Source organism: Mesorhizobium sp. P2_F7 (assembly GCF_056403695.1).
Genome location: NZ_JBFUFA010000001.1, coordinates 224788 through 340130, shown reverse-complemented (window position 1 = coordinate 340130; position 115343 = coordinate 224788). Strand labels below are relative to the sequence as shown.

Annotated in this window: 98 protein-coding genes, 1 tRNA gene and 1 riboswitch (2 of these 100 only partly in view); of the genes, 53 read left to right on the top strand and 46 right to left on the bottom strand. The window is 63.4% G+C overall.

The features are described 5' to 3' along the window. The 7 genes from recF to AC1DZ8_RS01530 form a co-directional block, all read right to left on the bottom strand. A protein-coding gene (recF, locus tag AC1DZ8_RS01560; RefSeq protein WP_477300585.1) for a DNA replication/repair protein RecF crosses the window boundary here: on the bottom strand, positions 1-490 show its beginning. It extends 656 nt beyond the left edge of the window; 490 of the gene's 1146 nt are visible here — the first part of the coding sequence; it begins with the start codon at positions 488-490; its stop codon lies beyond the left edge, outside the window. Between the two features lie 110 nt (positions 491-600). Then, a complete protein-coding gene (gene dnaN, locus AC1DZ8_RS01555; protein ID WP_023669575.1) occupies positions 601-1719 on the bottom strand; it encodes a DNA polymerase III subunit beta in 1119 nt (372 codons plus the stop codon). A gap of 357 nt (positions 1720-2076) precedes the next feature. Then, a complete protein-coding gene (gene dnaA / locus AC1DZ8_RS01550; protein ID WP_142868389.1) occupies positions 2077-3621 on the bottom strand; it encodes a chromosomal replication initiator protein DnaA in 1545 nt (514 codons plus the stop codon). An 848-nt stretch (positions 3622-4469) separates the two neighbouring features. Next, positions 4470-4736 (bottom strand): 30S ribosomal protein S20, encoded by a 267-nt coding sequence (gene rpsT, locus AC1DZ8_RS01545; protein ID WP_142868388.1) that lies wholly within the window; start codon positions 4734-4736, stop codon positions 4470-4472. Between the two features lie 159 nt (positions 4737-4895). Further along, positions 4896-5669, bottom strand: a complete 774-nt coding sequence (locus tag AC1DZ8_RS01540) for an enoyl-CoA hydratase (protein WP_477300588.1) — start codon at positions 5667-5669, stop codon at positions 4896-4898. A 42-nt stretch (positions 5670-5711) separates the two neighbouring features. Further along, the gene (gene mutM, locus AC1DZ8_RS01535; protein ID WP_477300590.1) at positions 5712-6602 is read right to left on the bottom strand and encodes a bifunctional DNA-formamidopyrimidine glycosylase/DNA-(apurinic or apyrimidinic site) lyase; all 891 of its coding nucleotides are present in this window, start codon (positions 6600-6602) and stop codon (positions 5712-5714) included. Beyond that, positions 6595-7836 (bottom strand): phosphopentomutase, encoded by a 1242-nt coding sequence (locus AC1DZ8_RS01530; RefSeq protein WP_477300592.1) that lies wholly within the window; start codon positions 7834-7836, stop codon positions 6595-6597. Before AC1DZ8_RS01530 ends, mutM begins: the two co-directional genes overlap by 8 nt. A gap of 175 nt (positions 7837-8011) precedes the next feature. Between AC1DZ8_RS01530 and AC1DZ8_RS01525 the strand changes: the two genes are divergently transcribed. Further along, positions 8012-8968 carry a phosphate/phosphite/phosphonate ABC transporter substrate-binding protein gene (locus AC1DZ8_RS01525; protein ID WP_477300594.1) on the top strand — a complete coding sequence of 319 codons (957 nt, stop codon included), beginning with the start codon at positions 8012-8014 and terminating at the stop codon, positions 8966-8968. 11 nt (positions 8969-8979) lie between these two features. On the opposite strand, the gene AC1DZ8_RS01520 is transcribed toward AC1DZ8_RS01525, so the two are convergent. From AC1DZ8_RS01520 to AC1DZ8_RS01510, 3 genes are all read right to left on the bottom strand, one after another. Then, positions 8980-9600: a TadE/TadG family type IV pilus assembly protein gene (locus tag AC1DZ8_RS01520; protein ID WP_477300596.1), complete on the bottom strand. Its 621-nt coding sequence runs from the start codon at positions 9598-9600 to the stop codon at positions 8980-8982. Between the two features lie 37 nt (positions 9601-9637). Next, positions 9638-10252, bottom strand: a complete 615-nt coding sequence (locus tag AC1DZ8_RS01515) for a TadE/TadG family type IV pilus assembly protein (protein WP_477300598.1) — start codon at positions 10250-10252, stop codon at positions 9638-9640. A 160-nt stretch (positions 10253-10412) separates the two neighbouring features. Further along, positions 10413-10835 (bottom strand): pilus assembly protein N-terminal domain-containing protein, encoded by a 423-nt coding sequence (locus AC1DZ8_RS01510; protein ID WP_477279450.1) that lies wholly within the window; start codon positions 10833-10835, stop codon positions 10413-10415. A 357-nt stretch (positions 10836-11192) separates the two neighbouring features. Between AC1DZ8_RS01510 and AC1DZ8_RS01505 the strand changes: the two genes are divergently transcribed. The 9 genes from AC1DZ8_RS01505 (at position 11193) to AC1DZ8_RS01465 (ending at position 20368) form a co-directional block, all read left to right on the top strand. Then, positions 11193-11372, top strand: a complete 180-nt coding sequence (locus AC1DZ8_RS01505; protein WP_477279454.1) for a Flp family type IVb pilin — start codon at positions 11193-11195, stop codon at positions 11370-11372. Positions 11373-11564: 192 nt separating this feature from the next. Next, positions 11565-12083 carry an A24 family peptidase gene (locus tag AC1DZ8_RS01500; RefSeq protein ID WP_477279456.1) on the top strand — a complete coding sequence of 173 codons (519 nt, stop codon included), beginning with the start codon at positions 11565-11567 and terminating at the stop codon, positions 12081-12083. Positions 12084-12290: 207 nt separating this feature from the next. Further along, positions 12291-13106: a Flp pilus assembly protein CpaB gene (gene cpaB, locus AC1DZ8_RS01495; protein ID WP_477300601.1), complete on the top strand. Its 816-nt coding sequence runs from the start codon at positions 12291-12293 to the stop codon at positions 13104-13106. Then, positions 13103-14647 (top strand): type II and III secretion system protein family protein, encoded by a 1545-nt coding sequence (locus AC1DZ8_RS01490; protein ID WP_477300603.1) that lies wholly within the window; start codon positions 13103-13105, stop codon positions 14645-14647. Before cpaB ends, AC1DZ8_RS01490 begins: the two co-directional genes overlap by 4 nt. Positions 14648-14660: 13 nt before the next feature. Beyond that, on the top strand, positions 14661-15398 hold the full coding sequence (locus AC1DZ8_RS01485) for a CpaD family pilus assembly protein (protein WP_477300605.1): 738 nt from the start codon (positions 14661-14663) through the stop codon (positions 15396-15398). A gap of 53 nt (positions 15399-15451) precedes the next feature. Further along, positions 15452-16735 (top strand): CpaE/TadZ family protein, encoded by a 1284-nt coding sequence (locus AC1DZ8_RS01480; protein WP_477300607.1) that lies wholly within the window; start codon positions 15452-15454, stop codon positions 16733-16735. Positions 16736-16764: 29 nt separating this feature from the next. Then, positions 16765-18270, top strand: a complete 1506-nt coding sequence (locus AC1DZ8_RS01475) for a CpaF family protein (RefSeq protein WP_477300609.1) — start codon at positions 16765-16767, stop codon at positions 18268-18270. Positions 18271-18299: 29 nt separating this feature from the next. Then, entirely contained in the window at positions 18300-19313 is a 1014-nt protein-coding gene (locus AC1DZ8_RS01470; protein WP_477300611.1) for a type II secretion system F family protein, read from the top strand. A gap of 38 nt (positions 19314-19351) precedes the next feature. Continuing rightward, positions 19352-20368 (top strand): type II secretion system F family protein, encoded by a 1017-nt coding sequence (locus AC1DZ8_RS01465; RefSeq protein ID WP_477400274.1) that lies wholly within the window; start codon positions 19352-19354, stop codon positions 20366-20368. A 215-nt stretch (positions 20369-20583) separates the two neighbouring features. Here AC1DZ8_RS01465 and AC1DZ8_RS01460 read toward each other — a convergent pair whose 3' ends face one another. After that, positions 20584-21405, bottom strand: coding sequence for a tetratricopeptide repeat protein (locus tag AC1DZ8_RS01460; protein ID WP_477300695.1), 822 nt, complete (start codon positions 21403-21405; stop codon positions 20584-20586). A 242-nt stretch (positions 21406-21647) separates the two neighbouring features. On the opposite strand from AC1DZ8_RS01460, the gene AC1DZ8_RS01455 reads away from it, so the two are divergent. From AC1DZ8_RS01455 to pdeM, 5 genes are all read left to right on the top strand, one after another. Further along, positions 21648-23009: a leucyl aminopeptidase family protein gene (locus tag AC1DZ8_RS01455; RefSeq protein WP_477400273.1), complete on the top strand. Its 1362-nt coding sequence runs from the start codon at positions 21648-21650 to the stop codon at positions 23007-23009. 70 nt (positions 23010-23079) lie between these two features. After that, complete coding sequence (locus AC1DZ8_RS01450; protein ID WP_112393125.1) at positions 23080-23430, top strand: MarR family winged helix-turn-helix transcriptional regulator; 351 nt, start codon at positions 23080-23082, stop codon at positions 23428-23430. A 29-nt stretch (positions 23431-23459) separates the two neighbouring features. After that, positions 23460-24320, top strand: a complete 861-nt coding sequence (locus AC1DZ8_RS01445) for a C40 family peptidase (protein WP_477400272.1) — start codon at positions 23460-23462, stop codon at positions 24318-24320. A 228-nt stretch (positions 24321-24548) separates the two neighbouring features. Continuing rightward, positions 24549-27095: a ligase-associated DNA damage response DEXH box helicase gene (locus AC1DZ8_RS01440; protein WP_477300619.1), complete on the top strand. Its 2547-nt coding sequence runs from the start codon at positions 24549-24551 to the stop codon at positions 27093-27095. Then, positions 27092-27808, top strand: a complete 717-nt coding sequence (gene pdeM / locus AC1DZ8_RS01435) for a ligase-associated DNA damage response endonuclease PdeM (RefSeq protein WP_477300621.1) — start codon at positions 27092-27094, stop codon at positions 27806-27808. Before AC1DZ8_RS01440 ends, pdeM begins: the two co-directional genes overlap by 4 nt. Positions 27809-27810: 2 nt before the next feature. Here pdeM and AC1DZ8_RS01430 read toward each other — a convergent pair whose 3' ends face one another. Then, a complete protein-coding gene (locus tag AC1DZ8_RS01430) occupies positions 27811-28782 on the bottom strand; it encodes a quinone oxidoreductase family protein (protein WP_477300622.1) in 972 nt (323 codons plus the stop codon). Positions 28783-28876: 94 nt separating this feature from the next. On the opposite strand from AC1DZ8_RS01430, the gene AC1DZ8_RS01425 reads away from it, so the two are divergent. Beyond that, positions 28877-29749: a LysR substrate-binding domain-containing protein gene (locus AC1DZ8_RS01425; protein WP_477300624.1), complete on the top strand. Its 873-nt coding sequence runs from the start codon at positions 28877-28879 to the stop codon at positions 29747-29749. 7 nt (positions 29750-29756) lie between these two features. On the opposite strand, the gene AC1DZ8_RS01420 is transcribed toward AC1DZ8_RS01425, so the two are convergent. The 3 genes from AC1DZ8_RS01420 to AC1DZ8_RS01410 are packed head-to-tail and all read right to left on the bottom strand — an operon-like array spanning position 29757 to position 34360. Beyond that, positions 29757-30695 carry a dimethyl sulfoxide reductase anchor subunit family protein gene (locus tag AC1DZ8_RS01420; protein ID WP_477300626.1) on the bottom strand — a complete coding sequence of 313 codons (939 nt, stop codon included), beginning with the start codon at positions 30693-30695 and terminating at the stop codon, positions 29757-29759. Positions 30696-30698: 3 nt separating this feature from the next. Then, positions 30699-31433, bottom strand: coding sequence for a 4Fe-4S dicluster domain-containing protein (locus AC1DZ8_RS01415; protein ID WP_477300628.1), 735 nt, complete (start codon positions 31431-31433; stop codon positions 30699-30701). Then, a complete protein-coding gene (locus AC1DZ8_RS01410; protein ID WP_477300630.1) occupies positions 31430-34360 on the bottom strand; it encodes a molybdopterin oxidoreductase family protein in 2931 nt (976 codons plus the stop codon). Before AC1DZ8_RS01410 ends, AC1DZ8_RS01415 begins: the two co-directional genes overlap by 4 nt. 278 nt (positions 34361-34638) lie before the next feature. Between AC1DZ8_RS01410 and AC1DZ8_RS01405 the strand changes: the two genes are divergently transcribed. Beyond that, positions 34639-35532, top strand: a complete 894-nt coding sequence (locus tag AC1DZ8_RS01405) for a LysR substrate-binding domain-containing protein (RefSeq protein WP_477300632.1) — start codon at positions 34639-34641, stop codon at positions 35530-35532. 5 nt (positions 35533-35537) lie between these two features. Here the strand turns inward: AC1DZ8_RS01405 and AC1DZ8_RS01400 are convergent, their stop codons facing one another. The 4 genes from AC1DZ8_RS01400 to AC1DZ8_RS01385 all read right to left on the bottom strand — a co-directional run bounded on the left by AC1DZ8_RS01400 (position 35538) and on the right by AC1DZ8_RS01385 (position 42874). Next, a complete protein-coding gene (locus AC1DZ8_RS01400; protein WP_477400271.1) occupies positions 35538-36794 on the bottom strand; it encodes an Hsp70 family protein in 1257 nt (418 codons plus the stop codon). Between the two features lie 185 nt (positions 36795-36979). Continuing rightward, positions 36980-37771, bottom strand: coding sequence for a TIGR02186 family protein (locus AC1DZ8_RS01395; RefSeq protein WP_477300636.1), 792 nt, complete (start codon positions 37769-37771; stop codon positions 36980-36982). Beyond that, positions 37771-38694 (bottom strand): sulfite exporter TauE/SafE family protein, encoded by a 924-nt coding sequence (locus AC1DZ8_RS01390; RefSeq protein ID WP_477300638.1) that lies wholly within the window; start codon positions 38692-38694, stop codon positions 37771-37773. Before AC1DZ8_RS01390 ends, AC1DZ8_RS01395 begins: the two co-directional genes overlap by 1 nt. Before the next feature lie 193 nt (positions 38695-38887). Next, on the bottom strand, positions 38888-42874 hold the full coding sequence (locus AC1DZ8_RS01385) for a peptidoglycan-binding protein (protein ID WP_477300640.1): 3987 nt from the start codon (positions 42872-42874) through the stop codon (positions 38888-38890). 478 nt (positions 42875-43352) lie between these two features. On the opposite strand from AC1DZ8_RS01385, the gene AC1DZ8_RS01380 reads away from it, so the two are divergent. The 9 genes from AC1DZ8_RS01380 (at position 43353) to AC1DZ8_RS01340 (ending at position 53880) form a co-directional block, all read left to right on the top strand. Beyond that, positions 43353-43811, top strand: a complete 459-nt coding sequence (locus AC1DZ8_RS01380; RefSeq protein ID WP_477300697.1) for a MerR family transcriptional regulator — start codon at positions 43353-43355, stop codon at positions 43809-43811. A 289-nt stretch (positions 43812-44100) separates the two neighbouring features. Then, the gene (locus AC1DZ8_RS01375; protein ID WP_477300642.1) at positions 44101-45891 is read left to right on the top strand and encodes an acyl-CoA dehydrogenase; all 1791 of its coding nucleotides are present in this window, start codon (positions 44101-44103) and stop codon (positions 45889-45891) included. A 51-nt stretch (positions 45892-45942) separates the two neighbouring features. After that, on the top strand, positions 45943-47115 hold the full coding sequence (locus tag AC1DZ8_RS01370; RefSeq protein WP_477300644.1) for an acyl-CoA dehydrogenase family protein: 1173 nt from the start codon (positions 45943-45945) through the stop codon (positions 47113-47115). A gap of 32 nt (positions 47116-47147) precedes the next feature. Further along, positions 47148-48356 carry an acetyl-CoA C-acetyltransferase gene (locus AC1DZ8_RS01365; RefSeq protein WP_477279501.1) on the top strand — a complete coding sequence of 403 codons (1209 nt, stop codon included), beginning with the start codon at positions 47148-47150 and terminating at the stop codon, positions 48354-48356. Positions 48357-48379: 23 nt separating this feature from the next. Next, a complete protein-coding gene (locus tag AC1DZ8_RS01360) occupies positions 48380-50599 on the top strand; it encodes a 3-hydroxyacyl-CoA dehydrogenase NAD-binding domain-containing protein (RefSeq protein ID WP_477300649.1) in 2220 nt (739 codons plus the stop codon). Positions 50600-50610: 11 nt separating this feature from the next. Further along, the gene (locus AC1DZ8_RS01355) at positions 50611-51153 is read left to right on the top strand and encodes a thioesterase family protein (protein WP_477300651.1); all 543 of its coding nucleotides are present in this window, start codon (positions 50611-50613) and stop codon (positions 51151-51153) included. A 130-nt stretch (positions 51154-51283) separates the two neighbouring features. Then, on the top strand, positions 51284-52207 hold the full coding sequence (locus AC1DZ8_RS01350; RefSeq protein ID WP_477300653.1) for a sterol desaturase family protein: 924 nt from the start codon (positions 51284-51286) through the stop codon (positions 52205-52207). 156 nt (positions 52208-52363) lie between these two features. Then, complete coding sequence (locus tag AC1DZ8_RS01345; RefSeq protein ID WP_477300655.1) at positions 52364-53008, top strand: S24 family peptidase; 645 nt, start codon at positions 52364-52366, stop codon at positions 53006-53008. Beyond that, positions 53008-53880 (top strand): thermonuclease family protein, encoded by an 873-nt coding sequence (locus AC1DZ8_RS01340; RefSeq protein WP_477300657.1) that lies wholly within the window; start codon positions 53008-53010, stop codon positions 53878-53880. The genes AC1DZ8_RS01345 and AC1DZ8_RS01340 overlap by 1 nt, the downstream gene beginning before the upstream one ends. On the opposite strand, the gene AC1DZ8_RS01335 is transcribed toward AC1DZ8_RS01340, so the two are convergent. Further along, complete coding sequence (locus AC1DZ8_RS01335) at positions 53843-55492, bottom strand: lysine--tRNA ligase (RefSeq protein ID WP_477300659.1); 1650 nt, start codon at positions 55490-55492, stop codon at positions 53843-53845. The two genes, AC1DZ8_RS01340 and AC1DZ8_RS01335, sit on opposite strands and share 38 nt — an antisense overlap. 213 nt (positions 55493-55705) lie before the next feature. Here AC1DZ8_RS01335 and AC1DZ8_RS01330 point away from each other — a divergent pair, with 213 nt between their 5' ends. Beyond that, positions 55706-56119 (top strand): tellurite resistance TerB family protein, encoded by a 414-nt coding sequence (locus AC1DZ8_RS01330; protein ID WP_477300661.1) that lies wholly within the window; start codon positions 55706-55708, stop codon positions 56117-56119. A gap of 43 nt (positions 56120-56162) precedes the next feature. Here AC1DZ8_RS01330 and AC1DZ8_RS01325 read toward each other — a convergent pair whose 3' ends face one another. Next, positions 56163-57014: a transporter substrate-binding domain-containing protein gene (locus AC1DZ8_RS01325; protein WP_477300663.1), complete on the bottom strand. Its 852-nt coding sequence runs from the start codon at positions 57012-57014 to the stop codon at positions 56163-56165. A gap of 260 nt (positions 57015-57274) precedes the next feature. On the opposite strand from AC1DZ8_RS01325, the gene AC1DZ8_RS01320 reads away from it, so the two are divergent. Both AC1DZ8_RS01320 and AC1DZ8_RS01315 read left to right on the top strand, forming a co-directional pair. Next, positions 57275-58003 carry a helix-turn-helix transcriptional regulator gene (locus AC1DZ8_RS01320; protein ID WP_112560498.1) on the top strand — a complete coding sequence of 243 codons (729 nt, stop codon included), beginning with the start codon at positions 57275-57277 and terminating at the stop codon, positions 58001-58003. A gap of 336 nt (positions 58004-58339) precedes the next feature. Next, positions 58340-58978: an acyl-homoserine-lactone synthase gene (locus AC1DZ8_RS01315; protein ID WP_112560497.1), complete on the top strand. Its 639-nt coding sequence runs from the start codon at positions 58340-58342 to the stop codon at positions 58976-58978. 84 nt (positions 58979-59062) lie between these two features. On the opposite strand, the gene ppk2 is transcribed toward AC1DZ8_RS01315, so the two are convergent. Further along, a complete protein-coding gene (gene ppk2, locus AC1DZ8_RS01310) occupies positions 59063-59968 on the bottom strand; it encodes a polyphosphate kinase 2 (protein ID WP_477300665.1) in 906 nt (301 codons plus the stop codon). Between the two features lie 206 nt (positions 59969-60174). Between ppk2 and AC1DZ8_RS01305 the strand changes: the two genes are divergently transcribed. From AC1DZ8_RS01305 to AC1DZ8_RS01295, 3 genes are all read left to right on the top strand, one after another. After that, entirely contained in the window at positions 60175-61440 is a 1266-nt protein-coding gene (locus AC1DZ8_RS01305) for an ATP-binding protein (RefSeq protein WP_477300667.1), read from the top strand. A 115-nt stretch (positions 61441-61555) separates the two neighbouring features. Continuing rightward, positions 61556-62281 (top strand): phosphate signaling complex protein PhoU, encoded by a 726-nt coding sequence (gene phoU, locus AC1DZ8_RS01300; protein WP_477300669.1) that lies wholly within the window; start codon positions 61556-61558, stop codon positions 62279-62281. 83 nt (positions 62282-62364) lie between these two features. Then, positions 62365-63372: a magnesium and cobalt transport protein CorA gene (locus AC1DZ8_RS01295; protein WP_477300671.1), complete on the top strand. Its 1008-nt coding sequence runs from the start codon at positions 62365-62367 to the stop codon at positions 63370-63372. Between the two features lie 111 nt (positions 63373-63483). On the opposite strand, the gene AC1DZ8_RS01290 is transcribed toward AC1DZ8_RS01295, so the two are convergent. Next, positions 63484-64002, bottom strand: a complete 519-nt coding sequence (locus tag AC1DZ8_RS01290; protein ID WP_477300673.1) for a GcrA family cell cycle regulator — start codon at positions 64000-64002, stop codon at positions 63484-63486. 358 nt (positions 64003-64360) lie between these two features. On the opposite strand from AC1DZ8_RS01290, the gene AC1DZ8_RS01285 reads away from it, so the two are divergent. The 3 genes from AC1DZ8_RS01285 to AC1DZ8_RS01275 all read left to right on the top strand — a co-directional run bounded on the left by AC1DZ8_RS01285 (position 64361) and on the right by AC1DZ8_RS01275 (position 67633). Further along, positions 64361-65560, top strand: a complete 1200-nt coding sequence (locus tag AC1DZ8_RS01285) for an acetylornithine transaminase (protein ID WP_477300675.1) — start codon at positions 64361-64363, stop codon at positions 65558-65560. 17 nt (positions 65561-65577) lie between these two features. Next, positions 65578-66489, top strand: coding sequence for an ornithine carbamoyltransferase (gene argF, locus AC1DZ8_RS01280; RefSeq protein ID WP_192258864.1), 912 nt, complete (start codon positions 65578-65580; stop codon positions 66487-66489). Between the two features lie 112 nt (positions 66490-66601). Next, positions 66602-67633 (top strand): Hsp33 family molecular chaperone, encoded by a 1032-nt coding sequence (locus AC1DZ8_RS01275; RefSeq protein WP_477400270.1) that lies wholly within the window; start codon positions 66602-66604, stop codon positions 67631-67633. Positions 67634-67852: 219 nt separating this feature from the next. On the opposite strand, the gene apaG is transcribed toward AC1DZ8_RS01275, so the two are convergent. Then, positions 67853-68245 carry a Co2+/Mg2+ efflux protein ApaG gene (gene apaG / locus AC1DZ8_RS01270; protein ID WP_112565540.1) on the bottom strand — a complete coding sequence of 131 codons (393 nt, stop codon included), beginning with the start codon at positions 68243-68245 and terminating at the stop codon, positions 67853-67855. Positions 68246-68453: 208 nt separating this feature from the next. Here apaG and AC1DZ8_RS01265 point away from each other — a divergent pair, with 208 nt between their 5' ends. After that, positions 68454-69608 (top strand): ceramide glucosyltransferase, encoded by a 1155-nt coding sequence (locus AC1DZ8_RS01265; protein ID WP_477306864.1) that lies wholly within the window; start codon positions 68454-68456, stop codon positions 69606-69608. A 39-nt stretch (positions 69609-69647) separates the two neighbouring features. Here AC1DZ8_RS01265 and AC1DZ8_RS01260 read toward each other — a convergent pair whose 3' ends face one another. Beyond that, a complete protein-coding gene (locus AC1DZ8_RS01260; RefSeq protein WP_477306862.1) occupies positions 69648-70838 on the bottom strand; it encodes an O-succinylhomoserine sulfhydrylase in 1191 nt (396 codons plus the stop codon). Between the two features lie 57 nt (positions 70839-70895). Continuing rightward, positions 70896-70973, bottom strand: a riboswitch (SAM riboswitch). 109 nt (positions 70974-71082) lie between these two features. Between AC1DZ8_RS01260 and AC1DZ8_RS01255 the strand changes: the two genes are divergently transcribed. Together AC1DZ8_RS01255 and AC1DZ8_RS01250 are read left to right on the top strand one after the other, a co-directional pair. Next, positions 71083-72207, top strand: a complete 1125-nt coding sequence (locus AC1DZ8_RS01255) for a 2'-deoxycytidine 5'-triphosphate deaminase (protein WP_477306860.1) — start codon at positions 71083-71085, stop codon at positions 72205-72207. Positions 72208-72307: 100 nt separating this feature from the next. After that, complete coding sequence (locus tag AC1DZ8_RS01250; RefSeq protein ID WP_477306858.1) at positions 72308-73078, top strand: ABC transporter substrate-binding protein; 771 nt, start codon at positions 72308-72310, stop codon at positions 73076-73078. A gap of 176 nt (positions 73079-73254) precedes the next feature. Here AC1DZ8_RS01250 and araD1 read toward each other — a convergent pair whose 3' ends face one another. From araD1 to chvE, 4 genes are all read right to left on the bottom strand, one after another. Beyond that, positions 73255-74250, bottom strand: a complete 996-nt coding sequence (gene araD1 / locus AC1DZ8_RS01245) for an AraD1 family protein (RefSeq protein ID WP_477306856.1) — start codon at positions 74248-74250, stop codon at positions 73255-73257. Between the two features lie 211 nt (positions 74251-74461). Beyond that, positions 74462-75748, bottom strand: coding sequence for a multiple monosaccharide ABC transporter permease (gene mmsB / locus AC1DZ8_RS01240; protein ID WP_477306854.1), 1287 nt, complete (start codon positions 75746-75748; stop codon positions 74462-74464). Beyond that, the gene (mmsA, locus tag AC1DZ8_RS01235) at positions 75745-77277 is read right to left on the bottom strand and encodes a multiple monosaccharide ABC transporter ATP-binding protein (RefSeq protein WP_477306852.1); all 1533 of its coding nucleotides are present in this window, start codon (positions 77275-77277) and stop codon (positions 75745-75747) included. Before mmsA ends, mmsB begins: the two co-directional genes overlap by 4 nt. Positions 77278-77399: 122 nt before the next feature. Beyond that, entirely contained in the window at positions 77400-78470 is a 1071-nt protein-coding gene (gene chvE, locus AC1DZ8_RS01230) for a multiple monosaccharide ABC transporter substrate-binding protein (RefSeq protein ID WP_477306850.1), read from the bottom strand. Between the two features lie 296 nt (positions 78471-78766). Here chvE and AC1DZ8_RS01225 point away from each other — a divergent pair, with 296 nt between their 5' ends. Both AC1DZ8_RS01225 and AC1DZ8_RS01220 read left to right on the top strand, forming a co-directional pair. Beyond that, on the top strand, positions 78767-79756 hold the full coding sequence (locus AC1DZ8_RS01225; protein ID WP_477306848.1) for a LysR family transcriptional regulator: 990 nt from the start codon (positions 78767-78769) through the stop codon (positions 79754-79756). A gap of 280 nt (positions 79757-80036) precedes the next feature. Beyond that, entirely contained in the window at positions 80037-80498 is a 462-nt protein-coding gene (locus AC1DZ8_RS01220) for a hypothetical protein (RefSeq protein WP_477306846.1), read from the top strand. Between the two features lie 65 nt (positions 80499-80563). On the opposite strand, the gene AC1DZ8_RS01215 is transcribed toward AC1DZ8_RS01220, so the two are convergent. Beyond that, positions 80564-80637: transfer RNA gene (locus tag AC1DZ8_RS01215), tRNA-Gly, on the bottom strand. Between the two features lie 337 nt (positions 80638-80974). Between AC1DZ8_RS01215 and AC1DZ8_RS01210 the strand changes: the two genes are divergently transcribed. Next, positions 80975-81238 carry a DUF6460 domain-containing protein gene (locus tag AC1DZ8_RS01210; RefSeq protein ID WP_477306844.1) on the top strand — a complete coding sequence of 88 codons (264 nt, stop codon included), beginning with the start codon at positions 80975-80977 and terminating at the stop codon, positions 81236-81238. 67 nt (positions 81239-81305) lie between these two features. Here AC1DZ8_RS01210 and AC1DZ8_RS01205 read toward each other — a convergent pair whose 3' ends face one another. Further along, positions 81306-82208 (bottom strand): histone deacetylase family protein, encoded by a 903-nt coding sequence (locus AC1DZ8_RS01205; protein WP_477306842.1) that lies wholly within the window; start codon positions 82206-82208, stop codon positions 81306-81308. Between the two features lie 128 nt (positions 82209-82336). Between AC1DZ8_RS01205 and AC1DZ8_RS01200 the strand changes: the two genes are divergently transcribed. After that, positions 82337-83674 carry an MATE family efflux transporter gene (locus tag AC1DZ8_RS01200; RefSeq protein ID WP_477306880.1) on the top strand — a complete coding sequence of 446 codons (1338 nt, stop codon included), beginning with the start codon at positions 82337-82339 and terminating at the stop codon, positions 83672-83674. Here the strand turns inward: AC1DZ8_RS01200 and AC1DZ8_RS01195 are convergent. Together AC1DZ8_RS01195 and AC1DZ8_RS01190 are read right to left on the bottom strand one after the other, a co-directional pair. Next, a complete protein-coding gene (locus tag AC1DZ8_RS01195; protein WP_477306840.1) occupies positions 83671-84747 on the bottom strand; it encodes a quinone-dependent dihydroorotate dehydrogenase in 1077 nt (358 codons plus the stop codon). The genes AC1DZ8_RS01200 and AC1DZ8_RS01195 overlap by 4 nt on opposite strands. After that, positions 84744-85094, bottom strand: a complete 351-nt coding sequence (locus tag AC1DZ8_RS01190) for a DUF952 domain-containing protein (protein ID WP_477306838.1) — start codon at positions 85092-85094, stop codon at positions 84744-84746. Before AC1DZ8_RS01190 ends, AC1DZ8_RS01195 begins: the two co-directional genes overlap by 4 nt. Before the next feature lie 106 nt (positions 85095-85200). Between AC1DZ8_RS01190 and AC1DZ8_RS01185 the strand changes: the two genes are divergently transcribed. Together AC1DZ8_RS01185 and AC1DZ8_RS01180 are read left to right on the top strand one after the other, a co-directional pair. Further along, positions 85201-85635, top strand: a complete 435-nt coding sequence (locus tag AC1DZ8_RS01185) for a hypothetical protein (protein WP_477306836.1) — start codon at positions 85201-85203, stop codon at positions 85633-85635. 119 nt (positions 85636-85754) lie between these two features. Beyond that, a complete protein-coding gene (locus AC1DZ8_RS01180) occupies positions 85755-86414 on the top strand; it encodes a response regulator transcription factor (RefSeq protein WP_477306834.1) in 660 nt (219 codons plus the stop codon). A gap of 266 nt (positions 86415-86680) precedes the next feature. On the opposite strand, the gene AC1DZ8_RS01175 is transcribed toward AC1DZ8_RS01180, so the two are convergent. Beyond that, positions 86681-87331 carry an O-methyltransferase gene (locus tag AC1DZ8_RS01175; protein ID WP_477306831.1) on the bottom strand — a complete coding sequence of 217 codons (651 nt, stop codon included), beginning with the start codon at positions 87329-87331 and terminating at the stop codon, positions 86681-86683. A gap of 94 nt (positions 87332-87425) precedes the next feature. Between AC1DZ8_RS01175 and AC1DZ8_RS01170 the strand changes: the two genes are divergently transcribed. Further along, on the top strand, positions 87426-88058 hold the full coding sequence (locus AC1DZ8_RS01170; RefSeq protein WP_477306878.1) for a TetR/AcrR family transcriptional regulator: 633 nt from the start codon (positions 87426-87428) through the stop codon (positions 88056-88058). 15 nt (positions 88059-88073) lie between these two features. On the opposite strand, the gene AC1DZ8_RS01165 is transcribed toward AC1DZ8_RS01170, so the two are convergent. Next, positions 88074-91562: a PAS domain-containing hybrid sensor histidine kinase/response regulator gene (locus AC1DZ8_RS01165; protein WP_477306829.1), complete on the bottom strand. Its 3489-nt coding sequence runs from the start codon at positions 91560-91562 to the stop codon at positions 88074-88076. A 235-nt stretch (positions 91563-91797) separates the two neighbouring features. Here AC1DZ8_RS01165 and mscL point away from each other — a divergent pair, with 235 nt between their 5' ends. Both mscL and AC1DZ8_RS01155 read left to right on the top strand, forming a co-directional pair. Further along, positions 91798-92220, top strand: a complete 423-nt coding sequence (gene mscL / locus AC1DZ8_RS01160; RefSeq protein ID WP_477306827.1) for a large conductance mechanosensitive channel protein MscL — start codon at positions 91798-91800, stop codon at positions 92218-92220. A 102-nt stretch (positions 92221-92322) separates the two neighbouring features. Then, on the top strand, positions 92323-93489 hold the full coding sequence (locus tag AC1DZ8_RS01155) for a pyridoxal phosphate-dependent aminotransferase (protein ID WP_477306825.1): 1167 nt from the start codon (positions 92323-92325) through the stop codon (positions 93487-93489). A 28-nt stretch (positions 93490-93517) separates the two neighbouring features. Here the strand turns inward: AC1DZ8_RS01155 and hemA are convergent, their stop codons facing one another. Then, positions 93518-94795: a 5-aminolevulinate synthase gene (hemA, locus tag AC1DZ8_RS01150; protein ID WP_477306823.1), complete on the bottom strand. Its 1278-nt coding sequence runs from the start codon at positions 94793-94795 to the stop codon at positions 93518-93520. Between the two features lie 277 nt (positions 94796-95072). On the opposite strand from hemA, the gene galE reads away from it, so the two are divergent. From galE to AC1DZ8_RS01135, 3 genes are all read left to right on the top strand, one after another. Next, positions 95073-96068: a UDP-glucose 4-epimerase GalE gene (gene galE, locus AC1DZ8_RS01145; RefSeq protein ID WP_477306821.1), complete on the top strand. Its 996-nt coding sequence runs from the start codon at positions 95073-95075 to the stop codon at positions 96066-96068. 102 nt (positions 96069-96170) lie between these two features. Continuing rightward, positions 96171-97421 carry a D-amino acid dehydrogenase gene (locus AC1DZ8_RS01140; RefSeq protein ID WP_477306819.1) on the top strand — a complete coding sequence of 417 codons (1251 nt, stop codon included), beginning with the start codon at positions 96171-96173 and terminating at the stop codon, positions 97419-97421. A 3-nt stretch (positions 97422-97424) separates the two neighbouring features. Next, entirely contained in the window at positions 97425-99251 is a 1827-nt protein-coding gene (locus tag AC1DZ8_RS01135) for an alanine racemase (protein WP_477306817.1), read from the top strand. Here AC1DZ8_RS01135 and AC1DZ8_RS01130 read toward each other — a convergent pair whose 3' ends face one another. The 7 genes from AC1DZ8_RS01130 to AC1DZ8_RS01100 all read right to left on the bottom strand — a co-directional run bounded on the left by AC1DZ8_RS01130 (position 99252) and on the right by AC1DZ8_RS01100 (position 106389). Beyond that, positions 99252-100628 (bottom strand): FGGY-family carbohydrate kinase, encoded by a 1377-nt coding sequence (locus AC1DZ8_RS01130; protein ID WP_477306815.1) that lies wholly within the window; start codon positions 100626-100628, stop codon positions 99252-99254. Continuing rightward, positions 100625-100942: an L-rhamnose mutarotase gene (gene rhaM, locus AC1DZ8_RS01125; protein WP_477306813.1), complete on the bottom strand. Its 318-nt coding sequence runs from the start codon at positions 100940-100942 to the stop codon at positions 100625-100627. The genes AC1DZ8_RS01130 and rhaM overlap by 4 nt, the downstream gene beginning before the upstream one ends. After that, on the bottom strand, positions 100942-101937 hold the full coding sequence (locus tag AC1DZ8_RS01120; protein WP_477306811.1) for an ABC transporter permease: 996 nt from the start codon (positions 101935-101937) through the stop codon (positions 100942-100944). Before AC1DZ8_RS01120 ends, rhaM begins: the two co-directional genes overlap by 1 nt. After that, positions 101934-102911, bottom strand: a complete 978-nt coding sequence (locus AC1DZ8_RS01115) for an ABC transporter permease (protein WP_477400269.1) — start codon at positions 102909-102911, stop codon at positions 101934-101936. Before AC1DZ8_RS01115 ends, AC1DZ8_RS01120 begins: the two co-directional genes overlap by 4 nt. Beyond that, positions 102908-104449 carry a sugar ABC transporter ATP-binding protein gene (locus AC1DZ8_RS01110; RefSeq protein WP_477306807.1) on the bottom strand — a complete coding sequence of 514 codons (1542 nt, stop codon included), beginning with the start codon at positions 104447-104449 and terminating at the stop codon, positions 102908-102910. Before AC1DZ8_RS01110 ends, AC1DZ8_RS01115 begins: the two co-directional genes overlap by 4 nt. 83 nt (positions 104450-104532) lie before the next feature. Further along, on the bottom strand, positions 104533-105528 hold the full coding sequence (gene rhaS / locus AC1DZ8_RS01105; protein WP_454578380.1) for a rhamnose ABC transporter substrate-binding protein: 996 nt from the start codon (positions 105526-105528) through the stop codon (positions 104533-104535). A gap of 57 nt (positions 105529-105585) precedes the next feature. Then, on the bottom strand, positions 105586-106389 hold the full coding sequence (locus AC1DZ8_RS01100; RefSeq protein WP_112397709.1) for a DeoR/GlpR family DNA-binding transcription regulator: 804 nt from the start codon (positions 106387-106389) through the stop codon (positions 105586-105588). Positions 106390-106573: 184 nt separating this feature from the next. Here AC1DZ8_RS01100 and AC1DZ8_RS01095 point away from each other — a divergent pair, with 184 nt between their 5' ends. The 3 genes from AC1DZ8_RS01095 to ggt all read left to right on the top strand — a co-directional run bounded on the left by AC1DZ8_RS01095 (position 106574) and on the right by ggt (position 111952). Next, positions 106574-108676 carry a bifunctional rhamnulose-1-phosphate aldolase/short-chain dehydrogenase gene (locus AC1DZ8_RS01095; protein ID WP_477400268.1) on the top strand — a complete coding sequence of 701 codons (2103 nt, stop codon included), beginning with the start codon at positions 106574-106576 and terminating at the stop codon, positions 108674-108676. A 144-nt stretch (positions 108677-108820) separates the two neighbouring features. After that, positions 108821-110113, top strand: coding sequence for an L-rhamnose catabolism isomerase (rhaI, locus tag AC1DZ8_RS01090; RefSeq protein ID WP_477400267.1), 1293 nt, complete (start codon positions 108821-108823; stop codon positions 110111-110113). A gap of 99 nt (positions 110114-110212) precedes the next feature. Further along, positions 110213-111952 carry a gamma-glutamyltransferase gene (gene ggt, locus AC1DZ8_RS01085; RefSeq protein WP_477400266.1) on the top strand — a complete coding sequence of 580 codons (1740 nt, stop codon included), beginning with the start codon at positions 110213-110215 and terminating at the stop codon, positions 111950-111952. A 22-nt stretch (positions 111953-111974) separates the two neighbouring features. Here ggt and AC1DZ8_RS01080 read toward each other — a convergent pair whose 3' ends face one another. The 3 genes from AC1DZ8_RS01080 to AC1DZ8_RS01070 form a co-directional block, all read right to left on the bottom strand. Beyond that, complete coding sequence (locus tag AC1DZ8_RS01080; protein WP_477400265.1) at positions 111975-112319, bottom strand: hypothetical protein; 345 nt, start codon at positions 112317-112319, stop codon at positions 111975-111977. A 171-nt stretch (positions 112320-112490) separates the two neighbouring features. Beyond that, positions 112491-113831 (bottom strand): sigma-54-dependent transcriptional regulator, encoded by a 1341-nt coding sequence (locus AC1DZ8_RS01075; RefSeq protein WP_477306797.1) that lies wholly within the window; start codon positions 113829-113831, stop codon positions 112491-112493. Continuing rightward, positions 113831-115343: the 3' portion of a sensor histidine kinase gene (locus AC1DZ8_RS01070; RefSeq protein WP_477306795.1), read on the bottom strand. The gene runs 347 nt beyond the window's last position; the window shows 1513 of its 1860 coding nt (coding positions 348-1860); its start codon lies beyond the right edge, outside the window; its stop codon occupies positions 113831-113833. The genes AC1DZ8_RS01075 and AC1DZ8_RS01070 overlap by 1 nt, the downstream gene beginning before the upstream one ends.

The following is a 115343-nucleotide window of genomic DNA, read 5'->3' as shown; positions in this document are numbered from 1 at the left end:
AATCGATCGCGCGCTGGCCATGGCCGGGATCGATCGCCAGCACAAGCCGGTCGAGAAAACGCCGGCGGTCGGCGGCCGGACCGGGGAACAGGCCGTCCATGGCCGGCGTCAGCCAGACGACGCGCAGCCACTCCAGCATGGCGTCGGCCGAGCGCGCCGGCGCACCGTTGATGCGCACCTTGCGGCCGCCCTCGCCGGCGGCCTCGCCACCGGTGATGCCGGTGCCGATCTCGACCTGACCCTCTGGCCCGTCTAGCCTTGCATGCAGCGCAAAGCCGCCATCGCCACCTTCGCGGGCCACGTCGGCGTAGGGCGCGCGGCGCAGGCCGCGGCCTGGCGTCAGCAGGGAGATGGCTTCCAGGAGATTGGTCTTGCCGGCGCCGTTGTCGCCGGAAAACACCACGGCGCCCGGAGAAAGGTCGATCGACAGCGCCGCATAGTTGCGGAAATTCGTAAGTGTAAGCTTACTTATATGGCTTTGCTGGGGCAACCGCTATCCGCCTAATGCATGTCGCTCAAAAGTGGTCCCGGTTTTGAGACAACGACATGCACCAAAGAAGTCGCCGCAATCGTCACGCCGAAAGGTTTGCCGCAGTGCGGCTACACTCGCATCGGCATCAGAACGTAGAGCGCGGTCTCGTCGGCCATGTCGTGGATCAGCGTCGGCGAACCGGCATCGGCGAGCATGAATTTCGCTTCCGTGCCGGTCAGTTGAGCAGCGACGTCGAGCAGATATTTGGCGTTGAAGCCGATCTCGATCGGGTCGGACGAATAGTCGGCCGCCAATTCCTCGGTGGCGCTGCCCGAATCCGGATTGTTGACCGCCAGCGTCACCTGGCCTTCGGTGATCGAAAGCTTCACCGCGCGGCCGCGCTCGGAAGAGATGGTCGAGACGCGATCGACGGCTGCGGCGAAGCTCTGGCGATCGATGATCAGCTTCTTGTCGTTGCCGGTCGGGATGACGCGCTGATAGTCCGGGAAGGTGCCGTCGATCAGCTTCGAGGTCAAAACCACGCTGCCGATGGTGAAGCGGATCTTGGTATCGGACAATTCGGTGGTGACCGCGACATCCGGATCGTCGACCAGCTTCTGCAATTCGCTGACGGTCTTGCGCGGAATGATGATGCCCGGCATGCCTTCCGAGCCCGCCGGCGCGTCGATCTCGGCGCGCGCCAGGCGGTGGCCGTCGGTCGCCACTGAGCGCAGCTTCAGCTTGCCGCCGGTCTCATGCGTGTGCAGGTAGATGCCGTTCAGATAATAGCGCGTCTCCTCGGTCGAGATGGCGAACTGCGTCTTCTCGATCAGGCCTCTCAGGGCGACGGAATCGAGCCGGAAGATATGCGAGAAGGATCCGGCCGAAAGCTCGGGGAAATCGGACTGCGGCAGACACTGCAGGCGAAAGCTCGAGCGGCCCGACGTCACCGTCATGGCATTGCCGTCCTCGTCGGTCTTCAGCATCACTTCGGCGCCGTCGGCCAGTTTGCGCACGATATCGTAGAGCAGGTGCGCCGGAACCGTAGTCGCCCCGCCACGCTCGACCTTGGCCGGTGTCGCTTCGGTCACTTCGAGGTCGAGGTCGGTGGCTTTCATTTCAAGGCTGGCGCCCTCGGCGCTGAGCAGCACGTTCGACAGGATCGGTATGGTGTTGCGCCGTTCGACCACGCGATGAACGTGGTTGAGCGACTTCAGGAGATTTGACCGTTCCAGGATAACACGCATGACGAAACAGGCTCGCTTGAATGAATGAACGGGTCACCAGTGGGCGGCGCCCCGCGAAAGGTCTGAACAGGCTCAGAATCTATGCAAACTGACAGGAAAAAGCCAATAAACGCAAGCCCGCGCCACCGGTTCGCGCCGGTTACGCGGGCTTTCTGGGGATAAAGCGGGCGAAGCCCGCAAACCGATGCATGTCGCCCAAAAGTGCGCAGCGGTTTTGGGGCCACGACTTGCATCAAAAAGGACTATGTCGCCCAAAAGTGCGCAGCGGTTTTGGGGCCACGACTTGCATCAAAACAACAATTTTGAGCGCGCCGACCGAATGCTCTAAAATCCGGCGCGCTCCGTTTCCCGAGCCGCTCAGGCCTGGTCGTTGATCAGCCGCCTGAGCAGTTCCAGCTCCTGCGCCAGCGTGTTGTCTACGCCGGAAAGGTCCTCGATCTTGCGCACTGCATGCAGAACCGTGGTGTGATCGCGGCCGCCGAAACGCCTGCCGATCTCCGGCAGCGAGCGTGGCGTCATCACCTTCGACAGGTACATGGCGACCTGCCGTGGCTTGACGATGGTGCGCGTGCGCCGGTTCGACAGAAGCTCTGTCTTCGACACGTTGTAGTGGCGCGCCACGATGCGCTGGATGTCCTCGATGCGCACCCGCTTCGGCTCGCCCGAGCGATAGATATGGCCGAGGATTTCGTCGATGCGGTCGATGGTGATCGCCGGCTCGAATGATTGACGGAACAGAAGCTGGTTGAACGCGCCCTCCAGTTCACGCCCACTGCCGGTCACCGTGCGGGCGACATGGTTGAGGATCTCCTCCGAAATATTGAGCGACGCATCGTCGACCTTGGCTGTGGCAAGCCGCAGCTTGAGCATGCCGATGCGCATGGCGAAGTCCGGCGCCGACATTTCTAGCGCGACGCCGCCATTGAGGCGCGAGCGCACGCGCGGCTCCAGCGATTCCAGTTCCGAGGGCGGCCGGTCGGCGGCAACCACCACCTGCTTGGCGCTGTCGAGCAACATGTTGATGAGATGGCAGAATTCATGCTGGATCGACTTGCCCTGCAGGAACTGCATGTCGTCGATGATCAACAGGTCGATGTCGCGCAGCTGTTCCTTCAGCGTCAGCGCATTGTTGTCGCGGATCGCAGTGGCGAAGCGCCACATGAAATATTCGGCCGTCAGGTAGACGACGCGCGATTTCGGGTTCTGTTTGAGTGACTCGGCCGCGATCGCCTGCAAAAGGTGCGTCTTGCCGAGGCCGACGGTGGCATGGAGGAACAGCGGATTGAAGCGCACCGCGCTCGATTGCGATTCGGCCACCGCTTTTGCGGCGGCGAAAGCCACCCGGTTCGACGGGCCTTCGATGAAGGAGCCGAACGTGTAGCGCGGGTCGAGCGGCGACCCCAGCACATTGTGCCGGAACTCGGCCTCGATCGGCGTGCCGGGGCGAGGGGCGGGCGCCCGCTCCACCCGACCTGGGCCCGCCGTGCCGGCCGCCAGTGCGGTCTGCGTCTGCTTGGTCATCTTGCGTGCAGGCACGGCTTCGGGCTCGACGCCATTGCGGGCCGGACGGGTCGCGGTGCGCACGACGATCTCGATCTTCAGGACCTCCGGATCCTCGTGCTTCCACAGATCGGCGATAAGATCGAGATAGTGACCATTGATCCACGAGCGCAGGAAGGCCGTGGGCACAGAGATGCGTACAATGCCTCGGGAAGCCTCCGCCACCTTCATCCGTCCGAACCAGCTCGAATAGACCTCGGTTCCCAGACGCGCCTTCAACTGGGCCTTGACCCGGTCGAACTTCTGTTCCGCGTCGCTGGAAGCCGCCATGTCGTGCGCTCCGACCAATGTTCCAGGAAATGGCAGGTCGCCCGTAAGTTCCCGCTCGATGCCGCTCTGCATGATTGTGCGTCCCTTGTTCTTCTGTACCTTTTCCGCCGGGAGTGCGCCTCCTGCACCCATGTTTCCGACGACCGTATCTTCGCTACAACACCACCGCCGCCGCCGGCGGATGACGTTGCCTCGTCAGCAAGGGATCGGTCCCGGCTGCTTGAAGCCAGTCCGTCTGACATGTTTGGGCAAAGCAACGCCACCCGGCGAAAACGCCGGTGCGCCATCGACCTGCCATGTACAAATTACGCCAGTCCCCTACCGCATCGAAAAGACAAACCATACCCGTTCGCGGAATTGATCCACGTCATGAATTCTGCCACTGTGAGCTGGCCGATTCAGGCTGGGTTGTGGGCTAATGGCCCGTCCCTTTCGATAGATCGACATTACCGAAATCGTTGTGGATAGGGCAAGGCCACGTCTAACGGATTTTTAAGGAATCTGGTTACTGATGAAGGGTTCGGGTCCCGTCCTGGAACCGCAGATTTTGGCAAAGCCATTGTGATTCAAACCCTTTTGCCGCGAATGTGAAAATGGCTGTGCGGTTTGAAATTTTCTGAAATAATTCACTTGACACCAACTTGTTGCCTGTCGCCCACAGGTGATGTGAACAAGCTGTGGATCACCGCCCACAAGTCATTGAAAAATATCAGTAATTTGTGACAGCCGAATTTATTGGCATGGGTCATTTCGGCGGATTGGAATATCACTGGGAGTGTATGTGCCGGCAAAGCATTCCGGACTCTGGAATGCGGGCCAAGGCGTGCTTTGCGACCGTTCTTTTTAAGTACTTGCCGGCAAACGAAAAAACCCGGCGCGATCGGCCGGGTTTCAAAGAACGACAGTTTAGGAACAGTCGATCAGGCCGACAGTACCTTGAGGCGGTGAGCCAGACGCGAGACCTTGCGCGATGCCGTATTCTTGTGGATCACGCCCTTGGTCGCGGCGCGCATCAATTCCGGCTCCGCGGCCTTGAAGGCTTCCAGCGCGGCTGCCTTGTCGCCGGCAGCCAGTGCCTCTTCGACCTGGCGGACATAGGTGCGCACGCGCGAGCGGCGGTTCTTGTTGATCGCTGCGCGGCGGGCGATCTTGCGCGTTGCCTTTTTGGCCGAGGAGGTATTGGCCATGGTGCCTCTCTTCTGATCTGGTGGGCGCATGCGGGATGCCGCAGGGCGCAAAAAACAAACGGGCAGCCAACGGCCGCCTCGGTTGGAGCGGCTTATAGTTCAGCTTTCCCGGCACGTCAACGCCGCTTTGGCTTCTTTTTGGCCCTCGCGACGGGAGTCCTAGCGATTGGCGAAATTCGGCTTCCGCTTCTCGACAAAGGCCGCCATGCCTTCCTTCTGGTCGTCGAGCGCAAACAGCGAGTGAAACAGCCGGCGTTCGAAGCGCAGACCCTCGGCCAGCGTCGTCTCATAGGCGCGGTTGACGGCCTCCTTGGCCATCATCACCGAGGGCAGCGAAAACTCCGATATTTTGGCCGCGGCCTTCAGCGCTTCCTCGATGAGGTCGGCGGCGGGCACGACACGCGACGCCAGGCCGGAACGCTCAGCCTCCGCGGCATCCATCATCCGCCCGGTCAGGCACATGTCCATGGCCTTCGCCTTGCCGACAAAGCGGGTGAGCCGTTGCGAACCGCCCATGCCGGGAATGACGCCGAGCGTGATTTCGGGCTGGCCGAACTTGGCCGTATCGGCGGCAATGATGAAATCGCACATCATCGCCAGCTCGCAGCCGCCGCCCAGCGCATAGCCGGCGACCGCCGCGATCATCGGCTTGCGGGTGCGTGCAAATTCCTCCCAGCCGACGAAAAGATCCTGCACATAGGCGTCGGCATAGGCGATGGCCTGCATTTCCTTGATGTCGGCGCCCGCCGCAAAGGCCTTCTCGGAACCGGTGATGACCATGGCGCCGATACCCGGATCGGCATCGAACCCCTTGGCCGCCGCCAATATGTCCGCCAGCACCTGGGCATTCAGCGCGTTGAGCGCCTTGGGCCGGTTCAGCGTGATCAGGCCGACCTTGGCGCGCGTCTCCACGATGATGGTTTCATAGCTCATGGGCTGGCCTCCTCGTTCCGGCATTGAAGAGACCGGTCTAGCTCACCGCTGACAGGTCCGGCAATAGAAGGTCGAACGGCCGCCTTGCACGATGCGCTCGATGTGGCCACGGCAGCCAGGCGTAGGGCAGGGCTCGCCCTCGCGATCATAGACCGCGAAGGAGTGCTGGAAATAGCCCAGCGACCCGTCAGTGTGCACATAGTCGCGCAGCGACGAGCCGCCGGCGGCGATCGCATCGGCAATGACCGAACGGATCGCTTCCGCCAGACGCTCGCTCTGCTCCTTGGCCTTCTTGCCGGTCCCGGCAATGGTGCCTGCTTCGCGCAGTGGCGACAGGTGGGCGCGCCACAGCGCTTCCGACACATAGATATTGCCAAGCCCGGCAATCAGCTTCTGGTCGAGCAGTGCCGCCTTCAGGGGTGTTTTGCGATCCTTCAGCAGCGACGCCAGCAGGGCGCCGTCCAGCGCGTTGCCGGTCGGCTCGATGCCCAGGCCCGCCAGCATTGGATGTGCGTCGGCCAGCCCTTCGGCAAACAGCATGAAGCCGAAGCGGCGCGGGTCGTTGAAGATCACACGAGATCGGGCGCGGGCTGGCGAGGAGACGTGGAACACGACATGGTCGTGCTTGGCATCCTTCGAGTGCTCGTGATGGAACGCACCCGGCGTCTCGCTGTCGTCAGCGGTTTCGATGCGGAACGAGCCGGACATGCCGAGATGGCAGATCAGCACCGGACCGCCATCCATATGCATGGTGAGATATTTGGCGCGGCGGCCAAGCGCGGTGATGGTCTTGCCGGTCAGCCGCTGCACAAACTTCGCCGGAAACGGAAATCTGAGATCGGGCCGGCGTGCCTCGACACGCACGATGCGCGCGCCTTCCAGAACCGGCTGCAGGCCACGCCGGACCGTTTCGACCTCAGGCAGCTCAGGCATGGCCGCCTATCGTCGCATGGAAGGAGGTGCCGTGACGGCCGGGCGCCAGTGCGAGATGCTCGGCCACGGTCTCGCCTATATCGGCAAAGGTGGTCCTGAGCCCGATGTCGCCGCCGGCGAGGCCCGGTGCGATGCCGATCACCGGGATGCGTTCGCGCGTGTGGTCGGTTCCGCGCCATGTAGGGTCGTTGCCATGGTCGGCGGTGAGGATCAGCAGATCGCCCGGCTTCAGTTTCGCCAGCGCCTCCGGCAGCCGCCGGTCGAAGGCCTCGAGCGCCGCCGCATAGCCGGCAACGTCGCGGCGGTGGCCGAACTCGGTGTCGAAGTCGACGAAATTGGCGAACACCAGGTCGCCGTCGCCGGCGTCGTCCATGGCGCCCAGCGCCTTGTCGAACATCGCCATGTTGCCGGGCGCCTTGCGCACCTCCGAAATGCCGCGATGGGCGAAGATGTCGCCGATCTTGCCGATCGCGATGACCCGGTTGCCGCGCCCGGTCAGCCGGTCGAGCAGCGTCGGCCCGGGCGGTGGCACGGCGTAGTCATGACGGTTGTAGGTGCGCTCGAAAGTGGCCGGTGTTTCGCCAAGGAAAGGCCGTGCGATCACCCGTCCGATTTTCAGCGGGTCGACCAGCCGGCGCACCGTCTTGCAGAACTCGTAGAGCCGTTCGAGGCCGAAATGAACCTCGTGCGCCGCGATCTGCAGGACGGAATCGACCGAGGTGTAGCAGATCGGTTTGCCGGTGCGGATATGCTCCTCGCCGAAGCGCTCGATGATCTCCGTGCCCGGCGCATGGCAATTGCCGAGAATGCCCGGCACCTTGCCCTCGCGGATCATCGCTTCGGTCAGTTCGGCAGGGAAGGCGGGCACGGTATCGGGGAAATAGCCCCAGTCGAAGCGCACCGGCAGGCCGGCTATTTCCCAGTGACCCGACGGCGTATCCTTGCCACTCGAAATCTCCTGCGCGGCGCCGTGGAAAGCGGAGGCTGAAACAGCGCCGGCCTTGCTGGCGAACCGGAAGCCGGTTGCGGTTTCAGCAGCGCGACCGAGACCCAGTGAAACCATGTTGGGCACCAGAAGCGGCCCCTTGCGCAGGCCATCGCGATCGGCGCGGCCTTCCGCGCAGGCCTTTGCGATATGTCCGAATGTATTCGAGCCGGCGTCGCCATAGCGTTCGGCATCGGCGGCGCCGCCAATGCCGAAAGAATCGAGAACGAAGAGGAAAGCGCGCGCCATCGGTGCCGTCATTGCCAGTCTGGGTGACCAGACATAAGGTCCCGTCGCGGCATTGGCAAATCGGAAACCAGGCGGCAATGGCCAGGCGCCATGGTCGCGACTGCGGGCAGGCGCGCTGTACGCATCCTTGCGGATGCGACGCGCTTCGAGGAACGGTGGCACGGGGCATGGAACGATGAGACGGGCGGATATCGCCATAGGGCCGGGGTGGAGGGCATTGGCGACCACCGTGGCGTTGCTGGCCTTGCCGCACGCCGCGCACGCCGACTGGCGCGACCAGATCGGGACGTTTCGGATCGGTATCGTTGCCGAGCCGGGCGCCGGAAACACGGTTCCGGGTCTCGCCCTGCTGACAGACGCCTACGGCAAGGCGCTCGGCATGAAGGTGGAATTCGTCGTCGCGCATGACTATGCAGCGCTGATCGAGGCACAGGCCACTGCCCGCATTCAGTACGCGGTCTATTCGGCGACCGCCTACGCCACCGTCTCGGAGCGCTGCGGCTGTGTCGAACCTCTGGTGGCGCCGGTCGATGCCGACGGCGCCACCGGCATTCGCTCCGTGCTGTTGACGCGCGACGGCAAGCTTCCCGACCTCGCAGCGATGCAAACGCACCGCATCGCGATGGCGCCTTCCGATAATGTCGGCGGCTCTCTTCTGCCGCTCGCCGGGCTGGCCGCCGATGGCCTCAAGATCAGCCAGGATGCGCCATTCCTCACTCATGCCGGCTCGGCCGCCGCTGCTGAAGCGATGCTGGTCGATGGCCAGGCCGATGCGTTGTTCGGCTGGGAGCGGGCCGCTGCGGAAAACCGGACTGCGATTGCCGGCGATCAGCCGACTGATCCGGACGGCACGGCGGCGCGGCTGGAGGCGGCGGGAATTCCAAAGGCCGCGCTCCAGACCATCTGGACTTCCGGTTTGCTGCGCTACGGTCCCCACGCCGTCCGCAGCGATCTCGACCCCGAAGCCAAACGCCGGCTGACCGTCTTCCTCACCAATCTCAAATCGCAGTCGCCGGAAGTCTACGATTTCGTGGAATCGAAACATTCCGGCGGCTTTATATCAGCCGCCGCTGGCGACTATGCGATGGCAACCGCCATCGTGCGCCTGCTGTCGGACAGCAGCGGTCAATAAACCTTGGCGCTTCAGCAGTCGCTGCAGGGGATCGTCGTGCTCCGGCGCGGCCTGAGGTAATAGGTCTCGCCCATCGTTATCGAGTCGAAGGCCGAGGTCAGACCAAGCCGCTTTTCGCTGTCGGCAGACCAGGTGATGATGGGCTTGTAGCCGAGCTTGCTTTCGACGCGGACAAGGAATGTGTCAGCGATCTTGAGCGTGGCGGGAACTGTCGTGATGGTGTCCTTGGCCGCGTCGACGGTATAGGTGCCCGCGACCAGCTTGCGCGACCACACGACCTTTACTTTCGGCGGCGTCTCGTTTGTGATCTGTATCGCCGTGATGATGATCGTCGGCGTTGAGCGGTTGTAGGGCTGCAGGGTCGAGGTGCCGATCTTCATGATCGCATCGATGTCGGCGGACATGATTGTCTGCTGCTGTGTGACCAGATCCGCAACCATGGAGCCGATGCGGCTGACCTTCTTGCTGGTCTCGATGGCTTGCGAGGCCTCCATGGTCACGAAATACATGATCAGCAGCACAGGCACGATGAAGGCGAACTCGATGGCCGCGACACCGCGGCGATCCGAGCAGAATCGCATCGCTCTTGCCCAGATACTCGAAAATCCCTGATGCGCCCCCGCACGATACATGCTTGCTTCCCTTTTAAGCCAAAGTAACGCTGAGTTCTCAGTCGTCGAACGGTTCGTTCTGCCAGGTCACCGATGCGAAATGCAGTGTGTTGCCGTCTTTCAGATTGGCCATCGATTTGGCCATGAAATCGGTCATGACGGGCCATTTGTAGAAGACCCGCAGCATGTTCTTCGATTCAGCCAGGCCCGGCGTCACGGCGAAGCTCATCGAATTCGTGCCTTGCGTCAGTACGATCTCGCCATTGACGATCTTGAAGCCAGCCGTGGCGGCATCGGCAAAGGTCGGATATTCGCGCAGATCCACCAGAAGTCCGGGGCAGGTCTTGGCGACCATGATTTCCAGCCTGTTGCAAATCATGTCCCTGAGCTTGGTCCCGGTCAGGTCGGCCGGCTTCAACTGGCCGGTGCGCACTTGGCGGGCGACATCGTCGGTGATGTTGGCCATCACCTCCTGTCCGGCAAATGAAATGCAGCTCTCGAGGATGGCGAAGACCAGAAGCGCAAACGGGATCGCCAGCATGGCGAATTCCATCGCGGTGCTGCCGCGACGATCGCCAAGGAAGCGGCGGGCAAACGTCACGCGTCCAGCCTTGGCCTGCGTGATCTCGCGTCCTGAATCCTCGTCCAAACGCCCGTCCAAAACGTCGCCCATGTCCCGTCCCTGCCGATCCTGATGCGGTACCGTCGGCAACACTAGCGAAAACCCATTGAGGTCCGGTTTGGATGACCGCTAAATTCGGCGGGAAGGCATTAACCCGTTGCTAACCGAAGCGACGTTTCGGGGAAACGGAAACTGAGAGCCGCCCAGGCGCTTACTGGCCGGCGCTCATTTCGGCTTCGGAGGCCTTCTCCGACTCGCTCTTGAACGAGCTTTCGCAATAGGGCGTGCAGGACATGGTCTGTACCGAAGCGCGCCTGTAGATACGCACCGACGATGCGTCCTGGCGCACCACCGTCACCTGTTCGTCGACGATCGGGCTGCCCTCCTGGTCGAGAACAACCAGATTGGTGACGCCGAACCCTTTGCCCGTCAGAACGATCGTCGATGCATCCTGGACGGAGGCATCGGCAATCGCCGGATTGCCGATGACAATGGTGTCGGCTGGGCGTGTCAATTTGACGATCTTGGCCTGGTTCATCGTCACTTCGATGCCGGCTCCGGCCTTGGCCGGCAGCACAAAAGCCGGGACGGCGAGAAGCGCGGCAAGCAGGAATGACGATTTCATGGCGGTCATCGAGGCGCTCCACGGCGGCAGACTTGTTCAACGGAACATGAACGAGATTGGTGAACCAACGGTTAAGCCGGTGGCCAGGCCCGGGATATTCGCGCGCATTTCGCCGCCGCCTAATATAAAGAGTGTCCCTGTCGACAGCCGTGAAGTCTCAGCTTTCACGGCCTTTTCATGGGGCCGGCGAGCCGCTGTCCGGCGTTTAGTTTGCGGTTAACCACGCAAGCTGTTCGACGCGCGAAAGGAATCGGTAAGGCTGTTTATTAAGCCGATTGAAAGAGCTTCTCCCTAGATTGGCAGCATCCGATCAACCACCACAGAAGTTGACGGAAGTGCTGTAACACGTGGAGTAGGAGCTCTCGAATGTCTAATCTCATCGCACGCTTCGTGAAGGACGAGTCCGGCGCGACCGCTATCGAATACGGTCTGATCGCCGCTCTCATCGCGCTTGCCATCATGGTCGGTGCTGGTTCGCTCGGCAACGCCCTGGGCGTCAAGTTCAACGCCATCGCCAAAGCCGTCTCGACTGGCAACGCTCCGTAATACATTACGGATCAGCGACTGTTTTGGGAACAAGGGCCGCTCTTTGCGGCCCTTGTTTCATTTGTGCGATGCGCAGGATCTGAATCCGCAATTCGCAGGCGACACCAGTAAATTTGAGACCGCTGCCTCATCAATCGTTAATCGAACCTGTCTAGGCTGAAGCCCTGTACAAGTGACCAAGGCGCCGCGCCGATGCTTGAAGCCCTGATCTTCGTCGTCTTTCCCTTTTGCATGCTCTTTGCCGCGATCTCCGACATGCTGTCGATGACGATCGCCAACCGCGTGCCGGTGCTTTTGCTGGCGGTGTTTGCCGTGGTTGCGCCGCTGACGGGCATGGACTGGGCAACCTATGGCTGGCATTTCGCGGCCGGCGCCCTGGTGCTGGCAGTGACCTTCGGTCTGTTTGCGCTTGGCGGCATGGGCGGCGGCGACGCCAAGCTGCTCGCCGGCACCGCCGTCTGGATGGGGTTCAACCCTCACCTTGTCGAATATCTCGTGATCTCGACGTTCATCGGTGGCCTGCTGACGCTCGCCATCCTTCTCTATCGGAAATCGCCGCTGGCGATTTACACCAGCCACAATCCGTTTCTGCGCCATTTCGCCGACGACACGACTGGCATTCCCTACGGCATCGCACTCGGCATTGGCGGGCTGCTGACCTATCCGGATTCACCCTTGATGGTATGGGCGCTGGCAAGGCTGGCGACCTGAGACAGCGAACCTCTTTGCCGCTCCGGCATCGATCTGAAAAGACGGCGGCTTGGCCGCCTTTTTGGTGTCGGGAGCAAGGGTCCGTCTAATTTATGTAAACCTTAAATTAATCACGATCGTAAGCATTACATTAACCTTGTTTTGACGATTGCGGCTGCAAAGTCCGGCCTGGCTAGGTGGTTTGCCTAAAGGCGAGGGTTCGGACAGATGCCAGCATCCCGACTGATCATTCTGGGCGTGGCGGTGGCTGCGGCGGGTGGTGCAGGTTACGTTGCCAAGAATATGGTGGCGGCCCCGCCGCCCCAGCAGGTCGTCGTCGACGCCCCTCAGGCGCCGGCCATCGCCTTGCAGGACGTGCTCGTGCTTTCCGGCGACGTCGCCATGGGCAGTCCGCTTGAGAACAACATCAGCTGGGAGTCCTGGCCGGCCGAAGGGATCAACGCGAACTTCATCACCCGTGCCGTCGAACCCGACGCGCTGGAGAAGCTGAAAGGTTCTGTCGCCCGCGTTGCAATGTACACCGGTGAGCCGTTGCGGCGCTCCAAGCTGATCGGCGAGGGGCAGAGCTTCATGTCGTCGATCCTGCCCACCGGCATGCGGGCCGTCGCCACCGCGATCTCGGCCGATACGTCGGCAGGCGGCTTTATCCTGCCCAACGATTTTGTCGACGTCATCATGACCCGCAGATCCGACACCGGCAACGCCGGCAGCGGATTCACAACCGAAACCATCCTCAAGAACATCCGCGTCCTGGCGATCGACCAGACCATCCAGGAGGACGAGGAAGGCAAGAAGACCAGGGTCGGACAGACGGCGACGCTGGAACTGACGCCGCAGCAGGCCGAGATCATCACGGTCGCCCAGCAGATGGCCGATCGCCTGACGCTTGCACTGCGCTCGATCACCGACAATCAGGAAAAACACACGGATGAGGCCGACTATCTCGTTTCCGGCAATGGGCGGCGCGGAACGGTGCGGTTGATCAAATCGGGCGAAGTTTCCGAAGTAGGGGCAAGGAAATGAGGTTAATCGCTAAACTGCCGGTCACCATGGCTGCGGCAATCGGCCTGCTTTTCCTCGGAGCCCATGCAAGTGGCCTCCTCGAGGCCAAGGCCGCCGGCAAGACCGCCGGGGTTACGGCTTCGACGGCCACGCAACGCGTCAAGCTCGGCCTCAACAAATCAGTGGTCATCGACCTGCCAAGCGACGCCTACGACATCCTTGTCGCCAATCCGGCGGTCGCCGATGCGGTGACCCGCACGGCAAGGCGCATTTATCTGTTCGGCAAGGCAGTGGGTGAAACCAACATCTTCGTCTTCGGTCCCAATGGCGAGCAGATCGTCAGCCTGGATCTGGCCGTCGAACGCGACGTCGCCGGATTGGAGGACTACCTCAAGCGCTTCCTTCCGAACGCCGAGATCAAGGTCGAACTGCTGAACGATAACGTCGTTCTGACCGGCACGGTGGATACGCCGCTCGATGCCAAGCGAGCCGTCGATCTGGCAACCATCTTCGTGTCCGGCGGTGAGGCGACGACCGGCCAGTACTCGCAGACCGCGGCGGGTGGCAATGCCAATGGCGGCGTCGACATCAACAACCCTGACACCGAGCGCCGGGTCTCCAAGATCGTCAACCTGCTGCAGATCATCGGCGACGACCAGGTGACGCTGAAGGTAACCGTGGCCGAAGTCAGCCGCTCGGTAATGAAGCAGCTCGGCGTCAATATGGTCGGCAACGGCAGCATTGACGGCATTTCCTACGGTGCGCTGAGTTCGCCCAGCTACGGGCTGGGCAAACCGCTTTCGCAGAATTCGGGGCTGAATCTGCTGGGTGACGGGAAAGGCAATGGCCTTCAAGCCTACATCAACGCCATGGAGCAAAGCGGCGTTATGAAGACGCTTGCTGAGCCGACCCTCACGGCGGTTTCGGGCGAGAAGGCAACATTCAGGGCCGGCGGCGAATTCAATCTCATCACCGCACGTACGAACAACGTTTCGACCGACAACCAGACCGGCCAGGTAACCTACACCAACGAAAAGCTCGAATACGGCATTGGCCTCGAGTTCCAGCCCGTTGTGCTGTCGGCGGGCCGGATCAGCCTCAAGGTCAGGACGTCCGTGTCTGAGCCGACCATGGAGGGTGCGACCACCCTGGAAGGCGCCGCCAGTTTGCCCGGCACAACGCTCCTGTCGATCCGCAAGCGGCTTGCCGACACCACCGTCGAATTGCCGTCAGGCGGCTCGATGATGATCGCCGGCCTGGTTCGCGACGACGTCCGCCAGGCGGTATCGGGTCTGCCCGGCTTGGCCAAGATCCCGGTGCTCGGCACGCTGTTCCGCAGCCGCGATTTCGTCCGCAACGAAAGCGAGCTGGTGATCATCATCACGCCCTATCTGGCGCGGCCGGTGGCGCGCAACGACCTGGCCAAGCCGGACGACAATTTCAATGCCGCCGGCGATGGCCCGGCCATGTTCCTTGGCCGCGTCAACCGCGTCTACGGCACCATGCAGACCGACAAGCCCAACGGCCGGTATCACGGCGTTGTCGGCTTCATCTACAAGTAAGCGGGGAGCGGACATGTCTCAGTCAGCATCGAAGGCAATGGCGGTCGCCGCAACAGTGCGGTCCGGTGGTGCCCGGATCCGCCGCTCGGCAATACCGATCCTGGCGATCGCGATCGCGGCCTCGCTCGCCGGTTGCGCCAAGCGCGACAGCATCACGGTTGGGGCAATCCCTGATGATTATCGCACCACCCATCCGATCGTGATTGCCGAGAAGAACCAGAAGATCGACCTTCCGGTCGGCGCCGGCGATCGCGGCATGACCGGCTCGCAGCGCGACACGCTTCTGGGCTTCCTTGACGGCTACGACAGGAGCGCTGCCCCGGCGCTGACGATCGCAACCCCGATCGGCTCGGCCAACGAGGTGGCAGCGACCGCCGCGGCGCGCGATTTCGCAAGACTGGCGATCGCCAGCGGCATCAAGCGGGACCGGATCGTCGTGACCTCCTATCAGTCGGTTTCCCCGGAAGCCTCGGCGCCTATCCGCGTCTCCTACATTTCGGTGAGAGCCCAGACCGACAAATGCGGTCGCTGGCCCGCAGACATTCTGGAGACCTCGGAAAACAAGCACTACGCCGATTACGGCTGCTCGTCTCAGAACAACCTTGCCGCGCAGCTCGCCAATCCGGCCGATCTGCTCGGGCCGCGGAAGCCGACCGATATCGACGCCGAAAACCGCGGCGCGGTGATCGACGTCTATCGCGGCAGAGGTATTTCGGACGAGTTCCTCGGCAATTCGGAAGTGACGTACTAGGAGCGCCAGCCCCGCGCAGAGACTGGAAGAGAAGTCACGGAAAGAGCATGACGATGAGCAATCTTGCCTACGAAACGCCCGTAGACGGCGGCGACAGCTCGCAATCGGATATTGCCGCGATGCAGGCGCTGCGGCCGGTCCCGCGTATCTCGATCCAGGCATTTTGCGAGACGGAAGGCGTCGCGCATCCGGTGGAGCGGGCCGGCGAGGACCGCCGCATGGCGAAGGCGCATCTGAAAGTGCATATGGGCGGCATCGCCACGGCGATCGAATTCTACCAGTCTGCGCCGACGCCGAACCTGATCCTGCTGGAATCGCGCAGCGAACCGAAGCAGCTGCTGGAACAGCTTGCACAGCTATCCGAATATTGCGATCCCTCGTCGAAAGTCGTGGTGATCGGCCACTACAACGATGTTGGGCTTTACCGCGAACTCATCCGCTTCGGTATTTCCGAATATGTCATCGCGCCGGTGTCGATGGCCGATGTCGTCTCCGTGGTGTCGTCGATCTTCGTCGATCCGGAAGCCGAGCCGATCGGCCGCTCGATCGCCTTCATCGGCGCCAAAGGTGGCGTCGGCTCCTCGACCATCGCCCACAATGTGGCGTGGGCGATGTCATCGCTGTTCAAGTCGGAAGTGGTTGTCGCCGATCTCGACCTGGCTTTCGGGACGGCCAACATAAATTTTGACCAGGACCCGGCGCAAGGCATCGCCGAGGCCGTGTTTTCACCCGAACGCATCGACGAGGTCTATCTCGACCGGCTGCTTGCCCAGTGCGCCGAGCATCTGTCGTTGCTTGCCGCGCCCTCCACTCTGGAACGGGTCTACGATTTTGATCCCGAGGCCTTCACGCAACTCATCGACACCGCGCAGCGCAGTGTGCCGCTGCTGGTGCTCGACGTCCCGCATGTCTGGACCGGCTGGACCAAGAACACGCTGATGAAGGCCGACGAGATCGTTATCACGGCGACACCGGAACTGGCCAATCTGCGCAACACCAAGAACCTGGTCGATATGCTGAACCGGCTTCGCCCGAACGATCCGCCGCCGAAGCTCATCATCAACCAGGCCGGGGTGCCGAAACGCCCCGAGATCTCCGCTTCCGACTTCGCCGAGCCGCTCAGCCTGACGCCGATGTCGGTTATCGCCTTCGACCCGTTGCTGTTTGGAAACGCCTCCAACAACGGTCGCATGCTGGGCGAGATGGATGCCAAGAGCCCGGTCGTCGGCATGATCAATGAAATCGCGCATGTGCTGACCGGTCGCAGCGAAATCAAGGCCAAGAAGAAGGCGGGCCTTGGCGGCCTGCTCGGCAAGTTCTCGCGTAACAAGAAATGACGCTTCTCAAGCGGAATTGGTAGTCGATCATGTTTGGTAAAAGAGGCTCCGACGACGGCGGCCGGTCCATCCCGGAATTCCGCCAGCCAGCACCGCCGCCCGCGGCGCCGGCGGCTGCAACGCCTGCGGACACGGCCGTTCTTGCTCGGCCGGCAGCGCCGCCTGCTGCGCCGGCAATGCCGCCCGCTCGCCGTGCCGTTGAGGCGCCGCCGATGGCGCCTGAGCCGGCAAGAAAGGTCCAGCGCGAACGCAGCGAGACCTACTACGACACCAAGAGTCAGGTCTTCTCCGCGCTCATCGATACCATCGACCTGTCGCAGCTCGCCAAGCTCGATCCCGAGAGCGCGCGCGAGGAAATCCGCGACATCGTCAACGACATCATCGCCATCAAGAACTTCGCAATGTCGATTGCCGAGCAGGAAGAGCTGCTCGAAGACATCTGCAACGATGTGCTTGGCTACGGCCCGCTGGAGCCGTTGCTTGCCCGCGACGATATCGCCGACATCATGGTCAACGGTTCCAAGAACGTCTACATCGAAGTCAACGGCAAGGTCGAACAGACCGGCATTCGCTTCCGCGACAATCAGCAGCTGCTCAATATCTGCCAGCGCATCGTCAGCCAGGTTGGCCGCCGCGTCGACGAATCAAGCCCGATCTGCGACGCCCGCCTGCCCGACGGCTCCCGCGTCAACGTCATCGCCCCGCCGCTGTCCATCGACGGCACCGCGCTCACCATCCGCAAGTTCAAGAAGGACAAGCTGACGCTCGATCAGCTGGTCAAGTTCGGCGCCATCTCGCCGCAGGGCGCAGAGATCCTCAAGATCATCGGCCGCGTCCGCTGCAACATTGTCATTTCCGGCGGTACCGGCTCCGGCAAGACGACGCTGCTCAACTGCCTGACCAACTATATCGACCGCGAGGAACGCGTCATCACCTGCGAGGACTCGGCCGAGCTGCAACTGCAGCAGCCGCATGTGGTGCGTCTCGAAACCCGCCCGCCCAATCTCGAGGGCGAAGGCGAGGTGACCATGCGCGACCTGGTCAAGAACTGCCTGCGCATGCGGCCCGAACGCATCATCGTCGGCGAAGTGCGCGGACCGGAGGTTTTCGACCTGCTGCAGGCGATGAACACCGGCCATGACGGTTCGATGGGAACGATCCACTCCAACAGCCCGCGCGAATGCCTGAACCGTATCGAATCGATGATCGCCATGGGTGGCTATTCGCTGCCGCAGAAGACTGTGCGCGAAATCGTCGTCGGCTCCATCGATGTCATCATCCAGGCAGCCCGTCTTCGCGACGGGTCGCGCCGCATCACCCACATCACCGAGGTGATCGGCATGGAAGGCGACGTCATCATCACGCAGGATATCGTGCTCTATAACATCAAGGGCGAGGACGCGAACGGAAGGCTGCTTGGCGAGCATGTCTCGACCGGCATCGGCCGCCCGCATTTCTGGGATCGCGCCCGCTACTATGGCGAGGAACAGCGTCTCGCCAATGCGCTGGAATCGATGGAGAAACGCGCTGACTGACGCATCTGGAGGCGTGGGGACCGAGATTGATGTTCGGAATTGACACCACCGTACTGGCGTTCATCGTGCTCGCCGGCTTCAGCGCCGGCGCGATCGCCTATGCCTTCCTGTTCACCCGGATGAACAACGAGAAGCAGGCCGGCAAGCGGCTCGAGACGATCAAGGCCGCCGAGACCGATCGTTCGGTCGTCAAGGCTTCGCGCGACCGTGTCGCCGAGGCGGCCAAGCGGCGCAAATCCGTTCAGGATTCGCTGAAACAACTGGATGAAAAGCAGAAGACCACCGAACGCGTTGTCAAGAAGCCGCCGCTGAAGGCCCAGATCCGCCAGGCCGGCATGCAGGTCTCGATAGAGCGTTTCTATGCCTACTCCGTCATGTGCGGCATCGCGTTGACGGCGCTTGCCTATTTCGCCGGCGCGCCGCTGCTGGTCCTGCCAGGCGCGCTGCTGGCCGGCGCGCTAGGCCTGCCGCGCTGGTTCGTCTCGTTTCGCCGCACGCGCCGGGTCAAGGCGTTCCTCAACGAATTTCCCAACGCCCTCGACATCATCGTGCGCGCCGTCAAATCCGGCCTGCCGCTTAACGACGCCATTCGCCTGATCGCCAATGAATCGCCGGAGCCGGTCAAGACCGAATTCCGCCGCATCGTCGATTCACAGCAGGTCGGCATGTCCATCCCCGATGCCACCTTGCGCATGGCCGAAACCATGCCCTGCAGCGAGGCCAGCTTCTTCGGCATCGTCATCCAGATCCAGTCGCAGGCCGGCGGCAACCTCTCCGAGGCGCTGGGCAATCTTTCGCGCGTGCTTCGCGATCGCAAGAAGATGAAGGCCAAGGTCCAGGCGCTGTCCATGGAAGCCAAGGCGTCGGCCGTCATTATCGGCGCGCTGCCCTTTGTCGTCGCCCTTCTCGTCTACCTGTCGAGCCCGAATTACATCATGCCGTTGTTCACCACCAGCACCGGCAATCTGATCCTCGGCTGTTCCGGTGTCTGGATGTCGATCGGCATTCTGGTGATGCGCAAGATGATGAACTTTGAGGTCTAGGCCCGACTTCGGAAAGCTCGAACGAAAAGACTAAACGAATGACAGACCACGTCGTCAAATCGCTGACCGATCCTGCCTTCCTGATCGCGCTGCTGGTCGGCATCGCGGTGTTCGCAACCGTCTTCACGCTGCTGCCGGCCCTGGGCGGCAACCAGCTCAAGGCACGCATGAAATCGGTGGCGCTGGAGCGGGACGAACTGCGCGCCAAGCAGCGCGCGCGGCTGGCCACCGAAGCCGATCGCCGCCGCAAGGGTCTGCGCGAGGAACAGTCGATCGGCATGCGCAACATCGTCGACAGGCTGGACCTGCGGCGTGCGCTTGCCGATGAAGGCACGCTGCAGAAGCTCAAAGTTGCGGGCTTTCGCGGCCAGAATCCGCTGACGCGATTCCTGTTTTTCCGCCTGATCCTGCCTTTTGTCGGTTTCGCGCTGGCTGCGATCTATCTGTTCGTGCTCGGCGGGTTGCCGGACCGGCCGGCTTTCGTGAAACTGTTCGTCTGCATCCTTGTCGCCTATGCCGGTTTCTACGCGCCGATCCTTTACGTCAACAACCGTGCCGCCAAGCGCAAGCAATCGATCCAGCAGGCGTGGCCGGACGCGCTCGACCTGATGCTGATCTGCGTCGAGTCGGGCATGTCGGTTGAGGCTGCCTTGCGCAAGGTCGCCGAGGAGATCGGTTCGCAGTCGGTGGCGTTGGCGGAGGAATTCGTGCTGACCAATGCCGAGCTCTCCTACCTGCAGGAGCGCAAGCAGGCCTATGAAAACCTGGCGGCTCGTACCGGCCTGGAATCGGTTAAGTCGGTGTCCCAGGCGCTGGTCCAGGCCGAACGCTACGGCACGCCAGTGGCGCACGCATTGCGCGTGCTGGCCTCGGAAAGTCGTGACATGCGCATGAATGCCGCCGAGAAGAAGGCGGCCGCCCTGCCGCCGAAGCTCACCGTGCCGATGATCCTGTTCTTCCTGCCGGTGTTGTTCGCCATCATTCTCGGACCAGCCGGCATGCAGGTCAGCCAGCGCGGCATCTTCGGCGATCAGCATAATTCCTCAAGCCAGTAGCCGCTCCGGAAAATTCAAGAGCCGCGCGACCAGGATCGCGCGGCTTTTCATTTTTGCAGCGATAGAGCGGCCTAAGGTGTGTTGAGATTCAGGTCAGGCCGAGTCGAAAATGGTTGATAGCGAGAACCGGAGCGGAGCGTACTTTATGTACGTGAGCACCGGAAGCGCAGGTATCGGCCATTTGCAGGCCGGCCTCACCTGAATATCGACACACCTCAGTTGGTTGCCGGCTTTGCCTTGTCCTGATCCTTGAGCTGGCTCCAGGCGTTCTGCTGTGCAAGCATCTGGCGAAGGTAGGCCACATTGGCTTGCGCCTGTTCGGGCGAAAGCTCCTGCGAGGCGATCTTCTCGGCCTCGTCGAAACGGCCCTGAAGACCCACGACCAGCGCCAGGTTCTGGCGCACCCGGCTGTCGGCATTCGGCTGCTGGGCGGCTGAGCGCATATAGGTCTCGGCGGTGCGCAGGTCGCCTTCCAGCACATACGACATGCCGAGATTGGAAAGGATCGAGGGTTCGTTCGGCTTGAGATCGAGCGCCTTGCGGTAATCCTGGCGCGCTTCATCCTTCTGGCCGATCTGGTCGAGGATGGCGGCCTCAGCCGACATCAGCCGCCAGTCCGGATATTCCGGCGTCTGCGCGCGGCGCACCGCGTCGAGCGCGGACTCGAACTGGCCGTTGGCGGCGAGTGCCTTGCCATAGGCGGCGAGCACGTCGCGATCCTTGGGGTAGGCGATCGCCAGCTTGCGCATCACGGCAAGCGACTGGTCGGCATCGCCGTCCATCTGCAAAGCCGCCGCATAATTCATCGCCAGCCGCTTGTCGTTGGGATTCTTTGCGTAGGATTCGCCGAGCCGCGCGGTTGCGCTGTGCAACTCGCTGGCCGACATGGTTTCCAGCGGTTTGCCGCCGCTGCGCCCGATAGAGCCGGTGGTGAGCTTGCTGGTCCCGCACCCGGCAACACCAGCGGCGAGCGCCATCAGCAATGCCGTCGTGACCAACCGTTTGCCCGTGACGTTCATCCTGCGGTTGGTCGGCATCGGCACGGGGCTCTCCATTCCTGCGCGCGGCCATTGCGTGGCCGTCTTCATTCCCCCAGAAATATTCTGTTAACCCTAACGGAGTGTTAAAAAGCGGCCCGTTGCGATCGGTACGCTGCTCGCCGGAAGCCATTGGCTTGGCATTTTCCTATGCCTGGCCTCTGTGCATAGATGTTGAAATCATTCGACGTCCCTGTCAGGTGACTGGGGACGACTTGCAAGCCTGCGCCGGAGATTATCGAATGCCCGTCGAACTCGTCGAGACACTGAACACTGCCTTGCCGGTCCATCTGGTCGCGCGGGATGGCCTGGACGCCCTGGGGCTTTTGCCCTCTACGATCGCCTGGGCGGCCGCCAATGGCTTTTCCGGCGAAGCCGGCAGGACGCTCGTTCTGCCCGGCGAAAACGGTGCGCTTGCCGGCGCCTTGTTCGGCATCGGTGACGGCGAGGGCGCGCTGGCCCTCGGCGCGCTGGCGAGAGCCCTGCCGGAAGGCGACTGGCACCTTGCCTCGGCGCATGCCGAGCCGGAGCTCGCGGCCATCGCCTTGGTTCTCGGCGGCTATGTCTTCACCCGTTACGGCAAGAAACCAGGCAAGGCATTGCGCTTTGCGCTGCCGTCCGGCGTGGACCCAGCACGTATCCGCCGTATCGCCGACGGCGTCTTCCTGACACGCGATCTGGTCAACACACCGACCAGCGACATGGGGCCGGACGAGCTGGAGAAGGCGGTGCGGACCCTGGCGGCCGCACACAACGCCGCAGTATCGGTGATCAAGGGCGATGATCTGTTGAAGCAGAACTTCCCGATGATCCATGCGGTCGGCCGCGCCTCGGTCGGCGCGCCACGCCTGATCGACATGATCTGGGGACCGGTCGATGCACCGAAGGTGACGCTGGTGGGCAAGGGCGTCTGTTTCGACACGGGCGGCCTCGACATCAAGCCGTCGTCGGGCATGCTGCTGATGAAGAAGGATATGGGCGGCGCCGCCAATGTGCTGGGTCTAGCCTCGATGATCATGGCCGCTGGGCTGAAGGTCCGGCTGCGTGTGCTCATCCCGACGGTCGAGAACTCGATTGCCGGCAACGCTTTCCGGCCCGGCGATGTGCTGGTGAGCCGAAAGGGCATCACCGTCGAGATCGGCAACACCGACGCCGAGGGACGACTGGTGCTCGCCGATGCGCTGGCGCTGGCCGATGACGAGGAGCCTGAGCTGCTGATCGACATGGCGACGCTGACCGGTGCCGCGCGTGTCGCGCTCGGTCCCGATCTGCCGCCATTCTACACCGGCGACGAAGCGCTGGCATCCGAACTGGCGGCGGCCTCAGTGGCCGTCGAGGATCCGCTGTGGCGCATGCCGCTGTGGCGCCCCTATGACGCCAGGCTGGCCTCGAAGATCGCCGACATCAACAACGTCACCGCCGACGGTTTCGCCGGTTCGGTCACTGCGGCGCTGTTCCTCAAGCGCTTCGTTGAGAAGACAGCGGGCTGGGCGCATCTGGACATCTTCGCCTGGAACCCGTCTGATCGCCCCTACGGGCCTGCCGGCGGTGAGGCGCAAGGCATCCGTGCGCTGGAGCGGGTCATTTCGAGCCGCTTTGGCTAGCTGTCCGGGCACAACGCTCGGCTTCCAAAACTGAAACGGAACCGAAACAATTTGCCGTCATGCTCGGGCGATGTCGATTTCGATGCGTCCGAGCCAGGCGATGCGACTGTGGCAGCAGGTGATGCTGTCGCAGGTGCGCGACGACGCGCCCGATCTTACCATGCGCCAGACGGCGATCCTGTTCACCATCTATCTCGACCCGCCGCCGCACACGGTGCGCGGGCTGGCAGCCCGCCTCAACGTCACCAAGCCAGTCATCACCCGCGCGCTCGATACGATGGGCGCGCTGAAGCTGGTGTCGCGCCATCGCGATGAGCTCGACAAGCGCAACGTGCTGATCCGGCGCACGGTCGAAGGCGCGCTCTTTGTCGAGCGCTTCGGCGATGGTATTGTTGCGCGGGCGCACGAACTGCCCATTTGACCGATCACCCCATTAGCTGGATTACCGATTTGACTGCCAGGGATGCCCGTCTTCACGCTTTCCGTTCCGACCTCGCCGACGCCAGGCTGAAAGGCGAGGTTTCGGCTGATCGCTTCGTTACCGGCCGCCCAGCGCGCATCACGGCCTCCGTGGCCGACGTGCGCAAGGCGCCGCGCCCGGACGCCGGCGTCAACACGCAGGTGCTGTTTGGCGATGACGTGCTGGTCTTCGACGAAGCCGAAGGCTGGGCCTGGGTCCAGGCCGAGCGCGACGGCTATGTCGGCTATGTCGGTGCCACCATGCTGGGCGCTCGCGAGCATGCGCCGACCCACATCGTCTCGGCGCCGCGCACCTTTCTCTATCCCGGCGCCGATCTTCGCTTCCCGATCTCCGGCCAATTGTCGATGGGCTCGACGGTGACGGTGACGAGTGCTGCCGAAACGCGCGGTACCCACTATGCGCTGTTGCCCTCCGGCGAAGCGCTGATCGCCGGCCATCTGCACCCGCTCGGCGATGTCGCCGCCGACTATGTCGCGGTGGCCGAGATGTTTCTCGGCACGCCCTACCTCTGGGGCGGCACGTCAGGCTTCGGCATCGACTGTTCAGGCCTTGTGCAACTGGCAATGCGCATGGCCGGACAAAATGTGCTGCGCGATTCCGACATGCAGGCGGCAGGCCTCGGCGAACCGCTCGATCCCGGCCCGGACTATGCCGGGCTGACGCGCGGCGACTTGGTGTTCTGGAAGGGCCATGTAGCCATCATGGCCGACGCCGAGACGATGATCCACGCCAACGGCCACACCATGCTGGTGTCGCGCGAGGGGCTGAAGGACGCGGTCGACCGCATTGGGTATCTATACGGCGGACCGACGGGGTTTCGGAGGCCGTAACGCTGGTCTTCCCTTCTCCCCTTGTGGGAGAAGGTGTCGCCGAAGGCGACGGATGAGGGGTGTTCCAGAAGGCACCAACGCCTCACTCCGCTGGAACACCCCTCATCCGTCTCGGCGCTACGCGCCGATCCACCTTCTCCCACAGGGGGGAGAAGGTAAGAGTCGCTCCGATCACCTTTTGTTCCGATTTTCCTTGGCGTTCGCGCGCGCTCGCGCTACCTCTTTCGCGTGACCGAGCAGCCGCGCCTTGCCGAACACAATGCCACCGTCGCCTTGCCCGAACCATTCATCAAATGGTTCGGCGAGAAAGGCTGGTCGCCGCGCGCCCATCAGATCGAGCTTTTGGCGCGAGCCCAGGCCGGGCAATCGGTGCTGCTGATCGCGCCGACCGGGGCCGGCAAGACGCTGGCCGGCTTCCTGCCGTCGCTCACCGAACTGGCCAACCGTCCGAAGCGAAAGCCAGGCCAGGCGCATCGCGGCATCCACACGCTTTACATCTCGCCGCTCAAGGCGCTGGCCGTCGACATCGAACGTAATCTCGGCAAGCCGGTGGAAGAGATCGGCCTTCCCGTCACCATCGAGACGCGCACCGGCGACACGCCCTCGCACAAGCGCCAGCGCCAGAAGCTGGCGCCTCCTGATATCCTGCTGACCACGCCCGAGCAGCTGGCGCTGCTGATCGCGGCGCCTGATGCCAGGCGCTTCTTCGAGGACCTGCGCTATGTCGTGCTTGACGAATTGCATTCGTTGGTGATTTCGAAGCGCGGCCATCTGCTGGCGCTCGGCCTTGCGCGGCTGCGCGCTTACGTGCCTGGCCTGCAGACCATTGGCCTGTCGGCGACGGTGGCTGAGCCCGATGAATTGCGGCGCTGGCTGGTCGGACAAAATCCACCCGGCGAGATGGCCGGGCTGATCACCGTCTCCGGCGGCGCCAGGCCCGACATCTCCATCCTCGACTCGCGCGAGCGTGTGCCGTGGTCGGGTCATTCGGCGCGCTACGCCATTCCCGAGATCTACGAGGCGATCCAGAAGCACCGCATGACGCTGCTGTTCGTCAACACCCGTAGCCAGGCCGAGATGCTTTTCCAGGAACTGTGGCGGGCGAATGAGGATTCGCTGCCGATCGCGCTGCATCACGGCTCGCTCGATGTCGGCCAGCGCCGGCGGGTCGAGAAGGCGATGGCCGACAATGCGCTGCGCGCCATCGTCGCCACCTCGACGCTCGACCTCGGCATCGACTGGGGCGATGTCGATCTGGTCGTGCATGTCGGTGCGCCCAAGGGCGCCAGCCGGTTGGCGCAGCGCATCGGCCGCGCCAACCACCGCATGGACGAGCCGTCGAAGGCGATCCTCATTCCGGCCAACCGCTTCGAAGTGCTGGAATGCCGTGCGGCCCTCGACGCCAACTATCTCGGCGCGCAGGACACGCCGCCGCTGATCAATGGCGCGCTCGACGTGCTGTCGCAGCATGTGCTGGGCGTCGCCTGTGGCGCGCCTTTCGACGCCGATCTTCTGTTCGAGGAGGTGCGCAGCGCGGCCCCCTATGCGGGGCTTGAGCGCCAGACCTTCGATCGTGTCGTCGACTTCGTCGCCACCGGCGGCTACGCGCTGAAGAACTATGAGCGCTACGCCCGCATCCGCAAAACCAAAGACGGGTTGTGGCGCGTCTCCAATCCGCGCGTCGCGCAACAATACCGGCTGAATGTCGGCACCATCGTCGAAATGCCGGAGCTCAACGTCCGCTATGTCCGGCAGGGCCGCGGCATGGTTGGGCGCGGCGGACCGGTGCTGGGCAAGATCGAGGAGTATTTCGCCGAGACGCTGCGTCCCGGCGACAATTTCCTGTTTGCCGGAAAGGTGCTGCATTTCGAAGGAATCCGCGAGAACGAATGCGTGGTCTCCAACGGCGCCGGGGCCAACATCATCGTGCCCTCCTATGCCGGCGGCAAGTTTCCGCTGTCGACCTATCTCGCCGACCAGGTGCGCGGCATGCTGGCCGACCCCCACAAATGGCAGGCATTGCCCGAACAGGTCGCCGACTGGCTCAGGCTACAAAAGGAAAAGTCGGTGCTGCCGAAGCGCAGCGATCTTCTGGTCGAGACCTTTCCGCGCGGCAACCGCCATTACATGGTCGCCTATCCCTTCGAGGGCAGGCTGGCGCACCAGACGCTCGGCATGCTTTTGACGCGCCGGCTGGAGCGGGCCAACGCCCGGCCGCTGGGCTTCGTGGCCACCGACTATTCGCTGGCCGTCTGGGCGCTCGACGACATGGCGGCCCTGTTCAAGGCGAAGAAACCCTCGCTCGGCCAGCTCTTCGACGAGGACATGCTGGGCGACGATCTCGAAGCATGGCTGAACGACAGCTGGATGCTGAAGCGCACCTTCCGCACCTGCGCCGTCATTGCCGGGCTGATCGAGAAGCGTTTTCCCGGCCAAGAGAAGAGCGGTCGCCAGGTGACGGTCTCGGCCGACCTGATCTACGACGTGCTGCGCAGCCACGAGCCCGACCATATATTGCTACAGGCGACGCGCACCGATGCCTCGGCCGGGTTGCTCGATGTCAGCAGACTTGGCGAGATGCTCTCGCGTGTGCGCGGTCGAATCATGCATAAGCGTCTCGACCAGATTTCGCCCCTGGCTCTGCCGGTCATGCTGGAGATCGGCAGGGAATCGGTCAATGGTGGCGCCAACGAGTCCCTGCTCATGGAAGCCGCCGATCTGGTCGAAGAGGCGATGGGGCCAAGGGCCGGGCCAACCGGGTTTGACGTGACATGAATTATTCGCTGGCGCGCGCATCATTGATCGCCGAGGCCGACATGGTCGGCATCGCCGGCGAGCGTGCGGTCTGCGATCCCCGCGGCGTGCTCTATTTCCCTGATCTCCGACTGCTTGCGGTCTCCGACCTGCATCTGGAAAAGGGCTCCTCCTTTGCGCGGCGCGGCGCGCTGATCCCGCCCTACGACACCGGCGCCACCTTGCTCAGGCTGCAGGCAGCGATCGCGGACTACCAGCCTTCGATCGTCATCAGCCTGGGCGATTCCTTCCACGATGGCGGCGGCGCCGAGCGCATGCATCAATCCTTCCGCGAGCGGCTGGAGGCGCTGATGGCCGGCCGCGACTGGTTTTGGGTCGCCGGCAACCATGACCCGGAAGCCCCTGCCGACCTGCCGGGCGAGACGGTGCGCGAACTCGCCATCGGTTCGCTGCTGTTCCGCCATGAGCCGTCCAAGGTGAGAACCGAGGGCGAAGTCGCGGGCCATCTTCACCCTTGCGCGCGCATCGTCCAGCGCGGCCGCTCGGTGCGGCGGCGCTGCTTTGCCGGCGATGGCGGCCGCATGATCATGCCGGCCTTCGGCGCCTATACCGGTTCGCTCAACGTGCTCGACCGCGCCTATGCCGGCCTGTTCCGCCGCGAGACGCTGATGGCCTACATGCTGGGAGCCGAACGCATCTTCGCCATTTCCCACGCCATGCTGCGGCCGGGCTGAGCCTACGGTAACAACACCGTTGCGCCGGTCGTCTGCCGTGCCTCGAGCCGGCGATGCGCCTCGGCCACCTCGACGAGCGGCATGCGTGTGTGCACCGGTATTTTCACCGCACCGCTGACCACGACGCTGAATAACTCCTCGCTCATGGCGACAACGTCCTCGCGTTTGGCGAGATGATGGAAGAGCAATTGCCAGGTGGCGAACAGCGATCCTTTCTGCATCAAAAGCATGATGTCGAAGGACGGGATCGATCCCGATGCCGTGCCGAAGCTGACGAAGGTGCCGAAGGGCCGCAGGCAATCGAGCGAGGCGGGGAAGGTCGCCTTGCCGACGCCGTCATAGACGACATGGCAGCCTTGGCCATGAGTGATCTCTTTCACCCGCGCGGCAAAATCCTCCCTGCTGTAGTCGATGACATGGTCGCAGCCATTGCCCAGAGCGAGTTCGGCCTTCTCGGGCGATCCGACCGTGCCGATGACGGTGGCGCCGAGGTGCTTTGCCCATTGCGTCAGGATCAGGCCGACGCCGCCCGCCGCGGCGTGTACGAGGATAGTGTGGCTGGCCTCGACGCGGAAGGTGCGGCGTAGCAGATATTGCGCGGTCAGCCCTTTCAGCATCATCGCCGCGCCGGTTTCGAAATCGATGGCGTCGGGCAAATGCACGACGAAATGCGCCGGCACGATGCGTTCCTCGGCATAGGCGCCAAGCGTCTCGACATAGGCGATGCGATCGCCAGGGGCGAAGCCGGTGACACCCTCGCCGACGGCGACAATTTCGCCGGCGCCTTCATTACCGGGAATGAACGGCAAAGCGGGCGGCGCATATTCCCCGGTACGGAAATAGATATCGACGAAGTTGAGGCCGACCGCCCGGTTGCGCACACGTACCTCGCCCGGTCCGGGCTGGCCGATGTCGACATCCTCATAGGTGAGCACGTCTGGCCCGCCATGCTGGTGAACACGGATCGCTTTCATGTTTTTCTTCCTTGCGCTGTTCTCGTGGAAGGCAGATAGCGCGTGGCGAAATATCATTGTAGGCTGATATCGATGACATCAGAGTTCAAACAAAATGATATCGGAGCAAATCGGCCTCGACCTTCTTCGCACCTATGTCGCGGTCTGCCGGCAAGGCAGCCTGAGCAGGGTTGCCGCCCGGACCGGCAGAACCCAATCGTCGCTGAGCATGCAAATGCGCAGGCTCGAGGGCCTGCTCCAACGGCATCTGTTCCAGCGCACCGGCCGCGGCGTCGTGCCGACTGCGGAAGGAGAGATCTTTCTGGGATATGCCACCCGCATCCTCGCTCTCGGCGATGAAGCGGTGGCGCGGCTGCAGCAGGCCGGCATTGGCGGCGGCGTGCGTATCGGTCTCGCAGAGGAAGTCACCACCGCTGCACTCTCGGCAGCACTCGGGCGGCTGCATCGCACCTATCCCGATATCAGCCTCGACGCGGCCGTGGAGCACAGCGTCGCGCTGGGACGGCTGTGGAGTGAGGATGCACTGGATGTCATGATTGCCCCGACATCCGTCGTAGCAGCCGATGCCCTGACGACGTGGAACGTCGAGCTGCAATGGGTCTGCGCCCAGGACTATGTGCTGGATCAGGAACGGCCGCTCGATCTCGTCGCCTTCGGTGCAACCTGCCCTTGGCGCAGGCGCATGATTGAGGCGCTGGTTGCCGCCGGCCAGGAGCACAGGATCGTTCTGTCGTGCCAGAGCGTCACCGGCCTGCAGGCGGCGATCGAGAACGGACTGGGCGTCGGACTGCTTCCACCGGAATCGGTGCGCACTGGCTCAATGCGCGTGCTGAAGACATCGGTGCCCGAGCCGCTCATCGTGCAATACGGACTCTATGCGCACGACCGACGGACAGCGGTGGTCGATGCCGCTATCGAAATCCTGCTGAAGGACTTGCCGGCGGCGCCGGAAGCGCGGGCCGCCTGACGGCGCGCTACCGCCCGTAATAGAGGGTAACGGTGTGCTTGGCCTCGGCGAAGAACAGCCAGCGCTCGACCGGCATGCCAGCGAACTGGGCGATCGCCGCAAGCACCGACAGCACCGCCGCGAGCGGCCAGGGCAAGGCAAATAGAACAGCAAGCAAAAGCAGGACGGGCAGGGCGAAAGCCAGAACCTGCGTAATCCGTCGCAATTTGGCGGCGTGCTTACGGGCGATGCGAAAGCCCATTTCCTTGAGCAGGTAATTCTCTTCGGTGTGCGGCCATTCCAGCGAGCGCACCGTGCCGCCGGCGAGCCCGGTCGCCGTGTTGGCGGTGCTGGCGATCTCCAGCGCGTCATTGTAGCGCCACGTCGCCAGCTTCCAGCCCCAGCCGAGCAAGGTAAGCAGCAGGGCGGCGGCGGCAAGGGTGGTCGAGCCGATGCCAAAGGCCTGCAGCAGCGCGTTGAGCAGTACACTGCCGGTCATCGCCGAAAAGATGAGGTAGCCGAGCAGCGTGTAGCGGCTATGCCACTGCGCGATCGGCTTCAGCGAGGCGTAGATCATCCCTGTGGTGCAGACGGTGACGACCGCGCCGACGGCCGCGAGCAACCCGGCAACAGCCACCCAGCCGCCGCTGCGGCCAAAAAACACCCAGCCGATGCCGAACAGCCCGGCCGGGATGAAGGTGGCGACCGAAGCCACGCCTTCGCGCGACAGCCAGGAACTGCGCCATTGCGAGAAGGCGCGCCAGGCGCGCTCAGGCCGGCCGAGATGGCCCGTCGACGACAACAGGCCGGCAGCGATCAGGCCGAGCGCTAGGCTCAAACCGATGAGGCCGAGCCCGAAATCGGCCGGGATGACGCCCAGCCCGCCAAGCACGCCAAGCAGCGCCAGCAAGCCGTAACCGGCGCCTGTGGCGGTGGTGAAGAAAACGACGGAAAAGGCTGGATGCATTGGTCAGTTCGAAAGCATGCGGTCGACCCAGCCGAGGAAACCGCCTTCGGCCCTGACCGGCTCGAGCCTTGGCGCCGGCACCGATGCGGCACGCTCAGTGTGGGCCCGGGGCGGCAGGTACTTGTTGGTCGGCTTGTAGCCCATCTCCGGCATCAGGTCGACGCCGCCACGCTCCGCCACCAGTTGCGACACCGCCGAGGCGGGATCGCCGAGATCGCCGAAATGCCGGGCGCTGGTCGGGCAGGCGGCGACGCAGGCCGGCACGCGGTCTTCCTCGGCCAGATTGTCATTGTAGATGCGGTCGACGCAGAGCGTGCATTTCTTCATCACGCCGACATCGGTATCGAATTCGCGCGCGCCATAGGGGCAGGCCCAACTGCACAGTTTGCAGCCGATGCATTTGCTTTCGTCGATCAGCACGATGCCGTCCGACGCCCGCTTGTAGGAGGCGCCTGTCGGGCAGACGGTGACGCAGGCCGGCGTCTCACAATGCAGGCAGGAGCGCGGGAAATTGACCGTGCGCCCGCCCGCTTCGGTCGTGTGTTCGTAGCTGTGCACGCGGTTGAACCAGACGCCGTCGACATCACCGCCATAGGGGTCGATGTCGGTCAGCGGCGCCATGTGGCCGCCGGTGTTCCACTCCTTGCAGGCGGTGACGCAGGCCTGGCAGCCGACGCAGGTGTCGAGGTCGATGACCAGGCCGAGCTTCTTGTCGGTATGGGCGGGAAGGCAGGTCATTCGGCCGGCTCCCTGCTGGCGCGGAATTCGGCGCCGTAGCGAAGAATGTCGGGCGATGGCGCAAAATGCGGCGGTTGGCTGAAGCGTTCGAATTGCGGCTCGGTGAAACCGGCTTCCTCGTCGGCGCATTTGACGATGCGCACTCTGAGGTCGAACCACGCCGCCTGTCCGGTCACCGGATCGGAATTCGAATAGCGTTTGCCGTTGGCGTCGGCCGAGGTCTGGTCGCCGATGATGTGGTTGAGCAGGAAGCCGCGATTGCTCTCGGCGGCGTCATCCTTCAGCCCCCAGCTGCCGCGCCTTTTGCCGATGGCGTTCCAGGTCCACACCGTATCCGCATTGACCCCGTCGATCAGCTTGATCTGCCCCTTCACGCGGCCGTTGATGCTTTCGATCCACACCCAGTCGTCGTCGGCAAGGCCGAGATTTGCCGCAGTCTGGTGATGCACGAACAGCCGGTTCTGGCTGGTGATCTGCCGCAGCCACGCATTCTGCGAACCCCAGGAATGATACATGTGCATCGGCCGTTGCGTCAGCGCATGCAGCGGATATTTCTGCGGATCGACGGCGGCCTCTTCGAAGGGCGTAAACCAGAATGGCAGCGGGTCCATGTAGGTCTCGATGCGGTGGCGTTCGCTCTCGGGCGGCTGCACGCGACCATGGCCGCGCGCCGCGAGGCGAAAGCGTTGCATCGGTTCGGAATAGAGCTGGAAGACGATTGGCTCGGCCTTGGGGATGAACCCCATCTGCTCAGCGAAGTCGAGATAGGAGCGGTTCGCCATCTTGTAGTAGCGCTGGTCGGCGGCAAAATCCTGGTGCCAGAAACCGCCATTGTCGATGTAACGCTGCAACTGGTCCGGGTTGACCTCGCCCTTGCCGACCGAACTGCCGTCCTTGCCGCGCCAGCCGGCGAGCGGGCCGATGCCGGGCGTGCGCTCGTGATTGACGATGTAGTCGGCATAGTTGCGGTATTTCGCGGACCCGTCCTCGTTGGTGAAGCAAGGCAGGCCAAGCCGGGCGCCGAGCTCGATCAGCACCGACTGGAACGGCCTGACATCGCGGTCGGGTTCGACGACGGGATGACGGATGGCATCACCTGGTCCATCGGCATGGCTGATCGGCCGGTCGAGCAGGCTGATGCAGTCGTGACGTTCGAGATAGGTGGTGTCTGGCAGCACCAGGTCAGCGAACGGCACCGTCTCGGAATAATAGGCGTCGGAATAGATGATGAAGGGGATCTTGTAGTTGCCCGCCTCGTCATGGTCGGTGAGCATGGCAATGGTCTCCACGGTGTTCATCGAGGAGTTCCACGCCATGTTCGACATGTACATCATCAGCGTGTCGATCGGGTACGGGTCGCCGGCCCAGGCATTGCGGATGACCGTATGCATCAGCCCGTGCGCGGCCAGCGGCGCATCCCAGGAATAAGCCTTGTCGATGCGAAGCGGCGTGCCGGCCTCGTCGACCAGCAAATCGTCCGGGCCGCAGACGAAACCGAGCGGCGTCCCGTCCAGCGGCGTCATCGGCCTTACATTCTTGCCGCACGGCTTCGGTCCCGGCGGCGCCGAGCGCGGGTAGGGCGGCTTGAAACGGAAACCGCCGGGTACGTCGATCGTGCCCAGCAGCACCTGCAGCAGATGGACGGCGCGGCAGGAGTGAAAACCGTTGGAATGGGCCGAGATGCCGCGCATGGCATGCATCGACACCGGCCGTCCCTTGATCGTCTCGTGCCGACGCCCGGCCCAGTCGGTCCACGCCACCGGCAGTTCAATCGTCTGTTCAAAGGCGACATGGGCGAGTTCGGCCGCGATCCGGCGGATCGTGTCAGCTGGAATCCCGCACTGAGCCGCGACCGCGTCAGGCGCGTAGCTGTCGTCCATATAGCGGTCGGCGATCAGCTGAAACACCGGCACACAACGGCGTCCGGCGACGGTGTAGCTGCTGGTCAACGCCGGCTTTGCATCTGGATCGGCCGCGTTGACGGAGGTCTTCGCAACCCTGTCCCAGGCCAGCGGATTGCCGTCGCTGTCGCGCAGGAAAAGCCCGTCATCGGCCGCACCCGGCTCCTGGATAACCAGCACATGCGCATTGGTGTAGCGCAGCAGATAATCGAGATCGACGCGGCCGGCTTTCAGCAGTTCATGGATCAGCGCGAAGACAAACAGGCCGTCGGTGCCGGGCCTGATGCCGATCCAGTCATCGGCGATGGCGTTGTAGCCGGTGCGGCAGGGATTGATCGACACCACCTTGGCGCCGCGCGCCTTGAGCTTGCCGAGTCCGATCTTCATCGGGTTGGAATCATGGTCCTCGGCGACGCCGAACAGCATGAAGTATTTGGTGTTGTCCCAGTCCGGCTCGCCGAACTCCCAGAACGACCCGCCGATCGTGTAGAGGCCGCCGGCCGCCATGTTGACCGAGCAGAACCCGCCATGGGCGGCGAAGTTCGGCGTGCCGAACTGGCTCGCCCACCAGCCGGTCAGCGACTGCGACTGGTCGCGCCCGGTGAAGAAGGCGAGCTTTTTGGGATCGGTCCGGCGGATGTTCGACAGACGCTCGGTCGCGATCGAAAACGCTTCTTCCCATTCGATCTCGTGAAACTCGCCCGAGCCGCGCGGGCCGCTGCGCAGCAGCGGCTTCTTCAGCCGCGCCGGGCTGTAGTGCTGCATGATGCCGGAACTGCCCTTGCCGCAGATCACGCCGCGATTGACCGGATGGTCCTTGTTGCCGTTGATGTAGCGCACCTTGCCGTCCTTGATGTGGACGTCGATGCCGCAGCGGCAGGCGCACATGTAGCAGGTGGTCTTGGCGATGCTGTCGGAAACGTCGGGCGAAGTATCGACGCCGTCGCCTTCATCCGGCGCGCGCGTATCGGCAAGCGGCCGTTGCGACGGTGCGGAATTGGCCCCGCGCGACGCTCCGTGGTTCATGGTGCGGGCGTGCTTTTGCTACCTGAGAATTTGGCCCGCGTCTTCGGTCCGGGGCCGCGCATATAGTGTTCTTCAGGGTGATAGCGGTCGCCGGCCAGCCGCCGCCTGAGGCCACGGGTCCAATGCACAAGCAGGGATCTGAACCGCCCGATCATTTTGTTGGCTGCGATCTGTTGGCGAATTTTTTCTAACTTCGCCTGAAAAAGTAGAATAAAGCTATCGATCCGTCTAATCAGTTGTTCTTGTAAATTCGATCGGAATTGGTTCTTAATGGTCGTATGACCCTTGACCAGTTGCGCATCTTCGTCGCCGTCGCCGAACGCGGCCACATGACCAAGGCGGCGGAGCTTTTGGGCATTTCCCAGTCGGCCGCCTCGGCGGCTATTCGTGCGCTCGAAGAGCAGCACGGCGTACATCTCTTCAACCGGGTCGGCCGCAACATCGAGCTTGCCCAGACCGGTCATCGCTTCCTGCCGGAGGCCAAGGCGGTGCTGGAGCGCGCTGCCGCTGCCCGCAACGTGCTGGAACATGTCTCGCAGACGGTCGCCGGCAGCCTGTCGATCGCCGCCAGCTTGACCATTGCCAGCTACTGGCTGCCGCGCCGGCTGGCGTCCTTCCACGAGGCCTACCCCGCGGTGCGGCTCAGCGTCAGCATCGGCAACACCAGGCAGGTGGAGGCCAATGTGCTGGATGGCACCGCCGACCTCGGCCTGGTCGAGGGGCGTACCGAATCCGATATCCTCCGCCGCACCAAGGTTGACGTCGACAGCTTGATGCTGGTCGTCGCCGCCTCGCATCCCGAGATCGCCGAGATCGCGCCTGGCCGCCCCGACATCAGGGGGCTGCGCTGGATCATCCGCGAGGGCGGGTCTGGTACGCGCGAGGTATTGGAGGATCTGGCGCGCCGAGAGGGGATTTCGCTCGCCGACCTGCAGATTTTTCTGGTGCTGCCGAGCAATGAGGCGGTTCGCCAGGCGGTAGAGGCCGGTGCCGGCGCCACCATCATCTCCGACCTCGTCGTCGGACGCGCGGTGGCCGAAGGCAGCCTCCGATCGGTGCCGCTCGAACTCCCGAAACGCGACTTCGCCATGATCACCCACCGCGACCGCCAGGCAAGCCTGGCACAGATGGCGCTCAAGGCGCATCTGGCCGCCTCTGCAGACCACGGTTAAGGGGATTAGCTGAACTTGCGCTGCGCATCCAGCGCCAGGCCAAGGCCGACCGAGCCGAACATGTCGCCCTCAATGACAGCGGCCTGCGGCACCAGCGACAGGATTTCTCGCCGCGCCAGCGGGATGGCGGTCGAACCGCCGGTGAGGAACACGGCGGTGATCTCGGACGCCGTCACGCCTGCGTCGGCAATTGTCTGCCGCACTGTCGCGGACACACGCTCGATGTCGGCGGTAATCGTCTCCTCCAGACCGGTTCGCGTGATCTCGGCGGTAAAATGCACATCGGGCAATGCCACCGTCACATCGGCCGAAGCCTGGTCCGTCAGTGCGATCTTGGCTCGTTCGACCAGTCCGGCCAACGCATGGCCGTAGCGATGTTCGACAATGTGGATGAAGCGCTCGACCAGGTCGGCGCGCTTGGCTTCGAAGCGGATCTGCCTGAGATCCGTCATCGCCTTGGCGGTGTAGACCAGGTTGATGCGCTGCCACGTCGCCAGATCAATGAAGTAGCTCGCCGGCAGGTTGCGCTTGCCGTCTTTTGTCTGCGAGAGATAGCCGAGCTTGGGCATGACATGGGCGATGCTGAGCAGCCGGTCGAAGTCGGTTCCGCCGATATGGATGCCGCGATTGGCCAGGATGTCGTCCTTGCGGTCGCCTGAGCGCGCGCGCTGCGGCGAAACCCGCACGATCGAAAAGTCGGACGTGCCGCCGCCCATATCGACGATCAGCGCCAGTTCCTCGCGCGCCACGCCCTGTTCGTAATCGAGTGCGGCCGCGATCGGTTCGAACTGGAAGGCGATGTGCTTGAAGCCTTGCGCGCGCGCTGCCTTTTCAAGCTCGCCCTGCGCCTTGGCATCGGCGTCCGCATCGTCGTCGACGAACTGCACGGGACGGCCGAGCACAACGCTCTCCACCGGCGCGCCGGCATCGTCCTCGAGCCGCTTCTTCAAATGGCCGACGAACATGCCGACAATGTCGATGAAACCGATCTGGCGCGCCTTGATGCGCGTCTTCTCATGCGCGAGCGAACTGCCGAGCACGCTCTTCAGCGACCGCATCAGCCTGCCTTCGATGGCGTCTGTATAGTCGGCGATCGCGCGGCGGCCGAAATAGGTGTGGCCGTCCTCGAAGTTGAAGAACACAGCACTTGGCAATGTCGGCTGTTCCCCTTCCAGCGCCACCAATCGTGCCTGGCCGTCGCGGATCACGCCCACTGTGGAATTGGACGTGCCGAAATCGATGCCGCCAAATGCCTGATGCATTGCAGCCTCCTGTCATTGGGTCGCGGTGGCCAGCGCCGAAATGCACTGTCATCCGGATGTCCGGACCGCTTGCCGAATTGATTGTGCGTATTTGCCCGAGGGTTGGGAGGCGGCGATCTATCGCATAAACCGCGAAAGGGAAACCCTGTTTCTACGGGAAAATGGCCTTCCATTTCCCCGGGGCGTCAATCCTTGCGGAAGATCAGCCTGCCGAGCCAGCCGGTGATCATGGCCAGCGACACGGCGAAGACGCCGTAAAGAAAGGAATAATCGTGCGCGACGCGGAAGATCGACTGTTCGAAACCCGATTTGCGGATTTCGAGCTGGGCCGAGCTTTCCTTGAGGAACAGGCCGCTCTTGAACAGGAACGCGCGCGCTTTATGCGTTCCGACCGGAACGTTGGGCGCCAGCCGGACCGTGGCGCGGAACAGGTTCTGCGACAGGAACTGCACGCCACCGACATTCTCGCTGTAGAGGCCGGTCGCCGCTTTGCGCTCGCGCAAGGCCACGGTGAATTCCTCGATCGTCGCCGGGCTGTCGGTCGCGTCGGCCGGCTGCATGTAAAGGTTGGATGCCCCGAGTGACAGCTGCTTGTAGCTGTTGGGTTCGGTAATGTCCTGCAGCGGCCGCGTCGTGGCGACGGAATAGGACACCGGCACGTTCTCGAAGGTCTCGGATTCCAGATTGACCCAGACGCCGAGCACCCGGTCCTTGCGGCGCACCACCACGGGCCGCGGCGGCCCTTCGAGCACGACGATAACGTCATAGCGGCCCTGCCGCGCAACCAGCGGGTCGGGGTTTTCCAACGAACCGAAAATGGTGAGATCCGCGCCGGAAAAACCGGCGGTGATCGAGACCTTGTCGGTGGAGAGACCGATCTGGATGCCTTCTGGCAGCGGGTTCGACGTCTGTGCTGCCGCCGGCAGGGCGAGAGCGAAAAGCAAGGCGGCGGCCGAAAAAATCCTCCACCGCCGCATCAGTTGAGGCCTGCCGCGGTCAGCGAATAGAGGTTTGGCGGCGTGACGAAGAGATCGATGGCAAGCCGGATCGCCACCGCCAGCACCAGCAGCGCCAGCAATGCCCTGAGCTGTTCGCCGCGCAGTTTCTGGCCGGCCTTGGCGCCGTATTGCGCGCCGGCGACGCCACCCGCCATCAACAGAAAGGCAAGCATCACGTCGACCGTCTGGTTGGTCGTGGCGTGCACCAGCGTGGTATAGGCCGAGGTGAAGATGATCTGGAACAGCGAGGTGCCGATAACGACGTTGGTCGGCACTTTCAGGAGATAGATCAGCGCCGGCACCATGATGAAGCCGCCGCCGACACCCATGATAGACGACAGGAAGCCGATGCCGGCGCCGAGACCCAGCACCGGAATGACGCTGACGAACAGTTTCGAGGCCCGGAAGCGCATCTTCAGCGGCAGCCGATGGATCCAGTTGTGCTGGCCGGACTTCTTCAGGACCGGGGCGGCGCCGCTGCGCGTGGCGCGTAGCGCATTGACGCTCTCGACCAGCATCAGCCCGCCGACGGTGCCGAGCAGCACGACGTAGAGCAGCGAAATGAACAGGTCGAGCTGGCCGAGCCGGCGCAGCAAGGCAAAGACGAATATACCGCCGGTCGAGCCGACAATGCCGCCGGCCAGCAGCACCCCGCCGAGCTTGAAGTCCAGCGTGCCGCGCTTCATGTGCGACAGCGCGCCGGAGAAAGAGGAAGCGATGACCTGGTTGGCGCCGGTGGCAACGGCGATCGCCGGCGGGATGTTGTAGAAGATCAGCAGCGGCGTGATCAGAAAACCGCCGCCGACCCCGAACATGCCCGACAGAAAGCCCACCGCCGCGCCCATCGCCAGCAGGACGAAGACGTTGACGGAAATTTCCGCGATCGGGAGATAGATGCCCACCCGTCAGTCTCGATCAGTTTGCCTGTCGGCGATTGCAGCCATTGCCGGGCATTGTCGCACCGAAAAGCCAATTTTTCCTTGCGCCGACGGGGCGGTCGGGTCAAACCCCGCCGCCCTGCCGAAACAAAAAACATCTCAATCAGTTAACAGGCAAATGTGTGGCAAGGGCGTCGCGTTAGCGACGCATCTGCCGTTATTTATGCGCCAGCAGCGCCTTCACCAGCTTTTCATCGATTTCGCCGGTCGCCTGCATCTTGTTGTCGGTCTGGAAAGCCATGATCGCGGTCTTGGTCTTGCCGCCCATCACGCCATCGGCGCCGCCGGCATCGTAGCCGTTTTTGTTGAGGATGAGCTGGATGTTCTTGACCGCCTTTTTCATGTCGACGCTGGCGGTCGTCTGCGGCGTGCCTTCCTGCCAGGATTCAGGAATGTCGGCCGAGTTGGACGCCGGGTCGAGCGGCTTCGGCTTCCACAGTTCGGCGGCAGCGCGCGCCCGCTCGAGCTGTTCGGGCCGCAGCGCACTGGCGACTTCGTCGCGCTTGGCCTCCGCATCCTTGTCGCCGGTCTTGGCGACGAGCGCGAACCACTTGTAGGATTCTTCCAGGCTCTGCTTCATGCCGACGCCCTTGGCCGCCAGGATGCCGAGATTGAACTGGCTGTCCTTGACGCCGACATCGGCCGCCGCCTGGAACCAGTGCGCCGCCGATTCATTGTCGGTCACGCCGTCCGCGGCCATGGCGAAGAGCACGGCGAGGTTGTGCATGGCGCTGGCGTTACCTTGCGCGGCCGCGAGCTGGTAGAAGGTCTTTGCCTTCTTGATGTCGCGCGCCACACCGATGCCCTTCTCGTAGAAATTGCCGATGCGGTATTCGGCCGGCGCGAAGCCGAGTTCGGCCGACTTTTCGTACCATTTGGCCGCGGCCGCCATGTCTTCCTTGACGCCGCGCGATTCGGCGTAGCGTGAGCCGAGCTCGAACAGCGCCTTGGCGTCGCCGCCGGCGGCCGCGTCGCGCAAGGCCTGCGGGCCGGCATCGGCCGGGATGTCGATCTTGGCAACGACAGGTGTCGCCGCAGTGTCAGTGGGCGGAACCGCGCCGGTCGTATCCGAGGGCGCCATGACAGCTTGTGTGGCCGCAGGCTGTGCCTCAGCCGCCGCCGGTTCGGCAATGGCGGTCGTCGGCAGCATTGCGTTTGGCGTCGGGGACGGATCGGCCAAAGCCATCGGCGCTGGCGCCGGTTCGGCTGCTGGCACATCAGGGCCAACAGAACTTGTCGAAGCAGCCTCGATCGGCGCGTCATCCTTGGCGGCTGGCTGCGACTGTTCCGCCTGCCTGACGGTCCGGGCCGGCGCGTCCTGCACGGCCGGCTGCGCGTCTGCCTTGGGTTGGCTGGCAGCGCTGACCGAAGCGGTCTCGGCCGGCTGCGAGGCGACAATCGGCGCCGTATCGTTGCTGGCGACCTCAACCGGGTCGGCGAAGAAGGCCTTGCCCAGCTGCAGGCCGGCAAGTGCCAGCATGATCGCGATCGCGCCCATCAGGATCGGCTTGCGCCGCGCCTTGAGCAGGTCGCCGATCCGCAGCGCCTTCACCGGGCCCTTCATCGTGGACTGGCGCTTCAGCGCGTCCGCCTCGGCAGCCGCTGCTTGCGCCGCGCGCCGGGCCGCGGCGATGAAGTCGGACTTCGACGCATCGCCGCTGCTTTGACGCGCCGGCGGGCCACGCTCATCGCGCACGCGCTTCATGATGGCGTTGAGGTCGGGCGCGCCGGAGCCCGGCTCCAGCGGCCGGTTGGCGAGCTTCGGGTCGAGTGGCTCATCGAGATCGACGCTCGGCATATCGACATCGGGCGTCGAACCGGCAAGCGGCGGCATGTCCGCCTGCTTCTTGCCCCTGAAGGCGCGGGCCAATCCGCCGAACAGCGATTTCTTGGCCGTGCCTTCGCCCTTCTCGGCAATCGCATCGGAACCGAGTGCTGCCTGGGCAGCGGCCGCGGCAGCCTCGGCCGGCGAGCGCCGCACAGGCTCGCTGCGCATGACCGGATCGCTGCGCGTACCCGGGTCGCTACGCTCACCCGGGTCGGCGCGCATATCGGGTTCGTTGCGCATGATGGCGGCGGCGCGACCGTCGAGGTCGGCCATGTCTCCGGTCAGCGGCAGCGGCTGGTCGATGTCCATCGACGGCGCGTCCTGCACCGCGATCTTGGAGGCGCGGGCCGCGCGGGCCCGCCGTGCCGGCTCGGCCGGCGTATCCAGAAGTTCGCTCACTGCCTCGACCGGTTCGCTGGTCTCCAGCGAGCCCAGGCGGTCGACGATCTTGAGCAGCGTGTCGTGAATGGCCTCGAATGTCCGTGAATTGCGCTCGTCCGAACGGCGCGTCAGCGCTTCCAGCGTCTTCAGATCTTGGGCAAGGCCGGTGACGGCCGCGGTGTTGGCGTTGGAATCGGCCAGCGAGCGTACGGCGCTCTCGGCTGCTTCGCGTGCCGCGCCCATGATCGACTCGCGGGTGCCGGCCAGCGACTTTTCGATTTCGTTGAGGCGCGGGCTGATGTCCTCGAATTCCGGCAGCGGCGTTCCGGGTTTCGACAGATGTGCCGACAGGCCGGAGACCTGAGCCTCAAGGCTGCGGATCAGCGCCGGATCGATGCCGGCGACCTGGGCGGCCGACGATTCCAGCCGGCTTGAAATGTCTTCGAGTCGGCTTTCCAGGCCGCGGATCGCCGCCTCGTTGGCAGGATCGGGAACACGCGTCTCCATGCGCTTGGCGAGCGCGGTGAAGCGGGCGTCGATGGCGTCCATGATTTCGGCGTTGTCGGCTTGCGGCTGGCGCTGGTCCAGCCGGTCGGCGACCTCGTCCAGTCGCCGCTCGAGATCGCGAAACAGCATGTTGCCCTGTTCGATGGCGTCTCCCTGCCGGCGTTCCATCATGCCCGACAGTGCATCGAAGCGCTGTTCAAGGCCCTGGAAGATATAGTCGACGTCGGGCATGGCCGGGGCGCGGTCGATCTTGTCGGCAATCATCGCGATCTGCTTGCCCAGGCGCTCCATCGCCTGTTCCGGCAGATTGGCGCGGCCCGCGAGATCGTCGACCCGGCTCGACAATGTGCCCAGCCGATCCATGACGGCGTTGCCGGGGCGATCCTGCGCCACTTCCTCGATTTGCCGGGCCAGCGAATCGATCCGCTTCTCGATGCGGTCGAAGGCCTCATGGTCGATGGAATTGGCCTGCGCGGCAACGGTCGAGGCGACGATGGCGCGCGAAATCTCGTCAAGCCGTTCGTCGATCAGGCCGAACGTGTCGCTGCCGCGGTTGTTCTGCTGGCTGACGAAATGATCGACGGCGCCGGCCAGCGTACGGACCTTTTCTTCCATCGAGCGCAGCGACAGCGATTCCGGCAGATTGTGAACGGCATTGCTGATCTGTTCGAGCCGGTCGGTCAGCACCGACAGGCCCGGGTCGTCGGCGCGGCTGCGGTGGTCAGCGTCGACGCGGTCCTCGAATGCGCTCCAGCGCCGGTCGAAATCGTCCCAGCGGCTGTCGACCTTCTGAACGCTCTCCTCGCGCGCCAAAGTGTCGAGCGCGGTCTTCACCTGCTCGAGCTCGAGGCGCAGCATGTTGACGCTTCTGTCGTCGCTCTTTTCGGCCAGCGTCTGGATGGCGCCGGACAGGCGCTCGAATTCGAGGCCGAGTTCGGCGCTGCCCTTGCCGGTTTGGCCACCAGCCTGGCTGTTCGCCTGGAATGCCCGCTCGATATCCTTGCGCAGGGCGCCGAATTCGCGCTGCAGGCCAACCGTCATCTGGTGGCGCAATTCCTCGCGCAGGCCGCGCAATTCGCCCGCGATCTTGCCGACCACGGCGACGCTGTCTTCCTGGCCGCGCACGCGGTCGATGTCGCGGGCGATCGCCTGATAGTTCTGGTCGAAGCCGGCCGGCGCCGGGCTTTTCGGCCGCGGCGCGGGCTGCGGGTCCTCATACCAGCGCGGCTGGCCGTAGGGCTGGGCGCTGGCGTAGCGCGGCTCGACCGGTGGCCGGCGCGGATCGATGCGCTCTCCGACGTCCTCGCGCTTGCGCTCCAGCCGCTGTTCCAGTGTTTCCAGCGAACGGTTCAATTCATCAAGCGTGGTGTTCGGCCTACGCAGCCTGCCGGCATTAAGTGTATCGAGATAGGACCGCTTGCTGTTCATCGATGCGTCCGTTTTCAGAATGGCCGGCTTGCTGCCAGTTTTCCCCAAAGTCCCTGTCGGGAACGAAGGCGGCCGCGCGACTGCTACGGCGAAAGACGAGCTTTCCGGGCCAGGCCCGCGCTCCGAAAAACCGTGAAAAATTCGCTACAGGATAAACACGGGTGACCGACATGCGCACATTTCACCCATCGTGGTAAACAAGGCGTTAACCAACCTTAAGAAGTTACGACATTGCTGAAACACAGGCAGCGCCCGTTCGGACCGGCAGCGGGGGTGCGGCATAAGGTTTCGCAATCCCAGAACACCCTTGCGTCATGAGGCGGCTATCGATATAGAATTGACGTAAACGTAAGAGGGGCGCTTTTCGTGCCTTTTGCGATGAATTCGTTGAAACCACGACTGGAAGCATGCCCCCGCTTCCACTCAGGCGTTGCAAGGTCCGAGACCGCGACGCCACTACAGGGGAAAGCCAGTGACCATGAAACTTGTTTCGCCCGGCGAAGCCGCGGCCAATACCAACAATATGTCTGTCGAAGCCGGCGAGGAACTCGTGCGCATCGGCGAAATGGCGAAGAAATACGGCGTGACCCTGCGCACGCTGCGTTTCTATGAAGACAAGGGCCTGCTCAATCCGAAGCGTGACGGGGCAACGCGCCTCTACACGCGTCGTGACAAGGCGCGGCTGAAGCTGATCCTGCTCGGCCGCAAGGTCGGGTTCTCGCTGCGCGACGTCAAGCAGATGATGGATCTCTACGATCCGACCGGATCCAACACCAAGCAGCTGCGGCTGGCTCTCGACAAGTCGGAGAAGCAGCTTGCCCGCCTGCAGAAGCAGCGCGCGCTGATCGACGACGCCATCAACGAGCTGAGTGGCTCGATGTCGGCCGTGCGCCAGATGCTGTCCGAGCGTACCGCACCGGCCAGCGCCGCCAGCTGATTTCACGTCGCCGTCTTTCGGCACGAGCTTTGATCAAAGGGAGCCGCGCGGTCCATCCGCGCGGCTCCTTTGTTTTGCCATCCGCCAGGGTGGAACTCCCACGCATCGCTGGCGTCCGCCACGTCGCGCCGATAGGCTGGCACAAGGAAATTTTGTCGCGGCGATAAAATTGACGTTTACGCAAACGTCAATTTTTGCTATCCCGCTTTCAACATTGGTCCGCATGCTGCCCCGCCCCATGGTTGGGGCCCGATCTCGCGGCCAAAGACCCGCATGGTGGAGGAAACACATGCCGATCTACCGGGCTCCGGTCCAGGACACACTGTTCGTGCTCAATGAGGTGCTGGGCTACCAGCGCTACTCCAATCTTCCCGGATTTGCCGACGCGACGCCCGACGTGGTCGAGGCGATCCTCGCCGAAGGCGCCAAGCTCGCCGAAAACGTCATGCATCCGCTTAACCGCGTTGGCGACATGGAAGGCTGCGTGCGCCATGCCGACGGCTCGGTGACGACGCCGAAAGGCTTCAAGGAGGCCTACGACCAGTATCGCGAAGGCGGCTGGATGGGGCTGGCGGCACCGGTCGAATTCGGTGGCCAGGGCCTGCCCTATGCCGTGCACACCGCGGTTGCCGAATACATGGTCTCGGCCAACATGGCGCTGATGATGTATCCCGGCCTGACGCAGGGCGCGATCGCGGCCATCATCACCCACGGCACCGACGAGCAGAAAGCTACCTGGTTGCCGAAGCTGGTCGAGGGGTCCTGGACCGGCACGATGAACCTGACCGAGCCGCATTGCGGCACCGATCTCGGCCTGCTGCGCAGCAAGGCGGTGCCGAACGGCAATGGCACCTACAAGATTTCCGGGCAGAAGATCTTCATCTCGGCCGGCGAGCACGACATGTCGGACAACATCGTCCATCTGGTGCTGGCCCGCATCGAAGGTGCGCCGGCAGGCGTGAAGGGCATCTCGCTGTTCATCGTGCCGAAGCTCAAGCTCGATGCCTCGGGCGATCCGGCCGAGAAGAACACGCTTTCCTGCGGCTCCATCGAGGAGAAGATGGGCATCCACGGCAATTCGACCTGCGTCATGAATTATGACGAGGCCGAAGGCACGCTGCTCGGCGAGGAGAATGGCGGCCTGAAGGCGATGTTCACGATGATGAACGAGGCCCGCCTCGGCGTCGGCCTGCAGGGCCTGTCGCTGTCGGAAATCGCCTACCAGAACGCGGTCTCGTACGCCAAGGACCGGCTGCAGGGCCGTTCGCTGTCGGGCGCCAAGGCGCCGGACAAGAAGGCTGACCCGATCATCGTCCATCCCGACATCCGCCGCTCGCTGATGACCATGAAGGCCTTCAACGAGGCCGGTCGCGCGCTGGCGCTGTGGACGGCGATCAAGTCCGACATTGCCCACCGTTCCGCCGACGACAAGGACCGCCAGGCCGCCGACGACTATACCGGCCTGTTGACGCCGGTGATCAAGGGCGTGCTGACCGACAAGGGTTTTGATCACGCCGTCATGGCGCAGCAGGTGTTCGGTGGCCACGGCTATATCGAAGAGCACGGCATGAGCCAGTTCGTGCGCGATGCCCGCATCGCCATGATCTATGAAGGCGCCAACGGCATCCAGGCGCTCGACCTCGTCGGCCGCAAGCTCGGTCTGAACGGCGGCCGCGCCATTCAGGCGTTCTTTAGGGATGTCGGCGAATTCTGCGAGGAAAACCACTCCGACGAGAAGTTGGCGCCGTTCACCAAGGCGCTGAAGAAGGGCCTCAACGATCTGCAGGCGGCGACCATGTGGCTGGTGCAGAACGGCATGGCCAAGCCTGACAATGCCGGTGCAGCCTCGACCGACTACATGCATCTCTTCGGCCTGGTGGCGCTGGGCTACATGTGGGCGCAGATGGCCAAGGCCGCGCTAGGTAAGACCGGCGCCAACGGCACCCAATCCTTCTACGACAACAAGGTGGTGACGGCGCGCTTCTTCATGGAGCGGATCATGCCGGAGACGTCGGCACATCTCGCCCGCATTTCCAGTGGTGCGGACACGCTAATGGCGCTGCCTGCGGAAGCGTTCTAGGTTTGTCGGGCCGGCACTGCCGGCCCACATTGTCGGAACGCGGAGGAAATCGTGGCGACAAATCCAGCCGAAGTGCTCTCTTTGCCGAAGCCCGCCTGGGCGGCGGACGAGGTCGGCATGCTTTACGACATGGCGCATCGCTTCATGTCGGAAGAGATCGCGCCGCGCTACGACGAGTTCGAGAAGAACGAAATGGTCGACCGCGAGAGCTGGCGCAAGGCCGGTGCGGCCGGCCTGCTCTGCGCCTCCATGCCCGAGGAATATGGCGGCTCCGGCGGCACCTTCGCGCATGAGAGCGCCATCATCGAGGCGATCGGCCATGTCGGCGTCGACGGTTTCGGCATCGGCCTGCACAATGCGATCGTCGCTCCTTACATCCTTCACTACGGCTCGGACGAGCAGAAGAAGAAATGGCTGCCGAAGCTGGCGACCGGCGAGCTGATCGGCGCCATCGCCATGACTGAACCCGGCGCCGGCTCAGACCTGCAAGGCGTCAAGACGCGGGCCGAGAAGGACGGCAACCAGTACAAGATCAACGGCTCGAAAACCTTCATCACCAACGGCCAACTCGCCAATTTCATCATCGTCGTCACCAAGACCGATCCGGCCAAAGGCGCCAAGGGCACCTCGCTGATCGTCGTCGAGACCGACGAGGTCGAAGGGTTTCAGCGCGGCCGCAACCTCGACAAGATCGGCTTGAAGGCCAACGACACGTCGGAATTGTTCTTCAACGACATGCGCGTGCCGACCTCCAACCTGCTCGGCCACGAAGAGGGGCAGGGCTTCATCCAGCTGATGCAGCAATTGCCGCAGGAACGCCTGCAGATCGGCACCGGCGCCATTGCCATGATCGAGCGCGCGCTGGCGCTGACCATCGACTACGTCAAGGAGCGTAAGGCGTTCGGCAAGGCGATCATCGAGTTCCAGAACACCCAGTTCAAGCTGGCCGAATTGAAGACCGAGGCCACCATCGGCCGCGTCTTCTACAATGATTGTGTCACCCGCCACATCAATGGCGGCCTCGATCCGGTGACGGCATCGATGGCCAAGTACTGGCTCTCGGATCTGCAGGGAAAAGTCGTCGACGAATGCCTTCAATTGCATGGCGGCTATGGCTACATGAATGAATATCCGATCGCCCGCATGTTCCGCGACGCCCGCGTCCAGCGCATCTACGGCGGCACCAACGAGATCATGAAATTGCTGATCGGCCGCTCTCTCTGAGAGCCACGACCGGCAAAGCAAGGAGCAAGAAAATGGCCGAAGCTTATGTCTATGACGCCGTGCGCACGCCGCGCGGCAAGGGCAAGAAGGATGGCTCGCTGCACGAAGTGCCGGCGGTGCGGCTTGCTGCAAAGACGCTTGAAGCGCTGCGCGACCGCAACGGGCTCGACACTGCAAACGTCGACGACATTATCTTCGGCTGCGTCGATCCGGTCGGCGAGGCCGGTTCGGTCATTCCGCGCGCCGCCGCCTTCGAGGCCGGCTACGACAACAAGGCGCCGGGCATGCAGATTTCGCGCTTCTGCGCTTCGGGCCTCGACGCCATCAATTTTGGCGCCGCCAAGATCGCGCAAGGGGCCGACGAGATCGTCATTGCCGGCGGTGTGGAATCGATGTCGCGCGTCGGCATGGGCGCATCCGGCGGCGCCTGGTTCATGGACCCGTCCGTCGGCCTGCCAGGCTGGTTCGTGCCGCAAGGCATCTCGGCCGATTTGATCGCCACCAAATACGGCTTCTCGCGCGACGACGTCGACGCCTATGCGGTCGAGAGCCAGAAGCGCGCCGGCAAGGCCTGGGCCGATGGCCGCTTCAAAAACTCCGTCATTCCGATCAAGGACCAGAACGGCCTGATCATTCTCGACCATGACGAGCATATGCGGCCGACGACCGACATGCAGTCGCTGGCCTCGCTCAACCCGTCCTTCGTCATGCCCGGAGAAATGGGCGGCTTCGACGCCGTTGCCGTTCAGAAGCATCCCGAAGTCGAAGAAGTGAACCACGTCCACCATGCCGGCAACTCGTCGGGCATCGTCGATGGCGCTGCCGCCGTGCTGCTCGGCTCGAAGAAGGCCGGCAAGACAATGGGGCTGAAGCCGCGCGCGCGCATCCGCGCCTTCGCCAATATAGGCTCCGAGCCGGTGCTGATGTTGACTGGTCCGGTCGACGTCACCGAGAAGCTTCTGAAGCGCGCCAAGATGAAGCTGTCGGATATCGACCTGTTCGAACTCAACGAGGCCTTCGCCTCGGTGGTGCTGCGCTACATGCAGGCCTTCGACATCCCGCACGACAAGATCAACGTCAATGGCGGCGCCATTGCCATGGGCCATCCGCTCGGCGCTACCGGCGCGATGATTCTGGGCACGGTGCTGGACGAGCTGGAGCGCCGCGACCTCAACACCGCGCTGGTGACGCTCTGCATCGGCGCCGGCATGGGCACCGCAACGATCATCGAACGCGTCTGATTTTCGGCCGGAAGGAGAGAGACATGACCTACACAAACTTCACGGTCGACACCGACGCTGACGGCATTGCGCTGGTCACCTGGAACATGCCGGACCGTTCGATGAACGTCTTCACCGAAGAGGTGATGAACGAGCTCGACAAGATCATCGACCAGGTCGTGGCCGACGCCGCCATCAAGGGCGCGGTCATCACCTCGGGCAAGGATAGCTTCTCCGGCGGCGCCGACCTGACCATGCTGCAGAAGATGCTGGCAGTCTTCGCCAAGGAGAAGAACAAGGATCCGGAGAAGGCGGCCAAGCTGCTGTCCGACAATGCCGGCCGCATGGGCGGCTTGTGGCGCAAGCTCGAAACCTCGGGCAAGCCCTGGGTTTCGGCGATCAACGGCACCTGCATGGGCGGCGCTTTCGAGCTGTCGCTGGCCTGCCATGGTCGCGTGGCCGCTGACTCCGACAAGGTCAAGATGGCCCTGCCGGAAGTCAAGGTCGGCATCTTCCCCGGCGCCGGCGGCACCCAGCGCGTGCCGCGCCTGACCGACCAGCAGCAGGCGTTGCAGATGCTGACCACCGGCCAGAACCTGTCGGCGCAAAAGGCGAAAGCCATGGGCCTGATCCACGAGGTCGCCGAACCCGCCAAGCTGATCGAGACCGCCAAGGCATTGATCAAGAACGGCCTGAAGGCCGTCCAGCCTTGGGACGAGAAGGGCTTCAAGCTGCCCGGCGGCCAGATCTATTCGCCCGCCGGCTTCAATCTGTGGCCGCCGGCCATCGCCATTTTGCGCCGCGAGACCTATGGCAATTATCCTGCTGCCGCTGCGATCCTGAAATGCGTCTATGAGGGCCTGCTGGTGCCGTTCGACACCGGTCTGCGGATCGAACAGCGCTATTTCACCGAGATCATGCAGTCCAAGGAAGCAGCGGCCATGATCCGCTCGCTGTTCGTCTCGCTGCAGGAGCTCAACAAGGGCGCCCGCCGCCCGGCCGGCGTGCCGGAAACCAAGTTCAAGAAGATCGGCATTCTCGGCGCCGGCTTCATGGGCGCCGGCATCGCCTTTGTCAGCGCCAAGGCCGGCATCCCGGTCGTACTGCTCGACCGCGACATAGCGTCGGCCGAAAAGGGCAAGGCGCATTCCGACAGCCTGATCTCGGATCAGGTCAAGAAGGGCCGCGCCAAGCCCGAGGAGAAGGACAAGCTGCTGTCGCTGATCACGCCGACGGCAGACTATGCCGACCTCGCCGGCTGCGATCTGGTGGTTGAGGCGGTGTTCGAGGATTCAGCCGTCAAGAAGGCTGCGACCGAACAGGCCGAAGCCGTGCTGAAATCGTCGGCGATCTTTGCCTCCAACACTTCGACCATCCCGATCACTGCGCTGGCCAAGAATTCGGCGCGGCCGAAGAATTTCGTCGGCATCCACTTTTTCTCGCCGGTCGACAAGATGATGCTGGTCGAGATCATCCTGGGCAAGAAGACTGGCGACAAGGCGCTTGCCACCGCGATCGACTTCGTGCGCGCCATCAAGAAGACGCCGATCGTCGTCAACGACACGCGCGGCTTCTACGTCAACCGCTGCGTGCTGCGCTACATGTCGGAAGCCTACAAGATGCTGATCGAAGGTGTTCCGGCGCCGATGATCGAGAACGCCGCCAAGGCTGCCGGCATGCCGGTCGGTCCGCTGGCGCTGACCGACGAGACGGCGATCGACCTTGCCCAGAAGATCATGAAGCAGACCATCAGGGATCTCGGCGACAAGGCCGTCGACCCCAGGCAGATGGCGCTGATCAACACGCTCGTCGACACCCATGGCCGCTTCGGTCGCAAGAATGGCAAGGGTTTTTACGACTATCCGGCAAAGCCGGCCAAGAAGAAGCTGTGGCCGGGCCTGAAGGACCTCTATCCGCAGCTGAAGGCCGAGATGGTCGACTATGAGGAGCTGCAGCAGCGCCTGCTGGTCACCATCGCGCTGGAAGCGGCGCGGGTGATGGAAGAGGGCATCGTCACCGATCCGCGCGAGGCCGATGTCGGCTCGATCCTCGCTTTCGGCTTTGCGCCGTTCACCGGCGGCGCGCTGTCCTATATCGACGGCATCGGCGCCAAGGAGTTCGTCAAAATCGCCAAGGGCCTGCAGAAGAAATACGGCGCCGAGTTCAAGGCGCCCAAGCTGCTGCTCGACCTGGCAGAGAAGGGCGAGACGTTCTACCAGCGCTTCGATCCCTATGCGAAGGGCGAGGTGAAGAAAGCCGCCTGATCTAGCGCCCGATGTACGTCTGGGGGCGCCTGGCGCGCATGATGGCCACGGCGTCGCGTCGTGGTCCCTATATGGTTGGCAGCGAAAGCCGCCTGGCTTTCCGCTGCCTGCCGACCGACATCGACTTCAACAGCCATCTCAACAATGCCCGCTATATGATGCTGGCCGATCTCGGCCGCATCGACATCTTCCTGCGCGTCGGCCTTATCGCGCTGGCGCGCAAGCGCGGTTGGGCGCCGATGATCGGCGGTTTGGAGTCGGTCTATGTGCGCGAGATCAGGCTGTGGCGTCGCTTTGAGGTGGCGTCCTCGATCGAAACCTGGGAGGGCACGCAGGTCATCGGCAAGCACCGCTTTGTCCTCGACAATGGCGAGACGGCCGCGTTGATCATGACGACGGGTGGTGTCTACGACCGTCCCGGCCGCCGCTTTGTCGATATAGACGAGGTTGTGGCAGCACTTGGCCGTTCCGTTCAACCGCGGCCGCTGACAGAGGCCGAGCGGATTTTCATGACCTCTCATCAGGGATTGCGCAGCCTGGCCAAAGGGGGTTGAGGCCGCAGGCGAAAGCTTCAATGCCAAAGCCCGGATTCAACCGCCCTTAAACAAATTCCGCTAAGGCTGAGCTGCCGGGCTGGCTTCGCGATGGGTCGCCGTCGCTCCCTGGCGCGGTTGGAGGGCCCGCGTGGACGGAATTGTCGACTACATCAATGGCATGCTCGTCGCCTGGCGCGGCCAGGCGAGCGATCCCGACAAGCAGTGCGTCTTTGCCTTTCTGTTGTTGCTGCTCGCCCTCGACATTGCCCGCAAGGGCTGGCGGGGTTCCTGGTCGCGGCGCGCAATCGAGAGCGTGGCGGCGACGCTGGCTATCTTCCACATCAACATCGTCCTGATCCCTGGGATCTGGCTGCTCTCCGGGCAGATCAAGACGCTGTACGGGCTGCTCGGCATCCCCAGCGTGCCCGGCGCCGTCTGGGAAAACCTGCCGGTCTGGGCGCTCAGCCTTGTCGCCATAGTGGCGTATGATTTCGCCAATTACTGGAACCATCGCCTCATGCACATGAAGTGGCTGTGGCCGGTGCATGCGATCCATCACTCCGATCCCGTCGTCAATGCACTGACGACCTACCGCGTCCACGTGCTGGAGATGCTGGTGATGTGGGGTTCCTACACCATCCTGCTGACCTGGCTCGGCCTGCCGGCGAACGCTATCGGCGCCGGTGCGCTCATCCTGCTGCTGCACAACATCTACGTCCACATCGATGTCGACTGGGATCACGGCCCGCTGCGCATGCTGGTCGCTTCGCCGCGCTTCCACCGCTGGCACCATGCCGATGTGCCCGAGGCCTACGGCAAGAACCTCGCCAATATATTCCCCTTCTTCGACTGGATGTTCGGCACCTACCGCGTGCCCGGCCCGTGCAATGCACCGATGGGTGCGGCCGGCGTGCCACGCAATGATGTCGTGCAGCTGACCCTGTGGCCGCTGCTGGAATGGTCGCAGATGGCGACGCGAGGGGGCCAGGCGCTGCGGGCTATGATTGCCGGCTGGGTGGCGCGCGACAATGGCGCGCGTGAGCCGCGGCCGCTCGACGTCAAGGCGCAATAGGGCGTGCAAAACTCCGTCATCCTGGCCTCTGCCGCTGGACAAGGCTGCCCTCCTCTCTTATGAAGGAAAGGTATTTTTTCCTGTTTTGAAGCATGATCCCAAAAAGTGGATACCGGTTTTTGGAAAAGATCATGCTCCATCTAAAGGGAGAGCGACTTGCTCTCGCATGACCGCGTTTGGGCCGCCATCGACGCTCTCGCCGAGCGTTATTCGCTGTCGGCCTCGGGCCTGGCCCGGCGCGCCGGCCTTGATTCGACTGCGTTCAACAAATCGAAGCGGCTGTCCTCGGATGGACGGCCGCGCTGGCCCTCGACCGAATCGCTGGCCAAGATCATCGAGGCGACGGGCGCCTCGCTCGACGAATTCACCGGGTTGGTCGAAGGCCGCGCCAATACTGGAGCCGCGACCGCACAGCGTTCAGCGGTGCCGCTGCTTGGCTTTGCCCAGGCCGGCGCCGGCGGCTTCTTCGACGATGCCGGCTATCCTTCCGGCCAGGGCTGGGATCTGGTCGAGCTTCCGGCGCGGGCAACGGAAACCTCCTATGCGCTGAAAGTGCAGGGCGATTCCATGCTGCCGCTCTACCGCAATGGCGATGTGCTGATCGTCGAGCCGGGCGCCACCACCCGCAAGGGCGACCGCGTCGTCGTCAAGACCAATGCCGGCGAGGTCATGGCCAAGGTGCTCGACCGTCAGACGGCGAAATCGATCGTGCTGATCTCGCTCAATCCCGACCATCCGGACCGCGACATCGCCATGCGCGATGTCGAATGGGTGGCGCGGATCGTCTGGGCAAGCCAGTAGTGCGGCTCTTACAACTGGTTCTGGCCGTGCTGGCGGTCCCAGTCATGGTCGCTCTGATCGTCCTTGGCGGCCGCGTCCTGCAGCCCGCGCAGAGCAGCGTCGTCGTCGACCAGATCGACCCGGGCACTGACGCCGTGCCCGAGGAGCCGGCAACATCGGCCATCCCCCAGATACAACCCGCCGAGCCTCCGATGCATTCGCCTCCGGTGCATTCGAGAGCGATCGATCCCGAGGCCATCGCGCCGCCGCCGCTTGCGCCGGACGAGCTCGAACGGGTCGAACCGCGCGCGCCGCTGAGCGATCTCGCGCTGGCCGGACCGCCCAAGCCGCGCCGGCCGAAAGCAGTTGACGACTGGGGCGGGACAAAACTGTTCCAGCCGGTCGCATCCGCCGCTGGCCGGATCGAGGCCAATGGCTATTCCGTGGCGGTGTCCGGCATCGACATCGTCAAGGAGGACGAGACCTGCAGCGAGGACGGCAAGTCCTGGGCTTGCGGGGCTCGCGCGCGCACCGCGTTCCGGTCTTTCCTGCGCGGCCGTGCCGTGGCGTGCAAGGTGCCGCAGGAGGCCGACCGCAGCCTGATCGCCGCCGAATGCCGCATCGGCAAGCTGGATGTTGGCCAGTGGCTGGTCGAAAACGGCTGGGCGCGCGCGGTCGCCGGCGGCCCTTACGTCGAAGCCGGCGACAAGGCGCGCACCGACAAGAAGGGCATCTTCGGTGCCGCGCCCGATCTTGGCGGCCTGCCACCGGCGCCAACGCCGGTTGCCGCGCCGACGGCCTCGCAACCGATCCTCGATGCCCCGGCGACAGACACGCAGCCGGCTGGGACGGACGCTACGCCGCCAGCTGACCAGCCAGCGCCCGCTCAATGAGCGCGCGCGTCTCGGCGATGCCGTAAAGAGCTGCGAACGAGCCGAAGCGCGGGCCGCGTTCCTGGCCGATCAGCACCTGGTAGATCATCTGGAAGAATGCGCCGGAAACGCCGGGGCCGCCGTCCGGACTCTGCTTGGAATGGTCCTGATAGCGTTCGATCTTGCGCGCGACGTTGAGCGAAGCGTTCTGGATCGCTTCGCCATCGGCTCCCGCGGGCAGGGCGCCAAGCGCGTTGGCAAGAGCTTCCAGCGCGACGCGTTCGACGTCGTCGGCCGGCCGGAACGTCTTCGTCGGCTTCACGAAATCGTCGAAGTAGCGGATTGCAAAGCCGACCAGCTGGTCGAGTTCGGGATGCGTTGCCGGCGTCACGCCTTGTGCATGGCGCGAGATGAAGCCCCACAGCACTTCCTTGTTCTGCGCATTGGAGGCGCTGACCAGGTTGAGCAGCAGCGAGAACGGCACCGGCAGGTCGATCGCCGGCGGCTTGCCGTCATGCATGTGCCAGACCGGATTGCCCAGCCTTTCCTTCCAGTCCTGGCGCGGATAGGCGCCGAGGAAGGTGTAGTACTCGTCGACGGCCCGCGGGATGACGTCGAAATAGAGTTTTTTCGCCTGCCTGGGGCGCTGATACATGTAAAGGCCGAGGCTTTCGGTCGGCGCATAGCGCAGCCACTCGTCGATGGTCAGTCCATTGCCCTTCGACTTCGAGATCTTCTGGCCGTTCTCGTCGAGGAACAGCTCGTAGACGAAATGCTCCGGCGCCCGTCCGCCGAGGATGTTGCAGATGCGGTCGTAGACCACCGCATTGGTCTGGTGGTCCTTGCCGAACATTTCGAAGTCGACGCCGAGCGCTGCCCAGCGCATGCCGAAATCCGGCTTCCACTGCAGTTTCACCTTGCCGCCGGTCACGGAAAGCGTGGTCTCGGTGCCGTCATCGTCGAAGGTGATGGTGCCGGCCTTGGCGTCGACATGCTTCATCGGCACATAGAGCACGCGGCCGCTCTTCGGCGAGATCGGCAGGAACGGGCTGTAGGTCGCCTGGCGCTCCGGCCCGAGCGTCGGCAGCATCACTTTCATGATCTGGTCGTAGCGTTCGGCGGCGCGCAGCAGCATCGCATCGAAGCGGCCGGCCTTGTAGTACTGCGTCGCGCTTGCGAACTCGTAATCGAAGCCGAACGTGTCGAGGAAGCGGCACAGCATCGCATTGTTGTGGTCGGCAAAGCTCGCATAGTCGCCGCCGAACGGATTGGGCACCGACGACAGCGGCATGTGCAGGTACGGCTCGAGCGCTGCGCGATCCGGCACATTGTCGGGGATCTTGCGCATGCCGTCCATGTCGTCGGAGAAGCACAGAAGCTTGGTCTTGACCTTGTTTTCGGTCAGTACGTGGAAGGCGTGCCGCACCATGGAGGTGCGCGCCACCTCGCCGAACGTGCCGATATGCGGCAAGCCCGACGGCCCGTAGCCGGTCTCGAACAGGACGGTCTCGGGAAAGTCGGCGCCCTTGTAGCGCTCGATGATCTTTTTGGCTTCCTCGAACGGCCACGCCTTGCTTTCGCCGGCTGCGGCAAGCATTTCGGGGTTGAGATCGGCGATGTTTGATCCCGTCATGTCAAAGTTCCAGTCATGGGCCGGCTGTGCGGCTGGTAAGATTTTTCAACCGGTCTCTAGAGCAATTCCAGGAAAAGTGTGAGCGGTTTTTCCGCGGGAATTGCGTCAAAAACCAAAGCGTGAGAGGCCGGAGCGTCAACGACAACAGCCGGTTTTCCTTGCAGCGACATCGTGGCGTCCCTACCTTCGACCCTCACCATCAAGGAGTTTTGAATGCCGTTGCCGTCCACGCATGAAGCCCTGATCTACCTGATGGTCATCACCTCGGCTTCCGACCGCGACATGACCGATATCGAACTGGCGCGCATCGGCGACGTCGTCCGCAGCTGGCCGGTGTTCGAGGATTTCAAGCAGGACAGGCTGATTGCCATCGCGCAGGACTGCCAGAAAATGCTGCACGAAAAGGATGGTTTGGAAGGCGTTCTCGAGCGTGTTGGCAAGGCATTGCCCGAGCGGCTGCACGACACTGCCTATGCCGCCGCCTTCGAGGTTGCTGCCGTCGATCTCGAAATGCGCATGGAGGAATTGCGGGTGCTGCAATTGATCCGCCGCCAGCTCGATCTCGACACGCTGACCGCCGCAGCCATCGCGCGGGGCGCGAAAGCGCGGCTGCGGACATTGACCTGAAAGTCTCGCCGGTAGCCGCTAGAAAAAGCTGACCAGGACCGGATCAGAAAAAACTGACCGGGAAATACCGCAGATAAAATTCGGCGAAGGTGCCTTTGACCGAGATTTCCTGCAGCGCGTAGTCCATGGCCGCTGCCAGCGCCGGATCGCCGGCCCTTGTGGCAATGGTCATGCCGGATCCGAGATATTCCGGGGCCAGGTACGGGCCACCGGCGAAGCGGCAACAGCCTGCCGCGTCCGTGCCGCCCAGCCAGAAGGAAAAGCGCATGCCGTCGCCGAAGGCGGCGTCGATCTTGCTGCTTTTCAAATCGCTGTAGAGGTCTTCCTGCCTGTCGAAGGGGACGATCTGCACGTTGCCGAAATAATCGCGCAGCATTTTTTCATGCGCCGAGCCGGCCAGCACGCCGACCCGCTTGCTGCGCAATTTGTCGAGGATAGGCTCGGCGAAAGCCTTGGCCTTCGGCATGATGAAGCGCGCCGGAAACTGCAGGTAGGAGCGCGAAAAACTGTATTTCGCCCGCGTTTCCGGCGTCGCGGCGATGCCGGCGATGATCGCTTCGCCTTCGCCCTTCTGCAACGCGTCGTCGAGTTCGGCCCAGGGCAGCGCCTGGATCTGGCATTTGTCGGCGATGTCGAGCTCGGCGCAAATCGCCCGCGCCAGGTCGATGTGAAAGCCGGACAGCCGCCCGGCGCCGTCGAGAAAGTTGAAGGGCGGGAAATCTGTTGTGGTGAGGAAACGAAGCCTCGGCAGTGCCGAGAGGTCCGGTTTAGGCAGCCGTTCCTTGGCGTCCCAAAGCACCGGCACCTGCGGCTCCGCCGCCCGTGCGACGCCGGCAAAAGGCTGCGCTCCGATCAGCAGCGACTGCAAGGCGATGGCTATCCAGCGAGATGTCACGAAAGAACTCCGCCCGTCTTGGCCGTTGGCTTTTGATACGAAAACGGCGCAGGCACAATTGTTTTTGATTTCAAAGAGCAAATTTCGGGATATGCTTTAGTGAGTTTGCAAATAGCCTCGCAGAGTCGGTCCGTGGTTGGCGGTCGCTGCGTTAGAAAAAATAAGCATGCGGCATTGCAATCCGGGGTTGATGGCGAAGTGCGGGCCAGGCACGTAGCATCAGTCTCAAGAGCGGTAGGCAACATAGGGTAGATGTTGCAATGGGTCATTTCGATCGCACACTGGAATATATTGATCAGGTGCAGCGAGCCGGCACCGCGGCTGCGGTGTGCGAGCGCCTGCTCAGTGTCACCTCGAATTTCGGATTGACGGCTCTGATAGCGGCGACGGTGCCGCAGCCCGGCACGCCAAGCAGCCAGACGAAGGACCACGTGCTGCTCTGCGACTGGCCTGTTGATTGGCTGGAGCGTTACCTGGCGCGCAACTATGTCGACCACGATCCGGTCGTCAGCCATTTGAAGCAATTGCGGGCGCCATTCCAATGGCGCGAGGCCGTCAAGAGCATACCCGCCGACAAAAGCAGCGATGAGGTGATGCAAGACGCCCGCGCATTCAAGCTGCGTGACGGCCTCGCCTTCCCGCTGGTGACGCTTGAAGGCCAGATCGCGCTGGTTTCGCTGGGCGGTGAGGCGGTTGAGCTGTCCGACACCGAATTTGCAATGGTCTCGCTGGCGTCCACCTATGCCATCGGCCGCGCCATGCAGCTTCAAACGAGCAGCAAGGTTATCGATCATATCGAATTGACGCCGCGCGAGCGCGAGTGCCTGCAATGGGCGGCGGTCGGCAAATCCGAGTGGGAGATTTCGCAGATACTCGGCATCTCGGAGCATACCTCGGAGAAACACCTTCTCAACGCCAAGAGCAAACTGGGCGCCGCCAATCGCGTGCAGGCAGTCGCCGAGGCAATCCGACACGGCTATATCAGCTAATGCATGTCGCGCAAAACTGACCTCGGTTTTGCGATAACGACATGCATTAAACAAAGACCTAAAGCGCGTCGTGCGACGCGCTTTAGCCCGGTTCTGGCGGCCCGCGTAATATCTTCAAAAAAGACCGCCCCTGTCGTCCTCGTGAGACGGCTAATGCTTTCTTAACGCCAAAAGCAGACTCGGCGTCGCCAACAGGGTGTACGCATCGCGGAGGCGATTAGGCGCGGCTATATTAGCCATGTCGGCTGTGGCAGCCTGGAAATCCTTGCCAACACCTTCGCGCAATTTTTTCGGGAAAGCCCGGCCGTATCTTCCTCTTAAGCCCAGGAGACGGCTATGTTATTTTCCCTTACCACTCAACAACTGATGGAGCGTCCCGACCTATGGGAGGCGGTCCATCGCCTGCGTTACAAGGTCTTCGTCGATGAGATGCGGTGGACCGATCTCGATCGCCCGGACGGCCTCGAAATCGATCAATTCGACCATGATGAGGCCGAACACCACCTTGTCATCCGCAATGGCGAGCTTGCCGGCTATCATCGGATGCTGCCGACCACACGGCCCCATCTCCTTAGCGATGTGATGCCGGAACTCTGCGAGGGAAAGCGCCCGTCGGGACCGAATGTCTGGGAACTCACCCGCTACGCAGTGGCGCCAGGCTTTCGCGATGGCAAGCGCGGCGTGTCTACGGTCGGCACCGAACTGATCGCCGGCTTCGTCGAATGGGGCCTTGCTCGCAATATCAATCAGGTCATTATCGAGGTCGAGCCGGTGTGGGTGCTGCGGACGCTGCAGTTGCACTTCCTGGCGACGCCGCTCGGTTACCAGCGCACCTACGGCAATCAGCAGGTCGTCGCCACGCTGCTGACCTTCAACGAGCATACGCTCGATGTCGTGCGTTCGCGCCGCAACCATCACGCCCCGGTGTTGGTCAGGGGCACCCCCGACATGCTCGGCATGCGGCAGGCGTCGTGAGACTGTCTTCACCCGACGCGCTTTAGACAATGGCCACAGAGCCCACCTCGGTGCGGGGTGGGCTCTGTATTTTCAAGCCAGCTTTTACTTCTCGAGGAATGAAGGCCCTTCGCCAATGATCTTCTTGTCTTGCTTGCCGATGGCGTCGAGATCGCGCCCGTCATAGGGCAGCGACAACAGGATGCGCCGCATGACGGCCAGCCGCGCGCGCCGCTTGTCGTTCGCCCGAACGATGATCCAAGGTGCAAATTCCTTGTGCGTGCGCTCGACCATCTGGTCGCGGGCCCTGGTGTAGTCGTCCCATTTGCTGATGCCGGCAATGTCGATCGGCGAGAACTTCCAGTTCTTCAGCGGAGACCAGCGGCGGTCGTGGAACCGTTCGAGCTGGGTTTCGCGGCCGATGTTGAGCCAGAATTTGAAGAAATAGATGCCCTCGTTGGAGATCATCCGCTCGAAATGCGGCGTCTCGTCGAGGAACTTCTCGTGCTGTTCCGGTGTGCAGAAGCCCATCACCGGCTCGACGCCGCCGCGATTGTACCAGGAGCGGTCGAAGGTGACGAATTCGCCCGATGTCGGGAAATGGTCGACATAGCGCTGGTAGTACCACTGCCCCACTTCGGTCGGCGTCGGCTTGGTCAGCGCCACGTTGCGCGCGGTTCGAGGGTTGAGATACTGGCGCAGCACGAAGATGGTGCCGCCCTTGCCTGCGGCATCGCGCCCTTCGAACAGCGACATCACCCGCTTGCCGGTCGCCTGCAGCCAGGCCTGCGCCTTGACCAGCTCGATCTGCAGCCGTTCAAGCGTCTCGTCATACTCGTCGCCCTTCATTTTCTTGTCGTAGGGATAGTCGCCGGCGGTCAGCTTGTGGTCCTCGATCCAATCCGGAAGCTCGGGATTTTCGATGTCGAACTCCCGCTCCTTGCCGCCGATCCTGATCTTCAGCGGACCTTTTGCCGGCTCTGCGGCAGGATTTTCCTTGGGTTTTTTCATCGAGACGAACCTTTCCAGCTTGCGGACTCATGCTATGGGGAGGCCACTACAGCGCCGCGCGTCCCGTTTGGACGCGCAAACGACGCTGTAGCATTTTTGATTTGCGCATGATCCTTTCCGAAAATCGATTCCGATTTTCGGGGTCATGCGGCAACCCGGTCCAGCGGAAGTTTCGGTCGACCGGTACAGGGGCACGAGACGCGCGAATGGCCGACATCGGCGCAGAGCGGATAACCACGACGCAGGCTGTAGCCGCCCGGCTGTGGAACAGCCGCTGGCTGCTCGCTGCCGGCATCGTGGCGGTTGCGGCCGTCTATGGCTATGCCGGCATGTCCGTCTATGTCGCCCTGCTCGCCTGCGCTGTGTTGTTGGCCGCAGCCATGCTGCCGACCGGCGGCGCCAGCCGGTCCACCGAAAGCATTGCTGCGATCGAGGCGAGCGGGCTGCAGCGGCTTTCCGGCGAATATCTTGCGGCGGCCGTTGCCGATCCGCTGATCATCTTCGACCGCACCGCCACCATCGTTCATGCCAACGCCGCCGCCTTCGCCGCCTTTGGCGGGATAGCGCCCGGCCTGTCGCTGTCGTTGAAATTCCGCGCCCCTGAGATGCAGGCACTGCTGGACAGCGTGCTGTCGGGAACGGTCGCCTCGGATGCCGTCGACTACATCGAGAAACTGCCGGTCGAACGGGCCTACCGGGTCAGCGCGTCCTCGGTCGGCCACGCCACCGATCTCTTTGTGCTCGTGTTCAAGGACCAGAGCGAGACGCGCCGCATCGACCGCATGCGTGCCGACTTTATCGCCAATGCCAGCCATGAGTTGCGCACCCCTCTTGCCTCGATCTCGGGCTTCATCGAGACGTTGCGCGGCCCGGCCCGCAACGATCCGGCGGCGCGCGAGCAGTTCCTGCAGATCATGCAGAACCAGACCGGCCGTATGGCGCGCCTGATCGACGATCTGCTGTCGCTGTCGCGGCTGGAAATGAAGCCCTATCTGAAGCCTGGAACCGAGGTCGATTTGCGCCAGACCATCGACAGCGTTATCGACTCGCTCGGGCCGCTCGCCAGGGAGAACAGCGTCGTCATCGAGCGCGACTATGCCGAAGGACCGCTCGAAGTGCCCGGAGACCGTGACGAGCTGTTCCAGGTGTTCGAGAACCTGTTGGAAAATGCCTGCAAATACGGTCAGCCGGGCGGACGCGTCACAGTGTCGATCGCCCGCAGCGAGGCCGGTCCCGAACCGGGCATCGACGTCACCATCAGGGACTACGGTCCAGGCATTCCCGAAGAGCACATTCCGCGCATCACCGAGCGCTTCTACCGCATCGATGTCGAGAGCAGCCGCACCCAGAAAGGCACCGGGCTTGGTCTGTCTATCGTCAAGCACATCTTGACGCGTCACAACGCCAGACTTTCGATCAAGTCGGAAGTTGGCAAGGGCGCGGCGTTCACCGTCCATTTGCCGGCGGGCTGAGGCAGTACTATTTGATAACGGCCGGTTTCTTCTTTCTGTCATCCGGCTGGCGTATCAGCACAGGGTTCGAGGAAACGACTCACAAGGCCAAAGAGTCCAGGAAGGCATTTCGTCCATGCAGTCCGTACACATCGTCAGCGCCTACGACGAAGAGCTGAAATATCTGTCGAAGCGCATCGCTGCGATGGGCGGCCACGCCGAGCGCATGGTCGAGCAGGCGATTCAGGCGCTGGTCAATGCCGATCCCGGCCTCGCCCAGAAGGTCATCCATGACGACATCGTGCTCGACGAGGGCCAGCGCGAAATCGACGACAAGGCCATCGTCATCATCGCCAAGCGCCAGCCGATGGCGACGGATTTGCGCGAAATCGTCGGCGCGATCCGTATTTCCGCCGACCTCGAACGAATCGGCGACCTCGGCAAGAATGTCGCCAAGCGAGTGGTGAGCGTCATCGACGGCCGCCAGCCGACCAGCCTGTTTCGCGGTCTCGAGGCTCTCGCCGAGCTGGCGCTGATTCAACTCAAGGAAGTGCTCGACGTCTATGCCTCGCGGTCGGTCGACAGGATAGGCTTCGTGCGCGATCGCGACGACCAGATCGACGCCATGTACACCTCGCTGTTTCGCGAGTTGCTGACCTACATGATGGAAGATCCGCGCAACATCACGCCGTGCACGCATCTCTTGTTCTGCGCCAAGAACATCGAGCGTATCGGCGACCATGCCACCAACATCGCCGAGACCATCTATTACATCGTCACCGGCGACCAGATGCCGGCCGAGCGGCCGAAAGGCGACAAGACCGACAAGGTTGCCCTTCCGGCGCCGCTGCCGGTGAAGTGATCGCGCGCCCCTCGAACGCTTAATCATATTGCGCTAAACTATCGCAGCGTTAAGCTTCTCAGGTTCTGTTTCCGGAGGCTGCGATGGAATATGTCCGAGAGTTCAAGCCGGCGCCGGCATCGTCCGGCATCATCGCCTCGAGCGTCTACACCGCCGGCAAGCGCATAGCCGACATCCCGATCGAAGAGGCAGGCGAATGGGCGAGGAAATCGGGCCATGTCGTCTGGATCGGCCTGCTCGAACCCGACCGCGAGCTGTTGCTGCGCGTCAAGGCACAGTTCCATCTGCATGAACTGGCGATCGAGGACGCCGAGCATCCGCACCAGAGGCCCAAGATCGAGCAATATGGCGATGCCCTGTTCATTGTCGCCCGCACCGCCCAGCTGATCGACGGCCGCGTCACCTTCGGCGAAACCCACCTATTCGTCGGCTCAGGCTATATCGTCAGCGTCAGGCATGGTCCCTCGACCTCCTATGCCGCCGTCCGTCAGCACTGGGAAAGCTGCCCGCATTCGCTGGCCAAGGGCGAGGACTTCGTCCTCTACGCCATTCTCGACTTCATCGTCGACAATTACATGCCGGTGCTTGAGCAGATCGAGGACGAGGTCGAGGCGATCGAGGACAGGGTTCTGCTGAAGCCGATGACGGGGCCCGACATCGAACGGCTCTATATGCTGCGACGCGATCTGTTGCGCCTGCGCAATGCCGCACTGCCGCTTGTCGAAGTCTGCCGCCGGCTGACCAGCGCCGACCTGCCGCAGATCCATACCGCCATGCATCCGCTGTTTCGCGATGTCACCGACCACATCCGCACCGTGCAGGAAAAGATCGACAGCCTGCGCGAGGTTCTGGCCTTCGCTTTCGAAGCCAGTCTGCTGGTCGGCCAGAGCCAGGAAACCGCAATCTCCAAGAAGCTGGCGTCGTGGGCCGCCATCCTGGCGGTGCCGACGGCCTTCGCTGGCATTTACGGCATGAATTTCAACGACATGCCGGAACTGAAGATGCAATACGGCTACCCCGCCGTACTGGTCTCGATCGCCTGCATCTGCTTGTTCTTGTACTGGCGGTTTCGCAAGAATGGCTGGCTGTAGGGCAGTAGGGCAGTAGGGCAGTAGGGCAGTAGGGCAGTAGGGCAGTAGGTAAAGACAGCGCTTCGCGAGCGCAGTTCAAGAACATACTGCCCTACTGCCGTACTGCCCTAATTACCGGCTCCTGCGCCGTTCCGAAGCCGGCTGGAACGCAACCCTTGCGTGGTACTTGCAGTAAGGTCCGGTTTCGGCGGCCTCGTTGCCGCAGAAGTTGAAGTCTTCCGACAGCGGATCGCCGTTCGGCCATTTGCAGGTACGCTCGGTGAGGTCGGTGAGCTGCAGATGGCGCGAGATCGGCACGACAACGTTTTCGACCGGGCGGATGTAGTGGCGAGCCACCGGCTCGGCGTCGAACTGCGCCTGCAGCGCGGTTGCCCCGATCGAGGTGGTGACGTGGCGCTGCGTGGTTGCGGCGCGCGACACCGACTTCTGGATCGAAGATCCCTGCGCCGTCTTCTTCTGGCGCGCCGGCGCTGCGGTCGAGCGTCCGCGGCCCGACAGCTTCAGCCTATGCACCTTGCCGATGACGGCGTTGCGGCTGACCCCGCCAAGTTGGGCGGCGATCTGGCTTGCGCTCAAGCCCTCCGACCACAGTTTTCTGAGAAGTTCGACCCGCTCGTCAGTCCAGTTCATGAGACCGCGCTCCTGCTAAGCGTGCGGCAGCCGGAATCCATTCCCGACCCGGCAACCTTTGCCGGGGCAGACACCACATATATTAGGTGATTAGGTCCGCCGCACGAAATCTAGTTATTTCCCGACTACAATTACCTCATGTGTTGACTCGGTGACAAGAGTCCCAGGTGCAACACGAATCGGTTTTTTCGGTTTTCCCCAACTTGCCCGGTCGCTTATGAGCCGGCGTCTCGTCGGGAGCTTGCCGCGCGCCTTTGCACGACGTTTTCGTTGACTTCATGGCCGAAAAACACGATAAGCCGCACAAGGCCGCCGCTTTGGCGGCTTTTTTGATTTTCCGGTACCGGAGACGCATATAATGAGCGGTTCGGCGCTTTACGAGACCTTTGCTCGCGCACCCCTGGCCTTCGACCATGGCGAAGGCACCTGGCTGGTTACCGACAAGGGCGAGCGATATCTCGATTTTGCTGGCGGCATCGCGGTCAATTCGTTGGGCCACAGCCATCCGCATCTGGTCGCGGCGCTGACCGAACAGGCGGCCAAGCTCTGGCACGTCTCCAATCTTTACGAGATCCCGGCTCAGACACGGTTGGGCGAGCGGCTGGTCGAGGCCACCTTCGCCGACAAGGTGTTCTTCACCAATTCCGGCGCCGAGGCGCTGGAATGCGCGATCAAGACGGCGCGGCGCTACCAGTTCGTCAAGGGCCATCCCGAGCGCTTCCACGTCATCACCTTCGAAGGCGCCTTCCATGGCCGCACGCTGGCGACCATCGCCGCCGGCGGCCAGTACAAATATCTCGAAGGTTTTGGGCCCAAGGTCGAAGGTTTCGACCAGGTCGGCTTCGACGACATCGACGCCGCCGAGAAGGCGATCACATCTGAGACCGCCGCGATCCTCATCGAGCCGGTGCAGGGCGAGGGCGGCATCCGCCCTGTGCCGACGCAATCGCTGAAGCGGCTGCGGCAGCTCTGCGACCAGCACGGGCTGCTGTTGATCTTCGACGAGGTCCAGTGCGGCATCGGCCGTACCGGCAAGCTGTTCGCGCATGAATGGACCGGCGTGACGCCCGACATCATGGCGATCGCCAAGGGCATTGGCGGCGGCTTCCCGATGGGCGCGTGCCTGGCCACCGACGAGGCTGTCGTCGGCATGACGGCAGGCGTGCATGGCACCACCTTCGGCGGCAATCCGCTGGCGATGGCTGTCGGCAATGCCGTACTCGACGTGGTGCTGGAGGACGGTTTCCTCGAAGACGTCCAGCGCAAGGCATTGCTGATGAAGCAGGGGCTGGCAGGTGTCGCCGACGAATTTCCCGATGTCATCGAAGGCATCCGAGGCACCGGCCTGATGCTCGGCCTGAAATGCGCCATGCCCAACACCAAGGTCAACATGGCGCTGCGCGACCAGCATCTGCTTGCGGTACCGGCCGGCGATAACGTTATTCGCCTGCTGCCGCCGCTTACCGTCACCGACGCAGAAATCGGCGAGGCGCTCGATCGCATCCGCGCCGGCGCCAAAGGCCTGGCCGACGCCATCACCGCGGCCGCCGCGAAGTAACCCCGGAACCATTCCTGATGTCACTTCGCCATTTCACCGATCTTTCCGCCGTTTCCGAAGGCGATCTGCGGTTCATGCTGGACGATGCGGTGGTGCGCAAGGCCCGCCTCAAGGCCGGCGAGCGCACCAGGCCGCTCGAAGGCAAGGTGCTGGCGATGATCTTCGACAAGCCGTCGACGCGTACGCGCGTGTCCTTCGATGTCGGCATGCGCCAGCTCGGCGGCGAGACCATCATGCTGACCGGCACCGAGATGCAGCTCGGCCGCTCCGAGACCATCGCCGACACCGCCAAGGTGCTGTCGCGCTATGTCGACGCCATCATGATCCGCACGACCTCGCATGAACGGCTGCTCGAACTGACCGAGAACGCCACCATCCCGGTCATCAACGGGCTGACCGATGACACCCATCCCTGCCAGCTGATGGCCGACATCATGACCTTCGAGGAGCATCGCGGTCCGGTTGCCGGCAAGACCATCGCCTGGACCGGCGACGGCAACAATGTGCTGCATTCGCTGCTCGAAGCCTCGGCGCGGTTCCGCTTCAACCTCAATGTCGCCGTTCCGGAAGGCAGCGAGCCGGCGCAGAAGCATATCGACTGGTCGAAGACCAATGGCGGCAAGCTGAGCTTTACCCGCTCGCCCGAGGAAGCCGTCGACCAGGCAGATTGCGTCGTCACCGATTGCTGGGTGTCGATGGGCCAGGAGCACCGCGCCCGCGGCCACAACGTCTTCTCGCCCTATCAGGTCAATGCGGCGCTGATGGCAAGGGCCAAGCCCGACGCCCTGTTCATGCACTGCCTGCCGGCGCATCGCGGCGAGGAGGTGACCGACGAGGTCATCGACGGGCCGCATTCGGTGGTCTTCGACGAGGCCGAGAACCGGCTCCACGCCCAGAAGGCCGTGCTCGCCTGGTGTCTTGGAGCGTGAAGTGCCTTGGTGCCTGACGTGCTTGGGCGCTTGATCTGGGGCGGCGCGATGCCTATCTGCGCCGCATCACGCAAATCAAGCGCGTTTGGACGCATGCACCCCTCCGGGCGGCATGGCCGCGCCCAGGAGCTTTGTCATGTTGGAAACGCATCAAGTGACTGAACATCACCCCAAACTCGGCGAGTTCGGCTATGCCGGCGACGATCACGTCGTACCGTTCGAGGTCGGCCCGCTCGACGTTCGCGGCCGCACCGTGCAGCTCGGGCCGATGCTCGACGCCATCCTCAGCCGCCACGACTATCCCGAGCCGGTTGCTCGCCTTTTGGCGGAAGCCTGTGTGCTGACGGTGCTGCTCGGCACCTCGTTGAAGTTCGAGGGCAAGTTCATCCTGCAGACCCGCACCGACGGGCCGGTCGACATGCTGGTCGCGGATTTCTCCACGCCCTCGGCATTGCGCGCGTATGCCCGTTTCGACGCTGATCGGCTTGAGGCCTTGGTGGCTGCCGGCGAGACCTCGCAACAGACGCTGCTGGGCAGCGGCGTGCTGGCGCTGACCATCGACCAGGGCGCGCACACGCAGCGCTATCAGGGCATCGTCCAGCTCGACGGCGAGACGCTGGAAGACGCCGCGCGCACCTATTTCCGCCAGTCGGAGCAGATCCCGACCGACCTCAGGCTTTCGGTGGCCAAGCTTCTGACACCCGGCCCCGGCGGCGCCCGCGAACAGTGGCGCGCCGGCGGCATCCTGGCGCAGTTCCTGCCGCAGTCGCCCGAGCGCATGCGCGTGCCCGACATTTCGGGCGGCGACGGCGATCCGCGCGACGTCACGCAAGAGCCGGCCGACAATTCGTGGCGTGAGCTGGTGGCCCTGCTCGGCACCATCGAGCCAACCGAACTGATCGACCCGACCATCGGCGCCGAGCGGTTGCTCTACCGGTTGTTCCATGAACATGGCGTGCGCGTCTTCGGCGGTGTGCCGGTGGCGGATCAGTGCTCGTGCTCGCGTGACAAGATCCGCGGCATCCTCGAAGGCTTCTCCGCGCAGGAGATCAAGGACTCGACCGAGGATGGCGGCATCCACGTCGCCTGCGAGTTCTGCTCGAAGCAGTACGACTTCGACCCGGCGGAATTCGCGGCCCAGTAAGGGTCAAACTCCGATTCCTCGCCCCACGAAGTGGGGAGAAGTGGCCCGGCGAAGCCGGGACGGAGAGGGGTCTTTGCTGCAGACGGGAATTCGCTGACGTTGCAGGTCTTGCGCCTGATCCTTACCGGATTCTGGCTTCGCGACGGTCGTCCCCCTCTCCGTCCCGGCTTCGCCGGGCCACCTCTCCCCCGCCTTGCGGGGGCGAGGAACCAAGCCCTCTCAATTCACCGTTCGCCGCGTCCCCGGCAGATCCAGCGAAAACGCGGGAATAGCGATGTCGAACGTCTCGCCCCTTTTGTTGCGCATTGTGTAGTGTCCGACCATGAAGCCCGACGGCGTCGAGAGCGGGCAGCCTGACGTGTATTGATAGCTGTCGCCGGGATTGAGCTCGGGCTGGTCGCCGACGACGCCGGCGCCGCGCACTTCCTCGACCCGGCCGCTGCCGTCGGTGATGTGCCAGTAGCGCGACATGAGCTGCACGAACTCGTCCGACTGGTTGTCGATCGTCACCTGATAGCCCCAGACATAACGGTTCTCCGACGGATCCGAACGATCCTCCAGGTAGAACGGTCTGACCTGCACTTCGATGTTGCGCGTGACGGCGCGGTACATAGGCTGCTCCAAACGACACCAACGGACCTGTCGGCGCTCTTGCCGTACACCCGCATTAGGCCTCATGCGCAGGTGCCGAACAACAATGTCATTTAAGTGACACATGACAATGATGGTGTGCATGAACCGTGTCGGGCGACTCAGCGCTCTGTCGAACTGTTGAAAACGGCCATTCCTGGCCGCTTTTTTCCGGAGTGACCAGATCTCGATGGAACTGACAGTCATAGCAGCGCTGCTTTCGACACTCCTGCTTCTCTCCAATCTCGCCAGCATTGTGCTCGCCTCGCTCAGCCTGAGGCGGCCGCGCCCGATTGCCCCGCCGGCGAGAAAGGCGCCGCCGGTCTCGATCGTCGTGCCATCGCGCGGGGTGGAGCCATTTACGCAGGAGACGCTGCAGCGCGCCTTCTCGCTCGGCTGGCCGCGCTACGAGCTGATCTTCTGCGTCGCTCATGCTGAAGACCCCGTGGTCAAGCTCATCAACGCCGCGATCGCCGGCCATCCCGAGATCCCGGCGCAGCTCCTCATCGGCGATGACCGGGTCAGCGCCAACCCGAAGCTCAACAACTGCGTCAAGGGCTGGCAGGCGGCGCAGTACAATTGGGTCATCCTGGCCGATTCCAACGTGCTGATGCCTGTCGACTACGTCCAGCATCTGATGGCGGCCTGGCGGCCGGACACCGGGCTTGTCTGTTCGACCCCGATCGGCTCGCGGCCGGATGGTTTCTGGGCCGAGGTCGAATGCGCTTTCCTCAACACGCTGCAGGCGCGCTGGCAATATGCCGGCGAGGCGCTGGGCCTCGGCTTTGCCCAGGGCAAGAGCATGCTGTGGAACAAGCCGATACTCGACGCCAATGGCGGCATCGAGGCGCTTGCTGCCGAGATCGCCGAGGATGCCGCCGCGACCAAGCTGGTTAATGGGCTCGGCCTGCGCGTCAATCTCGTTGCTTCGCCTTTCGAACAGCCGCTCGGCCAGCGCACGTTCGCCGAGATCTGGTCGCGCCAGACGCGCTGGTCGCGGCTGCGCCGCGTCACCTTCCCGCTGTTCTACACGCCCGAAATCCTGACCGGCGTGGCGGTGCCGCTGCTGCTGGCGCTGGTGGCGGCGGCAAGCGCCGGCGTCAGCCTGCCCACCACGGCTTTGGGCGTCCTGGCCTTTGCCTATGTGCCGGAATGCCTGCTTGCCTGGGCCAAGGGCTGGTATCTGTCGCCGCGCATCGTCACCGCAATGATCGTGCGCGATGTGATGCTTCCCGCCATCTGGTCGCGCGGTTGGCTCGGCGGCGCGGTCGAATGGCGCGGCAATGCCATGGTCATCCGCACCAAGGCGATGACGGAACTGGAAGAGGCCTCCTCGAGCGCCTGATCAACGCCCGGGCCTTTGCCTTGCTTCCGAAGCAGGCCGCTATTTCGCCGCCTTCAGCGCCTGCGCAACGTCCTCAAGCAGATCGTCCGAATCCTCCAGACCAACCGACAATCGGAGCGTGCCCGGTCCGATGCCGAGCTCGGCGCGTGCCTCGTCGCTGAGGTTCTTGTGCGTCGTCGTCGCCGGATGGGTGATCAGGCTCTTGGCGTCACCGAGATTGTTGGAGATCAGCACGATGTCGAGCGCGTTCTGCAAGGCGAAGGCCGCCTGCTTGCCGCCCTTGACGTCGAGGCAGATCAGCGTCGAGCCGCCCGCCATCTGCTTCTTGACGATGTCGGCCTGCGGATGGTCGGCGCGGCCGGGATAGATGACGCGGGCGATCTGCGACTGCCCGGCCAGGAAGTCGGCGATCTTGCCGGCACTTTCCGTCTGCTGGCGCACGCGCACCGGCAGCGTTTCCAGGCCCTTGAGCAGCGTCCAGGCGTTGAAGGGCGAGAGGCTCGGACCGGTGTGGCGGAAGTAGTCGTGCAAATTCTCGTCGATCCACTTCTTGTCCGACAGGATGATGCCGCCGAGACACCGTCCCTGGCCGTCAATGTGTTTGGTCGCGGAGTAGACGACGATGTGAGCGCCGAGCTGCAGCGGCTTCTGCTGCAAGGGCGTGGCAAAGACGTTGTCGACGATAAGCCTGGCGCCGATCGAGGTGGCCAGCGAGGCGACGGCGGCGATGTCGACCACTTCCAGCGTCGGGTTGGTCGGGCTTTCCAGGAAGAACAGTTTCGTGTTCGGCCTGACCGCCTTTTCCCAATTGGCGATGTCGGTGCCGTCGACCAGCGTCGCCTCGATGCCGTATTTCGGCGCCAGCGTCTCGACCACCCAGCGGCAGGAGCCGAACAACGCGCGCGCCGCCACGATATGATCGCCGGCCCTGGCGCTGCACAGCAGCGCCGCCGTCACCGCAGCCATGCCGGATGCCGTGGCGCGCGCGTCCTCGGCGCCTTCCAGCGCACACATGCGCTTTTCGAACATGTCGACGGTCGGGTTGGCGTAGCGCGAATAGATGAAGCCCGGCTCCTCGCCCTTGAAACGGGCCTCGGCGGCCTGTGCCGTCTCATAGACGTAGCCCTGGGTGAGGTACATCGCTTCCGACGTCTCGCCGAACTGGGAACGCAGCGTTCCCCCGTGCACGAGTGCGGTCTGAGGCTTCCAGTTACGCTTCTTGGTGCTCATCGCTTTTGTTCCAGACACAAAAAAACCGGCCGCGAAAGTCGCAACCGGTCCATACGGCCTTGCGGCCCGACGGTCCTTTAGCGACTTGTTTAACGTGGCTGCAAGCCGACCGGCCAAATCACCACGGGATAACGACCCTTTAGACCTCAGCCATGCTTGCGTCAATTGCCGGCTTCATTAAGAGGTTTGTACCAAGGCAGGTTCCGCAAAAGTGTCCTGCGGTTTTGCGGCAAGAACCTGCCTCATGTCACCGGCCTTGGAGTGGAGCCAGCCTTTGCGGCAGACAGGCATTCTTCCCGATCAGGACATTTCCGCGCTGTTCCAGTCCGGCGCGCTGAAGTCGCCGCGCGTGCTGGACGCCGATCAGGTCCAGCCGGCCAGCCTCGATCTCAGGCTCGGCGACAAGGCTTTTCGCGTGCGCGCGTCCTTCCTGCCAGGCCCCAACCACAAGGTGTCGGAAAAGCTTGACCGGCTGAAGCTGCACGAGATCAATCTCAGCGATGGCGCGGTGCTGGAAACCGGCTGCGTCTACATCGTGCCGCTGCTCGAAAGCCTGGCGCTGCCTGCAAACGTGTCCGCCTCGGCCAATCCGAAGAGTTCGACTGGGCGGCTCGATATCTTCACCCGGGTGATGACCGACCGCGGCCACGAGTTCGACAAGATCGCCGCCGGCTATCACGGGCCGCTCTATCTCGAAGTCAGCCCGCGCACCTTTCCGATCGTCGTGCGCGCCGGCTCGCGGCTGTCGCAGATCCGCTTCCGCACCGGCAATGCTTTGCTGTCGGAGGCAGAGCTGAACGAATTGCACCGGGCCGAAATGCTGGTGGCCACCGAGCCGCCCAACATTTCCGGCGGCGGCATTGCGCTGTCCATCGACCTCGATGGCGATCAGAACGGCCTGGTCGGCTATCGCGGCAAGCATCACACCGGCCTGGTCGACGTCGACAAGCGCGCCGCGCAGGATGCCGTCGATTTCTGGGAGCCGCTCTACAAGAGCGGCGCCGGCGAACTGGTGCTCGATCCCGACGAATTCTACATTCTGGTCAGCCGTGAGGCGGTGCACGTGCCGCCGCTCTACGCCGCCGAGATGACGCCCTTCGATCCGCTGGTCGGCGAATTCCGCGTCCACTATGCCGGCTTCTTCGACCCGGGTTTTGGCCATTCAGCCGTCGGCGGCACGGGCAGCCGGGCGGTGCTCGAAGTGCGCAGCCACGAAGTGCCGTTTATCCTCGACCATGGCCAGATCGTTGGCCGGCTGGTCTACGAACACATGCTGAAGCGGCCGCAGGCGCTCTACGGGACCGATCTCGGTTCCAACTACCAGGCGCAAGGCCTGAAACTCTCCAAGCATTTCCGCACCGCCGGCTGACCTCGATCACCGGCGGGCAAAATACTTGCCTGCATCGGCTCACCATGCTTGGCTGCCTTTCGGTGACCGGCAAGAGACCGGCGCGCAAGGGGAACCAAAAATGCAGATTTCAAGATGGATCATGTCGGCAGCGAGCGCTGCCATGCTGGTGATGGCGGCCGGATCGCTGGCGCAGGCGCAGGAGAAGTTGAAGATCGGCACCGAGGGCGCCTATCCGCCCTTCAACACCATTACGTCTGACGGCAAGGTCGAAGGCTTCGACATCGACATTGCCAATGCGCTGTGCGCGCAAATGAAGGTCGAGTGCGAGATCGTCACCCAGGACTGGGACGGCATCATCCCGGCGCTGCAGGCGAAGAAGTTCGACGCCATCATCGCGTCGATGAGCATCACCGAGGAGCGCAAGAAACAGGTCGCCTTCACCAACAAATACTACACCACGCCGCTGGCGCTGGTGGCGCCGAAGGACAGCGACCTCACCTCCACCGAACCGGCAGCCCTCGCCGGCAAGACGGTGGGCGCGCAGGCCTCGACGACCCAGGCCGACTACGCCCAGAATGCCTACGGCAAGGCCGGTGCGGAGGCAAAACTTTACCCGACCCAGGAAGAGGCGATCACCGACCTGCAGAATGGCCGCCTCGATGCGGTGATTTCGGACAAATTCGTGCTGATGGACTGGCTGAAGAAGGCGAGCGACGGCTGCTGCAAGCTGGTCGGCGACGTTAAGGGCACCGAGACGCAGGCCGGCATTGCCGTGCGCCTGGAAGACACGGCGCTACGCGACAAGCTCAACGCGGCGATCGACGCGATTGTTGCCGACGGCACGTACAAGAAGATCCAGGCGAAGTATTTCGATTTTGATATTTATTGAGGGGTGAAGCTGCCATCTCCCCCCTTGAGGGGGAGATGGCCGGCAGGCCAGAGGGGGTCGCTGCGCGTAGAACGCCAGCGCCCTCTGGGCCGCGGAAGACGTCGGCGCTTCACGCGCTATGACCCCCTCTGTCGCCTTCGGCGACATCTCCCCCGCAAGGGGGGAGATCACCCTTTCTACAACGCCTTCACCGCCACCTTCACCGGCTGCTCGATCTCCAGCGGGTTGCGCAGCGGCAGGCCGAAATCCCCGGCTTCGATCTCGAAGACATCGCCGGCCTGCGTCCTGATCCCATCGGCAAACGACAGCGTCGCCGTGCCGAACATGTGCACATGCACGTCGCCCGGCTGACGGAAGGCCGAGTATTTGAAGTGGTGGTGCTCGAGATTGGCGATGGTGTGCGACATGTTCGCTTCGCCCGACAGGAACGGCTTTTCCCACAAAAGATTGCTGTCGCGATAGATTCGCGATGAGCCCCTGATGTCGGCCGGCAGGTCGCCGATCAGGATCTCCGGCCCGAACGAGGCATTGCGAAGCTTGGAATGCGCCAGGAACAGGTAATTCACCCGCTCGGTGACGTGGTCGGAAAACTCGTTGGACAGCGTGAAGCCGACGCGGAACGGCGCGCCGTCGTCGCCGATGACATAGATGCCGGCGATCTCCGGCTCCTCGCCCGCGTCCTGCGCAAAGGCTGGCGACATCAGTGCGGCGCCGGGCGCCACCGCCATGGTGCCGTTGCCCTTGTAGAACCATTCCGGCTGCACGCCGGTCTGGCCCTTGGCCGGCTTGCCGCCCTCCAGCCCCATGCGGAACATCTTCATGGAATCGGTGAGCTGCTCCTCGCCGCCGTCGCTGAGCTTCTTGTGCATGGAATCGCGCGTTGCAGCCGAGCCGAGATGGGTCAGGCCGGTGCCGGTCAGATGCAGATGCGCGGGATCGGGATGGTTGATCGGCGACACCAGCCGACCCTTCTTGTAGGCGGCGTCGAGGTCCACGGCCTCACCGTATCCCTTGCGCTCGATCAGTGCGGCGAGACCGGTGCCGGTGCGCGCGGCTTCCATCGCCAGCGAATAGACGCTGCGGGCGCCGTTGATGACCCTGGTCTTGCCGCCGCCATTGCGGGCGACGACACGGATCGTCTCGGCGTCGTCGAGGATCTGGGAGATCAGCATGATGAAACCCTCTCTCATGTGCCTTGGCCCGGTTGCCTCTTGGCAAACCTTGACCTGCGCGGCTCGGACCACGCCGCGCCACGGGTTGAACTCTTCGTCGGGATTGCGCTCGCGGGCTCGGTCCCTCAGGGGACTTGCTGATGTCGGCAGGTTGCCGGCAACATCGCGATCTTGACCCGTATGCCTTCCTCGTTGCCTCGCCTAAGCCTGTTCAAGCCTTGTTCTTGTTGTAGACGTCGAAGATCACGGCGCCGAGCAGCACCAGCCCTTTGACCACCTGCTGCCAGTCGACATTGACGCCCATGATCGACATGCCGTTGTTCATCACGCCCATGATGAAACCGCCGACCACAGCGCCGATGACCTGGCCGACGCCGCCCATCGCCGAGGCGCCGCCGATGAAGACAGCGGCGATGACATCGAGCTCCGAGCCGAGACCCGCCGCAGGCACCGCCTGGCCAAGGCGAGCCGCGATGATCAGGCCGCCGAGCGCCGACAGCACGCCCATGTTGATGAACACCATCAGCGTCAGCCGCTCGGTGTTGATGCCCGACAGCTGCGCGGCCTTTGGGTTGCCGCCCATGGCGTAGATGCGCCGGCCAATGGTCATGCGCTTGGTGACGAAGACGAACAGCGTGATCAGCACGCCCATGACCAGCAGCACCACCGGCAGGCCCCTGTAGCTGGCGAACTCATAGACCAGGAACAGCGCCAGCGCGCTGGCGACCAGCGTCTTGACAATGAACAGGGGGAAGGGTTCGGCCTCATAGCCATGGCGCTCGCGCTTGCGCCGGGTGCGGACCCCGAAATAGGCATAGGCCAGCACGGCGATCAGCCCCAGCAGGACCGTCGTCATGTGCAGCGTCACGCCGCTGCCCAGGATGGTCTTGCCGGCCGCGTTCACTACTGGCGGGACGAGCGTCAGCGGGCCGATGACGTCTGGGATGAAGCCGGAGCTGAGCATCTTGAAGTCGTCCGGAAGCGGGCCGACCGAGGAGCCACCGCCGAGCAGCGCCTGGCAGATGCCGCGAAAGATCAGCATGCCCGCCAACGTCACGATGAAGCTCGGTATCCGGTGATAGGCGATCCAGTAGCCTTGCGTAGCGCCGATGAGGCCGCCGACGATCAGGCAGACTATCGAAACCACCAGCGGATTGCTGAGCGGTCCGAGCTGCCAGATGACCATCATGTTGGCCGCCAGCGCGCCGATGAAACCGGCGACCGATCCGACGCTGAGGTCGATATAGCCGGACACGATGACCAGCAGCATGCCTAGCGCCATCACGATGATGAAGGAGTTCTGCTGCACCAGATTGCTGAGGTTGACCGGCTTGAACAGCGTTCCCGAGGTGGTGAACTGGAAGAACAGCATGATGACGATCAGCGCGATGATCAGGCCGTATTCGCGCAGATTCGTCGTCAGCGCCGAGACGGCAATGCGTGGACGCTGTTCTTCGACGACGTTGCCCTGCGGGGCGGGGGCGCTTTCGGTGCTCATGCTGCTTTTCCTTCTCCCCGAACGATAGCGCGCATAATTTTTTCCTGGCTTGCTTCGGCCGCCGGCATTTCGCCGACGATGCGCCCTTCGTTCATGACGTAGATGCGGTCGGTAATGCCAAGCAATTCCGGCATTTCCGACGAGATGACCACGATCGCCTTACCCTCAGAGGCAAGACGCGCGATGATCGTGTAGATTTCGTATTTGGCGCCGACATCGATGCCGCGTGTCGGCTCGTCGAGGATCAGCACCTCAGGGTCGGCGAACAGCCATTTCGACAGCACAACCTTCTGCTGGTTGCCGCCGGAAAGATTGCCCGTCATCTGGTAGACGCTGGACGCGCGGATGTTGGTCTTCTTGCGATAGTCGTTGGCAACGGCGAGCTCACGCATGTCGTCGATCACGCTGTGGCGCGACACGCCGCCGAGATTGGCGAGTGTGATGTTGTGCTTGATGTGGTCGATGAGGTTGAGACCGTAGGTCTTGCGGTCCTCTGTGACATAGGCAATGCCGTGCTGGACAGCCTTGCTCACCGTGGTGACATCGACCGGCTTGCCCTTGAGCAGCACCTCGCCGGTGATACGACGGCCATAGGAGCGGCCAAACAGGCTCATGGCGAATTCGGTGCGGCCGGCGCCCATCAGCCCGGCAATGCCGACCACCTCGCCCTTGCGCACATTGATGTCGATGCCCTTGATCACCTGCCGTTCGGCATGGAGCGGGTGATAGACCGACCAGTTCTTCACCTCGAACACGACCTCGCCGATCTTGGGCTCGCGCGGCGGATAGCGGTCGTCCAGCGAGCGGCCGACCATCGAAGTGATGATGCGGTCTTCCGAGATATCCTTCTTGGCCAGCGTCTCGATGGTGCGGCCGTCGCGGATGACGGTGACCTTGTCGGCGACGCGGTTGATCTCGTTCAGCTTGTGCGAGATCAGGATCGAGGTCATGCCTTGCCGCTTGAATTCCAGCAAAAGGTCGAGCAGAGCCTGACTGTCTTTCTCGCTGAGCGACGCCGTCGGCTCGTCGAGGATCAAGAGCTTGACGTCCTTGCTCAGCGCCTTGGCGATCTCGACCAGTTGCTGCTTGCCGACGCCGATATTGGTGATCAGCGTCTTGGGGTCCTCCTTGAGGCCCACCTTCTTCAACAGGGCGCTGGTGCGTTTCTCATTGGCGTCCCAGTCGATGACGCCGTATTTGGCATTTTCGTTGCCGAGGAAAATGTTTTCGGTGATCGACAGCATCGGCACGAGCGCAAGCTCCTGGTGGATGATGACGATGCCCTTGTGTTCGCTGTCATGGATGCCCTTGAAATGGCATTCCTGGCCCTGGAAAATGATCTGGCCGTCATAGGTGCCTGCGGGATAGACGCCCGACAGAACCTTCATCAGCGTCGACTTGCCGGCGCCGTTCTCACCGACCACGGCATGGATCTCGCCTTCCTCGACACTGAGGTTGACGTTCGACAGCGCCTTCACGCCGGGGAACGTCTTGGTGATGTCGCGCATCTCCAAAATCGTCGAGGCCATGGGAACTACCGCTCCTTGAGAGGTCGGCAAACACTGCCGGCGAGGTCGGTAACAATACCGGGCCCGCTGGTGAACGAAAAGGGGCCCTGCGTTGCGCAGGACCCCTGATTTTACAACCGAATTTACTTCAGCTCGTCGGCCTTGATGTAGCCGGAGTCGACGACCAGCGCCTGGTAGTTCGACTTGTCGACCTCATGCGGCGTCAAAAGGATCGAGGGGACGACCTTGACGTCGTTGTTGTAGGTCTTTTCATCGAGGCCTTCCGGCTTGCCGCCCGAGAGCACCTTGTCGACGAGTTCGACGGTGGCCTTGGCCAGTTCGCGGGTGTCCTTGAAGACGGTCGAGTACTGCTCGCCGGTGATGATCAGCTTGACCGAGGCGGTCTCGGCGTCTTGGCCGGTCACGATCGGCCAAGGCTGAGCGTCGGTGCCGTAGCCGACAGCGCGCAGCGAGGCGGTGATGCCGCGCGACAGGCCGTCATAGGGCGACAGAACGCCATCGACGCGGCTGCCGTCCGAGTAGTTGGCCGACAGCAGGTTGTCCATGCGGGCCTGGGCGGTGGCGGCGAGCCAGCGCAGCGTGCCGACCTTGTCCATGCCGGTCTGGCCGGACTTGATCTTGATCGAACCGTCATCGATCAGCGGCTGCAGGACGGAGATGGCGCCGTTGTAGAAGAAGAAGGCGTTGTTGTCGTCCGGCGAGCCGCCGAACAGCTCGACGTTCCATGGCTTGGTGTTCGGGAAGCGCTCCTTGAGGCCCTTGACCAGCGAGTTCGCCTGGATCACGCCGACGCCGAAATTGTCGAAGGTGGTGTAGTAGTCGACATTGGCGGTCTTCTTGATCAGGCGGTCATAGGCGACGACGACGACGCCGGCGTCAGCGGCCTTCTGCAGCGCGTCCGACAGCGTGGTGCCGTCGATCGAGGCGATGATCAGCGCCTTCGGGCCCTTGGTGATTTCGTTTTCCAGCTGGCTGAGCTGGTTGGGGATGTCGTCCTGCGCGTATTGCAGGTCGACGGTGTAGCCGAGAGCTTCGAGCTGCGACTTGACGGCATCGCCGTCATTGATCCAGCGCTGCGAGGTCTTGGTCGGCATCAGCACGCCGACAAGACCCTTGTCGGCTGCGTGTGCCGAGTAGGTCATGGCAGCGATGCCAAGAGCCGCCACGGCGGCCAGTGTCTTGATGATTTTCACGTAAAACTCTCCCTGGTTGATGGACGCGACACCTCGGGGCTTCGCGGGCCGCGCAGTCGGGCGGATGCGCCAAAGCGCCGCCGCCGTCATATCGATCTCCGGTATCCTCCCAATCGGCCCTCAGTCGCCTGATTTCAATCGATACGATTTTGCTCGTCATCGACCGTCAAGTCTTGAGGACGCGCGAAGGGTGTGTCTCTTTGCCATAACTGTCAAATGCGATCTTCGGTGGTTGCTATACCGAAACCGGTATATGACTAGGAAGGGTCGGAACATTGGCGGGAGCGGACAAGAACATGGCGGCGTTACGGAATTCTCCGGGAATTTCAGGCAGTTACGATGAATTACCGGGCGATGGTGAAACACTTCTGCGCAGTGGTCTCAGCCTGCGCCACATGCGCATGATCGCCGCACTGGACGATCACGGTCGGGTGAGCGCGGCGGCTCAAGTGATGAACATCTCGCAGCCGGCGGCCTCGCGCATGATTTCCGAGATGGAAGCCGTGCTTGAAGTGAAGCTTTGCGAAAGGCTGCCGCGCGGCATCACGCTCACCCCTTACGGCAAGGCGCTGGCCAGGCGCGCGCGTTCGATCCTGCTCGAAATGCGCGAGGCCGACCGCGAGATTTCAGAACTCAAGGCCGGCAAGGGCGGCTCGGTATTCCTCGGCGCGGTGACGGCTCCGGCGATCGAATTGGCGGTGCCGGCGATCCGCGAAATCCGCCGCCTCTATCCGCGCATCGAGATCACCATGCAGGTCGAAACCTCCAACGTCTTGGCGCGCGAACTGATCGCCACGCGTCATGATTTCATCATCGCCCGCATCCCCGACGACCTCAATCCGCGGCTGTTCGAATCGCGCGTCATCGGCGTCGAGAAGGCCTGCCTGATCGTGCGCCGCGGCCATCCGCTGAGCAACGGCAAGGCGGTGCGGCTCGAGGATACGGCCGCCTATGATTGGGTCTTCCAGTCCGGCGGTTCGCCGCTGCGCCAGGCGATGGAAAGCAACTTTTTGAACCGCAACATCGCGCTGCCGGACCGCATCCTCAACACCTCCTCGCTGCTGCTTACCCTAGTCATGGTGGCGCAATCCGACGCCATCGCTCCGGTGTCGATCCAGGTAGCAAAATTCATCCAGAACCCCGACGGTCTCGCCGGCGCCATCGACGTCGTCCAGACAGAGTTCGACATCGAGGTCCGCCCCTACAGCCTGATCACGGTGAAGAACCGCGCGCTGTCGCCGGCCGCCAAAATGCTGCACGACTTCATCCTGCGCGAAGTGGGATAACGGCCGGGAGCTCCATCCTTGCGCGGAACAGGACTATAGGCGGACCTGGTGGGGCCACACGGATGGCGGCATTGGCGAACTCGCCAATGGGATCCTTTGCGGCCCCCAAGAAAATTGGACAACGGGTCACGCGCCCAGCCCTGCGCCGCAGGTTGGAGCGGGTGGAGGGGATCTCGCTCGCGCCAGTGTGACAGACTGATCGGAAGATTGATGAGCGTTGCCTAATGTTAACCATCTTGATGCTACCGTTGGCGTCGCGAAACAAACGCGAGACCACAGGATGCACACTGAACTGCCGCTTGCAAAGCTTGGATGGACGTTGAAGACCATGGCTATTGGGCTCTTCGCCGCCACCCTGATGACGGCGCTGCCTGCAAACGCGGAGACGGTGAGCCGCAATCCCGGTGGCCAGATCGTGACCTTCGCTTTGCACGTCGCCAAACTGCGCGCCGCCGACGAGCCAGTGCATTTTGACGGGGCATGCGACAGCGCCTGCACGCTCTATCTGTCCCTGCCCGTCGAGCAGCTTTGCGTTACCCCGCGAGCATCCTTCGGCTTCCATCTGCCGTACGGCGTAGGCGCCCGTGAGAATGCCGTCGCTGCCAACTACCTGCTCTCGCAATACCCCGATTGGGTGCGGCAGTGGATCGACGAGCACGGCGGCCTGTCGCACACCCTGATGCGGATGGAAGCCGATGAGGTGGCAATGCACCTTCCCATATGCGCCGAGGTGCAGGCATGAACAATGTCGCAATGCGCAGGCCTGCGGCAGGCGCCAGCAACTCCGTCTAAATCATTGATTCTTGCTGGAGCGGGTAGCGGGAATCGAACCCGCGCGTTCAGCTTGGGAAGCTGACAAGCTACCATTACATCATACCCGCGTCGGCCTCTCGATATCATGATGGGGCCGTCTCGGGCAATCGCCCTTGGACAGCTCTTCGGAAACGGCTGTTGGAAACCGATTGGCGAGCGCATCACTGCCGCACGGGAAGTTCCATGCGCACGCGCGCGCCGCGCCAGGAACCGTCCAGAATCCGGATCGTCCGTCATGCAGCCCGGCGATCTGGCGGGCGAGGTTGAGGCCGAGGCCGGCGAAGGACCAGCGGATGACCGCGGGTGACGATTGCGTCGGTCCGGCTGCCTTGATACGGGCGCAGCAAGTGCGTATTCGTGGGCCTGCAACCCGAATCCGGGGCACACGAATCTGGAGGCAGGCCCTTGTCCGCAGTGACGCGCTTTCTCGGTGACTCGCCCGCCCGGGTGATCGTCAAGCTGCTGGTCGTGTCGTTCCTCGTCGGCCTGGTGATGAACGCGTTTGGCTGGACGCCGATGGACGTCTTCTACCGCATCCAGGCCTTCTTCATCGATCTGTGGAATCTCGGTTTCAACGCCGTCTATCGCTTCTTCGGCTATATCGTGCTCGGCGCGGCGATCGTCGTGCCGGTCTTCATCCTGCTCAGGGTCGCCAACTTTCGGAAGTGAGGCGGAGCATGATCCCGAAAAGTGGAGACCGGTTTTCGGAAAAGATCATGCTCAAACTAAAGATTTCTCACGCGAAGCCTGCGGCCACCTCGAACAGGATGGCGTGGCGTGCTGCCAGTGATGCCACGTCCGTCGAATAGCCGCCGCCGATAACACCGCAGACCGGAATGCCCAGCGCGCGGAAATGGCCGATCACCATCGCGTCACGTGCGCGCAAGCCGGCATCGCTGAGCGACAGCCGGCCGAGCCGGTCCTCATCATGGATGTCGACGCCGGCATTGTAGAAGACGATGTTCCAGCGCGCCTTGGCTGAGAGCTCCGGCAGGATGCCGCCCAGCCGCTCAAGATAGGCCGCATCGCCGGTGCCGTCCGGCAGCGCGATGTCGAGATCGGAGGCGATCTTGCGCACGGGATAATTGCGCTCACCATGCATGGAGAATGTGAAGGCGCGTGGTTCGTCTTTCAGAATGTCCGCTGTGCCGTCACCCTGGTGCACGTCGAGATCGACGACCAGGATGTTTTGGGCGGCACCTTCGGCGAGCAGCACCAGCGAAGCGACGGCGACGTCGTTGAAGGTGCAGAACCCCGCGCCTTGCGCGCGCCGCGCATGATGGCTGCCGCCGGCGGTGTTGCAGGCGATGCCGTTAGCCAGCGCCAGCCGTGCCGCCAGCACCGTGCCGCCGGCTGCAAACTGCGCTCTGAGCGAAACGCGCGGCCCCACGGGAAAGCCGATCTCGCGCTCGATCTTTTCGGGCACTGAACACGTGATGACCTGGTCGACATAATCAGCCGCGTGGGCAAGCTTCAGCCAGGAGGCCGGCGCCGGCTCGGGCATCGACAGCGCCTCGGCCTGGATCAGACCCCTGATGTGTAAGGCCTGCATCAGCAGCGGATATTTGCTCATCGGAAAGCGATGATTGACGGCGAAGCCGGCATCGTAGTCGGGATGGTGGACGATCTGCAGGGACATAGACTTGATCCGGCGAACTCGCCAGACCGGATTTCGGTTGGCCGTCACGGCAAAGGTGATTGCGCGGTGGCTGGAAAATGGGGCACATCGTCTGCTCGATCAAGCCGCAATCAGCAAGGCAGAAATCCCTGGACACGGGTGCAACACCAGCCGGCGCGAAGCTCTTCGCCGTCACCAACCGTTCGGTGCTTGCTATCGCCGTGCCGATGACGCTCGCCTATCTGACGACGCCGCTGCTCGGCATCGTCGACACGGCAGTGGTCGGGCAGTTTGGCGACGCCGCCTTGCTCGGCGGCCTGGCGGCCGGCGCACTGGTCTTCGACGTTGTCTTCAACACCTTCAATTTTCTGCGCTCCGGCACCACCGGCCTCGTCGCCCAGGCCTTCGGAGCCGGCGACGAACTGGAGGAGCAGGCGGTGTTCTGGCGCGCCGTGCTGATCGCGGTCGCCGCCGGCATCGCGCTTGTCGCCCTTGCCCCGCTGATCGCCGTCGCCGGCCAGAAATTCATCGGCGGCGAACCGCGCGTCAGCGAGGCGATGGGCGTCTATATCAGGATCAGGATGCTCGCCGCGCCCTTCGCGCTGATCAACTACGCCATCCTCGGCTATGTGCTGGGGCGCGGCGAGGGTGGGCTTGGGCTGATGCTGCAGGCGGTGCTCAACGGCATCAACATCGTGCTCTGCATCTTGCTCGGCCTGAAGCTCGGCTGGGGCGTTTCCGGCGTCGCCTGGGCGACCGTCACCGGCGAGTTTCTGGCCATGCTGCTGGGCCTCGCCATCATCGTCTGGCGGTTTCGGGCCGCACCCAGCCTGCCGCGGCATCGCTTGCTCGACATGGCCGCCTTCCTGCGCATGCTGTCGCTCAATCGCGATATCATGATCCGCTCGTTCTCGCTGCTTGCCGCCTTCGCGCTGTTCACCCGCCAGGGCGCGCAGTTCGGCACGCTGATGCTGGCTGCCAATGCCGTGCTGATGAACTTCTTCCTTGTCGCCGGCTATTTTCTCGACGGTTTCGCCACGGCGGCCGAACAGTTGGCCGGACGCGCCATTGGCGCGCGCGCCGAAACCTCGTTCCGCCGGGCGGTGCGCCTGACCCTGTTCTGGGGTTTCGGCCTGGCGGGAACCGCGACGCTGATCTTCTGGCTCGGCGGCGCCGGCCTGGTCGCCCTGATTACCACGTCGCAGGACGTTCGCGATGTCGCGGATCTCTATCTGCCATGGGCGGCACTGACGCCGCTCAGCGGTGTACTGGCCTTCCAGATGGACGGCGTCTTCATAGGTGCGACCTGGTCGCGCGACATGCGCAACATGATGCTCGTGTCGTTCCTCGCTTTCAGCGCCGCGCTGCTCACGCTAGCGCCGGCCTTCGGCAATCACGGCCTGTGGGCGGCGCTGCATGTCTTTTTGCTGGTACGCGGCTTCAGCCTGCTGGCGATCTTGCGGCTGAGAATGCGCACGGCATTTTAGAGCGGCTTGGCAGCCCACTGATCGAGGCTGGCATCGCGTAGCGCGCGCAACGACTTCAGCCCGTCCTTGTCGGCAAACCGTACCATCCCGGCAAGGATGCGGCCCGGCAGCGCCGGTCCGGCATAGATCATGCCGGTGTAGAGCTGGACGAGATCGGCGCCGGCGCGGATCTTTTCCAGCGCCGTCTCGGCGGAATCGACGCCGCCGACGCCGATGATGGCGTGCTCCGGTCCGAGCAGTTTGCGCATCTTGGCCAGCACGATGGTCGAACGCTCGAACAGCGGTTTGCCCGAGAGACCACCGGTTTCGCCCGCTACGGTCGTGCTGCGCAATCCTGTTCGCGCCAGCGTCGTGTTGGAGACGATGACGCCGTCGATCTGCTTTTCGCTCACTTCGGCGGCGATGTCCTCCAGTTCGGCTTCGACCAGATCCGGCGCGATCTTGAGGAAGATTGGCGGCTGCCCCGAGGCTGCTGCACGCGCCGACATGACCCGCGACAACAGCTCGCCGAGTTGCTCACGCGCCTGCATGTTGCGCAGGCCCGGCGTGTTGGGCGACGAGATGTTGACCGTCAGATAGCTTGCATGTTTCGCGAACCGCGAGACGCCCAACTCATAGTCACTGACACGGTCGGCGCTGTCCTTGTTGGCGCCGATGTTGACGCCGACGATGCCGCCGCGCCCCTTGCGCGCGGCAAGGCGACTTTCCGCCGCCTCGTGGCCCTCATTGTTGAAGCCCAGCCGGTTGATCACCGCATCATCCGCGGTCAACCGGAAGATGCGGGGCTTCCGGTTGCCGGCCTGCGGCAGCGGCGTCACCGTGCCCACTTCGGCAAAGCCGAAGCCGAGGCCAAGCAGCGCGTCGGGCACTTCGGCGTTCTTGTCATAGCCGGCGGCCATGCCGAGCGGATTGGGAAAGGCGAGGCCGCAAAGGCTGACCTTCAGCCTGTCATCGCGAACCGGCCGCGCGCCGACCGGCAGGCCGCAGCGCAGCGCCGCGATCGACATGCCATGCGCCGTTTCCGGATCGAAGCTGAACAGCAGTTTCTGGCCGATGCGGTCGAGCACGCTCATTCGGCCTCCATCTGCGAAAACCGATGGACGCCGTCGGCGCCGAGCGGCAATGGTTTAACCCACAGCACGGCGCTCATGTCGAGCACGCCGTAGAGATGCGGAAACAGCGCGCCGCCCCGCGAGACCTCGTATTTCAGCGCATCACCAAGCCGCGCCCCGTCAATAGCGACTAGCACCAGATCCGTCTGGCCGGCGAAATGCTTTGCCGCCGTTTCCTTGGCCTGGCTGGCAGTGGAGAAATGGATGAAGCCGTCGGCGATATCGATCGGAGCGCCGGTGAAGCGGCCGTTTTTCTCGGCCTCGCGCCAAAGCGCTTGGGGCGCGATCTTGTAGATAATCTGAGACATTGTTGCGCTATAATCTGGATGGCTCGTGCGGGGAAGGGCAACTCTTCCGCATTTACGGCGCAAAGCTGTGATAGGTTCTCGTACACTGCCTCGTGGAGGATGGAACATGCGTCTGCAGCACATACTGATCCCCGCCGCTCTGGTCTCGCTGGTCGCGGCATCGGCCTGGTCCGAGGAGACCGATCGCTACCGGCTGGAAAAATCGGCCAACGGCTACGTCCGCATGGACACTCAGACCGGCGCCATGTCGATCTGCGAGGAGCGCTCCGGCCAGCTCGTCTGTAAAATGGCGGCCGATGAGCGCGCCGCCTTCCAGGATGAGGTCGACCGTTTGCAGGCCTCGATGAAGGCCATGGACGAGCGCGTCACCAAGTTGGAGAACTCGCTGTCCGCCCGCCTCGAATCGAAATTGCCGAGCGAGGAGGATTTCGACAAGACGATGACCTACATGGAGCGCATGCTGCGTGGCTTCATGGGCATCGTCAAGGAGATGGACAAGGATAGTGGCGACGGCACCAAGCTCAATTCGCAAAAGACCTGAACTGCCCCGGCGGGGAAATGCCTCGTCCGGCATTGCCGCTTGAAAACAGAACGCTTCGCCGCATAATCGTCCGGTCCCGTAGAAGCCGATAATCAACAACGGGATTTGGGGAGGAATATTTGCCGTCGGGCTACACCTTCGTCATCGCCGACGACCATCCGCTTTTCCGCGGCGCGCTGAAAGAGGCGCTTGCCGGCGTCGGCCATGTCGCCGCCATCCATGAGGCCGGCGATTTCGAAAGCGCCAAGGCGCTGGTTGTGGCCCATGAGGATGTCGATCTCGTGCTGCTCGATCTGTCGATGCCGGGCGCCAGCGGTCTGTCCGGCCTGATCTCGCTGCGCGGCATCCACCCGGCGGTGCCGCTGGTGGTGGTGTCGGCGCATGATGACCCGGTGACGATCAGGCGTGCGCTCGATCTCGGCGCCTCGGGCTTCATCTCCAAATCGGCCAGCATGGAAGAAATCCGCACGGCCGTGCAGTCGGTGCTGGCCGGCGACATCGCAGCACCCGTCGGCATCGATCTCGGCGTCGAGCGCGACCCCGAAATATCGGACCTGATCAAGCGGCTGCAGGCGCTGACGCCGCAGCAGACGCGCGTGCTCGGCATGCTGGCCGAAGGCCTGCTCAACAAGCAGATCGCCTATGAGCTCAGCGTCTCCGAAGCGACGGTCAAGGCGCATGTCTCGGCGATCCTGCAAAAACTCGGCGTCGACAGCCGCACCCAGGCGGTGATCCAGCTGTCCAAGATCGGCAGCGATCCGCTGCAGCCGGTGAGCTGAGTCGGCTCCGGCGAGCAGTTTCGCATAGGGCGCCGCCCCTCTCCGTCTCGGCTTCGCCGAGCCACCTCTCCCCCGCTGCCGCGGGGGCGAGGAAACGCTAATTGCATAGGTCGCAGCCTCTCCAAGCTTGGGTTCCTCGCCCCCACAAAGTGGGGGAGAGGTGGCCGCGCAGCGGACGGAGAGGGGGCCAGCGCTATCCTATACGATTGCCCTGGGCTGCTCGAGGTCCAAGGGATTGCGCGTTGTTGACGTAAACGCCTACGGCCTTAGCTCAACCGCACCGACAGTTCGACATCGTCGCCGAACGGTGTCGACATGTAGCCCGAGGCCGGGGAACGCACGCGTGCCAGATAGTCCGGGCTGAAATCGGCGTTGTCGGCGATCACCAGCGCGCCCGGCCTGAGCCGGCTTTCGACCAGGCTCAGTATCTCCGGGTAGATCGCCTTGGCGCCATCGAGCAGCAAGAGATCGATCGTCTCGGGAAGATCGGCGCTCAGCGTCTGCAGCGCATCGCCCTCGCGGACTTCCACCAGATCGATGAGGCCGCCCTCGGTCAGATTGGCCTTGGCCCGCATCACCTTGGATGGTTCGAACTCTGTGGTGATGAGACGGCCGCCGCCATTGTCCCTCAGCGCTGCCGCGAGATAGAGCGTCGAGATGCCGAAAGAGGTGCCGAATTCGATGATGACGCGGGCGCCGCTGCTGCGCGCCAGCATGTAGAGCAGCGTGCCGGTCTCCGGCGAAACCGCGAGCCAGAGGTCCTTCAGCCGTCCATAGAAGTCGACATATTCGGTCTTGCTGCGCAGCAGGCGTTCCCGCTCGTCAGCCGAGAAGCTGGCCGCTGCTGGGCTCGTCGCGGCTTCCGCCTCTTTGAACAAACGGGCGAGCAAGGGGGTAAGCGGGGTGAGGGTGGTCATCGATGTCTCCAGGCGAAAAATCATTGCGTTCTTGTGTCGTGCTGAAAATACGAATAATCCTTCAGGTTTCCAATTCGCATTGCCGGGAAGCGTCGTGACCGAACGCCCAAGCCCTTCTATTTCCTCGCGAAAACAGCCCAAGCAGGCGCGTGCGGTCGAGCTCATCTCGGCGATTTTGGAAGCTGCTGTTCAGGTTTTGGCGAGCGAAGGCGCGCAGCGTTTCACCACCACGCGCGTGGCCGAAAGGGCCGGCGTCAGCGTCGGCTCGCTCTACCAGTATTTCCCCAACAAGGCGGCCCTGCTGTTTCGGCTGCAAAGCGACGAATGGCAGCAGACGGGCGGCCTGCTGCGCACCATACTCGAGGACGGCGAGCGTCCGCCGCTCGAACGACTGCGCAGGCTGGTCCACGCCTTCATCCGGTCGGAGTGCGAGGAGGCTGCCGTGCGCGGGGCGCTCAGCGACGCCGCTCCGCTTTATCGCGACGCACCCGAGGCGCATGAGGCAAGGGACGCTGGCGAGCGCACCATTCAGAACTTCCTGCGTGAAGCCTTGCCTGAGGCCTCGGAAGCCGTTCGTACGCTGGCCGGGGGTCTGATCGGCGCGACGCTGAGCGCCGTGGGAAAGGATTTTTCAGGAAGCCCCCGCACCGATGCGGAGATCGAGGCCTATGCCGAGGCCATGGCCGATATGTTCTGCGCCTACATCGCCAGCCTTGGTCACCGCTGAGGCGCGATGGTGCGGCTATTCCGCCGCTGAAGCCAGCGGCCTGACCCTGGCCATCATCGAGCGCAGCACGGCTGGCTTCAGCGGCTTGTTGATCACCGGCACGTCGAGGGCGGCGGCGGCGGCGCGGACCTCGGTGGAGCGGTCGGCGGTGACCAGCACGGCGGGCAGGTCGCGGCCGTGGATCTTACGCAGCCTGGCGATCACGTCGAGGCCGCTCCGGCCGTCGAGGTGATAGTCGGCAAGCACGATGTCGGGGCGATGGATGTCGGCCCTGGCGAAATCCTCCGAGCCGGAAAACGTGCCGACGCTGCAGCCCCAGCCTTCGAGCAAAAGCCGCATGCCGTCGAGGATGCGGGCGTCGTTGTCGATGCACATGACACGCAGCCCGGCCAGCGAGTTCGCGGTGCGCGGAGGCACTTTGGGCTCGACCTCGCGCCGCGGCGCCTCAACCGCCGCAACCGGCAGGATGACGGAAAAGCGGGTGCCTTTGCCGGGGTTGGAAAAGATCCGGATTTCGAGGCGGAGAACGCGGGCGATGCGGTCGACGATAGAGAGGCCGAGGCCAAGGCCTTCGGCCTCGCGCACCCCTTCGTCGAGCCGGGTGAACTCGTTGAAGACCGTGTTCAGCTTGTCGCCGGCAATGCCGATGCCGGTGTCGATCACCTGGATCTCGGCAAGCTCTCCGCGCCGCCGTACGCCGACCAGGATGCGGCCATGGCGCGTGTATTTGATGGCGTTGGAGACCAGGTTCTGGATCAGCCGGCGCAAGAGATTGCGGTCGGTCATCACGCTGAGCGACGAGGCCATGATCGTCAGGTCGAGTTTCTTCTCGGCGGCGAGTGGCTGAAAATCGTTGCCGATCTGGCGTAGCAGCCCATCCAGGTGAAAGGCACTGTCATCCGGCTTCATGGCGCCGGCGTCGAGGCGAGAAATGTCGAGCACGGCGCCCAGGATCGTCTCGACCGATTCCAGCGAGGATTCGATGTTGACAGCGGCCTTGCCGGCCGGACCTTTGCCGGCCTTTTCGATCAGCGACGAACAGTAGAGACGGGCCGCGTTCAGCGGCTGCAGGATATCGTGGCCGGCAGCGGCGAGAAAGCGCGTCTTGCCCAGATTGGCCTCCTCGGCCAGCATCTGCGCCTGCGCCAGTTCCTCATTGACGCGCGTCAGTTCGATGGTGCGCGTCTTGACCCGCTGCTCCAGCGATTCATTGGCCCGCTTCAGCGCCAGATCCTGTTCGACCCGTCCCGAAATGTCGGCATAGGTGGCGACGATGCCACCGTCTGGCATCGGGTTGGAGCGCAATTCCAGGATGCGGCCGCTGGTCTTCAATTCCATCTGCCATGGGCTGACGAAACTGGTCAGACGGTTGAGCATCGCCACATGCTGGTCGGCCGGGATGTCGCCGCGCTCGGCGAGATGGCGCAGAATGCGGTCGAGCGAGACGCCGACTTGGCCCATTTCGTCGGGCAGGTCGAACAGCGCGCGATATTGTCTGTTCCAGCAGATCAGGCGGAAATCGCGGTCGAAGACGGTGATGCCCTGTTCCATCTGGTCGAGCGCGATCTGTAAGAGGTCGCGATTGTGCTGCAGCGCCTCGGTGGCGTCGTCGAGCAGGCGGAAGGCGTCCTTGGATTCGCGGTCGTTGCGGCGAAACAGAAGCGACAGGATCAGCCGCGCCGAAGACGAGCCGACGGCGCTCGCCAGCAGTTGCTCGGAAAAGCGGATGACATCCATGCTGGCCTGCTCATTGCCATGCAACGAGACGCCGGTGCTCTTTTCGAAGGATTGGAAGGAGCGCTCGGTGCGCTCGACGCCGAGATAGCGCGATATGGTGTCCTTCAGCAGGTTGACGGTGATGGCGGTGCGGAAGCGGCGCAGGCTGGGCATCGGGCTAGCCTCGCGCGGTACGAAGATCGACGCCTGGATGCGTTCGAGCGGCACCGACGCGCGTGACAGCGAGCCAAGCACGAAGAACAGCGTGTTGATCGACAGGCTCCACAGCACGCCGTGGTTCAACGGCTCGGCGACGGTGCCGAACAAAGCCTGCGGCCGTAGCGCCTCGAAGCCGAACAGGCCTTGCACGACGATGTCGGCGTCGGGCGCCGAGAGCGAGGGCAAAAGCAGCGTATAGCCCCAGACGAGGATGCCGGCGACCATGCCGAGTGCTGCACCGCGGCCATTGGCGCCGCGCCAGATCAGCCCGCCGATCAGCGCCGGCGCAAACTGGGCGATGGCCGCGAACGACATCAGGCCGATCGATGACAGCCGCGCCGCGTTGGTGCTCTCGCGGTAGTAGAGAAAGGCGATGAACAAAAGGATGAAGATGGCGCCGCGCCTGACATTGAGGATCAGCGTCGACCAGTCCTCATTTTCCGAGGTCGTGGTCTTGAGCAGGCGGCGCACGAACAGCGGGATGACGAGATCGTTGGAGATCATGATCGACAGCGCCACGCTTTCGACGATCACCATGGCGGTCGCCGCCGACAGGCCGCCGATGAAGGCCGCCATGGCCAGCACGTCATGGCCGCTGAACAGTGGCAGCGACAGCACGTAAAGGTCGCTGCTGGTCCTTGAGCCGACCAGCGCCAGGCCGGCGAAGGCAATCGGCAGCACGAACAGGTTGATCGCCACCAGATAGAGCGGAAACACCCAGGTCGCGGTGCGCAGTTCGGCTTCGCCGCGGTTCTCGACGATGGTGACGTAGAACTGGCGCGGCAGCATGATGATGGCAAAGCCGCTCAGACAGGTCAGCACCAGCCAGGTGGCGAGCGAGGTGTTGTAGCCCATCGCTTGCCGCACCTGGCTGTTCTCGGCCAGTTTGTCGATCATGTCGCCCGGGCCGCCGAAGATCAGGAAGGTGACCATCAGGCCGATCGCCAGGAAGGCGGCGAGCTTGACCACGGTTTCGACTGCCACCGCCAGCACCAGCCCGTCCTGATGTTCGGTGGCGTCGGCATGGCGGGTTCCGAACAGCACCGCAAACAGTGCCAGCAGCATGGCCACGACCAGCGAGATGTCGCTGACGAACGGATCGAAGGAGGGCGGCGATCCCGTATAGTGCTCGACCATCAGGCCGACCGAACCGGAAATAGCCTTCAGCTGCAGTGCAATGTACGGCACGGCGCCAATGGTGGCGATCAACGTGGCGATGGCCGAGACGGCAAAACTCTTGCCGTAGCGGGCGCCGAGGAAGTCGGCGATCGAGGTGATCTTCTCGCTCTTGGCCAGCCGCACGATGCGGGCGAGCAGTGGAAAGCCGAACACGAACACCAGCACCGGGCCGGTATAGATGCCCAAAAATTCGAGGCCGCGCTCGGAGGACAGGCCGACCGAGCCGAAGAAGGTCCAGGACGTGCAGTAGATGGCGAGGCTGAGCGCGTAGATGAAGGGCCGGGCACGACCGGGCCCGGAAGCCGTTGAACGCCGGTCGCCTAGGCTGGCGATGACGAACAGCAGCGTCACATAGGCGACGGCAATGATGACGATGAACCAGCCCTGCACGGTCCGAAAATCCCTCCGTGGCCGCTTTTATCCTTTGGCCGTCACGACGCAATCACAGCTTGAAGCCCGAGTCCATCGCGGCTTTCGGCTGATATGTCCTTGATGACGTTGCGTAAACACAAAGCGGTGCTTGGGCTCCTTTTCCGGTTTTGCAACCGGGGGTTTTTGTTATTGTGGGTCGGGGCCGGCGCCGTAGGACGGCGGCAGCGCGGCCTGCCATGACAAGGAGGGTCGAATGCTGAAAGAATTCCAGGAATTCATTTCCAAGGGCAATGTGATGGACTTGGCCGTCGGCGTCATCATCGGCGCTGCCTTTGGCAAGATTGTCACTTCGCTGGTCGACGATGTCATCATGCCGATCGTCGGCGCGATCTTTGGCGGACTGGATTTCAACAACTATTTCCTTGGACTTTCCTCGGCCGTCAACGCGCCGACACTGGATGCGGCCAAGGGGCAGGGCGCGGTCTTGGCCTATGGCAGCTTCGTCACCGCGACGCTGAACTTCCTCATCCTCGCTTTCATCATCTTCCTGATGGTCAAGGCCGTGAACAATCTGCGCAAGCGGCTTGAGCGCGAGAAGCCGGCTGCCCCGGCGGCTCCGCCGCCGGCCGATGTCGCGCTGCTCACCGAAATTCGCGACCTGCTCGCCAGGAAATAGCGCCGAGGCGGGCTCCTGGACCAAACCCCGGTCGTTCGCGGCCGGGGTTTTCTGTTGTCCTATCTGCTAAGAGCACTCGCTCGACATCAAACGGACCTATCCATGACCCTGATCGATAGCTTGCGCGCCGAAGCCGTCGCCGCCCCTGAAAGCGGCATTGTCGCCGTCGTCAATTACGGCCGTACGCGTGAGGGCATGATCCCGCTCTGGGCTGGTGAAGGCGACTTGCCGACGCCTGCCTTCATCTCCGAAGCCGCCACCAAGGGGCTCGCCAATGGCGAGACCTTCTACACCTGGCAGAAGGGCATTCCGGAGCTCAGGCAAGCGCTCTCCCGCTACTATGCCAGGCACTTCGGCAAGACTTTCGCCGAAGAGGAATTCATCGCCACCGGCTCCGGCATGCATGCCATCCAGCTGGCGTTGGCAGCAGTCGCCGGCAGTGGCGACGAGGTCGTCTATCTGTCGCCTGCCTGGCCGAATTTCGCTGCCGCCGCCGGTGTCTCCGGCGCCACCCCCGTAGCGGTCACGCTCGACCAGTCCGGCAACGGCTGGTCCTGCGATGTCGACAAGATAGCGGCCGCGGTCACGCCGCGCACCAAGGCGCTCTTCGTCAACACGCCCTCCAACCCGACCGGCTGGACCGCCGACAGGGAAACGCTGCAGGCGATCCTGAACCTCGCCCGCGAAAAGGGGCTGTGGATCATCGCCGACGAGATCTATGCGCTGTTCCATTACGGCCACGGCCGCGCGCCGTCCTTCCTCGACATTTCGACCGCGGAAGACCGCATCCTGTTCGTCAACTCCTTTTCCAAGAATTGGGCGATGACCGGCTGGCGCATCGGCTGGATCAAGACCCATCCCGACCTGCAGCAGGTGTTCGAGAACCTGATCCAGTATTCGACCTCGGGTGTCGCCCAGTTTATGCAGCGCGGCGCCGTCGCCGCCCTCGACCACGGCGATGGCTTCATCGTCGAGCAGGTGGAGCGCGCGCACGCGGCGCGCGACCTGGTCTGCGACATAATCGGCGCCACCGGCAAGGCGCGCTTCACCGTGCCGCAAGGTGCGTTCTATCTGTTCTTCACGGTCGACGGCCTCACCGATCCGCGCCGGGCCGCCTTCGACATCGTCGACAAGGCCAATGTCGGCCTGGCGCCGGGAACGGCCTTCGGCCCCGGCGGTGAAGCGTTTTTGCGGCTGTGTTTCCACCGCCGCCTCGATCAGCTCGAGGAAGCGGCACACCGGCTGGCGAAGTGGATGAAGACGGTTTGATCAGGCGGCGGCCCTTGGCCGCCCGCCATCAGCCGCCGGACTTGGGGACGAGGAGCGGAACGATCCGGTCGCTCTTGGCCACCGAGGGCCGGCCTGCCGAACCATAGGGTACGCCGAGCGCATCCCATGTCTCGACCAGCGCGTCCTGCAGTCCCGCAATCAGTGCATCGGTATGGAACGGCGTCGGCGTAATGCGCAGCCGCTCGGTGCCGCGCGGCACCGTCGGGTAGTTGATCGGCTGGATGTAGATGCCGTGCACGCCGAGCAGGCGGTCGCTGGCCATCTTGCAGAGTTCGGGGTCACCGACCAGCACTGGCACGATGTGGGTGGGCGACTCCATCACCGGCAGGCCGGCGGCGCTGAGGACTTCCTTGGTCCGCGACGCCTGGCGCTGCTGCGCATCGCGTTCGGCCTGTGAGCGCTTCAGGTGGCGGATCGAGGTGGTGGCGGCGGCGGCGATCGCCGGCGGCAGCGCCGTGGTGAAGATGAAGCCCGGCGCGTAGGAGCGCACCGCATCGATGATAGCGCTGTTGCCGGCGATATAACCGCCGAGCGTACCGAACGCCTTGGCCAGCGTGCCCTCGATGATGTCGATGCGATCGGCCAAGCCTTCACGCTCGGTGATGCCGCCACCGCGCGGCCCGTACATGCCGACGGCGTGGACCTCGTCGACATAGGTCATGGCATTGTAGCGTTCTGCCAGTTCGACGATCTGCTTGATCGGAGCAATGTCGCCGTCCATCGAATAGACGCTTTCGAAGACGATCAGCTTGGCGCGTTCGCGACCCGCCGCCTGCAACAGGCTTTCGAGATGCGCGACGTCATTGTGGCGGAAAATCTTCTTTTCGGCGCCCGAACGCCGCACGCCCTCGATCATCGAAGCGTGGTTCAACTCGTCCGAGATGATCAGGCAGTTGGGCAAAAGCCGCGCAATGGTCGAGATCGAGGCTTCGTTGGAGACGAAACCGGAGGTGAAGACCAGGGCCGCTTCCTTGTCGTGCAGGTCGGCCAGTTCCACTTCGAGTTCGACCAGCGGGTTGCTGGTGCCGGAAATGTTACGGGTGCCGCCGGCGCCCGAGCCCATCTTGCCGGCCGCGTTCTGAAACGCGGCGATGACATCGGGGTTCTGGCCCATGCCGAGATAGTCGTTGGAACACCAGACGGTGATTTCCTCGGCGCGGCCATTGGAACGCCAGATCGCGCGGGGAAATTTACCCACGATCCGCTCGAGATCGGCGAAGACACGGTAGCGCCGCTCGGCATGGAGCTGGTCGATCGCTTCCTCGAAGAACCGCTGATAGTTCATGTCGCCTTCCCAGTTTTGCGCCGGATCATAATCATTGGCCCATTCGTCGTCCACCGGGCCTGTTTGGTCAAAATGCCACGCCCCGCCACTGTTCCTAACGATCCTAGATCGTGCCCTATTCCCTTGATGTGCATCAACTTTGTTTCACTACGATGCCTTGGGCCGCTGGGACTGTTACGGACTTAACATACCGGTCTTGTATAGCCCTGCGGCGGTCTTTCCAGTAAGGCGGCATTTGAGACAGTTTCCGATAAATCTTGAATAGCGAGGATACGGAATGACAGTTTTGGTGACAGGCGGCGCCGGCTATATCGGCAGCCACATGGTCTGGGAACTGCTGGATGCCGGCGAGAGCGTCGTCGTGCTCGACCGGCTTTCCACCGGCTTCGAATGGGCCGTGGCGCCGGAAGCCAAGCTGGTTGTCGGCGATGTCGCCGACCGGGAACTGGTCGGCCAGATCATCCGAGACAATCATGTCGACGCGATCATCCATTTCGCCGGTTCCATCGTGGTTCCCGAATCGGTTGCCGATCCGCTCGCTTACTACGAGAACAACACCTCCAAGACCCGTACGCTGATCGAAACCGCGGTACGAGAGGGCGTGCCCAATTTCATCTTCTCCTCCACGGCAGCGGTCTATGGCGGCGCAGGCCTTGAGCCGGTGCGCGAAGATGCGCGCCTGGCCCCGGAATCGCCCTATGGCCTGTCCAAGCTGATGAGCGAATGGATGCTGCGCGATGCGTCGCTTGCGCATCCCTTGCGCTACACGGCATTGCGCTATTTCAACGTCGCCGGCGCCGATCCCAAGGGCCGCACCGGCCAGTCGACCCCGGGCGCCACGCATCTGATCAAGGTTGCTTGCGAGACCGCGCTCGGCAAGCGCCCTTTCATGCAGGTGTTCGGCACCGACTATCCGACGCCGGACGGCACCTGCATGCGCGATTACATCCACGTCAGCGATCTCGCCGCGGCGCATCGCCTGGCGCTGGAGCGGCTGCGCGCCGGCGGCGACAGCCTCGTCGCCAATTGCGGCTACAGCCATGGCTATTCGGTGCTCGAGGTCATCGAAAGCGTGCGCCGCGCCTTCGGCCGGGATTTCGAGGTCAAGATGGGCGACCGGCGTCCCGGCGATGCAGCCGCCATCGTCGCCAATTCGGATCTTGCGCGCGCCGAACTCGGCTGGACCCCGCAACGCGACGATCTTGACCAGATCGTCGCCGATGCACTCGCCTGGGAGCGGATCTTGACCAGCAAGAACTCCGCCCGGGGCTGAGCCGGGCACTCCCAGGGGCTCGCAAGGCGCGCGGCGAAGCGCTATTGAAGGCGTTCGTCGCAGAGCGTGGAGGCGCTGTGACGAAGAGCTTTGGGGGGTGGCATGAAGATAACGGTGCTTGGGGCCGGCGTTGTCGGTACGGCGGCTGCCTATTATCTGGCCGCCGACGGCCACGAGGTCACCGTGATCGAGCGCCATCCGGCGCCGGCGCGGGGCACCAGCCAGTCGAATGCCGGCCTGGTGTCGCCGGGCGACGCCACCGCCTGGGCCTCGCCGGCGGCGCTGAAGACTTTCCTGCGCGCGCTCTGGAACCACGATCTCGGCATCAAGGTCAGGCTGCGTTTCGATCCCTATTTCCTCGCGTGGAGCCTGCGCTTCCTGCGCCAGTGCACGGTGGCGCGCCTGCGCGCCAACAGCCGGGTCAAATTGCGCCTCGCGCTCTATTCGCGCGACTGCATCAACGCCATATCGGCCGACACCGGCATCCACTATGACGAACGCAAGAAGGGCATCCTCTATTTCTTCCGCTCGCAGCACAGCCTCGACACCGGCACCGACAATTACCGCTATCTCGCCGAACACGGCCTGCCGATCGAGATCGTCGGCCGAGACCGGCTGGTCGAGCTGGAACCGGGACTCGCCGGGGTCAAGGAAAAGATCGCCGGCGGGGTCTATTCGCCGATCGACCAGACCGGCGATTCCAGGCTGTTTGTCGACAGTCTCGCCGCCTATGCCAGCGAAAAACTCGGCGTCAAATTCCTGTTCGACACCGCGGTCGAAGGGCTCGACATCGACGGCGACCGGGTGCGCGCGGTGATGACCTCGGCCGGCCCGGTCACTGGCGATGCGGTGGTGATCTCGATGGGGCCGGAGAGCGGCCTGCTCGGCCGCCGCTACGGCATCGACCTGCCGGTCTATCCGGTGAAGGGCTATACCGCGACCATTCCGCTCGAGGACGAGAACAAGGGTCCGACCATGGGCGGCGCCGACGAGGACCAGCTGATGGCCTATTCGCGCCTTGGCAACCGCTTGCGGCTGGCCTCGACCGCGGAATTCACCGGCTTCGACCGCACCCACAAGCCCAGCGACTTTGCCACCATGTTCAGGACCGGCAAGGACCTGTTTCCCGGCGCCTTCGACGAGAAGAAGGCTGTGCTCTGGGCGGGACTGCGGCCGATGATGCCGAACTCCGTGCCGGTCATCGGCCAGGCGGGCTACAAGAACCTCTATCTCGACACCGGCCATGGCCATGTTGGCTGGACCATGGCCTGCGGCTCCGGCAAATTCCTGGCCGACCTCGTCGCCGGCCGCAAGCCGGAGATCGACCCGCAAGGGCTGGTCTACGGGGGCTGAGCGATGTCGGGACCGCAAGTCGCCATCGACCTTGGCCGCATCGAGCGCAACGCCCGCACCATCGTCGAACGCTGTGCGCTGTCCAGCATCAAGGTGTTCGGCGTCACCAAGGGCACCTGCGGCATGCCGCAAGTGGCGCGCGCCATGCTGCGCGGCGGCGTTTCAGGCATTGCCGAATCGCGCTTCGAAAACATCCGCCGGCTGCGCGACAGCGGCATCAATGCGCCGATCATGCTGCTGCGCAGCCCACCCATGGCGCGCGTCGAGGAGGTGGTGCGCACCGTCGACATCAGCCTGCAGTCGGAGCTGACCACGATCCGCGAGATATCGCGCATCGCCGAGCGCATGGGCCGCGTCCACGACATCATGCTGATGATCGACCTCGGCGATCTCAGGGAAGGCATCTGGCCGAGCGATCTGATCCCGACCGTCGAGCAGATCCTGGCGTTCAAGGGCGTGCGCATCGCCGGCATCGGCACCAATCTCGGCTGCTTCGGCGCCATCATGCCGACGCCGGAAAATCTCGGCCAGCTCGTCGCCCATGCCTACAAGACCGAGCGCCTTTCCGGCAAAAGCCTCGACTTCATTTCCGGTGGCGCCTCCTCGTCGCTGACGCTGCTGCTCGAAGGCAAGCTGCCGGCCGGCATCAACAATCTGCGCGTCGGTGAGGCGATCCTGCAAGGCGGCATCGAGACCTTCCGCGACGTGCCGTGGCCGGAACTTGAGCCCGATGCCTGCCGGCTGACCAGCGACATCATCGAGGTCAAGCTCAAGCCATCGCGACCCATAGGCGAGTCCGGCTACGACGCGTTCGGCAACCAGCCGGTCTTCCCCGATGAGGGCGACCGGCTGCGCGCCATCGCCAATATCGGCCGCGAAGACGTGCTGGTCGAAGGGCTGACGCCGATTGCCAAAGGGGTGCGTGTGCTCGGCGCCTCCAGCGACCATCTGCTGCTCGATGTGCAGGACGCCGATCCACGCCCGGCCGTCGGTGACCGCGTCGCCTTCCGCATGAACTACGGCGCCATGCTTTTGGCGATGACCTCGGAATATGTCGAGAAGGCACCGATGCACGATGTCGCGGATTTTTCCGGCCGCAAGATGGTGTCGATCTCGGCCGAGCGGGAAGCCGCCGGCATCCTCGCTCGCGAGGGAACCGGCGCGCGGCTGGAGGCGATGAATTTCGATGTGGTGGAACTCGCCGATGTCGAGCGCCCGCCCTCAGGCCTGATCCGTCTCGCCGCCGGCGCCGATCGCCGCATTGCCCACAAGGCGCTGACAGCGACGGCGCGCGCGACGCATTCCTTCGGCCTGATCTGGATCGATTCCATTGCTGCGCTGATGCCCGAGGACGAAGACGCCACCGCTATGCCGGAAGCCTCGGTTCTGGCGCGCACGCTCGGCCTCGATCACAAGGCGGGCGCGCTGCAGCCGCAGCTGTCGCCGGAAAATGTCGTCATCATCGGCCTGCGCCATGCCGATCCGGCGGAAGTGCGGGTGCTGAAGGATTCGCGCGTCTCGGCCTTCACCATGACCGACATCGACGCCATGGGTATGCGCGACCTGATGCATGAGGCGATCCGCATCGCCTCGTCGGGCACGCAAGGCTTTCATGTCAGTTATTCGCCGACGGCCACCGAATTCGCCGGATGGACGGCAGGCTCCGGCGGACTGACGGTGCGCGAGACGCACCAGGCGATGGAAGCGATCGCGCTGTCCGGCGGTCTACTGTCGATGGATGTTTCCGGGCTGACCGCGGAACTGGGGCCCAGGATCGCCACCGACGCCGTCAACTTCGTCATGTCGGCCTTCGGCAAGCGGATCCTTTGATCAGCTCCGCGCGTCGACGGCCGCGCGCCATGCGCTGACATAGCCGGCCCAGATAGGGTCGGTTTGCGGTTCTATTCTCTCGCCCTTGCCATGCACCGGCTTCTCCTGAGATGCCAGCAGTGCGGCGCCGATGCTGGTGCCTGTGGCGGCCTCGGAGGCGATGATGGTTCGTCCGGTCGCTGCGGCCAGCATGCCGACGAAGAGGCGGTTGCGGGCAAACGGTCCTTCGACTGTGGTCGGGCCGTCGGCACCGATCAGCTCAACGCAGGTCGCCGTCATCAACGCCAGATAGAACGAGATGGCGGCGAAGCGCTCGCTTTTGCTGATGCCGTCGGCATTGAGCCATGCCGCGGCCTGGTGCGGAAAAGGCCCAGATCCCCGCTGGGTCGAAGGCAACAGCAGCATTTTTTTCGTCAGAACAGCCGACACATCGCTGCCGCTGCAATCCTGCGGCTTATCCTTGGTCAGGAGAGAAAATTCACGCCCGCCCATGAAGCGGGCCGAAGGCACGGGAGCGCCCAGCGCGCTGACATTGACGAGCGTGTCGCGCGCCGCGTCGAGCACAATCTCTCTGCCGCCGACCGCCATCGACACCACCCAGGTGCCGGTCGAGACCACCGAGAAGGGCGGCGCGTCGGACAGGAGATGCGGCAGCAGTGAGGCGTTGGAATCGTGGAGGCCGCAGAACACCGGCGTCTGTGGATTGAGCCCGGTCCGTTTAGCGATCTCCGGCAGGATCGGGCCGAGGCGGTCCCTGGCCGGACGCACCGGCGCCATCAGCCTGCGCCATTTCACGCTGTCGACCATCGAGGAAAAATCCGCTTTCCACGGGTCCCACAGATCGGTGTGACAGCCGAGCGAGGTCACCTCATTGGCAGCGACGCCCGTCAGGCGCAGCGCCCAGTATTGCGGGTACATCAGCATCGCAGCGGCCTTGGCGAATTCGGCTGGAAAACGCTTTTGCTGCCAGAAGAACTGTGCGCCGAGATTGAGGCCGAGCGGCAGGCGCGGCGTGCCGGTTTCGGTGAAGGGCGGACGGAGCGCGTCATACTCCGAAGCCAGCCTGTCGGGTCCATCGAATTCATAGTCGAGCACCGGCAGCACCAATTCGCCCGCGGCATCGACCAGCGCGCCCGTCGCGCCATGGGTGGTGATCGAAATCGCGTCTATGTGTTGTTCGCGGTTGAGGCTGGCCAGGCTGTTGAGGATGAATGTCCACAGCGCCTCGACATCGTGATGCGGGTAGGGTGGCTGCCGCACCGGCGCGTTGGCCATGCGGCGCAGCGCCACCTCGCTCAGCGTCGTGAGATTGACGAGCGCTACCTTGGCGTTGGTCTTGCCGATGTCGATGACGGCGATGTGGCGAAGCGCACTCATGCCATATGGAACACGGTTTCCAACGGGATGGCCACCGGCTCGTTGTCCGGCTTCGTCTCCATGATGTCGGCCATATGGGCCCACCAGCGCTGCATCACCGGATGGCTCGGCAGGTCGGCCATGCCATGGTCGTCGCGCCGCCACAGCACGCCGAACAATATGTTGGTCTCTTCGTCGAGATGGATGGAATAGTCGGAGACGCCGGCCTCTCTCAGCAGCGCGACCAGCGACGGCCAGATCTCGTCGTGACGTTTTTTGTACTCGGCCTTCATGCCGGGTTTGAGCTGCATCTTGAAGGCGTATTTCTCTGGCATCAGCGGCTACCGCGCAGCCGGCGCCAGACGATCGGCAGCGCGATGACGACGATCAACAGCAGGCCGATGAAGATCGACATGACGATGCCGGGCACGTTGAGCAGGCCAAGCCCGAAGGTCACCAGCCCCATGATGAAGGCGGCGAGCACGACGCCTAAAATGCTGCCGGAGCCGCCCAGGATCGAGACGCCGCCGAGCACCACCATGGTGATGACTTCGAGCTCATAGCCCTGTGCGATCGACGGCCGCGTCGAGCCGAGGCGCGAGGTGATCAGCACCGAGGCGATGCCCGCCATCAGCCCGGTCAGGCAAAACAGGATGAATTTGGTGCGGCCGACGCGCACGCCGGAAAACTGCGCTGCCACCGGATTGTTGCCGATGGCAAAGACACGGCGGCCGAAACTGGTGCGATGCAGCAGGAACCAGTAGACGACGGCTGCTATGAGGAACAGCACCAGTTCGAACGACACCACCCACCAGACGTAGCCCTGGCCGAAGAAGGCGAAGCTTTCGGGATAGCCCTTGTAGGCCTGGTCGCCGAGGATGATGAAGGCGATGCCGCGAAACAGGCTCATCGTGCCGATGGTGACGACGATGGAGGGCAGGCCGAGCCTTGTCACCAAGAGCCCATTGAAGGCGCCGCAGCCAAGCCCGACTATGATGCCGATCGCCACCAGCACCGGCGTGTCGGCGCCGGCCTGCACCGCCATGCCCATGAGCGTCGAGGCGAGCGCAATGATGGCAGCGACGGACAGGTCGATCTCGCCGGAAATGATCAGCAGCGCCATCGCAAAGGCGATCAGACCCTTCTCGGTGAAATTGAAAGTCAGGTCCGACAGCGAATAGGCGTCGAGGAAATAGGGCGACGCGAAACTGTTGATGGCAAAGATGGCAACAGCCACCACGACCAGCAACGCTTCCCAGGAAAAGATCGCCGAGGAGAGCGGCTTGTCGAGCCGGTCGGGGATGTGGCGCGGTGCCGGAACGTCGCTCATGCCGCCTCCGCTTTCCGCAGGATGATACGGCCCTGCTGGCGTTCGCCGCGCGCGTTGAGCACGACGGCCAGGATAATGGCGCTGCCCGAAATCGCCATCTGCCAGAAGGGCGAGATGTTGATCACCGGCAGTGCATTGGAGATGATGCCGAGGAACAGCGCCCCTAACACCGCGCCGCCGACCGAGCCGATACCGCCCGCGATCGAGATGCCGCCGATGACACAGGCGGCGATGATGTTGAGCTCATAGCCATTGGCGACCTCGACCGAGGCGATGACATAGCGCGAGATCCAGAGATAGCCTGAGAGCCCACCGATCATGCCGGAGATGCAGAAGACGATGAATTTCGTCCGACCGACATCGATGCCGGCATAGACCGACGCCGTCGGGTTGACGCCGATGGCATAGATCGAACGGCCGAGCGCGGTGCGTGTCATCACGACGAAGAACAGGGCGATGACCAGGATGGCAATCCACGACAGGACCGGAATGCCGAGGAAGGCGGCGCGCTGGAAGCCGATGAAATCGGGGCTCATCTTGTCGGCATTGACCCAGGCGCCGCCGGACAGAACGAAGGTGGCGCCGCGATAGATGGTCAGCGTGCCCAGCGTCACCACGATCGATGGGATGTTGAGCCGCCACACCAACAGGCCATTGATGGCGCCGAGCACCAGCCCGACAACGAGTGCAATGACGATCAGCAGCGGGATCGGAATTGCCGGATGCGCGGCGTTCAGCATCGCAACCACCATGCCAGTGAAGCAGAGGTTGGACGCCATCGACAGGTCGATGGAGCGCGTCAGGATCACCACCATCTGCCCCAGCGCCAGGATCATCAGGATCGACGTGTCGTTGAACACCTGGGCCAGATTGCCGGGATCGGCAAAGGCCGGAAAGCGCGTCGAGATCAGAGCGATCAAAACGATGATGGCCGCCGCCAGCCAGATCTCGCGGTATTTCAGCAATGCCTTCATGCCGCGATCCCCGCTGCGGTGCGGACCAGCGTTTCGGCGTCGAGGTCTTTGTTGTCGTAGACCGCGGCGACGAGGCCTTCGCGCATGACCATGACGCGGTCGGACATGCCGAGAATCTCCGGCAGCTCCGACGACACCATGATCACCGACAGGCCTTGCGCCACCAACTCGGCCATGAAGCCGTGCACGGCGGCCTTGGAGCCGATGTCGATGCCCTTGGTCGGTTCGTCTAGGATGATTACCTTGGGGGCGGTCGCCAGCCATTTGGCGATCACGATCTTCTGCTGGTTGCCGCCCGACAGCGTGCCGACATCCTGGCTGAGCGAGGAGGCCCTGAGGTCGAGCCGCTCGGTGTAAGAGCGGGCGAGCGAGAACTCTTCCGCCAATCGCAGCAGGCCGGATTTGGAGGTGCGCTTCAGCGAAGGCAGCGAAACATTCTGGAAGATCGGCAGGCCGATCACCACGCCTTGCTTGCCGCGCTCCTCCGGCACGTAGACGATGCCGGCCTGGATCGAATCCGCTGCCGATTTCGGCGCGATCGTCTTGCCTTCCAAAGTGATCGTGCCGGCGCTCGTGCGGGTAATGCCTGAGATCGCCTGCATCACCTCGCTGCGCCCGGCGCCGACCAGACCGTAGAAGCCGAGGATCTCGCCTTTGTGCAGCTCGAAGCCGATGTCGTTGAACTCGGTCGGATGCGACAAGCCGGAGACGGAAAGCACCGGCGCGCCGATCTCGGCCTTGCGCTGCGGAAAAATGTGGTCGACGGAGCGGCCGACCATCATGCGCACGATCTGGCTCTGGCCGGCATCCTTGATCAACCCTTCGCCGACCATCTCGCCATCGCGGAACACCGTGTAGCGGTCGGCGATCCGATAAATTTCGTCGAACTTGTGGCTGATGAACAGGATCGCCTTGCCTTCCTCCTTGAGGAATTCGACGAGCAGGAAAAGCTCCTCGATCTCCTTCATCGAAAGGGCGGCGGTCGGCTCATCCATGATGACGATCTGCGCGTCGATCGACATCGCGCGAGCAACCGCTACAAGGTGCTTGTTGGCGATGCCGAGGTCTTTCAGCCGCGCATCTGCGTCGATATGGCCGGCGTGCATGGTGTCGAGCACTTCGCGCGCATTCGTGCGCATGGTGCGCCAGTCGATGGTGCCGAACCGCGTGCGCGGCGCATGGCCGAGAAAGATGTTTTCGGCGACGCTGAGATCGTCGAACAGCACGGTTTCCTGGTGGATGGCGGTGACGCCATGGCCGAAGGCGGCATGCGCGCTGGGCAAAGTGACGGCCTGACCGTCGATGCTGATCGTGCCCGCATCGGGCTGGTAGATGCCGGTCATGATCTTGACCAGCGTCGACTTGCCGGCGCCGTTCTCGCCGATCAGTGCGGTCACCTCACCGGGGTAAAGCGACAGGCTGACATTGTGCAGCGCGCGCACACCGGGAAAGCTCTTGGAGACGCCGGACAGTGTCAGGCGCGGGGCAGGAGCCGGGGGCTCCTCCTTCACCGTGCCGTGCTGGGCTGTCGTGTCCATATCCGTATCAAGCCCTGAAACAAGGTCCGTTTAAGGTCGCGGCGGGATTTTGGTCCCGCCGCGCTTGGTCGAGGAGTCCGAGATCAATAGATCTTGGAGAACTTTTCGATGTTGGTCTTGTCGAACTGGAAGGGCGGAGCCATCGCAGCCGAGTTCGTGTCGTCGAGCGTCACCTTGCCGACGCGGCCGATCGACAGCGTGGCGCCGGGCTTCGCCTCTTCCTTCTTCACCGCCAGGTCGTGGGCGAGGTAGACGGCGGAGTAGCCGAGGTCGATCGGGTTCCACAGTGCAACCGCCTGGCTGGAACCGTTGTCGATGAACTTCTTGAACTCCGACGGCAGCGCCAGACCCGTGACATTGACCTTGCCGATCAGGTTTGCGTCTGTGACGACCTGGGCGGCGGCGACGACGCCGACGGTGGTCGGCGCGATGATCGCCTTCAGGTTCGGATAGGATTTCAGCAGGCCCTTGGCTTCGTCGGTGCTCTTGGCCGAGTCGTCATCGCCATAGACGGTGGCGACGAGTTTGATCTTGGGGAACTTCTCCGGCAGGATTTTCTTGGCCGCATCGATCCAGGCATTCTGGTTAGTCGCGGTCGACGATGCCGACAAGATGGCGACTTCGCCGCCCTCCGGCAGATAGTCGGCGGCAAGCTTGATGATGGTCTCGCCGATCAGGCCGGTGTCGGACGGATTGAGGTGCAGTTGACGGCCTTCCTTGGCGACGCCCGAATCCCACGAGATGACGGTGATACCGCGCTCCATCGCCTTCTTCAGCACCGGCACCAGCGCGTCGGCGTCATTGGCGGAGATAGCGATGGCGTTGACCTTCTGTGCGATCAGCGAATTGACCACTTCGATCTGCGCTTCGGCGGTCGCCTTGGTCGGGCCGGTGTAGATGATGTCGACATCGCCGAGTTCCTTGGCCGCCTCTTCGGCGCCCTTGTTGGCGGCATCGAAGAAGCCGTTGCCGAGCGACTTCACCACCAGCGCGATCTTGACGTTCTCGGCATAGGCGGCGTTCACGAACATGGCGGCCGAGAACGCGGCCGTCACCATCAGTTTTTTCAAAAAGCTCATCTGATATTCCTCCCTTGAGTGTTGCATTCCATCGTCGCTGCGGGCGTGAGGTCGGCCTCAGGCCTGCAGCGAAGATTCTTCCTTTGCCGACTTGCGGGCGACGATCAGTGTCACACCCGCGGTCTCCAGCATGTTGGCTTCGCGGTCCTCGATGCCGTCATCGGTGATGACGGTGGCGATGCGCTTCAGCCCGCACAGGATCAGGCTGGAGCGCTGGCGGAATTTCGAGGAATCGACCAGCACCACCAGCTCGTCGGCCTGGTCGATCAGCTTCTGCTCCGCCTGGATCAAAAGCGGGTCGCCTTCCATCAGGCCGAGCGGGCCGAGCCCCTGCGCGCCCATGAACATGCGGCGCGCATAGAAATTGCGCGTCACGTCATTGTCGAAGGGCGACAGGATGATGTTCTGTTCGCGGTAGATCGTGCCGCCCGACAGCATCACCGTGTTCTTCGAATGCTTGAGCAGATGCTCGGCGATCGGGAACGAATTGGTGAAGATCGGCATGCGGCGACCGGTCAGGAAATGCACCATCTGGAAAGTCGTGGTGCCGCCGTTGATGATGATCGGCTCGCCGTCCTTGCACAGCTCCACCGCCTCGCGCGCAATCGCCCGCTTTTGCGAAGCATTGAGCGTTTCGTTGACAGAAAAGGGCCGGCCGGCGAGGCCGATGAATTGCGGTGGCGAGATCGCCTCGGCGCCGCCGCGCACCCGGCGCAGCCGCTTTTGCACATGGAGAGCCGCGATATCGCGCCGGATCGTCGCCTCGGACGAGTCCGTCAGGTCGACCATCTCCTGCACCGTCACCACAGGCTTTTCCTGGACGGCGGACAGAATGATCCTGTGGCGCTCTTTTTCGTGCATGGTTCCTCCCTGCACGCTCATGAGGCACTAGAAAACAACCAGTGTCAATCATTTCCGATCATATAATTTCATTGTGCAGTGCAATATGATCGATATTGATCGTTTGTGATTGACAACCGGCCGGCTTGCGTAGACATTCCCGGCAAAATGGACTGCGCCTTTTTGCGTCCCAGGGAGGATAATCATGCTCGACAAGCGCTCCGGCTCGCGCCTTGCCAATCTGTGGGACGACGCGAAGGCCAAGGGGCTGAGCGGGCCTGAGCTTCTGGTCTATCGCTCCAACACGCTCGGCTCCGACRAGCGCGTCACCAACTATGGCGGCGGCAACACCTCCTCGAAAATCTGGCAGAAAGACCCGCTCACCGGCGACGATGTCGAAGTGCTCTGGGTCAAGGGCTCGGGCGGCGACAGCGCCTCGATCAAGCTGGACGGTTTCGCTACCCTCTACATGGACAAGCTCAGGGCGCTGAAGGGCCTCTATCGCGGCGTCGCGCATGAGGACGAGATGGTGGGCTATCTGCCCCACTGCACCTTCGACCTCAACCCGCGTGCGGCGTCGATCGACACGCCGCTGCACGCCTATGTGCCGAAGCCTTTCGTCGACCACATGCATCCCGATGCCATCATCGCCATTGCCGCCGCGAAGGATTCGAAGGCGCTGACGAAAGAAATCTTCGGCGACGCCATCGGCTGGCTGCCATGGAAGCGGCCGGGCTTCGAACTCGGCCTGTGGCTGGAAAAATTCTGCGTCGAACATCCCGAGGCCAAAGGCGTCATCCTGGAAAGCCATGGCCTGTTCACTTGGGGCGACAGCGCGAAGGAATGCTACGAGACGACGATTTCGGTCATCAACCAGGCGATCGAATGGTTCGAGCGCCGCTCCGAGGGCCTCGCCATCTTCGGCGGCGACGTGGTGAAATCGCTCGACGCCGCCGCGCGACGCGCCATTGCGGCAAGACTGATGCCGAGGATCCGCGGCCTGATCTCGGAGAAGAGCCACAAGCTGGGCCATTTCGATGATTCCGCCGCCGTGCTTGAATTCGTCAATTCAAGGGATTTGCGCCCGCTGGCCGCCCTCGGCACCTCATGTCCCGACCATTTCCTGCGCACGAAAATCCGCCCGCTGGTGATCGAATTCGATCCGGCGAAGCCCGATGTCGATGCCGTCATCGCGCGCATGGCCGACGACATCGCCGAATATCGTGTCGGCTATCAAGCCTATTACGACGCTTGCAAGCATCCGGACTCGCCCGCCATCCGCGATCCCAATGCCGTCGTCTACCTGATGCCCGGCGTCGGCATGTTCACCTTTGCCGGCGACAAGGCGACGGCGCGCATCTCCGGCGAGTTCTACGTCAACGCCATCAACGTCATGCGCGGCGCCTCCACCGTCTCGTCCTATGTCGGTCTGCCGGTGCAGGAAGCCTTCGACATCGAATATTGGCTGCTCGAAGACCTGAAGCTGCAGCGCATGCCGAAACCGAAATCGCTCGCCGGCCAGATCGCGCTGGTCACCGGCGGTGCCGGCGGTATCGGCCGCGCCACTGCCAACCGCCTGCTGCGCGAAGGTGCCTGTGTGGTGCTGGCCGACATCGATGAGACAGCCCTTGCCGGCGCCAATGACGAACTGGCGAAAGCCTATGGCAAGGACTTCGTCCGGCCGGTTCTGATCAACGTCACTGCGGAGGAGCAGGTCGTCTCCGGCTTCGCCGAGACAGCGGTCGAGTTCGGCGGCATCGACATTCTGGTGTCCAATGCCGGTCTCGCGTCCTCGGCGCCGATCGAGGAGACCACGCTGGCGTTGTGGAACAAGAATATGGACATCTTGTCGACCGGCTATTTCCTGGTCTCGCGGGAAGCCTTCCGGCTGTTCCGCGCCCAGAAGATCGGCGGCAATGTCGTCTTCGTCGCCTCCAAGAACGGCCTTGCCGCATCGCCCAACGCCGCCGCCTACTGCACCGCCAAGGCGGCTGAAATTCATCTCGCCCGCTGTCTCGCGCTGGAGGGTGCCGAGGCGCAGATCCGGGTCAATGTCGTCAATCCGGACGCCGTGCTGCGCGGCTCGAAAATCTGGACCGGCGAGTGGAAGGAACAGCGCGCCGCCGCCTACAAGATGTCCACCGACGATCTCGAGGAACACTACCGTTCGCGCTCGATGCTGAAGCGCTCGGTCTTCCCGGAAGACATTGCCGAAGCGATCTATTTTTTCGCCTCTGACATGTCGGCCAAATCCACCGGCAACATCATCAACGTCGACGCCGGTAACGCGCAAAGCTTTACGCGCTGAGCTCTTTACCCTCCTCCTTGTGGGGAGGGTCGGCAGGCAGTCGCCGCGAAGCGGGGAATGCTTGCCGGGGTGGGGGGACCCGGCCCTACGGGCCACCCTCCCCACAAGGGGGAGGGTAAGGCTGCACCTTTGGGAGGAATTGCATTGTCCGAAACCATCATTTCTGCCGACGTCGTCGACAAGGATAACGCCCGGCGCAAAGCCGACCTCGAGCGCGACTACGCCTCGCTCGGCGAACGCCTCGACCGCCGCGGCATCGCTATCGACGCCATCCTCGCCAAGGTCGAAAGATTCGCCGTCGCCATTCCGTCCTGGGGCGTCGGCACTGGCGGCACCCGCTTTGCCCGTTTTCCCGGCGCCGGCGAACCGCGCGACATCTTCGACAAGATCGAGGACTGCGCCGTCATCAGCCAGCTGACGCAGGCGACACCGACGGTTTCGCTGCACATCCCCTGGGACAAGGCCGACCCGAACCGGCTGAAGCAGGCAGCCTCGCGCTTCGGCCTCGGCTTCGACGCCATGAATTCCAACACCTTCTCCGACGCGAAGGACCAGACGCTGTCCTACAAATTCGGCTCGCTCTCGCATGCCGATGCCGGCACCCGGCGGCAAGCGGTCGAGCACAATCTCGAATGCATCGAGATCGGCAGGACGCTGGCCTCCAAGGCGCTGACGGTGTGGATCGGCGACGGCTCGAATTTCCCCGGCCAGGTCAATTTCGCCAAAGCCTTCGAGCGCTATCTCGACGCCATGAAGGAAATCTATGCCGGGCTGCCGGCGGACTGGAAGCTGTTCACCGAACACAAGATGTACGAGCCGGCCTTTTATTCCACCGTCGTGCAGGACTGGGGCACCAACTACATGATCGCCAAGGAATTGGGCGACAAGGCGTTCTGCCTGGTCGACCTCGGCCACCATGCGCCCAACGTCAACATCGAGATGATCGTGTCGCGGCTCATCCAGTTCAAGAAACTCGGCGGTTTCCACTTCAACGATTCCAAATATGGCGACGACGATCTCGACGCCGGCTCGATCGACCCCTACCGGCTGTTCCTGGTCTTCAACGAACTGGTCGATGCCGAGCTCTCGGGCGCCGAAGGCTTCGACCCCGCCCACATGCTCGACCAGAGCCACAACGTCACGGACCCGATCGAAAGCCTGATGCTCTCGGCGGTCGAGGTGCAGCGCGCCTATGCCCAGGCGCTGCTGGTCGACCGCAAGGCGCTCGAAGGCTTTCAGGACGGCAATGATGCGCTGATGGCGACGCAGACGCTGAAGGCAGCCTACCGCACCGATGTCGAGCCAATCCTGGCCATGGCGCGGCTGAAGACCGGCGGCGCCATCGATCCGGTCGCAGCGTATCGTGCGGCGGGCTACCGGGCGAAGGTTGCGGCCGAACGCCCGGCGGTCTCCGGCGGCAGCGGCGGCATCGTCTGACAGGCAGACATCCTAATTGATCTGGTCCAGCGCCATTGGCGGTGGACTTGGCAGCTTTGAGGGTCTTTCCTAGGCGCACCCAACGCCAGGAGCACCGCCATGCCCTTGACCCGCCGGACGCTGATTGGCGTCACCCTTTCGCTCGCGCTTGCGTTCACACCATCCGCCACCGTCTTCGCCGCTTCTCCGCAACCCGTAAAGGGCGAGCACGGTATGGTGGTCACCGCCCAGCATCTCGCGTCGGAAGTCGGCGTCGAGGTGCTGAAGAAGGGCGGCAATGCTGTCGATGCGGCGGTCGCCGTGGGCTATGCGCTCGCGGTCCTCTACCCCAATGCCGGCAATATCGGCGGCGGCGGCTTCATGACCATCCGCTTCAAGGACGGCAAATCGACCTTCCTCGACTTTCGCGAGCGCGCGCCGCTGGCGGCAACCAAGACCATGTATCTCGACAAGGACGGCAAGCCGGTGAAGGGCGCCAGCCTCGATGGCTATCTCGCGGTCGGCGTGCCGGGTTCCGTGGCAGGTTTCGAGATGGCGCGCGAAAAATACGGCACGCTGCCACGCCAGGATTTGATGGCGCCGGCAATTGCCTATGCCAAGGATGGCTTCATTCTCGACCAGGGCGACGCTGCTTCATTCGCAAGCAATGCCGCTAGGCTGGCGAAGGACCCTGCCGCGGCCGCCATCTTCCTGAAGCCCGACGGCAAGCCCTATGGCGCCGGCGAGCGTCTCCTCCAGCCCGACCTTGCAGCCTCGCTCGCCGCCATTTCCGAAAAAGGAACTGAAGCCTTCTACAAAGGCGCGATCACCGATGCCATCGTCAAGGCGAGCGGCGCCAAGGGCGGCATTCTGGCCAAGGCCGATTTCGAGCAGTACGCCGTGCGCGAACTGAAGCCGGTGACCTGCACCTATCGCGGCTACGAGATCACATCCTCGCCGCCGCCGAGCTCCGGCGGCGTCATCATCTGCGAAATCCTCAATGTGCTGGAGGGCTATCCGCTGTCCTATCTCGGTGCTGGTTCGGCGGAGACGGTGCAGGTCATGGTTGAGGCGATGCGCCATGCCTATGTCGACCGCAACTCGGCCCTTGGCGATCCCGATTTCGTCGACAACCCGGTCTCGAAACTGCTCGACAAGGCCTACGCCAAGGACATCCGCGACAAGATCGACCCATTTCGCGCCGGCGTCTCGCAGGACCTGATGCCGAAGGGCTTTGGCGAGTCGAAGGAGACGACGCACTATTCGATCATCGACAATGACGGCAACGCGGTCGCAGTCACCTACACGCTGAACGGCTCGTTCGGCGCCGGCGTGGTCGCCGACGGCACCGGCATCCTGCTCAACAACGAGATGGACGATTTTACCCAGAAGCCCGGCGTGCCCAACCTCTATGGGCTTGTCCAGGGCGAGGCCAATGCGATCCAGCCGAAGAAGACGCCGCTGTCATCGATGAGCCCGACCATCGTGGCCAAGGACGGCAAGCCGTTCATGGTCATCGGCAGCCCCGGCGGCTCGCGCATCATCACCATCACGCTGGAAGCCATCGTCAACGTCATAGACCATGGCATGAACATCCAGGAGGCGATCGACGCGCCGCGCATCCACCACCAATGGCTGCCCGATACCGTCTATGTCGAACCGTTCGGCCTGTCGCCGGACACCGAAAAACTGCTGGCCGGCATGGGCTACCACCTCGATCTCGCTGATTCGACCTGGGGCCAGGCGGCAGGCATCCTGGTCGGCGGCAAGAGCCTGGCGGAAATCGAGAAGGGCGGCGGCGCCCGCTACAACGGCGCCATCGACAGCCGCGCCGCATCCGGCGAGGCTCTAGGATACTAGATCGTGATCAAACAAAGATCGATCAAAGGACAAGTGTGAGGGTAGATCCCACCAGCATCAGCGCCGCGATGCCAACGAACAGCGCGTAGATGCGCGGCCGATCGAGCAGCAGCGCATTGCCCGATATCCAGGCGGCGGTGGCGCCGCCAAGCGCGAACAGGAAGCCATTGCGGTGACCAAACGTCATCGCCGCGGCCATCAGCCCGCCGATGATCAGCGCACCGAAGACGATAATCACGGCGACGGCGTATTTCTCAAAATCATTGCCGCCGCCCATGCTGGGGCCGATCGCGTTCAAATTCGGTAGATCGTCCGGATCGAACGAATTGGTCGACCCATATTCATCTTGACCGACAGGTTCTCGCATCACTCATTCTCCGCTGACCGGCAACAAATCATCAACATCTGCCGAGCGCAACCGGATCGCGCCTTGCTGAAGGCGGCCGATGCGGTGTTCAACACCTTCTGATGCCGACTTGCCACGGTTTTTTCGAAGAGGGTCGCAAAATCCGCCACGCTTCGGGTTCACACCCCTGATTTACCTCGAAAAATCGCTGCGCACGATGCCGTGCCGCTGCAGCTTGTCGTAGAAGGTCTTGCGCGGGATGCCGAGCGCCTCGATCGTGCGCCGAACATCGCCGTCATTGCGGCCAAGTGTCTCGCGGATCACATCGGCCTCATAGCGTTCCAGCCGTTCCGGCAGCGAGCTGGCGTCATCCGACTCCACCGCGGCGGATGGCGACGCATGACCCACCTCCTCAAGTCCGAGCACGAAACGCTCGGCGAAATGCGCGAGTTCGCGGACATTGCCCGGCCAGTCATGCTGGCTGAGATAGCGGTGCACCGAAGCAGGCACGGCCGGCATTTGACGGCGGAAGCGGGCGGCGGCGCGCTCGGCGAAGTAGAAGAACAAAAGCGCCACGTCGTCGCGGCGTTCGCGCAGCGGCGGGATCGAGATCGTCACCACGTTGAGCCGGTAATAGAGGTCCTCGCGGAAGGCGCCGCGCTGGGCGGGATCGCCGAGATCGACCTTGGCGGCGGCGACGACGCGCAGATCGACCGGCCGGATTTCGTTGGTGCCGAGTGGCGTCACCTCGCGCATTTCCAGTACCCTGAGCATCTGCACCTGGGTCGAGGCCGGCATGCTTTCGATTTCGTCGAGGAACAAAGTGCCGCCGCTCGCATGCTCGATACGGCCAATGCGCTTCTTCTGCGCGCCGGTGAAGGCGCCGGCCTCGTGGCCGAACAATTCACTCTCGATCACCGTATCCGGCAGCGTGCCGCAATTCAGCGCCACGAAATTGCCTTTGGCGCGCCGGCTCCAGCGATGCAGCAGGCTGGCCACCACCTCCTTGCCCGAGCCGGTCTCGCCGGTCACCAGCACGTCGACATCGGTGTCGGCGATTTGCCGCAGTGTCCGGCGCAGCCGCTCAATGGCCGGCGTCTGGCCGATCAGCGGCAGCCCGTCCTGCGCCTGTTCGGCGCCTTCGCGCAAGGCCCGGTTCTCCATCACCAGTCGGCGCTTTTCCGCCGCCCGCGCCACACTTTGCGCCAGCCGGTCGGCGGCGAAAGGCTTGGTGATGAAATCGTAGGCGCCATCCTTGATCGCCTTGACCGCAACCGCGATGTCGCCATGCCCGGTGACCAGGATGACCGGAATATCGGGATCGAGCTGCAAGACGCGGTCGAAGAGTTGCAGACCGTCAATGCCGGGCATGCGGATGTCGGACACCACCACGCCGGGAAAATTGGTGTCGAGCTCGGCCAGCGCCTCGGCGGCAGTCGCAAAGGCCGACACCGAAAAACCGGCCAGTTCCAGCGTCTGCCGCGTGGCTCTCAACAATTCGCTATCGTCGTCGATCAGGATGACCGTGTCCATCATTGAGCCTTGGCGAGGTGAACGGTGAAACGCGTGCCGTCTCTGCCGCTCGCCACCTCGATGCGTCCACCATAATCGGCGACGATGTCCTGCGAGATGACGAGACCGAGGCCGAGGCCTTTTTCCTTCGAGGTGTTGAACGGCGTGAACAATGACTTGAGGATAGCTGGCGAAATGCCTGGTCCATTGTCGGCGACGCGGAGCGCCACGCCGTCCGCCGTCTCCTCCGCCGACACCTGCACCTTGGCGTCGTCACGGCCGTCCAGCGCCTCCAGCGCATTCTGGAAAAGATTGATCAGCACCTGCTCGAGCCGCAGCCGGTTGCCCATCACCTTGAGCGCCGGCGGCGGCAGGGTGATGTCAAGGGCGTCCAGCCGGCCGGCAAAGCGGCTCCTGAGCAGCACCACGGCGCCCTCGATGACGCCGCGCAATTCGACCGGTTCGGCTGCCGTGCGTCCCTTGCGGGCAAAGACCTTCAACTCCTCGGTGATGCCGCCGATACGCTCCGTCAGCGCGGCAATCGCGCCAAGGTTTTCTTCGGCCGAGGCGGTTTGCTTGCGCTCCAGGAACACACGCGCATTGTCGGCATAGGCGCGGATCGTCGCCACCGGCTGGTTGATCTCATGCGCGACGCCGGCGGCAACCTGGCCGAGGGTGGCAAGACGGTTCGCCTGCACCAGTTCCTGCTGCATGACCTGCAGCTTGGCCTCGGTGCTGCGGTGATCGGTGATCTCGGCCTCCAGCCGGTCGCGCGCCAGGCTCAAATCATGAGTTCGTTCGACGACTCGGCGTTCGAGTTCGATGCGCGCCGCCTGTTCGGCGGCAATGCGCATCTGCGCCGATTGCCGCCGCCACAGGAGATAGCCGGCCAGCGCCAGCAGCGGCACCATCACGCCAAGCGCCAAGAGCCGCATTTCACGCACCGCGGCCGCGATCGGCGCTTCGGCCGGGACGAGATAGTCGAGCCGCCATGGCGTCGATTGGACCAGTGTCGAAAGCCTCAGATATTCGGCATCACTGCCGCCAGGCGTTATCGCGTGGACCATCGATATGTCAGGACTCAATGCCTCGGGGCGGGTGATCGGCAACGGGATCAGCGGCGCGTTGCCGAATTGCTGGCTGCTCCGGATGGCGGCAGCCAAGGGGCCGGCCAGCGGCGCGGTGGTCATGAAGCGCCAGGACGGCACGCTGGTGATCAGCACGACGCCATGGTCGTCGCTGACATAGGCCGGGCGGTTGGCCTCGTGCCAGTCGGCCTCTAGCTGGTCGAACTCCATCTTGACGACGACGACGCCGAGCGGTGCGGCCGCATTGCCGACACGCCGCGAAATGTAGAGGCCTGGGCGCTTGCTGGTGTTGCCGAGGGCGAAATACTCGGCGGTCCCGGATTGCATGGCGCCGGAGAAATAGGCACGGAAGCCATAGTCGTTGCCGACGAAGCTGGTTGCCTCGCGCCAGTTGCTGGAAGCGATTGCGAACCCGTCGACGCCGGTGACGTAAAGCACGGAAGCC

Coding starts and splice junctions, on each gene's coding strand:
- AC1DZ8_RS01320 (WP_112560498.1), top strand. CDS start 57,275: ATGGGTCATTTCGATCGCACACTGGAATATATTGATCAGGTGCAGCGA.
- AC1DZ8_RS01365 (WP_477279501.1), top strand. CDS start 47,148: ATGGCCGAAGCTTATGTCTATGACGCCGTGCGCACGCCGCGCGGCAAG.
- AC1DZ8_RS01460 (WP_477300695.1), bottom strand. CDS start 21,405: ATGCCGACCAACCGCAGGATGAACGTCACGGGCAAACGGTTGGTCACG.
- AC1DZ8_RS01540 (WP_477300588.1), bottom strand. CDS start 5,669: ATGAGCTATGAAACCATCATCGTGGAGACGCGCGCCAAGGTCGGCCTG.
- rpsT (WP_142868388.1), bottom strand. CDS start 4,736: ATGGCCAATACCTCCTCGGCCAAAAAGGCAACGCGCAAGATCGCCCGC.
- AC1DZ8_RS01155 (WP_477306825.1), top strand. CDS start 92,323: ATGACCCTGATCGATAGCTTGCGCGCCGAAGCCGTCGCCGCCCCTGAA.
- AC1DZ8_RS01490 (WP_477300603.1), top strand. CDS start 13,103: ATGAGGTTAATCGCTAAACTGCCGGTCACCATGGCTGCGGCAATCGGC.
- AC1DZ8_RS01305 (WP_477300667.1), top strand. CDS start 60,175: ATGGCCGACATCGGCGCAGAGCGGATAACCACGACGCAGGCTGTAGCC.
- mmsB (WP_477306854.1), bottom strand. CDS start 75,748: ATGAGCACCGAAAGCGCCCCCGCCCCGCAGGGCAACGTCGTCGAAGAA.
- AC1DZ8_RS01075 (WP_477306797.1), bottom strand. CDS start 113,831: ATGGACACGGTCATCCTGATCGACGACGATAGCGAATTGTTGAGAGCC.
- cpaB (WP_477300601.1), top strand. CDS start 12,291: ATGCCAGCATCCCGACTGATCATTCTGGGCGTGGCGGTGGCTGCGGCG.
- AC1DZ8_RS01510 (WP_477279450.1), bottom strand. CDS start 10,835: ATGACCGCCATGAAATCGTCATTCCTGCTTGCCGCGCTTCTCGCCGTC.
- AC1DZ8_RS01115 (WP_477400269.1), bottom strand. CDS start 102,911: ATGAAGGCATTGCTGAAATACCGCGAGATCTGGCTGGCGGCGGCCATC.
- AC1DZ8_RS01275 (WP_477400270.1), top strand. CDS start 66,602: ATGGCCGCGCCCAGGAGCTTTGTCATGTTGGAAACGCATCAAGTGACT.
- AC1DZ8_RS01430 (WP_477300622.1), bottom strand. CDS start 28,782: ATGAAAGCGATCCGTGTTCACCAGCATGGCGGGCCAGACGTGCTCACC.
- AC1DZ8_RS01420 (WP_477300626.1), bottom strand. CDS start 30,695: ATGCATCCAGCCTTTTCCGTCGTTTTCTTCACCACCGCCACAGGCGCC.
- hemA (WP_477306823.1), bottom strand. CDS start 94,795: ATGAACTATCAGCGGTTCTTCGAGGAAGCGATCGACCAGCTCCATGCC.
- araD1 (WP_477306856.1), bottom strand. CDS start 74,250: ATGCTGATCTCCCAGATCCTCGACGACGCCGAGACGATCCGTGTCGTC.
- AC1DZ8_RS01425 (WP_477300624.1), top strand. CDS start 28,877: ATGATATCGGAGCAAATCGGCCTCGACCTTCTTCGCACCTATGTCGCG.
- AC1DZ8_RS01355 (WP_477300651.1), top strand. CDS start 50,611: ATGTACGTCTGGGGGCGCCTGGCGCGCATGATGGCCACGGCGTCGCGT.
- ggt (WP_477400266.1), top strand. CDS start 110,213: ATGCCCTTGACCCGCCGGACGCTGATTGGCGTCACCCTTTCGCTCGCG.
- argF (WP_192258864.1), top strand. CDS start 65,578: ATGTCACTTCGCCATTTCACCGATCTTTCCGCCGTTTCCGAAGGCGAT.
- AC1DZ8_RS01135 (WP_477306817.1), top strand. CDS start 97,425: ATGTCGGGACCGCAAGTCGCCATCGACCTTGGCCGCATCGAGCGCAAC.
- AC1DZ8_RS01470 (WP_477300611.1), top strand. CDS start 18,300: ATGTTCGGAATTGACACCACCGTACTGGCGTTCATCGTGCTCGCCGGC.
- AC1DZ8_RS01480 (WP_477300607.1), top strand. CDS start 15,452: ATGAGCAATCTTGCCTACGAAACGCCCGTAGACGGCGGCGACAGCTCG.
- AC1DZ8_RS01405 (WP_477300632.1), top strand. CDS start 34,639: ATGACCCTTGACCAGTTGCGCATCTTCGTCGCCGTCGCCGAACGCGGC.
- AC1DZ8_RS01400 (WP_477400271.1), bottom strand. CDS start 36,794: ATGCATCAGGCATTTGGCGGCATCGATTTCGGCACGTCCAATTCCACA.
- AC1DZ8_RS01410 (WP_477300630.1), bottom strand. CDS start 34,360: ATGAACCACGGAGCGTCGCGCGGGGCCAATTCCGCACCGTCGCAACGG.
- dnaA (WP_142868389.1), bottom strand. CDS start 3,621: ATGCAGAGCGGCATCGAGCGGGAACTTACGGGCGACCTGCCATTTCCT.
- rhaM (WP_477306813.1), bottom strand. CDS start 100,942: ATGCCAGAGAAATACGCCTTCAAGATGCAGCTCAAACCCGGCATGAAG.
- AC1DZ8_RS01120 (WP_477306811.1), bottom strand. CDS start 101,937: ATGAGCGACGTTCCGGCACCGCGCCACATCCCCGACCGGCTCGACAAG.
- AC1DZ8_RS01505 (WP_477279454.1), top strand. CDS start 11,193: ATGTCTAATCTCATCGCACGCTTCGTGAAGGACGAGTCCGGCGCGACC.
- AC1DZ8_RS01500 (WP_477279456.1), top strand. CDS start 11,565: ATGCTTGAAGCCCTGATCTTCGTCGTCTTTCCCTTTTGCATGCTCTTT.
- AC1DZ8_RS01190 (WP_477306838.1), bottom strand. CDS start 85,094: ATGTCTCAGATTATCTACAAGATCGCGCCCCAAGCGCTTTGGCGCGAG.
- AC1DZ8_RS01195 (WP_477306840.1), bottom strand. CDS start 84,747: ATGAGCGTGCTCGACCGCATCGGCCAGAAACTGCTGTTCAGCTTCGAT.
- AC1DZ8_RS01285 (WP_477300675.1), top strand. CDS start 64,361: ATGAGCGGTTCGGCGCTTTACGAGACCTTTGCTCGCGCACCCCTGGCC.
- AC1DZ8_RS01100 (WP_112397709.1), bottom strand. CDS start 106,389: ATGCACGAAAAAGAGCGCCACAGGATCATTCTGTCCGCCGTCCAGGAA.
- mscL (WP_477306827.1), top strand. CDS start 91,798: ATGCTGAAAGAATTCCAGGAATTCATTTCCAAGGGCAATGTGATGGAC.
- AC1DZ8_RS01450 (WP_112393125.1), top strand. CDS start 23,080: ATGTCGATTTCGATGCGTCCGAGCCAGGCGATGCGACTGTGGCAGCAG.
- AC1DZ8_RS01185 (WP_477306836.1), top strand. CDS start 85,201: ATGCGTCTGCAGCACATACTGATCCCCGCCGCTCTGGTCTCGCTGGTC.
- AC1DZ8_RS01380 (WP_477300697.1), top strand. CDS start 43,353: ATGAAACTTGTTTCGCCCGGCGAAGCCGCGGCCAATACCAACAATATG.
- AC1DZ8_RS01385 (WP_477300640.1), bottom strand. CDS start 42,874: ATGAACAGCAAGCGGTCCTATCTCGATACACTTAATGCCGGCAGGCTG.
- AC1DZ8_RS01110 (WP_477306807.1), bottom strand. CDS start 104,449: ATGGACACGACAGCCCAGCACGGCACGGTGAAGGAGGAGCCCCCGGCT.
- AC1DZ8_RS01520 (WP_477300596.1), bottom strand. CDS start 9,600: ATGTATCGTGCGGGGGCGCATCAGGGATTTTCGAGTATCTGGGCAAGA.
- mmsA (WP_477306852.1), bottom strand. CDS start 77,277: ATGGCCTCGACGATTTTGGAGATGCGCGACATCACCAAGACGTTCCCC.
- AC1DZ8_RS01225 (WP_477306848.1), top strand. CDS start 78,767: ATGGCGGCGTTACGGAATTCTCCGGGAATTTCAGGCAGTTACGATGAA.
- AC1DZ8_RS01315 (WP_112560497.1), top strand. CDS start 58,340: ATGTTATTTTCCCTTACCACTCAACAACTGATGGAGCGTCCCGACCTA.
- AC1DZ8_RS01255 (WP_477306860.1), top strand. CDS start 71,083: ATGTCACCGGCCTTGGAGTGGAGCCAGCCTTTGCGGCAGACAGGCATT.
- AC1DZ8_RS01465 (WP_477400274.1), top strand. CDS start 19,352: ATGACAGACCACGTCGTCAAATCGCTGACCGATCCTGCCTTCCTGATC.
- AC1DZ8_RS01220 (WP_477306846.1), top strand. CDS start 80,037: ATGCACACTGAACTGCCGCTTGCAAAGCTTGGATGGACGTTGAAGACC.
- AC1DZ8_RS01530 (WP_477300592.1), bottom strand. CDS start 7,836: ATGGCGCGCGCTTTCCTCTTCGTTCTCGATTCTTTCGGCATTGGCGGC.
- AC1DZ8_RS01330 (WP_477300661.1), top strand. CDS start 55,706: ATGCCGTTGCCGTCCACGCATGAAGCCCTGATCTACCTGATGGTCATC.
- galE (WP_477306821.1), top strand. CDS start 95,073: ATGACAGTTTTGGTGACAGGCGGCGCCGGCTATATCGGCAGCCACATG.
- AC1DZ8_RS01455 (WP_477400273.1), top strand. CDS start 21,648: ATGCCCGTCGAACTCGTCGAGACACTGAACACTGCCTTGCCGGTCCAT.
- AC1DZ8_RS01335 (WP_477300659.1), bottom strand. CDS start 55,492: ATGACGGGATCAAACATCGCCGATCTCAACCCCGAAATGCTTGCCGCA.
- AC1DZ8_RS01175 (WP_477306831.1), bottom strand. CDS start 87,331: ATGACCACCCTCACCCCGCTTACCCCCTTGCTCGCCCGTTTGTTCAAA.
- AC1DZ8_RS01140 (WP_477306819.1), top strand. CDS start 96,171: ATGAAGATAACGGTGCTTGGGGCCGGCGTTGTCGGTACGGCGGCTGCC.
- AC1DZ8_RS01080 (WP_477400265.1), bottom strand. CDS start 112,319: ATGCGAGAACCTGTCGGTCAAGATGAATATGGGTCGACCAATTCGTTC.
- AC1DZ8_RS01475 (WP_477300609.1), top strand. CDS start 16,765: ATGTTTGGTAAAAGAGGCTCCGACGACGGCGGCCGGTCCATCCCGGAA.
- AC1DZ8_RS01415 (WP_477300628.1), bottom strand. CDS start 31,433: ATGACCTGCCTTCCCGCCCATACCGACAAGAAGCTCGGCCTGGTCATC.
- AC1DZ8_RS01205 (WP_477306842.1), bottom strand. CDS start 82,208: ATGTCCCTGCAGATCGTCCACCATCCCGACTACGATGCCGGCTTCGCC.
- AC1DZ8_RS01250 (WP_477306858.1), top strand. CDS start 72,308: ATGCAGATTTCAAGATGGATCATGTCGGCAGCGAGCGCTGCCATGCTG.
- dnaN (WP_023669575.1), bottom strand. CDS start 1,719: ATGCGTGTTATCCTGGAACGGTCAAATCTCCTGAAGTCGCTCAACCAC.
- AC1DZ8_RS01360 (WP_477300649.1), top strand. CDS start 48,380: ATGACCTACACAAACTTCACGGTCGACACCGACGCTGACGGCATTGCG.
- AC1DZ8_RS01290 (WP_477300673.1), bottom strand. CDS start 64,002: ATGAACTGGACTGACGAGCGGGTCGAACTTCTCAGAAAACTGTGGTCG.
- AC1DZ8_RS01295 (WP_477300671.1), top strand. CDS start 62,365: ATGGAATATGTCCGAGAGTTCAAGCCGGCGCCGGCATCGTCCGGCATC.
- AC1DZ8_RS01265 (WP_477306864.1), top strand. CDS start 68,454: ATGGAACTGACAGTCATAGCAGCGCTGCTTTCGACACTCCTGCTTCTC.
- AC1DZ8_RS01525 (WP_477300594.1), top strand. CDS start 8,012: ATGAGACGGGCGGATATCGCCATAGGGCCGGGGTGGAGGGCATTGGCG.
- AC1DZ8_RS01395 (WP_477300636.1), bottom strand. CDS start 37,771: ATGCGGCGGTGGAGGATTTTTTCGGCCGCCGCCTTGCTTTTCGCTCTC.
- rhaS (WP_454578380.1), bottom strand. CDS start 105,528: ATGAGCTTTTTGAAAAAACTGATGGTGACGGCCGCGTTCTCGGCCGCC.
- AC1DZ8_RS01260 (WP_477306862.1), bottom strand. CDS start 70,838: ATGAGCACCAAGAAGCGTAACTGGAAGCCTCAGACCGCACTCGTGCAC.
- phoU (WP_477300669.1), top strand. CDS start 61,556: ATGCAGTCCGTACACATCGTCAGCGCCTACGACGAAGAGCTGAAATAT.
- AC1DZ8_RS01485 (WP_477300605.1), top strand. CDS start 14,661: ATGTCTCAGTCAGCATCGAAGGCAATGGCGGTCGCCGCAACAGTGCGG.
- AC1DZ8_RS01130 (WP_477306815.1), bottom strand. CDS start 100,628: ATGAGTGCGCTTCGCCACATCGCCGTCATCGACATCGGCAAGACCAAC.
- apaG (WP_112565540.1), bottom strand. CDS start 68,245: ATGTACCGCGCCGTCACGCGCAACATCGAAGTGCAGGTCAGACCGTTC.
- ppk2 (WP_477300665.1), bottom strand. CDS start 59,968: ATGAAAAAACCCAAGGAAAATCCTGCCGCAGAGCCGGCAAAAGGTCCG.
- AC1DZ8_RS01375 (WP_477300642.1), top strand. CDS start 44,101: ATGCCGATCTACCGGGCTCCGGTCCAGGACACACTGTTCGTGCTCAAT.
- pdeM (WP_477300621.1), top strand. CDS start 27,092: ATGAATTATTCGCTGGCGCGCGCATCATTGATCGCCGAGGCCGACATG.
- mutM (WP_477300590.1), bottom strand. CDS start 6,602: ATGCCTGAGCTGCCTGAGGTCGAAACGGTCCGGCGTGGCCTGCAGCCG.
- AC1DZ8_RS01515 (WP_477300598.1), bottom strand. CDS start 10,252: ATGGGCGACGTTTTGGACGGGCGTTTGGACGAGGATTCAGGACGCGAG.